Raw genomic sequence first — 115,343 nt, forward strand, 5'->3', positions numbered from 1 at the left:
GCCGGCGCCGGGGCCGTAGAACATCAGCTGTCCGGCGGCCTCCGCCTCGACGAAGACCGCGTTGTACGCCTCACGGACGGAGGCGAGCGGGTGGCTGAGCGGGATCATCGCCGGGTGCACGCGGGCGGTCACCGACTGCCCGTCCGCCGCACGCTCGCAGATGGCGAGCAGCTTGACGGTGCAGCCCATGCGCTTGGCGGAGGCCATGTCGGCGGAGGTGACCTCGGTGAGGCCCTCGCGGTAGACGTCGTCGAGCCGTACGCGGGTGTGGAAGGCGATCCCGGCGAGGATGGCGGCCTTGGCGGCGGCGTCGAAGCCCTCGACATCGGCGGTCGGGTCGGCCTCCGCGTATCCGAGGGCCGTGGCCTCGTCCAAGGCCTCCGAGTAGCCGGCGCCGGACCGCTCCATCTTGTCGAGGATGAAGTTCGTCGTGCCGTTGACGATGCCCAGCACGCGGTTGACCTTGTCACCCGCGAGGGACTCGCGCAGCGGCCTGATCAGCGGGATCGCACCGGCGACAGCCGCCTCGAAGTACAGGTCGCGACCGTGCTGCTGCGCCGCGGCGTAGAGGGTCGCCCCGTCCTCCGCGAGCAGCGCCTTGTTGGCGGAGACGACGGACGCGCCGTGCTCGAACGCGGTGGTGATGAGGGTCCTGGCCGGCTCGATTCCGCCGATGACCTCGACGACGACGTCGATGTCCCCGCGTTTCACGAGCGCGGTCGCGTCCGTGGTGATGAGCGCCGGGTCGATGCCCTCGCGCACCTTGGAGGGGCGGCGGACGGCCACCCCGGCGAGCTCCACCGGGGCGCCGATACGCGCGGCGAGGTCGTCGGCGTGCGTCGTCATGATGCGCGCCACCTCTGAGCCGACCACTCCACAGCCCAGCAGCGCCACCTTCAGCGGACGCGTACGCATCATCCGACCTCGCTTCTCATTACTTCTACGATGGGGACCAGTCTCACTTACCGGACGAGAGTTTCTGTACCTCGTCCGGCATACGAGACATCTATCTCAGCTATCCGACGTCGAGACGCAGGAGATCTTCCTCCGTCTCACGCCGGACGATCACCCGCGCCGCACCGTCCGCGACGGCGACGACAGGCGGGCGAAGTGCGTGGTTGTAGTTGCTGGCCATGGAACGGCAGTACGCGCCGGTGGCCGGCACGGCGATCAGATCGCCGGGCGCGAGGTCGGCCGGCAGGAACGCGTCCTTGACCACGATGTCGCCACTCTCACAGTGCTTGCCGACGACACGGCTCAGCATGGGAGCGGCCTCGGAGGTGCGGGAGACGAGGACGACGCTGTACTCGGCGTCGTACAGCGCGGTGCGGATGTTGTCCGACATGCCGCCGTCGACGCTCACGTACGTCCGCAGTCCCTCGAGCGGCTTGACCGTGCCGACCTCGTAGAGGGTGAAGGCGGTGGGCCCCACGATGGCGCGACCGGGCTCGACGGAGATACGGGGAGTGCGCAGCTTCGCCGCCTCGCACTCACGGGTGACGATCTCGGTGAGCGCCTTGGCGATCTCGTGCGGCTCGCGCGGGTCGTCGTCCGACGTGTACGCGATGCCGAGGCCGCCGCCCAGGTCGATCTCCGGCAGCTCGATGCCGTGCTCGTCCCTGACCTCGGCCAGCAGTTGCACGACACGGCGGGCGGAGACCTCGAAGCCGGCCATGTCGAAGATCTGCGAGCCGATGTGGGAGTGGATTCCGATGAGCTCCAGGCTGTCGAGCTGCAGCGCCCGGCGCACGGCCTCCGCGGCCTGGCCGCCGGCGAGGGCGATGCCGAACTTCTGGTCCTCGTGGGCGGTCGCGATGAACTCGTGGGTGTGCGCTTCGACGCCGACGGTGACGCGGATCTGGACCTTCTGCCGCTTGCCCAGCTCCCGCGCGATGTGCGCGACGCGGACGATCTCCTGGAACGAGTCGAGCACGATCCGCCCGACGCCCGTCTCGACCGCGCGGCGGATCTCCCGCTCGGACTTGTTGTTGCCGTGGAAGGCGATGCGCTCCGCGGGCATCCCGGCGTCGAGCGCGGTGGCCAGCTCGCCGCCAGAGCAGACGTCGAGGTTGAGCCCCTCCTCCGCCAGCCAGCGGACGATCGCGCGGGAGAGGAACGCCTTGCCCGCGTAGAAGACGTCCGCGTCCTTCCCGAAGGCCTCGGCCCAGGCGCGGCAGCGGGCGCGGAAGTCGGTCTCGTCGAGGAAGTAGGCGGGGGTGCCGAACTCCTCGGCCAGCCTGGTCACTTCGATCCCGCCGACGGTGACGACACCGTCCGTGCCGCGACTGACGGTCGCGGCCCACACCTTGGAGTCCAGGGCGTTGAGGTCGGTGGGCGGGGCGCTGTAGTGACCCTCGGGAAGCACGTCGGCGTGACGGGGACCGGCAGGGTGTGCGGATCGGCTCATCGGTCTGCTCTCTCACATCTCACAGGTGTTCGGGTGCGCTGATGCCGAGCAGGGACAGGCCACCGGCGAGCACCGTCCCGGCGGCTTCGGCAAGAGCGAGCCGGGAACGGTGGGCGGCCGTGGGTTTCTCGTCCCCGACGGGCAGCACGGTGTGCTGGAAGGAGAGGAGAGCGTCGGCGGTGACTTCCAGATGGCGGGCCAGCCGGTCGGGCGCGCGCAGCCGCGCGGCGTCGGCGAGGACGGCGGGACGGTCGCCGACGGCGGCGGCGAGGGCGGGGGCGTCGACGTACTCTTCCGGGCTTGCGGTGAACCCGAGCGCGGCGGCATTGCGGGTGAGGGCGCGGGCGCGGGAGTGCGCGTACCGCACGCGGAACAGCGGATTGCGCTCGTGCTGCACCAGCAGCGTCCGCTCGTCGGTCTTCGGCCTGTCGTGCGCGGCTGCGGCAAGCAGCGCCCAGCGGGCGGCGTCGACGCCGAGGCGGCGGAGCAGGGTCGCGGCGTCCTCTTCCGCCGGGACGGGCATGACGTCGGCCCGCTCCGGCCGGCCGCGCGCCTCTTCCGCATCGAGCCGCACTCCGAGGTCCGCCCAGAGCGGGTCGGCTACGCCTTCGCAGACAGCGGCTGCGGCGATGCCCTGCGACAACAGGATCCGGCGAAGCGTGTCGGCCGTGACGGCCGCGCGCACGTCGGCGCGGCAGGTCAGCCGCGCGCTCTGCCCGGCCGGCTCGATCCACCCATGGTTCGTGCCCTGGTCCAGAACCGCTCGCACGAGCTGCTGCTGGTTCTCCGGTGCCAGGGTGATGTTGAGGAAGCCGGGGCCGGTGACGTCGACGGCTGCGATCCCGGGGGCCGCGGCGATGCGCCGCCCCAGCTCCGCGGCCACGTCGGCGGCGGGCCGCCCGGCCTGCCGGGCCAGCCGCAGCGCGATCCCGGTGGCGTAGTCCCCGCGCCCTCCGGGCCGCGGCCGCTCGATCTTCACGCTGCCGATGCCGTCGGGCGAGTCGACCCGCAGCGCACCGTCCTCCACGGCACGGCACACGGCGTGCCGGACGGTACGGGAGAGCTCGGCGGGGGTCACGGGACAAGCGTATGGGAGGAAGGGGGGCACTTCGCGAACCGGTTTCGCCATGCGGGCAACGATGCCGACGACGAGACGGTCAGCCCCGCGCGCTCCCTGCCCGCCCGGCTCCATGCCGGCCGTCTACTGACGGCGGGCCCTCCCCCGGCTTCAGGCGCATCAACTGCCGCACGATCCGAACCAGCTCGGTCGGCTCGAAGGGCTTGGCGAGAAACGCGTCCACCCCGGCGGCGACGCCGCTGTCCACCTCGTACTGGGTGCAGGCGCTGATGATCGCCAGCGGAATGCCACTCGTCCGCGGGTCGTCCCGCAGCAGCGCGGCGGTCCGCAGACCGTCGAGGCGCGGCATGACGACGTCGAGCGTGACGACGTCGGGCTGCACCTGGTGCACGACATCCAGACACTCGGCACCATCGGCCGCGGTCACGACCTCGAAGCCCTCCAGCTCGAGGTTGACCCTGATCAGCTGCCGAATCACCCGGTTGTCATCGACAACGAGCACTCGGCCGGACGCGCCGGACACAACTCGAGAGTAGGTCCGCCGGCCCGGCTGCGTCCGGGTTTTCCCCACTTCCGACCCGTGCGGGCGAAGCAGGGGCACGGTGAGGCACCACGGGGCGCAGCACGCATGATCGTTCACACCCGCCCCACCAGCCCCCAACCGCCTCTCGCGGCTCGCTCCAGGACCCGAAATACCTGTTCACGGACACCCTTCGGGAGCTGGTAGGGTTCTACCCGTCGCCACGCAGCAGCGCGGCGCACGCCCCCGTAGCTCAGGGGATAGAGCAACGGCCTCCGGAGCCGTGTGCGCAGGTTCGAATCCTGCCGGGGGCACCTCGAAGTAGGTGCCCAAAGACCCCGCCACCAGCGAGAACGCTGAGGACGGGGTCTTCGCGTATGTGCAGACGTGTGCGGCCCGAAGCGGCCGTATGTCGAAGCCTGTAAACGAGGCGTGGACGGGATCTTGGAACATCGTTGCAGGTGGCAACGCACCAGCAGTGGACTGCGCACTGGTCCCCTCGGTACCCGCTTCCGGCCATGCCGGGCTGCCGGCACGTGGCCGACGGCCTGCGCCCGAACTACGACGAACAGCTCCTGGTGATTGGCGAGGCAGGTGTCGCACAGGGGGTAGCCCCCAGGTCGTAGCAGACGCAGGGCTCGAACCATCTGGCGAACTTGCCGTTCGTCTGGAACGTGGACGGCCCTGGCCCCTTGAATCGCCTGGCCGGAGTGCGGGTACTGGCACTCGTCCGGTAGCGGTGCCGTGCACGGCAGTCCAAAGGTCAGGAAGGTACCGAGCGCGGTGTGCGGCTGGCACTGGGCTCTCGGGCTCAGCGGAGCTCAGAGCTACCTCAAGTTCGGTTTCACCCCTCGCTGCGAGGTGAGAACTCCGGCATGGCAGCGATGGACTGGGGCACCGTCCCCACTTGGGCGAGCGCGTTCCTGACGGGTGGATCGTTGTTGCTTGGCTTCTACATTCTGCTGCGCGACCGGCGGAAGGAGGAGAGAGCCGAGGCGCGCAAGCTAGTCTTCAACGTCCATTGGGAGGGCGATGGCTCCCGCACCATTCGCGTAACCAACGTGTCCGAGCGCGCGTTCCTGTACGTCGGCTTGTTCAACGGCGATCAGTGGGAGTACTCCTTTGGGAATGCCGAGTACGCGGGCGATGGCCCCATGCATGCCGGCGAGTTTCGGGTATACCGCCATGATGGTTCAGCTTCAGGGGCTCTAGCAGCGCGATTCCAGGACGCGGACGGCCAGAACTGGGTCAAGATTTTCGATACGCATCGACTGATCCGGGCTCCGCAAGACGCCATCAGGGCACGGCATTTTGAACGGCGTCTGGCCACCAAAGTGCGCCGGACCGACGAGGCCTGGGCGCTACCTGCGCCCCGCCGATGGGACCGCGTTCGCCATCCTCTGCCACGCATTCACCGATAGCTAAGCGTTGCCTCGTAAATGATCTTTGACGTGCTGGATGACCTAACTCGCTACTCGTTGACCCGGTGAGGGTGAGGTTGTCAGGCGAGCGATGCCGAGCACGACGTGGTGGACGTCGTCGCCTTTGAGGCGGCAATCGCGGAGGCTCTTCCAGCTCTTCATGCGGGCGAAGGCTTGCTTGACGCGTGCGCGGACCCTGCAGTGGAAGGTGGTGTGATCCTCTTTCCAGGCAGGTAGTTCGGTCTGCCGCGTTCGCGTCGATGTGGACTGACCAGGCCGGTACCGCGGTAGCCACCGTCCGCGATGACCGTGGTCCTGCCCACGGCGTCCTTAGCGCCGGAAAGCTCCCATGCCTTGCAGTCGTGAGCATCGCCGCAGGTAAGGCTCAAAACGCGGGAGGCCCCGGGAAAGATGCCCAGGGCCTCCGTGTTGGTGCAGGACGCCTCACTCGTACTCGCGAAGCAGATCCTCGATACGCCGGTCGGCGACGTCCTGCCGCCCATCCAGGCACTTCGCGTAGCGGGTCAGCAGGACCTCGACGCTGTTGCCAGCGCGTTCGGCCACCTCGGTCAGGTCGACACCCGCGTTGAGCCACGTCGACAGAGCCGAGTACCGAAGGTCATACGGCTGACTCGCGAGCGGCGAGGCCGCGACGGCCGGCGGAAGCGCGAGGAGCCGGGCCTCCTGCCACGCGCGGTAGTACGTCGAAGACGGGACAACCGAACCCTTCTCACTGAAGAACAGCCGCCCGTCATCAGCCGTGCCGAAGGTGGCCAGGTATTCACGGAGCATGGCGACGAGGTGGGGCGGGATAGGCACCCGCCTGACGTCCTCGGTCGGACGGTTCTTCAGCCCGCGGTCGTCGTGAGTCTCCCCCGAGTCGGTCCACTGCTTGCCGACCGACGGACGGGTCCGGTGGAGCAGCGCCGAGCCCCAGCCCGGCTCCGGAAGGATCAGGTCCGTCTCGACGAGGCCGACCGCTTCAGCCGGCCGGAGGCCACCGAAGTACATGGCGGCGAAAAGACCCACGAGGCGACGACCACGAGCGCGTCGGTAACCGCCCACGTAGGAGACGGCCGCCAGTAGATTGCGAGCCTGCTCCGGGTTGGCGACAACCCGTGGGTCAACCTGGTTGGACACCTTCGGTTTCTGCCAGCGGACAGCCGTGATCGGGTTCTCGCGCAGCTCCCCCCAGGTCGACGGCGTAATTCGCGGCGTTGACGAGCGTCCGGCGCTTACGCCTCACGGTCTCCGCCGCTGCTGCCGTGCCGTCGAGCTTGAGTTTCAGTGAGTCGAGGACCGCGCGAGCCATGGCGGGTTCAGCGAGATCGGCGAGCGGTCGGGACGCCTTGGACACCTAGTGGAGAACGTTCCGCACGTCGTCCGGCACCTGCCGATCGTCAGGCCCCGGTAGCACGAAGGCCCAGTTGCGCAGTGCTTTGCGGATTGCATCGTCGGACGGCCGCCCTGCACGCTCCTCGAGGAGTTCCAGCGTCACGCTTGGTGAGGGATTCGTTGATGCCGTCTCGCGTATTGGGGGCGGCATGGGGCCACTTCATGGCGAGGTACCTGAGAGCGAAGGCGTACCACGACACGGCCGACTTCTTCTCTTCCATCGAGGCCGGGAGGCCGAGGGCATCACGCGGCAACTCGAGGAGCTCGTCCAGCACCTGGCCCCCGAATCCATCGACCTCCTGGACGTCGGCGGAGACATCCTCGCCAAGGGCGACGAGCCAACGCTCCGCAGCCCGCTGGCTGATGTCCTCACCCCCTCGCCGCATGCTGCCAACTCAACGCTCCAGTCCGGCTCCTGGTCGCCGGACCTGGCCTGGACGGTGAAGTCCCGGCCGAGGATCTGCGCGACCGCCTGGGTGCATCAGTCCTGACGCTCACAGCCGAGCACGTCCATCCGGTCAGCTCCGTACTGGAGTGGCACCCGTCCGAAGCAACGGCGATGCTCGCGGCGACCGCCCGAGGCATCCGGGGCCTATGCGAAGTCAGGGACGCCGGCCTGCCAGTGCCCCTCACCGACGAAGGGCCCACCGTCCACGAAGCGGACCTGGACGACGCCCTCCAACGGAACGAGCTCGCACGAGCCCCTCTGTCGACGGAAACTCTGGACGAGGCTGAGGGGCACAGCCGCGAGATCTGCGGATACTCGGAGATCGATTACGAGCGCAACAAGGCCAGTTGGCTCGGGAGCCAGCCGGTGCAAGAGCTCGATCCCGAAGCCACGCTCCAGCGACTCAACCAGTTCGAGGCCGAAGCCCGCTCCCGCGGAGTCAGCCATACGACGTTCCGTCGGATCACGGAGGCCCTTGGGCTCAACGGCAAGCAGCGCGAGGACCTGAGAGCTCTCCTGATCAACAGCCGCCCGGACCAGTACGCATCCCCACTCTGGCGTATCTCTTCCGAGGCCTGAGTAACATCTTTCCTTACGGGTTCAAGGCGGCTCGCTCCGCTCCCCGCGCGCAGGCCCGGCCCCCGGCCGGGCTTGCGCTCCTGTCTCCGCCCCGCTCCAACCCGGCCGGCGCCCGGGCCGCGCCCACGACGATCAGCAGCCTGATGACAGAGAAGGGCACATCGCGGCTGGGGCGGTCGGCTCCACGGCTTTAGCCACCTCCCCAGTCAGGGTCCCGCGTCGAGCAAGACCAGGGGGCCACTCGTGCTCATTGCGGTCAGGCTCAAAGCCTGCCCGAGTTGCTGGCCAGCGTACGGCCCCCTGATCATGCTCGACCCCAGACCGGGCAGGCCACCGGCCAAACCCGCTCCGCCGACCTCGCTCCTGTCTGACGCCAGCGCCACCTAGCGAGCGAGTCTACGCATTACCCTTATCAATAAGACTCGGGTCGAATGCGTCACGGGAATCACGTTGCGACATCCTAGACAGCAGGGCCGACCGATAAGGCTCTCGAAGGCGCCCAACTCTTTTCACACCATAGAACACGGTTGAGGTCTCAATCGAGATGAGCGCCTGTAGCGCTGGCGAAGCCACAGTGCCAGTCAGAGCGGCGGTAATCTGGTCGGCCCCTTTACCTGCAATCCGGTGAGGCTGCATAGCCTTGTACGCCGCCACCTTCTTTACAACCCAGGAACGCAAGATATTAAAACGCTCCTGCCAATTTGGCAACACATGATCGGGCATTACCTGGTCGGAGGACAACCAGCCAGCGCCTTGATCGCTAAGAACGCACATATCAAGCGCCGTCAGGGGCACATACTGCTGCTGGCTGAGCTTGACTTCCACACCGCCGCCTGATTCTGAAAAGAAGAATGGGAGGTCGAATGACGTCGCGACACCTCCACCAGGCTGGGCAATGATGCGCCCATCGACGGGTCGCTTCAACGGCGCAAGCCTGACAAATTCGAGATCATTATTTCTCTTGCCGTTGTGTCGAATCGCCAAATCACACGGCTGCGCCAGCAGGATCATGTAATTTTCGGCGCCCGCCTGCCTCGGCTCTAGAGCCACAGAGTCACTTTCCTCCGCAGTCCGAGCCTTCCCACCCTTAGGCGGAGGCACTTCGAAAGAATGGGGTTGCTCAATGAATTTCTGGAAGCAGAAAACATCCCCCACTTCGAGCGGAAAATGCAACTGTGTCAAGTGTTGCGGCGATTCGAAATATTCCAACCGCTCAATCTCGGCGAGCTCTCTCCTGACTCGGTCAGGATCAGGAGAATTAGGCAATGCAACCCGACTCAGCTTCGTCACTATGCGGCTCGAATTGTGCACATCTTCATCGGCCCGCAGTTTGGCACGCACCGAGTCCTGGGTGAAGGCGGTAGCAATCCTGAGCAACGTTTCAGGGCCCCACGTCCCGTCTGTCAGCCTGTCCCCGTTCAGAGCGGCTTCCAGGGTGTACGGGTCGATGTTCCCAACCTTTGTTATAGCCTCACCCCATGTGCCCTTCACCGCATCAGCAAGGCTCTGTTGCATGCGTTCCAACGCTGGCGCGAGCAGAGTAAGTTTCAGCATTCGCGGAAAGCCTGCCTGGCTAACTGACAGGTGCCCTTTGGCGATGACCAGAAATCGGGAAGAATCCGCATCGAACTTCTTTGCAAGATCCTTCCATACTTCGATTTCTGCATCAGCATCGGCAACTGTGTGAGTCAGAAGACCGATACGCCAACTCTCCGGCGCATCATGCAAGAGGACCGCGATTTCTTGCTCGCCGGCGGTTTCTGACGCCCCTTCTCTGCTGAAATCGCGGTCGAAGAGGATCAACGTGCTCTTACCGTCGACCAGCAGAGCACTGCGCTGTTCGCGCCAGCGGGACAGAGAAATCGTGACGAACTCGCGCGAGTCTGCAAGCAACTCCCGCAAGTTCGCTGCGGCCGGCTCGTCCTCTTCTGGCGAAGGTTCTAGAGGGTCAGAACCGAAACCTCCGTCGACCGCGGAACGGATCTGCTCACGCTCGACCTCATTTAGGCTCCCCCATACCTTTCTGACCTCGTCGGCGACTAGTTCCGGTGGCGTAGAGGAGTCCCCATCGACTTCCAAGGAGGGAATGGTCTTAGCGATCTTCTCTAATTCCGCCATCGGGAACAGGCCATCGGCAAGGGCAGCGAAGACGTCTTCACCATCGTCTTCACGCTCGGCGTACCAGTCATCAACGCAGATAATCCGGTCGACTCGCGCGAGGTTCAGCAGCTCCTGCGAAGCCGCTTTGGCGTCGAAGGGCACAACAACCGTAGGGCCCGGCTGTGCAGGGATTGCCGGGGCGTTGACGTCAGCACTAATCGCCGCAGCTTCCATTGTGTTCCCGTCACGCTTCAACACGCATCCCCCCTAGATCCAAACGGAATTTAAACAGACGTCCGTTTGCGTTGCGCTCGGACGCTAGCTCGATTGCGCACCCCTCAGAATCGAGCAACTGCGTTACGACATAGAGCCCAAGACCTCTACCCTCGCCCCGTTTCTTGAACGAAATAAACGGTTCGAAGAGTGTCGCTTCAACGCTTCTATCGACTCCACGACCATTATCGCTAACTGTCACCACAGGCGAGTTCACCCTGATAGCGATCTCGGGTGCCTCTTGCAGGTTCATCCGATGGTCTTGAAGTAGCCAATACTCGCTATTCAATACGAGGTTATCAATTACCTGAGTGAGTTTCCCTCGGTTCACCTCGACATCGAAGTCGCGTTCGACTGAAACGACGATAGAGATTGGCCCTTTACTCAATCGCTCACGATGATAGCCAACCATTTCCTCACAGAAGCTGGACACTGAGAGGCGCTCGCGACGCTCACGCATGTAGCGTAGAGAGGGATTCAGGTGGCCCAGTTGGCGCTTCAAGGCGCTTGCAGCCGACTGAATATACTGCACGTAGTTGAGGATTCGCCTATCCGCGATTTCAGCGTTGGCGAGATGCTTACGAAGTTGCGTACTTCTGACGGAGATACCCTCTGCTACATGAGCAACCTCGTGGGAAACTGCCTCAGCAGTGAGACCTAGAGATACTGTTTCCCAGGTTTGCGCCAGTTGAGACCGGATTTGCTCCGACTGGCTTTTTAGTACATCCAGTACCGCTTGCTCTGAGTCCAGTGAGTCGACGATTGCCTCGATCTCGTCGACTGACTCTTCAGTTCGCTTTTCACGAGCGCGCAGATTTGTTAGTTCTTTTTCGATCGCAGGGTCTACAGAACCAGCGAAGAGTGATCGCTGGCTTGCATCGAGCTCTCTCGCCACCCGCTCATGGCCTTTGGAAGCCTCGTCTGCGTCCTTCCGAATGCTTCTAATTTGTTGCTTCGCAGTTACAATAGTGCGCTTGTGCGTGTTCTCTACATGCTGGATAAGTACTTCAGTGCTGGCTTCCGGATCGAGCCCGGCCGCGGAGATACCCGTTTCCTGGCGATACTCATTATAGGAACGGCGAATGAAGGTCTGGAACTGCTCCGTAAAAGAGCGCCAGGCCTGCAAAAGAGCCATAAAGTTTCGATAGTGGGGTGTGTCAGCAAAACCCTCGCGGTCCGTTGTCTCGATCAATTGACCGTTATCGCGAGCGGAGATATCGATGAAGCCCAGGGTGTTCTCAGGTCGGAGGGCGTAAAAGGAAGACCCGCTTGTCTGAGATTTCCGCAGTCCAACCCAGTCTTCATCCATCCGAACGCCAAAGCCATCACGGTATACGCGGAGGCCGGCCAAACTCTTCAAATACGTTCGAAACTCGCTGCGAGAACCGAAAGCGTCAGGTTGCCCCTGCCCCAGAGTTACGTAATCAACTTCACCGTTGAATTTTCCTGGGTCGGCAGGAACACCGTCAGACCCGGTTACATCCGCCCGATGGAGCGCCACATTGTCGAGATCTGCCAATCGGATTGACCGGTGAGCTCGCAACAGGTACGGAGAGTCAGCCCGGCGACACTCAAAGGCTTCCATCTGCCTGGCCCGATTTTGGTGCAGCCAATCCATAAACGCATTGCCTGAATCACTGTGCAGCAGGGCTTCGAACGCTGCCCTATCATCTGGTTTCGCTCGATCTTGAGGTGCCCAATAACTCAGGGCCGCTTCACCAACAATGTCTAGAGTGCCATCGGCAAAGTCCAGGAGATAACGAAGCTCCGCTGCCCGACGGACCCGCTTGGGTAGCTCGTAGAGGTCGATGCGGTCCCCATCGACCTTCAAAAGAATCTTCAAACCCCTCTCATCACCATACGGCGAGATCATGACCGAGAGGTCTTTCTGGAGGGTGGATGCGCCCTCGCCAGTGCTGCTCATCGCTGCGCTGCGCCATTGTTCTGGTTCACGAAGCTCAGTAATAGTCAGAGTCGTACCATGGTGCTTGTTGGTCGGCCGTGACAAGAGAGTTAGATCGACTTCGCTGAGTGAAGACTTACTCTGGAATTCACGCCAGTCAATAGTCAACTCATACTCTACGTTCCCGCCCTTAGGACGGGTGACGATAGTGACGATATCGCCCAACCTCTGAGCACCAAGGCGGCCCAGTCCTTTGTCCCCGAGCGGTGTCCTACCGCGATCAGTAGCGATCCCGCGAGCCTTCATCTCTCGTTTGACCGAATTGCTGATCGTGAGCCAACCCCGCCTGATGTCCTCGACCGTCATGCCGGAGCCATTATCGCTCAGCTTGATCGAAGGATCGTCTTGCTTACCTGTAGCAGAGAGGCCTGTGTCAATTGTGATTTCTGCCCAGGTGCCATCTGCGTCATACGAATTCTTCACGAGCTCAATAAGGGCTTGCATTGAGTCAGTGATGAGGTCTTCACCTAGTTTGAAGACAACCGAGGGGTGGACTTCTAGGTGAAAAACCTCGGGCCCATGCGCTTCAGACATTCGTGGCTCCTTCCCTCACGAACGGGATCCACAATCGGTATCACAGGGACCACGCATGACCAGGATGCTTTCGCTATTCATCGTCTCTACGCTGGCGTTTCGCGCTGCCATTCTCTTTGATCCACCAGGGATCTTTCTTTCCAGCGTTTCAACGTGCCGAGCTCCGCGAGTTGCCAACAGATCCCGAACGATGGTAACGGTGGGCACGCGGACACCGCTAATCTTTCGCTCACCAAGCGTCCAGAACATCCAAGAATTACTACGCAGGCGCGAAACGATAGCGTCCAGCGATTCATCCAGGTCTCGAATAAAAGCAACCATCCTGGTTTGCGCATTACGCGGATGGCCATGCAATTGGTCAAGACACTGTGCAAATGCTGGCGACTTGAGTCGCAACTCGTCGGACCAATCAAGTGATCCTTTTAGTTTTCCGCCCAGGCTGATTGAATCAATGGATCGCGTGTATTCAAGCAGCTCTTGCTTCATCCCAGGAACATCGGCCGATTCGATCCACTGCAACGGCAAGTAGCTATGCTGTCCGTAGGTGACTGTCGTAACGTTATCCCCGTAAGGAGGAGACGTCATTAGAATGTCCGCAGTCGCGCGATACTTTACCCCTGGTGCACTGCGAGCATCAGCGACTGTGCAGGTGATTGAAAGGCTTGGATTCCTATCTAAGCCTTGCGAAAGAGCCACAGCCTGATCGTCGAGTTGTTCAATTTGGGATGCAGAGATTCGCAGGAACGTATCGATCGTATCAAGTTGTCGGGCCTGGATTTCTTCTGGGCTGTACGAGTGCAGCTTTACCGTGGAGGTCCGACTATTGCTCACCAGTCGGATGGTCTCAGCCAGAGCAACCCAGAAGGCCTGGCGAACTACCCTAGGGCGCTCGACCGAGATGGCCCTCTTAATCTTAGACAAATCGATGGCCACGTCATCACGAAACCACTTATCGCGGTTAGTGAAGTTGACGATAATTTCTTGGCTTTTGTCCTCTGTCACTCGCACAGCAATGCGCTGGCGTACCTTAGCAAGCAGCTCGGGATCATAGATATGAGACTTCACAGTCGCCAGCAGAACGGCCAGGGGATTGATATCCGTCCCGTGAAAAGACAGACCACGCCGAGCCGACTCGAGCATCACCGTGCCAGAGCCCATGAAGGGGTCGAGGACAGACGAGACGGTTGGATCGACTGCTTGTACATCTTCCAGCAGGGCTCCCTGTAGCTGCGGAACCATCATTGCTGGGTACGCGAAAATGCCATGACCACCCTCACGGCGTGAGCGGCCGGAAAATGACCAGAACTCAGGGCTTAACGCAGCCCGCTCCCGAAGCCGTGCACCCAGGTCCTCCTCGGCGCCATCGGGTGGCAGGCTCCTAGGCTCCGTCGAGCCGTCCCTCTGCATGGGGACCCGCTGCGCATCAACTCCGCTGGCGTTCGACCCTGACGGGCGACCCATCTCACCCTCCATCATGGCAGGGTCCGTCCTTGGGTTGATCAACACGGCCCCCCGCCTGCGCAGTTACTGTAATCAAGTTCATTGATTGAAGCAGATGACATGCCGTCACGTCACGGCTACGGGCGGCCAGGCAGGGTGACGAGGATGCACTTTTGGCGGATTGGGTGGCCTGGCGTGACCAGAGGGTGCCAAGAGTGCAGCTACACGCATGTCTGTTCGCCAGCCTCTGCGTACTGTTCGCCGGCTGCCTCGGCACGAGCCCACACTTACCGCTTCCCAAGCCGACCTAGCCCCACGTCTCCGTCTGTCGGAGGCCGAGCCACCAGCAACCAGCCACACAGGTTGGTTTCCGGCCGTCTTCGCTGGTGGTGCGGAGTGCCCGCGCGGGCCAAGTAGTCCGGTCGCGGCGCTGGCGGCCGATCTCTGGAGAGATACGGATCAGAAGGCGTACCGCAGCATCGTCTCTTACCGCCATGGACGTTCCAGAGCTGTGCTCAGCGTCTGTGGACTACACGTGGACTCGTCCAGCCCGAACGGCCGTGTACAGGGCGATGACCTGCGCGAATGTCTGAGACCAAAAGGGCCTCCGGAGCCGTGTGCGCAGGTTCGAAGCCTGCCGGGGGACTCCGAACAGGCCAGCACGATAGGGCTGCTGACCTGCACAAGTGCCACGCATGAAGGCCTGGACCCAGTCTCACTGAGTCCAGGTCTTTGTCGTCTCAATCGCTGTTCCCGAGTGAGGCGCGCCGGATCTACGCCCACAGGGAGACCACCCTCGCTGAGGGCGGTCGGTCCCGCAGCCCGCGGGCGTCGTGCGTCTCCCCCGAGTGGGTTCACTGCTTGCCGACCGGCGGGCGGGCCGAGGGAGCAACTCAGGGTCCGTCTCGACGGGGTCGACCGCTTCAGCCCGGCCGAAGACCGCCGAAGTACGGCTGCGAGCGGGCCCTTGAGGCGCCGGCCGCCAGGAGCTTCCGCGCATGCTTCGGGCCGGCGACACCGGCGGGCAGCCTGGTTGGACGCCTTCGGTTGTACCTCCTGGGCGCCCTGTGGTTCGAACGCGATGCAACGCCCTTCATCGCGGTGTCCGTGCCCGGTGTGATCCGCAGATGTGACCGCGTCCCCGATCAGTCGGAGAGTGCGCAGGCCGACCAGGTCCGCGCGCGCTGATGAAGGGGAGTACGGTTGCGGCACCGAGCGCACCTCGCACGCCGTCACCGTTTCGGCGTCGCCCTCGTAGAACGGCACAGGCCGGCGCACATCGGATCCGGCCGGAAAAGAGCCGCACTATGCCTCCAGGCTCGCACTGCCACGCCCCCTCCCGTATCCGGTCCCGCGCAGCGCGGTAGCGGATCTCCCTCCACCGGGATGCCCTTGAGGCATTCCGGTGTCCGGCGTACGCCCCTGAACCGATCAAGAGGATTGCGGACGCATGTATTCACAGGATTCGATCTCCAGCCGCCGCCGTGGCCGACCCGAGCCGACCCGGGAGATGCTCTCCGGACTGGCCTGCCTCATGTGCGGCACCGACTACCGGAGCGCTCCCGATGCGGAGGCGGTGGTGGTCTCCCACCGCGACGACAAGCAGCTGCTCGCCTGCCACGGCACATGCGCGCGCATGGCGAGCGGGTCGGTCAACGGCCTGGACGAGACGCCTCTCCCGCTGGCCGAGCGGGTGCGCAGGCACGGGGCCGGCGGTTCCTGATCCAGCAACCCGGCAGCCACCAGAAGTACGACGCGAACGAAATAGCCAGAACGAAGTGATGAGGAAGCGTATGAGCCTTTTGAGTCTCGGAGTACCCGCCTCCTCCCGCAAGGAAAACGAGTTCCGCCTGCCGTTGCACCCCGCCCACCTCGGCCGGATCGCGCCGGACGTACGAGAGGGGATCTTCCTCGAACAGGGCTACGGCGAACGGTTCGGCGTGGCCGACGACGCGCTGCGACCGCTCGTGGCGGGACTGCGCTCCCGCGAGCAACTCTTCGACGAGTGCGACGTATTGATGCTGCCCAAGCCCATGCACGAGGACGTCGCCGCACTGCGCCAGGGCCAGGTGCTGTGGGGATGGCCGCACTGCGTGCAGGACGAGGGGATGACGCGGCTCGCCATCGACCGTCAGCTGACCCTCATCGCCTGGGAGGCGATGAACCACTGGACGTCCACGGGCGCTTTCAGCGTTCATGTGTTCCACAAGAACAACGAGCTCGCGGGCTACTGCTCGGTGCTGCACGCCTTGCAGCTCGGCGGGCTGACCGGCAGCTACGGGCGGCGCCTGCGCGCCGTCGTCATCAGCTTCGGCGCCACGGCACGCGGAGCGGTCACGGGCCTGGGCGCCATGGGAGTCTCCGACGTCACGGTGCTCACCCAGCGCGCCGCGGCGGCGGTGGCCTCACCGATGCCGTCGGTCGTGATGGGTCACTTCGAGGAGCACGAGGACGATCCGTCCCGTCTGCAGGCACTCACCCCGGCGGGACCCGTGGCGCTCGCGGAGTACCTGGCCGGGTTCGACATCATCGTCAACTGCGTCCGGCAGGACACCGACGTGCCCTTGACGTTCGTCACCGACGAGGAGCTCGCCCTGTTCCGACCGGGCTCCTTCTTCATCGATGTCTCCTGCGACGAGGGCATGGGCTTTTCCTGGGCCCGTCCGACCACTTTCGGCGACCCGATGCCCATGGTCGGGCCGGGGTGCCACTACTACGGGGTGGACCACAGCCCGTCCCACCTGTGGAACTCGGCTACGTGGGAGATCAGCGAGGCGCTCCTCCCCTATCTGCGCAAGGTCATGAGCGGCCCCGCGGCATGGGACGCGGACCCCACGGTCGGAAAGGCCATCGAGATCCGCGACGGCTTCGTCCTGAACCCGAAGATCCTTTCCTTCCAGCACCGGGCGGCCGCCTTCCCCCACGCCCTCGAGATCGCGGATCCGGCCCTCGCCACGGTGCTGAACTCCTCCGGACAGCCCGCCTGACGCACCTGCGCGCAGCCACTCCGGCACACCGCGCCAAGCCGGACGCGCCGTTTCGCCGGCTCACCAAGACGGCGATCGCGGACCGGTGGCCGGAGACCCCGCCGTTCGGTGGGCGGTTCGGCCAGCCCGTGCCGCATCCGACCATCACTCGTGTCGTCGACCGATCCCCTGTTCCACGACGGCGCACTCGAGCGCGTCAATGATCACGAACGCCTTGGCCGTGGCGGTCTCCGTCGTCTCGGCCGGGGTTGCGCGCACGCGATCCTGGATTCACGTCGCTCAGGTCAAGGGCATGGTTCGGCTTCGGTCGAACCATGCCCTTGGGAGCCCTCTGCGCAGGTTCGAATCCTGCCGGGGCACTCCGTGTCCCAAGACCTCGGCACCAGCGGAGGCACTGGCGTCGAGGTCTTCCGTATGTGCAGCCGTACGTCGGGTCCGTGGACTGGTGGTGGGTGACGAATGTTCAGGTCGGCGGCACTACTCACGTCATGGTCGGGGCTTCCACGAGCGACCGCTGTACCTCGACCACCAGGTCGCGCAGGGGTCCAGGCAGCACGCCCGCACGGTCCATCCACTCGTCCAGGCGAGGTCGCAGGTACCGCGTCATACCCACCCCGTGGCGACGAAGCACTGAGCGGCTGATCGAGATCTCTTCCTGTACTTCTCTTCGGAGATCATCGGTCCAGCCCTGCGCCCTGTCGCCTTCCCCCAGAGGGGCCTTGAGAGCGGCCACTGCTTCATCGAGGACCACAAGCAAGCCCACGTCATCTCCCAAAGACCACAAGGCGCGGTCTTCTCGAAGTCCCGGACGAGTCCAGCGCGCGATGTCAATCGTACTCGCGCAACAGCTGCTCGATCTTGCGGTCGGCGATCTCCTGCCGGCCGTCGTTGCAGCTGGTGCAGAGCTCGGTCACCATGCCGCGGGGAATCGCGGAAGCCGTCGCGGCCGTCGGCCACGTCGGACGCGGCGGCTCCAACAGACTGACTCATCACCGTTGCTGAGGCGGTCACGGCCCCGTGGCGTTGTCATTGGGGATCGTGCCGTTCGTGTGGTGCCTGCGCCGCAGGAGGTCGAGTGGATCGGGCAGTGGTGGGAAGTGGGGTGCGCAGGCCGGGCACGCGTAGAGGTTGAAGCCCGGGCCCGAGTTCTGGTGCACCTCGGCGACGAGCACGGGTGCGTCCGTGATGTGGCTGCAACGCACGCACATCCGGACGGGCTTTCGCCCCGGCGCGCTGGTGGTCGGCTCGCTCACCAGGCCACCCCCGTCGCGTGCACGTTCCGGGTGTCCAGGTCGATGCCGAAGTCGGCCGCCATCACGAGCGTGAGGCATCGTCGCCGTTGGCGGGTGCGCCTCTCCTGGCGTTCGTGCTCGACCAGGTAGGGGCGGATGAGGGCGGTGTCCTCCCCGTGGAGTGTTTCCACGAGCCCGTACGGGGACCGGGGCCGCACGGCCGGCGGACCGCCCGCGCGGGTGGAAGGTTCGTCCAGTCCGGGAGGGGCCGTGTGCGTCCGCCGCGGTTTGGCGGAGGCGACTGGACCGGCGCAGGCCCGGCGACGCCCGGATCCGGGAGCCAGCACGCCCAGCAGCGACGCGAGCAGCGCGGCGATAGGGTTCCGCATAACCGAAGCTCCAATCTTCGGTGAGCCCCTGGAGACGGCCCTTGCCCGGCCGCCCCAGGGGCGTTTCAGTGTCCGACGACACTCTAACCGCAGTTATCCACGGTTATCCACGGATGCGCGGTTCTCTATGGCCATCCACGCTGAGTCCATGAACCTTGATCGCACCCGCCCCTTGTGGAGACAGATCGCAGCAGAGATCACCCGGCGCATCGAGGACGGAACCTATCCGCCGGGGAGCCGCGTACCCTCCGCCCTGGAGATCGCCCAGGAGTTCGGCGTGGTGAACGCGACGGCCGCGAAAGCCATGCGGTACGTGCGGGAGCAGGGATGGACACGGGGAGAAGTCGGGTTGGGTACGTTCGTCGTCGACCCTCTCCCCGTCACCGGCGGACCCGACGACGACCGCCCCGCCGGCTGACATGCGGCGCTGACCTGCGAACGGCTTCGGCGCGCCTCCGTGCGTCACGCCGTGGGGCGCAGGCTCAGGGCGCGGAGGGCCAGTTGCATCTCGAACTGCGCCGCCGGGTCGTGCAGTCGGTCGCCGAACACCTCGTCCAGTTGCCGCAGGCGGTAGCGCACCGTCTGGGGGTGCACGGCCAGTCGTTCGGCGACCTCGCTGGCGTTGTGGCCGCACTGGAGCCAGCACAGCAGGGTTTCCGCGAGGCGTTCGCGCTGCGGAGAGCGCACCTGGTCGAGTGGCCGGAGGCGGTGGTGTGCGATGGCGTCGATCAGTGCCTCGTCGCGGAAGAGCAGCAGCGTGGCCAGGTGGTCGCTGCACCGCACCACTCCGGTGCCGGGCAGGACGCCTCGCCGGGAGAGCGCCAGGGTGTCCAGGGCCCAGCGCAGGGAGCGGGCCCCCTCGTCGAGCGCGACCGTCGGTCCGACCGCCGCGCGCACCCCGTTCAGGACGGCGCTGATGGCCCTGACCCTGCCGGGCCGGTCGGGATCGGGGACCACCATCACTCCGGGCTGCGCGTCGAGGCAGGCGAGGAACTCCGGCGGCAGGATGGGGCGGGCCGTGTCCGGTACTCGGGTGTGGTCGACGACCACCACGGCGATCTCACGCGGGACGGACCACTGTGCGATCTGGGCGAGTTCGGTGATCGCTTCGACGGACACCGACGACTCGCACGTCAGCAGGTCGATGAGCCGCTTCCTGCGCAGTTGTAGTTCGCCCGCCGCGTGCAGTCGCGCCTCGGTGTAGCCGATGGTGGTCGCCGCCGCCATTTCGTCGAGGTGCAGGAAGAGCGCCTCGCCGAAGGTGGCGAGGACGTGGCGGGGCAGTACCTCCGCGTCGACGAGCGCGTTGATCCGGCGCCAGGTGACGCGGGCGCCGAGGCGCAGTGCCGCCTGGAACGAGTCGAGGCTGCGGCCTTCGTCTGCCTCGCCTCGGCCTATGCGGTGGTACGTGGCCTTGACCTCTTCCCAGTCCGTGTCGGGTTCGGCCATCCTGGCCAGGAATCCGCAGAGGGCCTGCTCCACACCTCGGTGGACGACGTGGCTGTAGGTGTCGTCACGCGGCCGGTGGTATTCGTGGATCTCCTTGCGGATCGCCCGGACGACTTCGTCCGTGACCTCTTTGACGAACGGCCTCAGATGGTCGTGCAGCCCTGCCGGGAGCGACCGGAAGGCCGCCGATGCCTCGAGCGAGGCCCTGCCCGCCGTCTCGTCGACCGGTAATCGGGAACCGTTCACCACGAGTTGGCTCCTCTGCGCGTGAGGGACACAGGCCCGGTGACGATACCGCCGCCGTGGTGCCGGGTCTCGTCGTCTCCGCACAGTCCCGGCCCTGTCCTTTGTCACTCGGGTGACAAAGGACGGCAGGGGCGCGTGTGGTTCGGGCGTCGCGGGTGCGGCCGATGTGCGCCCTGCCCCATCGGGTGGGGCGCCGGTGGCGGCCGGGGCGGCGCAGGGTGACAGCGGTGATCGCCGCGCCGAGCAGGACGCAGCAGGCGGCCAGCCGCAGCCCGGAGTCGTAGCCGTCGAGGAAGGCGCCGGCCGGGTCGGCTCCGTCGCGCAGGGCGGAGCGCTCGGTGCGGGTCAGGACGACTCCGACCAGGACCACCCCGAACACTCCGGATATCTCGCGGGCCGCACTGACCAGTCCCGAGGCCATGCCCGTCCGGTCCGGGGGCACGTCGGCGACGGACCGGACGATCAGCGGGGTGGTCAGGGCGGATCCGGCGCCGATGACGAGCAGCCCGGGCTGCAGGGACCAGTAGTCGGCGTGCGGCCCCGCACCCGACACGTACCAGAGCCCCGCCGCCACCAGGAACAGTCCCGCCGCGACGGACACATGCGCGCCCACGGCCCGCGCGGCGCGCTCGGCGAACGGGGTGACCAGGAGCAGCGCGATCGCGAGCGGCAGAAAGGCCAGGCCCGCCCCCGTCGGTGAGAAGCCGAGCACACGCTGGAGGTAGAGGGCGGTGAAGAAGAAGACCCCGTTGACGCCGATTCCCCACAGCACTTGGGCGGCCACCCCGCCGAAGAGCGTACGGACGCGCAGCATGCCCAGGTCGAGCAGCGGTGCGGGACTGCGGACCTCGACGGCGAGGAAGACGCAGGCGATGGCTCCCGCCGACCCGAGGCACAGGAGTGCGGGCAGGGTCCTGAAGCCGTGCTCGCCTCCCTGAACCAGTCCGTAGGTCAGCAGGAACAGCGCGGCACTCGACAGTACGACGCCGGGCAGGTCGAGGGGACGGAGCAGCCCCGCCCCGGTGCGCGTGCGGGCTGCCTGGACAGCCGGGACGGCCGGGACGAGCGCCAGGGTCAGCACGCCGAAGGGCACGTTGAGCAGGAACACCCAGCTCCAGCCCCACCGTTCGGTGACGAAGCCGCCGATGACCGGCCCGAGTGCGAGCGCCGTGGCCAGCGCGGCCGTCCACAGTCCGACCGCCATGGTCCGCCGTCCGGCGGGCAGATCGGCGGCCACCACCGCGAGGGAGGCGGGGATGACCAGTGCGGCGCCCACGCCCTGCACGGCGCGGGCGGTGATGAGCGTGGTCCCGTCGTCGGCCACGGCGGCCGCGGCGGACGCGAGGGTGAAGACCGCGACCCCGGCGGCGAGTACGGAGCGGCGCCCCAGCAGATCGGTGAGCCTGCCGCCGGTGAGCAGGAGCGCGCCGAAAACCAGTACATAGCTGGTGGCCACCCATTCGAGGCCGGTGACGGTCAGTCCCAGTTCCCGCTGGACGGTGGGCAGCGCCACATTGATCACGGTGTTGTCGAGCGTGGTGATGAAGCCGGCGAGTGCCGTCATCGCCAGCAGTGCGCACAGTCTTCCCCGGCCCACCGCTCCACCTCCCGACGCGGAGCCGACGCCCGGGCTCGTCGCCGGCCCCCGGGGATTCTGCGCCCCTCGTGCCCCTGTCCGCTCCTGCGCCGGGCGACGGTTCTCCGGCCCGTTGTTGTCACCGAAGTGACAGACACGGGCCGTCGTTCTGTCAGCGATCCGTCTTACTCGCGGGTCACTTCGCGGCGGACCCTGGTGCATCGTCCAGGACTCCGCTTCCGCGCCCGTCTCCGCTCCGAGTCCTCCACACCCCCTGCTCCCGACCGCGATCAGTTGGAGCCGTCATGAACGCTTCGCAGCCCCCCACGGGCCCTCTGCTGACCGACCATCTGCGGCACTGGGCCGCCCGCCGCCCGCACCAGCGTGCCTTCACGTACGTGGACTTCCCCGACGCGGCGTCCGCCGGACTCCATCGCACGCTGGGCTGGCGGGCGCTCGACGCCCGGGCCCGCACGGTGGCAGGACGGCTCACGGCGGTGGCACGGCCGGGAGACCGGGCCGTACTGCTGCTGCCTCAGGGCATCGACTACACCGCCGCGTTCCTCGGCTGCCTGTACGCGGGGGTGATCGCCGTACCGATGTTCAGTCCGGACCTCCCGGGCCACGAAGGGCGGCTGGCGGCCGTCCTGGAGGACTGCGAGCCCGTGTGCGCGCTCTCCGACATCGCGACCGCTCCCCGGATCGCGGAGTTCACCGAGGCGCAGGCACTGCCGCCGCTGCCGGTGGTGCGCGTGGACGGGACGGGCGACCGGAGCGTTCCGGTCACGGTTCCGGTGGGACGCCCCGGCCCGGACGACATCGCGTACCTGCAGTACACCTCGGGATCGACCCGGAACCCGGCCGGCGTCATGATCACCCATGCCAACGTCGTCGCCAACGCCCGCCAGGCAATAACCGCGTTCGGCGCGGAGCCGGCGTCCAGTACGACGGTGGGCTGGCTGCCCCTCTTCCACGACATGGGTCTCGTGCTCAGCATCGCGGCCCCCGTGGTCGGCGGTTTCCCGTCCGTGCTCATGGACCCGGTGGCGTTCCTCGAGGATCCGGTCCGCTGGCTGCGGCTGCTCGGTTCGTACCCGGGGACGATCAGCGCCGCGCCGAACTTCGCGTACGACTACTGCGTGGCGCGGACTTCCGAGGAGCAGGTCGCCGAACTGCGGCTGGACCGTGTCGGTGTGCTCATCAACGGGAGCGAACCGGTGCGGAGCACGACCGTGGAACGCTTCGAGCGGGCGTTCGCCCCTGCCGGGCTGCCGCCGGGCGCGCACTGTCCTGCGTACGGGCTGGCCGAGGCCACCGTGTTCGTCACGACGGACACGTACGAGCGTCCGCCGACGACCCTGGTGTGCGACCGGCAGGCCCTCGCCGACGGGCGCGTCGAACTGCGGACGTCCGACGGCGACGGGGACGGTGCGGGCGGCGACGACGGTGCGGGCGGTGTCGACGGTGACAGGGTGACACGGCTCGTCTCGTGCGGGACCCCGGCCGGCCAGGAGCTCCGTATCGCCGATCCGGTGGGAGGCGAGGTGCTAGGGCCCGGCCGGGTCGGTGAGATCCAGCTACGCGGGCCGAACATCGGGCTCGGCTACTGGAAGCGGGCCGGTCTGTCCGCCGAGACCTTCGGCGCGGGACGGGACGGCGGGGCGGGACAGGACGGCGGCGCGGGACAGGACGGCCGGGCACGGGACGGCGGGGCCGGACAGCACGGCGGCTGGTTGCGTACCGGGGATCTGGGGGCCGTGCACGACGGCCGGCTGCTGGTCACCGGCCGGCTCAAGGACCTGATCGTGGTGGACGGCCGCAACCACTATCCGCAGGACATCGAGGAATCCGTGCAGTCCGCCGTCGACGCGGTGCGCCGGGACCGGCTGGCGGCGTTCAGCGTTCCGCGCGCGGACGGCACCGGCGACGAGCTCGTCGTCGTGGCGGAGCACCGCCGGGGTGCCGCTCCGTCGGACTCACAGGCGCGTGCGGCCGAGCGGACGGCGCGTGCCGCCGTCTCGGCGCGGCACGGGCTGCGCCTGGGGCGGCTCCTGCTCGTCCCGCCGGGTTCCGTGCCCCGTACGACCAGTGGAAAGGTGGCGCGAGCGGCGAGCCGTGCCCGTTTCGCCGAAGGAGGCTTCGGCGGGGGCTTCGGCGGGAGCCTCGGCGCGGGTCTCGGCGGAGGAGGCGGCGAGGGTTCCGGGTCCGGGTCCGGCTCCGTCTCCATGACGGTCACCGCCTCGGTCCACGGCGGGAGCGGTGGGCGATGAACGGGGCAGGGCTCCGTGCCGCGATCGTGGAGCGGTTGTGCCTCTGGTACGGCTACGAGCCGCACGAGATCGACGACGACCGCCCTCTGGCCGAACTCGGTCTGACCTCACGGGACGCCGTCGCGCTCACCGCGATGCTCGGCGACCGGGTCGGCATCCGCCTGCCTCCCACACTGCTGTGGGAGACACCGACGATCGGCACCCTGCTGACACGGCTGGCGCACGGGGAGCAGCAGGACAACGCTCCCGCTCCCCCGGTCCGGCACGCACCTCTCCCGGGGAACGAGCAGGTCGCCGTGATCGGCGTCGGGTGCAGGTTTCCCGGTGGTGCCGACTCGCCGGACGGCTACTGGCGGCTGCTGGCGGAGGGCCGCGACGCGGTCGGAACGGTCCCCGAGGGGCGCTGGGATCCCTTCGTGGGCGACGGTTCCGGGCTTCCCGGGGACATCAGCAGGTACGGCGCGTTCCTTGAACGCCCGGCCGCGGAAGGCCAAGCGATCACAAGCACCGGCACCGGCACGGACGGAATCGCGGGCTTCGACGCCGAGTTCTTCGGCATCGGCTCACACGAGGCCACGGCCATGGACCCGCAGCAGCGGATGCTCCTGGAGGTCTCGCGGGAGGCCCTGGACCACGCGGCGCTCTCCGTACCCTCGCTCGCCGGTACCCGTACCGGGGTGTTCGTCGGGATCAGCGGGAACGAGTACGCCCATCTCACGACCGCGGACCTGGCGTCGGTGGATGCCTGGACCGCCCCCGGGTCGGCGCTCGGTGTCGCCGCGGGCCGGCTGTCCTATCTCCTGGATCTCCGCGGTCCGAGCCTGGCCGTCGACACGGCCTGCTCCTCCTCGCTGGTCGCCGTGCACCACGCGGTGCGGAGTCTGACGCAGGGCGAGAGCGACACGGCACTGGCGGCCGGCGTCAACCTGCTGCTCTCGCCCGCCGTCACGCTGGGCTTCCAGCGTGCGGGAGCCCTGGCGGCCGACGGCCGCTGCAAGGCGTTCGACGCCGCGGCCGACGGGATCGTACGAGGTGAGGGCTGCGGCGTCGTCGTACTCAAACGGCTGTCGGACGCGGAGCGGGACGGGGACCGGGTGCTCGCCGTGATCACGGCCACCGGGGTCGGTTCCGACGGCCGTTCCAACGGGCTCACCGCGCCCAGCGCAGGGGCTCAGCAGGAACTCCTGACGCGAACGCACCTCACGCCCGCGACGGTGGACTACGTGGAAGCGCACGGGACCGGCACCGCGCTCGGTGATCTGGTCGAGGCGGGCGCACTGGGACGTGCGCTCGGTTCCGGGGCCGGACGTCCGGCAGACCAGCCGCTGCTCATCGGATCGGCCAAGACCAATCTGGGGCATCTGGAGGCGGCGGCGGGCATCGCCGGGCTCATCAAGACCGTACTGGCCCTGCACCACGGCGAGATCCCCGGTCAGCTGCACTTCTCGGAGCCGGGGCCGCATGCCGACCTGGAGGCCCTGGGCCTGCGGGTGGTGACCGGCCCCGAACCGTGGCCCCGGTACTCGGGTACGGCCACCGCCGGTGTGTCCGCGTTCGGCTTCGGTGGCACCAACGCCCATGTCGTCCTCGCCGAACACCGCCCCCGTCCCGCGGTGCGCGTGAACGGGGAGCGGCCCGTGCTGCTCCTCCTCGACGGCTCGTCCGACGACCGGGTGCGCGCCCACGCCGGCGAACTGGCCGAGTGGCTCGCCACCCCCGTCAGCCGTTCCGTGCGCCCCGCCGACCTGGCCCGCACGCTCGCAGGCCGCACGGGGCGGGGCCGGCACCGGGCCGCGGTGGTCGCGCGGAGCCGGGAGGACATCGCGACGGCGCTGTCCCGGTACGCGGCGGGGGCCCCGGACTCGCGTCTGCACACCGGCCGGGGCCCTGCGCCGGGCGGCCCGGGCCCGGTCTGGGTGTTCTCCGGCTACGGCTCCCAGTGGCCGGGCATGGCACGCGGGCTGCTGTCCACGGAGCCGGTGTTCGCCGCGGCGGTCGACCGGATGGCCGACCTGCTCGCGGAGCACGCGGGCCTGCGGCTGCACGATCTGCTGCTCCCGGACGCGGAACTGACCACGCCCGACGTGGTGATGCCCACCCTCTTCGCCCTCCAGGTGGCGCTCGCCGAGCTGTGGCGGGCGTACGGGACGGAGCCGGCTGCCGTCATCGGACATTCGATGGGCGAGGTGGCGGCGGCCGTCGTGTCGGGCGCGCTGGACGAGGCGACCGGTGCGCACGTCATCGCCGTCAGGTCCCGGCTGCTCGCGGGTCTCACCGATGGTGCGATGGCGGTGGTGGACCGGCCGGGCGACGCCGTCGGCGCGGCGGCACGCCGGTTCCCCACCCTGCGGGTCGCGGTCCACGCCTCGCCGGTGCAGAGCGTGGTCACCGGTTCGTCCGAGGACGTGGCGGGCCTGATCGCCCAGGTCACCGCGGAAGGCGGGTTCGCCCGTTCGCTGCGCGTCACCGCGGCCGGTCACTCACCGGCCGTCGACCCGCTGCTGGACCGGTTCGCCCGGGAACTCGGGACGGTGCCGCACGCGGACGCCCACTGCCGCCGCTACACCACCGTCCTGGACGACCCGCGCTCCAACTCGCCCTGCGACACGGCGTACTGGGTGGCCAATCTGCGCCGGCCGGTCAGATTCACCCAGGCGGTACGGGCGGCGGCCGAGGACGGTCACCGGGTCTTCGTCGAGGTCTCGCCGCATCCGACTCAACTGCGTCCGCTCACCGAGGCACTGGCCGAGACAGTGACCGAGACACCGGCCGAGGGACTGGCCGGGGGACCGGCCGAGACGCCGACCGACAGACTGGTCGGCGGACCGGCCGAGACGCCGACCGACAGGCAGGCCGCATCCGGGGCCGGGGAGGTGCTCGTCGTCCCCACGTTGAGCAAGGACACGGACGACGCGCTCGCGTTCCGTTCCTCGCTCGCCCGCCTCCTCGTCCGCGGCCTCGCGGTGACGACACCGCGCGAACTGCTGAACCCGGGTGGCCGGATCGCCGATGTCCCCGTACCGCGCTGGCGCCACGTCCGGTTCTGGGCCGGGGAGGAACCCGGTCGTGCGACGGCGGTTCCCAGCCGCCCGGCCCTGGCGCCGGGAGCCGGTGTCCTCGACCGGCTGAGGCGCTGTGTCGCCGACGTCATGGGGTACGGCGAGGACGGCATCGACCCCGACGTGCCGCTGACCGAACTCGGACTGGACTCGCTGTCGGCGGTACGCGTCCGGGCCTCGGTGGAACGGGAGTTCGGCACGGTCCTGGAACCGGCGACCCTGCTGCGGCAGGGCACTCTGAGGGGCGTTGCCGCCCTGCTCACGCAGCTACCGCCGCAGCCGTTGCCGCAGCCGTTGCCTCGACTCGGCGACGGCGGCACGGGCCACTCGCGCACAGCGGCCGGGGCCCGCGCCGCCTTCGGTGTCGCAGCACGGCTCCGCACCTTCCCCACCGGGGCCGGGAACGGGGCTCCGCTCTTCCTCGCCCATGCCGCGGGCGGGTCGGCGGACGTGTACGGGCCTCTCGCGCAGCGACTGGCCGCAAGCCGTCCCGTGCTCGGTTTCGACCGGCTGCCCGACACGGACGAAGTGGCGTCACGGGCCGCCGAGTTCGCCGCGCGCATCCGCGAGGTGCGCCCGGACGGGCCCTGGCTGCTGGGCGGCTGGTCGTACGGAGGGCTGCTGGCGCAGGAGGCCGCCCGGCTGTTGTCGGCCCATGGCACGGTCGCCGCACTCGTGCTGCTGGACTCGGTTCTGCCGCTGGCCGCCCCGGCCGGTACGACACCGCTCGAGGAGGCGCGGCGCCGTTTCACCGGCTTCGCCTCGTTCGTGGAAAGGACGTACGGGAAGCCCCTTTCCCTGCCGTACGAGGAGCTGGCCGGGCTGGACGACGCCGGGCAGGTCACCCTCGTACTCAAGGTGCTGGAGCACGCGGTGGAGCTGCCGGCCGCCGTGCTGGAGCACCAGCGCACGTCCTACCTCGATCTGCGCAGCGGCGAACGGCACACACCCGGCGCCCACTCCGGGCGCACGCTGCTGTACCGGGCGGCCGAGTCCGCGCCCCACACGGTGCGGGACACGCGTTACGAGCGGACGGACGAAGCGCTGGGCTGGGACGCGTACTGCTCTGATCTGACGGTGTCTCCGCTGCCCGGACACCATCTGTCCCTGCTCGACCCCCCGGTCGTCGACACGCTCGTGGAGTTGCTCGAACGCGACCTTCCGCACGCGTGAGAGGCGGCAGGCCGCCGCACACCCCCCTATCCGAAGCGAGGTCCCGCCCATGTCACAGCCACCCGCGCACCGGCGTGCGCGCCGCCCACGCGGAACGTTCACCGCGCTGGCCGTCAGCACCGTCCTGATCGCTGCGGGCGCCACGGGCGCGGCAGGCGCCGCCGGTGCGACGACCGCCCCGCCGACCGCCCCGCCGACCGCCCCGCCGACCGCCCCGACGACTGCCCCGACGAGCACCCCGACGACCGGCTCGGGCACCGGCCTCGCGGTCGGCGAGGTCACGCCCGCGGCGTCCGGCGCCCGCATCGTGTCCGAGAGCCGCATCGACGCACGGACGTTCGATCTCACCGTCGACTCGCCCGCGGTCGGCAGGACACTGCCCGTACGCGTCGTCCTGCCCGCCGGTTTCGAGGCACAGCCGGAGCGGACCTGGCCGGTGCTCTATCTCCTTCAGGGTGCGCACGACGACTACACGTCGTGGACCAGGGAGACGGATGTCGAGCAGTTCCTGGCGGACAAGGACGTCATCGCCGTCATGCCGTCCTCGGGACCCACCGGGATCCCGACCGACTGGTGGGGCTACGGCAGCCGTTCGGCTCCGGACTACGAGACCTTCCAGGTCGAGGAGTTGATGGAGCTGCTGCGTCTGCGCTACCGGGCGAGCGGCGTCCGCGCGGTCGCGGGCGTGTCCACCGGTGGGTACGGCGCGCTGGCGTTCGCCGCCCGGCATCCGGGGACCTTCGGCGCCGCCGCCTCGTACAGCGGCATCGTCGACACGACGGCGTACGGCATGCCGATGGTGCTCAACGCGATCGTCGCCCGGGAGGAGCTGCTGCCCCTTTCCCTCTGGGGCCACCCGCTGTTCAACCGGGACCTCTGGAACCGGCACAACCCCGCCGCCCAGGCTCGGCAGTTGACCGGCACCCGGCTCTACGTCTCGCAGGGCAGCGGGATTCCGAACATCGACTTCGGCAACCTCGAGGGAGTGCTTCTCGAAGGCTCCCTGTGGCGTCAGGCGCAGGGATTCACGCAGCGGCTCGAGGCGTTGGGGATACCGGCCGAGGTGCACCTCTACTCCGGCGGATCGCACGCCTGGCCCTACTGGCAGCGGGAGTTCAAGGCCTCCTGGCCCGTACTCGCCGCCGGTCTCGGCCTGCCCTCCTGACTCCGCCACCTTCACGGGCTCAGCCCGCCCCGCCCCGCCCTTGCCGCTCAGCCGGCCCGCCGCACCCCTGCGGCGGGCCGGCGGCGGGCCGGCGGCGGGCCGGCGGGCGGATCTCACTCGCGAACCGCCCTGGCGGCGAGCCTGCGCTCGTCGGGCCAGCGCACGTCGTGCGCCCAGGACAGCAGCTCGAAGCAGCGGATGAGCCGCGCGCTGCTGTCGATCTGACCGCGCAGAACCCCGTGGCGGGCCGACGTCGGCTCCGCGTGGTGCAGGTTGTGCCAGGACTCACCGCCGGAGAGGAGCGCGAGCCACCACACGTTCCCCGAACGGTCATGGGAACGGAACGGCCTGGCGCCGCTGATGTGGCAGATCGAGTTGATCGACCAGGTCACATGGTGCAGGAGGCCGATGCGTACGAGCCCTGCCCAGAAGAAGGCCGACCAGGCGGCCCCCGGGTCCCAGAGTCCGTCGCCCCACAGCCCGCCAGCGACGGCCGGGGCGACGAACGAGAAGAGCACGATCAGCGGCTGCCACCGGGCGACCGCGGCGAGATCCCGGTCGGCGAGCAGATCGGGCACGTACCGTTCCCGGTTGGTCTTCTCGTTGTTGAACGTCCATCCGACGTGGGCCCACATCATCCCTTTGACCAGTGCCCGTACGGACGTGCCGAAGCGCCACGGGGAGTGCGGGTCGCCCGGCTTGTCCGCGAACTGGTGATGACGGCGGTGATCGGCGCACCAGGTGACGGGGTCGCCCTCCACGGCCATGGTGCCCGCGACGGCGAGGGCGACCTTCAGAGGGCGCGCGGCCTTGAACGCCCGGTGGGTGAAGAGGCGGTGGTATCCGACGGTGACGCCGTGGACGGTGACGGCGTACATCACCGCGCCGATCACCAGGTCGTGCCAGGTGACGCCCCATCCCCAGAGGACGACGACCGACGCGATCACCGCGACGAAGGGGATGCCGACGAACACACCGACGACGATCCGGTCGGACCTGTCCATGCGCTCTCCCCAGGCCGCTTCGGGCCCGGGTGCCGTGTTCGACTGCGTCATGACGGTGTTCGCCTCTCGTCGGCGGGTGGCGTGCTCGGCCGTCCCCCGACGCTACGGACGGGTGCGGCACGGTCTCCACTCACAGGGCGCGCGAACCGGGCCCCGCGGTCGTCACCTCGCTGACAGTGCGCCCCGCCCTGGACCCGTCGTTGTCCGCGAGTGACAACGACGGGGCGGGCCGGTGCGCGATCCGCGCGAATCGCGGCCGATTCCCTTGCGGCTCCACGGGGCCGCCCGCACTGTTTGACCGCCGGGTGCCCGACCGGGCCCGCGGCCGGCCGTGACGGGAGGAATTTCATGGATGCGCTCGCCGAGGCAGTCATGGCCGGGGCCCCCGCGGCCGAGCTGGAGCGGCTGCCCGTTCCGGCGCACTACACCGCCGCGCATCTGCGGGTCGAGGACGTCGGCGGTTTCGCCGGGGCGGCGGACAACGACGTGCGGCGGTCCGTTCACGTGGGTCCGGTGCCGATGCCCGAACTGGCCCCCGACGAGGTGCTGGTGGCGGTGATGGCGAGCGGGATCAACTACAACACCGTGTGGTCCGCGATGTTCGAGCCGATACCGACGTTCTCGTTCCTGAAGCAGTTCGCGCGTCAGGGTGGCTGGGCCGCCCGGCACGACCAGCCCTTCCACGTCATCGGCTCGGACGCGGCGGGCGTCGTCGTCCGGACCGGTGCGGGTGTCAGGAGGTGGCACGTCGGCGACCACGTGGTGGTGAGTCCCGTGTACGTGGACGAGGAGGAACCCGCGACGCACGCCGACGGGATGCTCGGCGACTCCATGCTGGCGTGGGGATTCGAGACCAACTTCGGAGGTCTCGCCCACTACGGGGTGGCGCGCGCCAGCCAGTTGCTGCCGAAGCCGGCCCATCTGACCTGGGAGGAGGCCGCCTGCAGTCCGCTCTGCGCGGGTACCGCCTACCGCATGCTCGTCGGCGAACGCGGCGCCCGGATGACCCAGGGCGACGTCGTGCTGATCTGGGGCGCGGCCGGAGGGCTCGGTGCGTACGCGACCCAACTCGTCCGCAACGGCGGCGGGATCGCGGTCGGAGTGGTCGGCAGCGAGGAGAAGGCCGAGCAGGCCCGCGCCCTGGGATGCCACGCGGTGATCAACCGGACGGAGATCGGCCTCACCGGCAGCGACGCCCCCGCCGATCCCGCGGCGACGGGGAAGAAGCTCGGCCGGCTGATCCGCGCCGCGGTGGGCGAGGATCCGCACATCGTCTTCGAGCACGTCGGACGGGCCACGTTCGGAGTGTCCGTGTTCGTCGCCCGGCGCGGCGGCACGGTCGTCACCTGCGGATCGAGCACCGGCTACCGGCACGAGTTCGACAACCGCTACCTGTGGATGCGGCTCAAGCGGGTGATCGGCAGTCACGGGGCCAATCTGCAGGAGCAGGCCGCCGTCGGGCGGCTGCTCGACCTGGGTCACATCCGGCCCGCGCTCTCCGTCACCTACGACCTCGAGGACACGGCCGAGGCCGCCCGGCTCGTCCAGCGCAACCGCCACTCCGGGAAGGTCGGGGTGCTGGCCCTGGCGCCCAAGGCGGGCCTCGGCGTCTCCGATCCGGAGCGGCGAGCCGCTTTCGGGGAGACGGACATCGCTCCGCTGCTCCGGTTCGGCTGAGCGGGCCTTCCAGTACCGACGGCGCCGGGGCCCGGGCCGGGCCCCCGCCCGGCCCGGCTCGTTCCGCGGGAACTCGCCGCCCTGAGTGGCGGCCGCATCGCCGTCAACAGCCGGGCTTGACCGCCCCGGCGCCCCCGACGGACGACGCAGCACGCCCCGGCGATCGCGCCGCGGCGTGCTGCGCTGTGCCCCGAGCACCCGAGCACCCGAGCACCCGAGCACCCGAGCACCCAGGCACCCAGGCACCCGGGCACCCGGGCATCCGTGCAGCACGGTCCCGGACCGGGCGCGGCCTCCTCGACGGCAGACTCCCGACACACCCCTCGCCGCACCCCCGGCGGGCCGAACGCGGCCCGCCGGGGGTGTCCCGCTGTGCCCAATTCGTCCTGGCCGGGCGGCAGTCGCCGGGCTCCCGGCCGACTCCCTCTCCGTACCGAGCCGTTGACAAAGTCCATACCTGGTAGAAACCTGTCACCTCAACGCTGCAAAAGATTGACGGAATTACTCAAGTTTTGGATTTGCAGCGCTCGACCTCACCAGGGCACCGCCGACGCCTGGTGAGCTCGTCATCGTCCACCAGGCGCACCGGTCACCCGCGCATCGCCGCCCTTCGCTGTCCGACCCGCCTCGCGCGCCGGACGGAGACGGTTGGCGGGGCCGGCGTCGCCGGGCGCTCAGGGAAGGGAACGAGAGGTCCATGAGAGGGAGAAAACACGGCCGACGGCTGCTCGCCGGGCTCGTGGCGGCCGGGTTGCTGAGCGTCGGGCTGTTGCCCGCGACGGCAAACGCGGCACCGGAGGCGGGGACGGCAGCCGCCGCGGACGGGCCGAACCTCGCGCTCGGCCGGCCGGCCACGGCCGGCGGTTCGCACTCCGGTTATCCGGCCGGCAATGTCACCGACGGCAGCCAGGGCTCCTACTGGGAAGGGCCCCTGGGGTCGTTCCCGCAGTGGGTGCAGATCGACCTCGGCGCCACCGTCGATGTCGACGAAGTGGTGCTGAAGCTCCCCACCGCGTGGGAGGCCCGTACCGAGACCCTCGGCGTGCAGGGCAGCACCGACGGCAGCGGCTTCAGCACCCTGTCCGCCGCCGCCGGGCGGACGTTCTCACCGTCGTCCGGCAACACCGTGTCGCTCGACGTGGCCGGCGAGGTGCGCTATCTGCGAGTACAGGTGACCGCCAACACGGGATGGAACGCGGCCCAGTTGTCGGAGGTGGAGGTGTACGGCGAGGCCGGCGAGGGGGATCCCGGTGATCCTCCGCCGACGGGCACGAACCTGTCGCTGCGCAAGCCGATCGAGGCGTCGTCGACCACCCAGAACTACATCGCGTCGAACGCCAACGACGACAGCACCGCCACCTACTGGGAGGCGAGCGGCCATCCGTCGACGCTGACCGTGAAGCTCGGCGCCGACGCCGACCTGTCCGGGGTCGTCGTCAAACTGAACCCGGACCCCGTGTGGTCGACGCGGTCACAGAGCATCCAGGTCCTGGGCCAGAAGGCGGGGGTGTCCGGCTTCACGTCGCTGAAGGACCGGGCGGACTACACGTTCAGTCCGTCGGCCAACGGCAACACGGTGACCATCCCGGTCTCCGGCCGGTACGCGGACGTGCGTCTGCAGTTCTTCGGCAACACCGGCGGAGGCGGCGGCCAGGTCGCCGAGTTCCAGGTCGTCGGCACGGCCGCGCCCGCTCCCGACCTGACGGTCACCGAGCTCGCCTGGTCGCCCACTTCGCCGTCGGAGACCGATCCCGTCACGGTCGAGGCGACGGTCCGCAACGGGGGCAGCGCCGCCGCGCCCGCGACCTCGGTGAACGTCAGCCTGGAGGGCACGGTCGCGGGCAGCGCCGCCGTCGATGCGCTCGCCGCCGGAGCGTCGGTGAAGGTTCCGGTGCGGGTGGGCAAGCGGGCGATGGGCAGCTACACCGTCTCCGCGGTCGTCGACCCCACCGACACGGTCGCCGAACTGGACAACAGCAACAACAGCCGTACCGCCGGGTCCAAGCTGGTCGTCGGCCAGGCGCCCGGCCCGGACCTCGAGGTCACGGGCATCTCCACCAACCCGGCCGCCCCGGCCGTCGGCGCCACGGTCACCTTCGCCGTGACCGTGCACAACCGCGGTACGAGCGCGGTGGCCGCGGGTTCCGTCACCCGGCTCACGGTCGGCGGCGCGACGCTGAACGGCACCACGGGCAGTGTTCCCGCCGGCGGCTCCGTCACGGTGGCCGTCAGCGGCAGTTGGACCGCCACCAGCGGTGGCGCCACCCTCACCGCGACGGCCGACGCCACCGGCACGGTCGCCGAGACCAACGAGAACAACAACACTTTCGCCCGTTCCCTGGTGGTCGGCCGCGGCGCGGCCGTGCCGTACACCGAGTACGAGGCGGAGGACGGCCGGTACAACGGCACCCTGCTGCAGTCGGACGCCGAGCGGACCTTCGGGCACACCAACTTCGCCACCGAGTCCTCCGGCCGTGAGTCGGTCCGGCTGAACTCCGCCGGGCAGTACGTGGAGTTCACCAGCACCAGCGCGTCCAACTCGATCGTCGTGCGCAACTCGATACCGGACGCCGCGGCCGGCGGCGGCCAGGAGGCGACCATCAGCCTCTACGCGGACGGCCGGTTCGTCCGCAAGCTGAGCCTGTCCTCCAAGCACAGCTGGCTCTACGGCAGCACCGACGACCCCGAGGGCCTGACCAACCGCCCCGGTGGCGACGCGCGCCGCCTGTTCGACGAGTCGCACGCCCTGCTCACCCAGACCTACCCGCAGGGCACGACCTTCCGTCTGCAGAGGGACGCGGGAGACGACGCGGCGTTCTACATCATCGACCTGATCGACCTGGAGCAGGTCGCCGCACCGGCCGCCAAGCCCGCCGAATGCGCCTCGATCACGGCGTACGGTGCCGTGCCGAACGACGGGATCGACGACGCGGACGCCATCCAGCGTGCCGTCACGGCCGACCAGAAGGGCGAGATCCCCTGCGTGTGGATCCCGGCCGGACAGTGGCGCCAGGAGAAGAAGATCCTCACCGACGACCCGCTCGACCGGGGGCAGTTCAACCAGGTCGGCATCCGGGACGTCATCCTCCGGGGCGCCGGCATGTGGCACTCGCAGCTGTACTCGCTGACCCCGCCGCACCAGGCGGGCGGCATCAACCACCCGCACGAGGGCAACTTCGGCTTCGACATCGACGACAACACCAGGATCTCCGACATCGCGATCTTCGGCTCGGGCACCATCCGGGGCGGCGACGGCAACGCGGAGGGCGGCGTCGCGCTCAACGGCCGCTTCGGCAAGGACACCAAGATCACCAACGTGTGGTTGGAGCACGCCAACGTCGGTGCCTGGGTGGGCCGCGACTACTCGAACATCCCCGAGCTGTGGGGTCCGGGCGACCGGGTCGAGTTCAGCGGCGTACGGATCCGCAACACCTACGCGGACGGCGTCAACTTCGCCAACGGCACTCGGAACTCCACCGTGTTCAACTCGTCCTTCCGCAACACCGGTGACGACGCCCTCGCGGTGTGGGCCAGCAAGTACGTGAAGGACACCTCGGTCGACATCGGCCACGACAACCACTTCCGCAACAACACGGTCCAACTGCCGTGGCGCGCCAACGGCATCGCGGTCTACGGCGGATACGGCAACACGATCGAGAACAACCTGATCTCCGACACCATGAACTACCCGGGGATCATGCTGGCCACCGACCACGACCCGCTGCCGTTCTCGGGCCAGACCCTGATCGCGAACAACGGTCTGCACCGGACCGGCGGGGCGTTCTGGGGCGAGGCACAGGAGTTCGGCGCGATCACGCTCTTCGCGCAGGGGCCGGACATCCCGGGTGTCACGATCCGCGACACGGACATCCACGACTCGACCTACGACGGCATCCAGTTCAAAACGGGCGGCGGCTCGATGCCCGGTGTCCAGATCAGGAACGTGACCATCGACAAGTCGAACAACGGGTCCGGGATCCTGGCGATGGGCGGGGCGCGCGGCAGCGCGACCCTGACGAACGTGACCGTCACCGGCTCGGCCCAGGGTGACGTCGTCGTCGAGCCCGGCTCCCAGTTCGTGATCAACGGCTCCGCGGGGGCGGCGTCGCCGCGTGCCGTGGGGCAGGAGCTGCGCGACTGACCGTACGGCGCTTCGGGGTGCCCGGCGGGGCCGGGCACCCCACCGCACGTCGGCTTCGCGGCGCCCGGCCGGACCGGGCACCGCGTCCCGCACATCCCGCACATCCCGCACATCCGACCGAGTCGTGCCCCGCCGTCCGCGGCGGGGCCGGGAATCGGGGACGTATGAGAACCCGGAAGGCCATGTCACGGGGCATGTCCGCCGCTCTGGCCACCAGCCTCCTGGCACTGGGAGGCCCCCTGCTGTCCGTCGCCTCCGCGGCAGGCGGCCCCAACATCGCGGTGGGGGACCCTGCCGCGGCGAGCAGTTCCCACAGCGAGTACGGCGCCGCGAACATCACCGACGGCAACCAGGGCACCTACTGGCAGAGCGCCGGCGGCGACCTGCCCCAATGGGTCCAGACGGACCTCGGTGCCACCACGCGGGTGGACGAGGTGGTCCTCAGACTGCCCGGCGGGTGGGAGAGGCGCGACCAGACCCTGTCGGTGCAGGGCAGTGCCGACGGCATCAGCTTCACCACGCTCGAGGCCTCGGCCACCCACTCCTTCGATCCGGGGTCCGGCAACACCGTCACGGTGGCCTTCCCGGCGACGCAGACACGGTTCGTACGGGTGGCGATCACCGCCAACACCGGCTGGCAGGCGGCCCAGCTGTCCGAGCTGGAGGTCCACGCCGCCGGGGAGTCGTCGGTCAACCTCGCCCGCGGCCGCGCCTTCACCGCCAGCAGCCACACCGAGGTCTACACGGCGGGCAACGCGGGTGACGGCAACAGGGCAACCTACTGGGAGAGCCGCAACAACGAGCTCCCGCAGTGGCTCCAGACCGACCTGGGTTCCGCCGTGCCCGTCAACCGCGTCGTCGTCGGCCTCCCCGAGGGCTGGGGCGCCCGCAGTCAGACGCTCAAGATCCAGGGCAGCCAGGACGGCTCCGCCTTCACGGATCTGACCGCCGCCAGGGCCTACACCTTCGACGCCGCCGGCGGGAACGCGGCGGCCATCACGTTCGACACGGCCACCACCCGCTACCTGCGGGTCCTGGTGTCCGCCAACAGCGTCCAGCCCGGCGGCCAGGTGTCCGAGCTGGAGGTCTACGGTCCGGCCACCGGTGACACCCAGGCGCCTACCGCACCCGCCCACCTGGCCTTCACGGAGCCCGCGACCGGGCAGATCCGGCTGACCTGGGACGCCTCCTCCGACGACACCGCGGTCACCGGATACGACATCTACGCCGACGGGATCCTGCTCACCTCCGTCACCGGTGATGTCACCACCTACACGGACACCCGGCCGGCCGGCACCCGTGTCTCCTACTACGTGCGCGCGAAGGACGCGGCGGGCAACCAGTCCCCGGAAAGCAACACGGTGACCCGGGCAGGGGACACCGGTGACACCCAGGCACCCACCGCCCCGGCGAACCTGTCCTTCACGGAGCCGGAGGCGGGGAGGATCAGGCTCGCCTGGACCGCGTCCTCGGACGACAGGGGCGTGAGCGGTTACGACGTCTACGCGAACAACACCCGGCAGGCGACCGTCGCCGGTGACGTGACCACCTGGACCGACAGCCGGCCCGCGTCGGCGACCGTCACCTACTACGTGCGGGCGAAGGACGCGGCGGGGAACCAGTCCCCCGACAGCAACGCCGTCACCCGCAACGGCAGCGGCGGCGGTTCCAACCTGGCCGTCGGCAAACCGATCTCCGCGTCCTCCGTGATCCACACCTTCACCGCGGAGAACGCCAACGACAACAGCACGGCGACGTACTGGGAGGGCGGTGCCGGGACCTACCCGAACACGCTCACCGTCAAGCTCGGCGCCAACGCGGACGTCGACCGGCTGGTGCTCGCGCTCGACCCCGCGTGGGGAAGGCGCACGCAGACCGTCGAGGTGCTCGGCCGCGAGCAGAGCGCGTCCGGCCTCACCTCGCTCGTCGCCGCCGAGGAGTACGTCTTCGACCCGGCGAACGGGCAGAACGGCGTCACGGTCCCGGTCGGCGCACGCGTCGCCGACATACAGCTGCGCTTCACCTCCAACACCGGAGCGACGGCGGGGCAACTGGCCGAGTTCCAGGTGATGGGCGTACCCGCACCCAACCCGGACCTGGAGGTGACGAACCTGACCACGTCGCCCGCCTCACCGGTCGAGTCGGACGACATCACCGTGTCCGCCACGGTCCGCAACAGCGGTCCGGCCGCCGCCCCGGCCAGCCGGGTCGCCGTGCGGCTCGGCGGCACCACCGTCGCGACCGCCGCGGTCGGCCCCCTGGCGGCCGGCGCACAGAGCACGGTCACCGCGTCGCTCGGCAGCCGGGAAGCCGGTTCGTACGAGCTGAGCGCCGTCGCCGACGAGGCGGAGGCGGTCGTCGAGCAGAACGAGACGAACAACGTCCGGACCAGCCCGACCCCCCTGGTCGTGAAGCCGGTCGCCAGTTCGGACCTGGTCGCCGCGTCGGTGACCACGTCCCCCTCCTCCCCCGCCGAGGGGGACAGCGTGGCGTTCGAGGTCGCGCTGAGGAACCAGGGCACTGTCGCGTCCGGCGGCGGTGACCACACGGTGACCCTCGCCCTGGTCGACTCCCGTGGCTCGACCGTCCGCACGTTCACGGGCAAGCACACGGGTGTCATCGAGGCGGGCGCGACAACCGCCGCCGTCGGCCTCGGCACCTGGGCGGCCGTCAACGGCTCGTACACCGTGAAGGCCACGGTGGCCCCCGACGACCGCGAACTGCCGGTCAAGCGGGAGAACAACACCTCTGACCGGCCCCTGTTCGTCGGGCGCGGCGCGGACATGCCGTACGACATGTACGAGGCAGAGGACGGCACGGCAGGCGGCGGGGCGCAGGTCGTCGGCCCGAACCGGACCGTCGGTGACATCGCGGGCGAGGCCTCCGGCCGCAGGGCCGTCTCCCTGGACGCGACGGGCGAGTACGTCGAGTTCACCACCCGGGCGAGCACCAACACCCTGGTGACCCGCTTCTCGATCCCCGACGCGCCGGGCGGCGGCGGCATCGACACCACGATCAACGTGTACGTCGACGGCGTGATGAAGAAGTCGCTCCCACTCACCTCCCGGTACGCCTGGCTGTACGGCGCCGAGGCCTCCCCCGGGAACTCGCCCGGCTCCGGGGCGCCGCGCCACATATACGACGAGGCGCACATCATGCTCGGCGAGACCGTCCCGGCCGGCTCGCGGATCAGGCTGCAGAAGGACGCGGCCAACACCTCCGTCTACGCGATCGACTTCGTCAACCTGGAACAGGTCGCACCGGTCCCCAATCCCGATCCCGCCGCGTACGCCGTGCCCACCGGGTTCACCCACCAGGACGTGCAGAACGCGCTGGACCGGGTCCGGATGGACACCACCGGCACGCTGACCGGTGTGTATCTGCCGCCCGGCGACTATCGGACGTCGAACAAGTTCCAGGTGTACGGCAAGGCGGTCAGGGTCGTGGGCGCCGGGCCCTGGTACACGAAGTTCCACGCGCCGGCCGGGCAGGCGAACACCGATGTCGGCTTCCGGGCGGACGCGTCGGCCAAGGGCTCGTCGTTCGCGAACTTCGCGTACTTCGGGAACTACACGTCGCGGATCGACGGTCCGGGCAAGGTCTTCGACTTCTCGGGTGTGTCCGACATCGTGATCGACAACATCTGGAACGAGCACATGGTGTGCCTCTACTGGGGCGCCAACACCGACCGGGTCACCGTCAGGAACTCCCGTATCCGCAACATGTTCGCCGACGGCATCAACATGACCAACGGGTCGACGGACAACCTGGTCTCCAACAACGACGCCAGGGCGACCGGGGACGACAGCTTCGCGCTGTTCTCCGCGATCGACGCCGGTGGCGCGGACATGAAGAACAACCTGTACGAGAACCTGACCTCCACGCTGACCTGGCGTGCGGCGGGTGTCGCCGTGTACGGCGGCTACAACAACACGTTCCGCAACATCCACATCGCGGACACCCTGGTCTACTCCGGGATCACGATCTCGTCCCTGGACTTCGGCTATCCGATGAACGGCTTCGGGACCGAGCCGACGACGTTCGAGAACGTCTCGATCGTCCGGGCGGGCGGGCACTTCTGGGGCTCGCAGACGTTCCCCGGCATCTGGGTCTTCTCGGCGTCGAAGGTCTTCCAGGGAATCCGGGTGAACAACGTGGACATCGTCGATCCCACCTACAGCGGGATCATGTTCCAGACGAACTATGTGGGCGGCCGACCGCAGTTCCCGATCAAGGACACGATCTTCACCGACGTGACCGTTTCCGGGGCGCGCAGGAGCGGTGACGCGTTCGACGCGAAGTCGGGCTTCGGTCTGTGGGCCAACGAGATGCCGGAGCCGGGGCAGGGTCCGGCCGTCGGCGAGGTCACGTTCAACGGACTGAAGCTCAGCGGCAACGCGGTGGACATCCGGAACACCACGTCCACCTTCAGGATCGTGAACAACCCGTAGCGATCGACGGGGCCGGGCGGGGTCCGCCGGCCGGCAAGAGCAGCGCAAGCGCCTTGCGGCGCTTGCGCTATTCTTGCGTCCATGACGCGACGACTTGCTCAAGTGGCGAAGAAGGTTGGGGTCAGTGAGGCCACGGTCAGCCGGGTACTCAACGGCAAGCCGGGAGTGTCGGAAGCGACGCGGCAGTCCGTCCTGACGGCGCTGGACGTACTGGGGTACGAGCGCCCGACGCAGTTGCGGGGCGAGCGCGCCCGGCTGGTCGGCCTTGTGCTGCCGGAGCTGCAGAACCCCATCTTCCCGGCCTTCGCCGAGGTGATCGGCGGCGCCCTGGCACAGCAGGGGCTGACGCCGGTGCTGTGCACGCAGACGAAGGGAGGCGTCTCGGAGGCCGACTACGTGGAGCTGCTGCTCCAGCAGCAGGTCTCCGGCGTGGTGTTCGCGGGCGGGCTGTTCGCGCAGGCGGACGCGCCGCACGAGCACTACCGGCTGCTCGCGGAGCGCCGGATCCCGGTCGTGCTGGTGAACGCGGCGATCGAGAACCTGGACTTCCCCTGTGTCGCGTGCGACGACGCGGTGGCCGTGGAGCAGTCGTGGCGGCACCTGACGTCACTGGGGCACGAGCGGATCGGTCTGATCCTCGGCCCGGCCGACCACATCCCCTCCCGGCGCCGCCTGCGGGCCGCCCGTGAGGCCGCCGGCGCGGCGCTGCCCGACGCCATGGTGGAGCGCTCGATGTTCTCCCTGGAGGGCGGCCAGGCGGCGGCGACACGGCTGCTGGACCGCGGGGTGACGGGGATCGTGTGCGCGAGCGACCCGCTGGCTCTGGGCGCCGTACGGGCGGTGCGCCGACGGGGGTTGTCGGTACCCGGCGACGTCTCCGTGGTCGGCTACGACGACTCGGCGTTCATGACGTGCACGGAGCCGCCGCTGACCACGGTGCGCCAGCCGATCGAGGCGATGGGGCGGGCGGCCGTGGAACTGCTGTGCGCACAGATCCAGGGCAGCGAGGTCCCGCACAGCGAGCTCCTCTTCGAGCCCGAGCTCGTCGTGCGCGGTTCGACCGCGCAGGCGGTCGGCTGAACCGCGCCGCCCGACATGGCCGACAGCGGGCGTACGGCGGGAAGTCCCTGATCCTCGATCGACTGTCGAGCAATTACGAAATCTACGCGAGATATTGCGTTCACTTGTTCATGGTGGTTGAGTGTGCGGCGCCCCACACTGCATCGGCGGTGGGGCGCCTTCCACGTTCATGCCCGAAGGGGTCCATTCATGAGAAGTGCTCGGTTCCGCCGTACTCGTCGCACCGGCGTCATGACCCTCGTCTCCGCCCTCACCCTGACCGCTCTGGCCGGCTGCGGCACGAGCAGCAGCAGTGACGACGGCGCGGAGTCCAGGAGCAACGGGTCGAGCGACCCGGCTGCTCCGCTGGACCCCGGGACGAAGGTCACGATCACCATCGACTGCATGCCCCCGGCGGCGAAGGCGGCCGAGCTGAAGGAGTGGAAGGAAGACGTCGAGGAGTTCAACAAGGCATACCCGAACGTCAGGATCGAAGGCCGTTCCACACCCGGCCAGTGCCTCGAGCCGCCGCGCTTCACCGCGATGCTCAAGGCCAAGTCCCAGCCCGACGTCTTCTACACCTACTTCACCGACCTGCCCCAGGTGCTCGACAACGACGGCGCGGAGGACATCACCGCGTACGTCAACGACAGCACCGTGCCGCTGCTGAAGGACATCGACCCGGACGTCCTCGGCTCGCTCAAGCAGGACGGCAAGCTGTACGGGCTGCCCACCAGCAACTACACGATGGGCCTGCTGATCAACCGCAAGCTCTTCGAGCAGGCGGGCCTCGACCCCGACGCCCCGCCGCGCACCTGGGCCGAGGTCCGCACCGCGGCGAAGAAGATCGCCGGCCTGGGGAACGGGGTCGCCGGCTTCGGCGAGTACAGCGCCGGGAACACCGGCGGCTGGCACTTCACCGCACAGATGTACAGCGTCGGCGGCGACGTCGTCGACGCGAGCGGGAAGAAGGCGGCCTTCAACAACGAGTTGGGCAAGCAGGTCGCCGGGAACCTGCACGCGATGCGCTGGCAGGACGACAGCATGGGCAAGACCCAGCTGCTGAAGTGGGGCGACCTGCAGAAGCAGATCGCCACCGACAAGCTCGGCATGTTCCTCGCCGCGCCCGACGACATCGCGTACATGGTCCAGCAACTCGGCGCGAAGTACGAGAACTTCGGCATGGGCCCGATCCCGGGCGAGAAGAACACCCTGGCCGGCGGCAACAACTACATGATCAAGAAGGGCATCTCCGCCGACAAGATCAAGGCCGCCGTCGCCTGGCTGAACTTCAAGAACCTCACCGTCGGCAAGGGCCAGTTCGACTGGGCGCGCAGCAAGGCCGACGGCCTGCCGGTCGGCATCCCGCAGCCCAACTTCTGGCTGAACGACTCCAAGGCCAAGGACGACGCCGCCCGCGTCGAGCACGCCACGATGCCGGTCGCGAACTTCAAGTCCTTCATGGACAACCCGGTCGCCGGCAAGGCAGAGCCGCCGAAGGCCCAGGAGGTCTACAAGGTCCTCGACAACGTCATGTCGGGCATCCTCACCAACGAGGACGCCGACATCGACAAGCTGCTCTCCGCCGCGGAAGCGCAGGTCAACCAGGTCCTCGCCACGCGGTGACCGTCAGCGCGGCGGGATCGGGCACCGGCGCCCGGCCCCGCCGCCGGCCCCGTCACACGCGCCGCACACGGCACGCGCCGTACGTGCCGCACACGCCGCACACGCCGTACGTGCCGCATGCGCCGTACGTGCCGTACGCGCCGCCGACGGCACTCGCAGCACGGCGCGGACGACCACGCCCCCCGCTCCCACTCCCTGGAGCAGGACGAAACCGGCAGACCGTACCAAGGAGCAACGATGTCGGCCCCCAGCCTGACCCCGAGCAAGGCGCGCGCCCCCCGCCACGCCCCGCCTCCCGCGGCCGGCTCCGTGCCGCCGCGCGGCCGCTTCGCCAGGAGCCTGCGCCGCAACCTCACCGCACACGGCTTCCTCATCGGCGCGGTCCTCTGCTTCGCGTTCTTCTCCTGGTACCCCATGGTCAGGGAGTTCCTCCTCGCCTTCCAGAAGACCGAGGGCGGCCGGACGACCTGGGTGGGACCGGACAACTTCGCCACGGTCTTCAACGACCCGGCCTTCTGGCAGGCCTGGCGCAACACGCTTCTGTTCACCGTCCTGGCGCTGGTCCTCGGATTCGTCGTGCCGTTCGTCGTGGCCGTCGTCATCAACGAGTTCCGGCACGGCAGGGGATATCTCCGGCTGCTGGTCTACCTGCCGGTGATGCTGCCGCCGGTCGCGTCCGTCCTGCTCTTCAAGTACCTGTACGACCCGGGGTACGGCCTGCTCAACGAACTCTTCACCGCGGTCGGGCTGCCGGAGCAGCAGTGGCTCCAGGACCCGGACACGTCGATGCTCTCGGTCGTCATCGCCTCCACCTGGATGAACATGGGAGGCGCGGCCCTCATCTACCTCGCCGCGCTGCAGGGCATACCGGGTGAGCTGTACGAGGCGGCGGAACTGGACGGAGCCGGGGTGCTCCGCAAGATCTGGCACGTGACGATCCCGCAGACGCGGCTGATCCTCTCGCTGATGCTGCTGATGCAGATCATCGCCACCATGCAGGTCTTCGTCGAGCCGTTCCTGCTGACGGGTGGCGCCGGCCCGGAGGGCTCGACAACGACCGTCGTCCACCTCATCTACCAGTACGCCTTCAACTTCAACAACTACGGTGCCGCGGCGGCCCTCGGCCTCCTCCTGCTCGTACTCCTCGCCGGATTCTCGGCGGCGTACGTGAAGCTCAGCCGCGCCGAGGACGAGTAGGAGCGGGGTAACCAGCATGTCCACACGCACTCTCATCTCACCGGCCCAGCTCGCCAGGCCCCGCGGCAAGGTCCTCTACTGGGTGACGTTCGCGGTCGTCGTCGGCGTCTTCACCCTGGTCTTCCTCGGGCCGCTGTACTGGATGATCTCCAGCGGCTTCAAGGACGCCCAGGAAGTGATCCGGACACCGCCGACGCTGGTGCCCGGGACCTTCGAACCGGACAACTACACCAGGGCCTGGGAGGTGATGGACCTCGCCAGGCTGCTGTTCAACACCCTGTACTACGCGTTCGGGGCGCTGGCCTTCCAGCTCGTCCTCGACGTGGCCGCGGCCTACTCGCTCTCCAAGCTGCGCCCGGTCCTCGGCAAGGCCGTCCTCGGCATGATGCTGGCGACGCTGATGATCCCCGCGACGGTCCTGGTCGTGCCGCAGTACCTGACGGTCCTCGACGTGCCCATCGTGGAGCGGAACCTGCTGAACAGTCCCTGGGCGATCTGGCTCCCGTCGGTGACCAACGCCTTCAACATCTTCCTGCTGAAGCGGTTCTTCGACTCGATACCCAGGGAACTGCTGGACGCCGCGTCGATGGACGGCGCCTCGCCCATGCGCGTCCTGTGGTCCATCGTGCTGCCGGTCTCCCGGCCGATCCTCGGCGTGGTGTCGATCTTCGCCGTCGTGGGGGTCTGGAAGGACTTCCTCTGGCCGATGCTCACCCTGCCCGACCCCGCGCTGCAGACCCTCAACGTCGGCATCTACTCGCTCTCCAACGGCGTCCCCGTGAACGTGCTGATCGCCGCGCTCACGATCGCCTCCGTGCCCACGCTGCTCATCTTCCTGATCTTCCAGCGCAACATCATGAGCGGCCTCACCGCGGGCGGACTCAAGGGCTGAGCCCCGGCAGGCCCTGCCCGCCCCGCCCGGCACCCCGTCATCCCAAGCCTTCGCCGCCGGCTCGTCGAACGCCCCGCTGTCCGTGCCGGCGGCGAAGATCCACCCTGCCCGAAAGGACCCTCACGTGGCAGCCCCCATCCCGCAGCGCACCGCAGACTGGTGGCGCGACGCCGTCATCTACCAGGTGTACCCACGCAGTTTCGCCGACGGTGACGGCGACGGCACCGGGGACCTCGCGGGCGTCCGGGCGAGACTGCCCTACCTCGCCGAACTGGGCGTCGACGCCGTCTGGTTCACCCCCTGGTACGTGTCGCCACTGGTCGACGGCGGCTACGACGTGGCCGACTACCGCACGATCGACCCGGCCTTCGGCACCCTCGCCGAGGCCGAGAAGCTGATCGCGGAGGCCCAGCAGCTCGGCATCCGCACCATCGTCGACATCGTGCCCAACCACGTCTCCGACCAGCACGCCTGGTTCAGGGCGGCACTGGCCGCCGGCCCCGGCAGCCCCGAGCGCGAGCTCTTCCACTTCCGGCCCGGCCGCGGCGAGAACGGCGAGATCCCGCCCAACACCTGGCCGTCGCAGTTCTCCGGCCCCACCTGGACCCGGGTCGAGGACGGCGAGTGGTACCTGCACCTGTTCACCCCCGAGCAGCCCGACCTCAACTGGGCCCATCCCGTCGTCCGCCAGGAGCACGAGGACGTGCTGCGCTTCTGGTTCGAACGCGGCGTCGCCGGCGTACGCGTCGACTCCGCCGCGCTACTGGCGAAGCACCCGGACCTGCCAGACTTCGAGGAGGGCGTCGACCCCCACCCGTACGTGGACCAGGACGAGATCCACGACATCTACCGCTCGTGGCGGGCCGTCGCCGACGAGTACGGGGCCGTGTTCGTCGGCGAGGTGTGGCTGCCCGACGCCGAACGCTTCGCCCGCTACCTGCGGCCCGACGAACTGCACACGGCGTTCAACTTCGCCTTTCTGTCCTGCCCGTGGGACGCGGGCCGGCTGCGCCGCGCCGTCGACGACACCCTCGCCGAGCACGCCCCGGTCGGCGCCCCGGCGACCTGGGTGCTGTGCAACCACGACGTGACCCGCACCGTGACCCGTTACGGCCGCGAGGACACCGGCTTCGACTTCGCGACCAAGGCCTTCGGCACCCCGTCCGACCCGGTGCTCGGCACCCGCCGCGCCCGTGCCGCCGCACTGCTCACCCTGGCACTGCCCGGCTCGGCCTACGTGTACCAGGGCGAGGAACTGGGCCTGCCGGAGGCCGACGTCCCCCTCGACCGGATCCAGGACCCGATGCACTTCCGCTCCGGGGGCACGGACCCGGGCCGCGACGGCTGCCGGGTGCCACTGCCCTGGGCCGCCGACGCCCCGTACTGCGGTTTCGGGTCGACGGCGGAGCCCTGGCTTCCCCAGCCCGACGGCTGGTCGGCGTACGCGGCCGACCGGCAGGCAGCCGACGCGGGCTCGATGCTCACCCTCTACCGCGAGGCGCTGCGGCTGCGGCACACCACCGCGGGCTTCGGCGACGGCCCCCTCACGTGGCTCCCCGCACCCGACGGCGTCCTCGCCTTCGCCCGGACCGACGGCCTGCTGTGCCTGGTCAACCTGTCCCCGGCCGCTGTGGACCTCCCCGCCCACAGCGCCCTGCTCCTCGCCAGCGGCCCGCTCGACGATGAGTCCCGCCTCCCGCCGGACACCGCGGTCTGGCTGCGCGCCTGACGACGGCCCCGGCGGCCCTGGCGGGGGCCGCGGGTCGGTCAGGCGTCGTGCCAGACGTCGCGGTGGCGGGCGATCTCGTGGAGACGGTCCGCCTGGTCGGCGGTGAGCTCCCCCGACAACGGGGCGAGGGCCGAGACCTGGCGTTCGCGGTAGACGCGTACGTCGGTCTGGGTGGCCGCCACGTCGAGGTCGCGGGCGTCCACCAGGACGAGCACCGGCTGGACACGGAAGCGGAAGTCGCAGTGGCGGCTCAGGGCCCGGTGGACGCGGTCGGCCTCGGCACGGCACTCGGCGATGTACGGGAGCGGTTCACCGTCGTCGACGGTGACCGTGTCGTCGCCGGCCTTGACCGACGCCTGGGGGTGGTACTCGGTCCGGATGCTGAAAACGCCCCCGGGGCCGATCAGCAGATGGTCGACGTCGCCCCCGTCCGGGAGCGGAACGGAGTGCAGGACGCGCCAGCCGTGACGGGTGAGGCGGCCCAGTTCGGCACCGGTTCTGCGCTCGCCGAGCAGTTCCCTGCGGCGTGCGTCGTCCATGGGGCGCCGGCGCAGGATGCGCGAACTCAGCCGTTCGAGGCGGCCCGAGTCCCGGGCTTCCGCGGAGCCGGCGGGGGACGCGGCGCGAAGGGTTGCGCCGGGGCGGTGGGAGGCGAGGTCGTTCTCGGCGGTCAGCGGGCCGAGACCGGCGGTCCGGTCCGGTTCACCGGCCGTGCTCGCGGGTGGCTCACCGGCCGGAGCAGGATCCGTCCACGGTCCATCGGCGTCCTCCGCCCCCTGCCTGTCGCCCTGGTCCGTCCGCTGTCCGTCGGCCTGTTCCGCCCACCGCTCGTCCGTCCGGTCCTCGGGGTGCGTCCGCTCCGACCACCGTCCGCCGGCCCGGTCCGTGCCCCGCTGCCCGGCAGGATCGGCGAGACTGCCGGCGAGCTCGTACACCTCGAGCCGCGTCGCGGCGGTCAGCAGCTCGGGCGCACAGCGGGCGAGGGCGTCGGTGACGTCGTCGCGGTAACGGGGATGAACCACGGTGATGCCGCCGGTCCTGCGGTCCGCCCAGCCGATGGCCGTCCCGTCGGGCAGGTTCACGTAGAGGCGGTCGTGCCCGAAGTACTGCCATGAGGTGACCGTCAGTTCCCCGAGCATGCCCTGTCTCCTTAGCGGTTCTGTCCGGTGCCGCCCTGCGGCGGCACCGGCCCCCGTACGTCCCAGACTCACCCGCGCATACGCCGCGCAGAAGGGCGCAGACCGGGCGCACTGGGCGACGGGGCGCCGTTTTGGGGCGGGACCTGCGCCTATGCCGTGGGTACGTGCCGTCGTAACGCGCGGTGGGCGCGACGGGGCGCACGGGGCGCGGCGCCGGCCAGGAAGAGGGGCGTACCGGCCCGGTCGTACACGGTGATCGGCCGACGGGGCCCCGCTCCGCGCTCTTGAGGGCCTGGCCGCCCTGCTCTACGGTCGGGACGATGGAACCGGCCGGCATCGGACTACGCATTGGGGCGAGCGTGGTCACCCCGCTCGTCAAGCGGCTCTTCGTACCGGAAGGGCCCGGCGCCGGGCTGGTGCAGCGGGGTGTGCGGCTGTCCGGGCTGGTGTCCTTCCGCGGGGAGAAACGGGCTCTGACCCATGACGACCTCCGCAGGCTGACGGATCAACTGGTGCGCCGGGCGCGGCGGGACGCCGGCCCGCACGAGCGGTTTCCCGAAGACGAGCACTCCGCGGTGGTCGACGCGGTCGTGCGCACCCTGTACGCCCTGGGCGAGCTGGACATGGACGACGTACAGGCGGTCGGCCTCGGACCCGAGGAGTTCGCCCGGCGGCTGCGCCGTCAGGCTCCGGACGCTTGCCGGGAGCTGTCGGCCGACTCGGCGTGGTTCCACGACCGGCTGGTGGACACCGCGAGCGTGCACGTCCTGCACTTCTTCACCCGGCGGTCCACGTTCGTGGCCAGGACCGCGGTGGAGCAGAGCAGGCGGATCGAGCACCTCGTACGGCTGCTGGAACGGCAGCCCTCCCCCGACGGCGTCGACGCACGCTTCGAGTCCGGCTACCTGGCGAGCCTGGTCCAGTTGTACAGCCAGGTGACCATCGTCGGCGTCGACTTCATCAACTCGCCGGGGCGCTGGCCGCTGGACGCCACATACATCGGGCTCGGCGCGGAGATCGCCGACGAGGACCAGCCGACGGGGCCGCACGACGGTTCCGGGCCGCGCCCGCCCGTGCCGGTACCGGTGGACCACGCGCTCGCAGGGCGGCCGCAGGTGCTGGTGCGCGGGACGGCGGGGTCCGGGAAGACGACGCTCATGCAGTGGCTGGCGGTCTCCACCGCGGGTGACCGGCTGCCCGACGAACTGGCGGCACTGCGCGGACTGGTGCCGTTCGTACTGCCGGTGCGCCGTTTCTCCGACCAGGACGTGCCGGCTCCGGCCGAGTTCCTGTCCGCGGCGCACCATCCCATGGCGGGCTCGGAGCCGAGCGGCTGGGCGGTGCGGGTGCTCGCCTCCGGGCGGGCACTGATGCTGATCGACGGCATCGACGAGGCGCCTGCGGAGCGGCGCGAGCTCGTGCGCGGACAGATCGACGCGCTGCAGCGCACATTTCCCGGCAACCGATGGGTGGTGACCTCACGGCCGACGGCCGTACGCGAACGGTGGCTGGCCGCCCAGGGGTTCACGGAGCTGACGCTGACGCCGATGACCCGGGACCAGGTGTCGCGGTTCATCCGCTCCTGGCACGCGGCCGCCGCCTCCGACCCGGGGACGGACCACTCGCGCCTCCCCCGCTACGAGCAGCGGCTGCTGCACTCGGTGCGGCTCATCAGGGAACTGCGGGGGCTCGCCACCAATCCGCTGATGTGCAGCCTGATCTGCGCGCTGAACCGGGACCGCAGCGGCATCCTGCCGCGGGGCAGGAAAGCCCTCTACAAGGCGGCGCTGGCGATGCTGCTGGAGCGCCGCGACCCGGAACGCGAGGTCGACGCGGACGGCATCGTCATCGACCGCGAGGCCAAGGAACGGCTGCTGCAGAAGCTCGCGCACTGGATGCTGCTGAACGACCTGACCGAGGTCGACCGGACCACCGCTGTCAGCATTCTCGACCTCTATCTGCCGGCGATCCCCAGCGCCGGACGGCAGGGCACGTCGGCGGAACTGTTCGACCATCTCCTGCACCGCACCGGGCTGCTGCGGATGCCGGCACCGGGCGTCGTGGACTTCGTCCACCGGACCTTCCAGGACTATCTGAGCGCCAAGGAGGCCGTGGAACGGCACGACATCCGCTTCCTGGTCAACAACGCGCACCGTTCCGACTGGGACGAGGTGATCCGCATGGCGGTCTCGCTCGCCCGGCCCGACGAATGCGCGCAGATGATGGAGGAGCTGGTCTCCGCCCGGCCCGGGCTTACGGCGGCGGAGGCCAAGTACTGCAAGCTGCTGGCGTCCGCGTGCCTGGAGCACGCCACGGAGATGAGCCCCGAGACGCGGGAGATGGTGCGCCAGCGGACCCGGTTCATCGCCCAGCCGGACAGTCTCGACAGTGCCCGCGGGCTGGGCTGGATCGGGCCGATCGCGCTGGAGTTGCTGCCGGACCCGGAGAAGGTCTCCGACGACCGCGCCCTGCTGCTCGCCGCGACCGCGGCCGGGGTACGGGACGACGCGGCGATCGACTACCTGGTCCGGCTGCGGGACCGGCGCTCGCTCGCCGTGCGGGCCGAACTGGCGGGCGCGTGGCGGAGGTTCGACACCGAGCGGTACGCGGATGAGGTGATCGCGCATTTGGACGCGGAGGACCTGTACTTCACGGTGACCGGACCGGAGGAGATGGCCGAGCTGCGCCGCCTCGGCGGCCGCGAGCGCATCCAGGTCGCCGAACCGCTCACGCCCGGCCAACTCGTCGAGGGCCTCGTCGCGGACCGCCTGACCCACCTGCATCTGCTGGTCCACGACGCCCGCCAGGACCTCGGCCCGCTCAGCGCCTTCCCCCGGCTGACCACGCTGCGGCTGGGGCGGCACGTGGGGCCGGTGCGGGGGATCCCGGAGAGGGTACGGGTGGAGCGCGACGGGGGGTGAGGCGGGGCGGGGGGCCCAAGAGATACGGCCGGCAGTGGACCGTGTCGGCGACAACCGCCCCGATAGGCTGGCCCCATGAGCGGAGATCACGATGCGGAACCGGTCTTCGTCCGCTCCAAGTGGGGGACGAATCGTTACGTCTACAACGCCAACAATCCGGTGGGTATGGCGCTGATCATCGGCTCCCTCCTCTTCGCGGCCGGCGGAATGTACCTGCTCCATGACGAATCGTCATGGAGCGAGGGAGAGTTGCACGACGCGGTCCACGCGGCTGTGGGCGACCTCAACGGAGAGTCCCATCGGGTGGGTGGGTACGAAGGCAGCTACGAAGAGATCATCGCCGACGCCATCGAGGAGAGCGGCGAAGGACCCGAGCACGGCTACGTGACCGTTTCGCGGGAGATCGACTACTCGGAGGCGGACGACGAGCCCGACTCCGACCGGTTCGAGGTCAGCACCGACGACGTCGGTGACGTCTACTGCGTGAACGTCTCACCGGCCGAGCCGTCCGAGACCTATACGTCTGTCTCGATACTCCTCACGGTGACGGTGGACTCGGGCAACTGCTGACCGCGGCGCGCCACGGCATGGACGCCGACGAAATCACGCCGACGCCTCTCAGGCCGCCGCCGACCCGGACGGCGGCCCGTCCCCTCGTAGGAGTGCGGCCGCGCTGTGCGCTGCCCGGGCGGCCTCCTCGGGGAGGAAGCGGCTCGGGCGGCCGTTGAAGGAGATGACGAGTTCGTCGCGGGCTCGGGTGGCCGCCACGAACACGAGCGAACGGGCTCGCTGCTCCTCCTGGCGGTGGCGGTCGGAGTTGCTCAGCCGGTACTGCTCGACGCGCTGGTGCGGGATCTGGCCCTCACTCACCGAGGTGAGGAACACCCGCTGGAACTCCAGCCCTTTGAAACGGTGCATCGTGCCGACGCGTACCGCGTCCTGGTCTCCCCGGACGCCGTCCTTGCGTAGTTCCACGGCGGGAATCCCGTACGGCTGCCGGGCCAGGGTGCGGGCGATCTGGGCCGCGGCGGTGCCGTCGGGGACGCTGATCGCCATCGCGGCGTACGGGGTGCCGTGTTGGTCGTGGCGTTCCTTGATCAGGGTGGCGACGGCCCTCATCTCGGTCTCCCAGTCCGGCGCGCTCCAGATCTGAGGGGCGAGACCGCGCAGCACGGACCGGTAGCCGTCCAGGGTGTCGGGGCCGTCATCGAGGTCGTCGAACCGCTCACCGCTGACGAGGGCTTCCGCGGCCTTCAGGATCTGCCGCGTGGTGCGGTAGTTGAGTGTGAGACGGCGGGCGGCGCGGCCGCGGGTCTCGATGCCGAGGCGGCCGAGGACGACCTGGTTGGCGTAGATGCGCTGGTGAGCGTCGCCTGCGAGGAAGATGTCGTCGGGCCCCTTGGGGACCATGGCCCGCAGCATCCGCCAGTGGGACGCGGACAGGTCCTGGGCCTCGTCGACGACGACATGCCGGTAGCGGTGGGTGAGCCACATGCCGCGGCTCGCCTCGCGGTGGACCAGATCGACACCGCCGTGTTCCGCCTTGTAGCGCGCCTGCTCCTCGGTGCGGGCCGCGTGACTCTGTTCGAGCTGTGCGGCCTTGTCGGCGACGAGGGCGTACGTCGTGCGGCGGCTGTCCGCGAGGTGCGTCCGGTAGGCATGGACAAGCCGCCAGACGTCGGCACGCTGCGGCCTGCTGATGCGGGGTCGGCCACGACGGTCGGAGACCCGCATGTACGCGGATTCCTCGCCGCAGCCGTGGGCGAGGATGACGTGTTTGAACTCGGCGTCGAGGAAGTCGGCGTCGTACTGGGTCAGTCCGGTCTCGAGCCGAACGGTGTGCCACAGGTCCATGGCCGCCGTGTCGTCCAGGGGCCGCCCGAGGTCGACGCCGGCGGCCTGTTCCACGACGTCGCGGGCCACCCGGTCGACGGACTTAATGTCGACACGGCGCAGCAGGTCGTCGCCGCCGAGTTGCCGCAGACGACCGCGGAGGTCCTGGGCCAGGTTGGTGTTGAAGGTGGTGAGGAGCACCGGGCGGTCGTGTCCGGGCGGCAGCCGGTCGACGAGGTGACGGACGCGGTGCAGGGCCACGACGGTCTTGCCGGTGCCGGGACCTCCGGTGACCTTGGCGGAGCCCTTGAAGGCGGTGGTGGCCAGGCGTCGTTGCTCGGGGTGGAGGAACAGCCGCCAGGCCTCGAAGCTCTCCCCGAGTGCGCCGACGACCGCGTCGTCGTCGGTGCTGACGTGGGAGACGGGGCGACGCGCGGCGCGGACCCAGTCGTGGGTGTCGACGACGTCCACGTCGTCGGCGCGCCACTGCCGGGTGATGTCACGGGCCACCGTGTCCGGGTCGGCCCCGCCGTGCAGGGCGAGTAGGACGTCGCGGGTGAGTTCGGGCAGGTTGCCGTCGAGAAGGGCGGCGAACTGGGTCCCGGTGGTGATGTTCCGCAGGGGCGGCAGGAGGGAGGGGGAGACGCCCAGGCCGGTGAGCACAGAGTCGGTCCAGGCCGCGAACAGAGCGGGCCGGGGTGTGGCCTCCGGTCGCCTGACCGGTTCTTCGCGCAGTGCGACCACGGTGGCGCCCGCCTCGCTCTGGTCCGTGACCTCGACGGCGCCCGAGACCTCGTTGATGCCGACGGTCAGCCGGGCGAGGGCGTCGTGCGCGTGCGTGCCCGTACGGACGGCGAGCAGGCGGAAGCGGTTCTCCTCGGTCTCCAGCAGCAGGACCATGTGCGTGGCGGCGAGTTCGGCCAGCGACAGGCGGCAGTCCGGGCCGACGGGCCGCAGCGGAGAGATGCGCAGGGCCCTGTTGGTGCGGTCGGCCCGCAGCCGGTGGACGAAGTCGCCCACTGCCTCCTTGACGCCGTGGCCGATGCGGCGGATGTCCTCGTGGGCCTGGCGTTCGACGGTGACCCGGCTCCGGTTGCTTCCTGCTCCTGCGCTCACCGGCGGTCCCCTTCCGCGAGGTTGCTGTGGTCTTCACCGCCGGCCAGCAGGGCCGCCAGTTCGTCCGGACTCCAGTCGCCGGGGGCGCGGACGTGCCATCCAGCGGCGGCGCAGCGGACCATGTACGCGTCATCGGCGGCATCCACCGCGAGGACGATGCCGATCTTCCTGTCCGGCCAGGCGAGTTCGACGGTCTGCGGCACGCCGGCGACCTCGTACCCGGCGGTGCCGGGCCGTACGTCGCCGCGGGCGGCGAGTGTGCGGGCGAGCCGGTCGACCTCCGGGTCACCGACGTACGACAGGTCTCGGAGTACGGCGTCCCAGGCAGCGCGTTCCAGATCCGTGGCGGGCTCGGAAGCGGTTGCCCCGCGGATGCCCACGTCACGGACGTTCTCGTCACGGACATCCCTGTCGTGTCCGGCCGGCTCGAGTCCCGTGCCCGGCCGGTCGTCCCGGACCGCGGTGAGCAGGCCCCTGCCGTCCGACACGGCCGCCAGGAGCCGGGCGTCGAAGGTGTCGAGCGTGGTGCGGGCGAGCAGCATCCCGTCGGCGCGCCCGGTGCCGCTCGGGTCGAGGAACTGGAGGATGTTGCCCCAGCACAGCCATGCCTTCCAGCGCCGCCGGTGCTCGGCCCGGTCGCCGTGCACGGCTTCGGGGCGATCGTCGAGCACGGCGAGCGCGCTCCACCGCACGGGCTTCGCCCGCGAGTCGGCGACCACGGTGACGGGCAGCCCCGAGGCGTCCCGGGCGGCCAGCAGATTGAGGCCCTGACCGTCGGTGGCGGGCGGGCGCTCGCCCCGTACGGCTGCCTCGATCCAGGCGACGGCGCCGGCCGGGCCGGCGGTGACCAGTTCGCTCTTGCGGTGGAGCGCGAGCAGGCCCCGGACGCACAGTCCGGCCAGGCTGCGCCAGCGGTTGAGGTCGGGAGCGCGCAGGAAGGCGAGCAGCGACGGGACGGCCCCCGCGAACAGCAGCTCGTCCACTTCGGTCGGTGACCCTCCGGCCTTCTGCCATGCGGAGCGGGCGCGGGCTCCGGGGCCGCCCTCGCTCAGGGTGTCGTACGGCGGCCAGGCGGCGTCCGCGTCGGGCCCGGCGAGGACTGGGGCCAGCTGATCCGACGGGGCGTGGTCGCGGCCGGCTTCGGACGCGAGCGCGCGGTCCCAGGCGGCGACGTCGTCCCAGGTGATCTGCCAGACAAGTATCCCGTCGGCACGCAGCCGGGCGCGCTTGGCCGTGTCGTCGGCGATCCGGTTGGTCCGGGCGGAGGCGTGCCAGCGGTAGCCGTCCAGGTAGACGGCGATCGGCGGCGGCTCGGCTCCACCCCCACCGATGTCGTCGGTACCGTCGGTGAGCGGCCGAAAGAGCAGGTCTGGCCGGGTGCGGTAGGCGTCGAGTTCCTTCTGTGCCACGAGCTCCCAGTAGATGTGCGAGCCGTCCGGCCGACGCAGCCGGATCTGTTTGCCGAAGCTCCCGGTGGGTGTGGTGGCGTGGTCGTGCGCCGCCGCGTCGCGCTGAAGGTCGAGCCAGCGGTCGAGGCAGTCGACGAAGCGTCGCTCCAGATCGCTCTCCGCCTGGTCCGCGAAGCGCATTTCGGCTCCGGCCTGCTCCCGTCGCACGTCCCAGTGGCTGTGCCCATCCACTCCGAGGAGACCGTCGAGCATCCACAATGCCTGGTCGCGGTCGATGAGCGGGTACTCGCGCTGCGGGGCGTGGCCGAGGAGGCAGCGGTGGCAGGCGCGGCGCGGCCCGCCCTTGCAAGGGCACTTCCGCAACGCCCGCTGAGCGGCGGCCAGCACGGCCCGGAACGCGGCTCCGTCGCGTTCCACGAGCCGCTGCAGATAGCCGGTGCCGCCGGGCAGCGAGTCGTACAGGACCAGGTAGTTGCGGGTGAGGCCGCTCTCTCGGTCGGGTTCGGTGGCGGGTGTGGAGCGGATGTGCGCGGGGTCGCCTCCGTAGTGCTCGGCGAGGCCGAGGTGGAGGGCGGCGGAGAAGGAGGCGAGCCGTTCGGGCACGTTGAGGGTGGCCGCGGGCAGCAGGATGCGCAGCGCCTCCGTGTGGTGCTCGGTCGCGGTGACGATCGGCCGGTCCTGGGGGCGCGCGGCCCGTGCCCGGCGGCGGGTGGTGCACCACGGCCGGTGATGGGCGAGGTCCGGCCGGCCCATCGATGACGCGCTGACTGTGTCCGGCGCGGGTGTGTGGCCCGGTTCCCGGTCGGTGGCTCCGCCGCACAGCGGGCAGAGGGTGAAACCAGTGACGGCGACCTCGGTCCCGGCGAACAGCGTGTCGTTGCGCCGCCCGTACCGGGTGCGGCCGAGGTTGAAGCGGCGGATGACGGCCCTGCGGACGTGGTCGACGCCGAAGGTGGTGTTCTTGTGGCGCCAGCTCGCCTCGATGTCGCCCGGGTCGATGTCGACGGCGGTGACGGTCGTGTAGGTGTTGGCGGTGCGGTTCTCGCTGTCGTCGATGATGCGGGCGTCGTCGCGCTTGTCCCGGGAGGTGACCTTGGTGGGCACGATCACCTGGAACGCGGCGGTGCGTCCGCCGATGCCGCGCCCGCCGCAGCGGGGGCAGGCCGAAGTGTCGGTCTCGGCGTTCTCGGTGCGTACGTGGCCGCATTCGGCGCACACACGCCAGGTACGCAGCACCGCGGGTGTGACGTCGCCGGTGCCCTCGCGGGACGTCTTCGGCCGGGGACCCAGGTCGAAGCCGTCGACGACATGCCGGTAGCCGCGTACGTAGTAGGCGTTGCCGGGCGCGAGTTCCGTGAGTGCGGACTCGGCGGGCCGGTCGTAGACGCGCGGTTCGGGGCGGCGGTACTCGGGCGCGACGCCGCCGTCCGCCGCGGCGGGGCGGCGGTCGGGCTGCCGGTGCGTGAGCATGGCCTCCAGGCGCACGCCGTCCTCGACGAGCGTGTAGTTGGGCAGCAGCCCCTGCTCGACGAGGTAGGTCTGCGCCCCGGTCCGTACGAGTTCCTGCAGTCGCCGGGAGACACCGGCGGCGTCCCGCCGCAGTGCCCGCTTCTCGCGGGCCTCGTCCTCGAGGTTGTCCTGGAGGTCGTCGGCGGCGGCGTTCATCATGGCACGGCGGTCGAGGAGCGAGGCGCGTTCGCTCTCCCATGCCCGCTCGGCGTTGCGGAGCCTTGTGGCGAGCCCGGTCTGCGCGAACTCCTCCAGTTCGGCCCGTGCCTGGTCGGTGATGCCGGAGTCGGGTACTCCCGCCACGGGTTCGAACAGGCGCAGGAACGATGCGGCGAGGTCGGTCCGGCCGGTGACGGCTTCGGCGGTGGTCCGCAGCCAGCTGCCCCTGCCGATGAGCTGGTTCGCTCGGTCCGGCAGTGGCTGCACGCCCTCCAGCAGGCCACGTGCGGCGAGGTCGAGTACATGCGCGGTGTACTGCCGGCGCAGCAGTTCGGCCGCCGACAGGAAGCAGCCCGGCGGCAGGACGGGTCCGGCGATCAGGTCGCGCGGCTCCGCCAGGTGGTACAGGGCACGCGGGCTGGTGTCGGCCAGCGACACGGTGAACGCGTTGCCGGTGTGCCGGCCCGCCCGCCCGGCGCGCTGTACGTACCCGGCGGTCGAAGGCGGCAGGGAGGCCAGAATGACGGCCTCCAACTGGCCGATGTCGATGCCGAGTTCAAGGGTCGGAGTGCAGGACAGCACATTGGGGTCGGTGCGCACCCCGCGCCGGAAGCCCTTCTCGACGGCTTCCCGTTCCTTGCGCTTCAGGGCACCGGTGTGTTCGGCGGCGATGACGCTGAAGGGGCCGGTCGTCGTGTACAGCCGCCGGTAGTAGTCATGGCGGTAGTCGCGTCCGGCCCGGCCTTCGGCGGCGGCCGACGGCACGGTGAGCGCGCCCTTGCACTGCTTGACGGGGCAGCACATGCCCTGCCACACCGGCACCCGCCGCGGCGGCACGGTCTGTGTCCACCCGCACTCGGGGCAGGTGAGCGCGGCGGTGGCGGTCTGTTCGGCGGTGAGCGGCAGGACCCGGACGTGTCCGGGCGTCAGCCCGTAGACGCCGTGCTCGTCGTTCCTGCCATGCGGGCCGTTGTTGCCGGCCGCTGCGCCGGAGAGCGGCCGGCGGGCCAGTGCGCCGACTTCGGGGTCGGCGAGACGCGGCAACAGCGCCCCGAGGTACGCCATGGCGTCACCGCGGTCGAGGCCGAGGCAGCGCATGGTGTAGTCGGTGAACCAGCTTTCGCGGGTTGCGGCCCGTTCGAAGTCGGTGCGTCCCGTCTGCCCGCCGGACAGCACGAAGGCCGGTGTCTCGGAGCGCGGGCCGAAGGCGGGCATGCCCGGGGGCCTGGCGTAGGAGAGGGTGCGCCGGTTGCGGCCTTCGTCCGCGATGTAGTCGTCGAGCCAGGTGTGGTGGATGCCGCCAGCACGCCGAATGTGTTCGAGCAGGCCGCGTACGTACCCCTCGAAGTGGCGGAGCAGAGCCGGTCCTTCCGGCGGGAGCACCACCGGCAGGGCCGCGTCCGCCGCCCCGCCGTTCCCGTCACAGTCACCGTCGGCGCCGCCCGCTGCGACAGGCTGGAGCGGCAGTTGCCGGTCCAGCATCCCGTACAGCGACTTCGCGGCCTTGGCCGCCGCCCGCGCATCCGGCAGGTGAACTTCGGCCGCGACGGTACGGGTGAGCTCCAGGGTGCGGCCGAGCCGCGAGGCGAGGCCGAACTCGAGCAGCGTGTTGAACGCGAGCCGCTCGCCGACGAGCTCCCAGGTTCCCTTGGCGACGCGTTTCCTGCCGTCCAGCAGGCCCTTGACCCGGTCGATGTCGTGCAGGTCCGGCGGGACGACGGAGACCAGCACCTCCTCCTCGTCGGTGCGGGCGACCAGGGACGAGATCAGTTCGTTGAGCGGTGTCCCGTCCTCGGCCGCCGCCGGGTCCTCCTGGACACGCCGGACGAGCTCCTCGTGGATGAGGGCGCGCAGGGCGAACTTCCAAGACCGGCTGGCGACGAAGCCGGCACGGTGGGCGGCGTCCTGCACGGAGTCGTTGAAGATCAGCGTCTTGCGCCGGTCGTCGCCCTGCTCGTCCCGCGCGGGCAGTTCCCCGCCGGTGAACAGCTGCGTGACCGCGACGGAGGCGAGCGGTGCGACACCGGCGCCCAGGAAGCGGATGCCCTGCTTCTCACCGCAGGCGGGGCAGCGGTCCTGGCGCGAGTAGTCCTCCTGCTCGGTGTTGTCGAACCACGCGAGCACGTAGACGCCGTTCTCGGGTGCATCGGCGATCTTCCCGTCGCCGAGAAGGACTTCGTCCGGCTCGAGCGGCCGCAGGTTCCGGCCGCCTTCGTCGAGGACGAGCACGGTGGCGTCGTGGTGTGCGCCGCGCCGGGCACGCCGGGTGCGCTGGTCGCGGATCGCACGGGCCTGTTCGGCGGCGCGGGCGGGCGTCGCGGCGATCAGTGCACGGACGCGCCCCTTCACCGGGCCGCCCGCGGCGCTGCGCCGCCAGATCTCCTCGGGCACGTGCTCCAGGACGGCGGGGTTGCGCTGGGGGCAGACAGCGGCCCAGCCGGAACGCCCGCAGTGCCGGCAGTACACCGCGGGCAGCCGGCCCGAGCGCCGCGCCTGAAGGCGGCGTTCGGTCTGCGCGGCGTGCACCACGGCGGCGGGCACGCCGGCCGGAGCCGCGCCCTTGCCCGCCGTCGCCGCGGCCGGATCGCCCGCCGTCACCGCGGCCTGGTCTGCGTCGGACCAGGAGAACACCGGCTGCGGGGCGACGTACCGCAGGACGCGGGACAGTGACCGCAGCCAAAGATGGGTCTCGACGAGCAGCAACGGTCGTTCCGTACCCGCCGGGGCGTCGGGATGCCGGGCCTCGGAGATCAGGGCGACGAAGCGGGCCAGCGCGGCGGCGGCCTTCTCGGGCTCCCGTACGAGGACGGTCCGCCAGGGCGAGGTGGCGTCGAACTCGGTCAGGGCCTCGGTGGTCGTCCGGGGCGTGACCCAGTCCGACTTCAGCAGCCCGTGGGTCAGGGGGTGACGGAGGAGCCGCCTGCCCAGTTCCTGCCGGTCACGGGTGTCACAGCCGACCACGGCGCGTGCGACGGCGTCGAGCCCGTCCGGCGTACGGGAGGGGTCGGGCAGGCCGGCGAGCTCGTCCGGTGTGGGGACGTCCAGGGTCACGTCGAGCGGTGCGAGGAAGTCCTCGGTGTCCTGCTGCTGTTCGCCGATGACGGCGTCGTCGGCGAACCGGACACCGAACACCCGGGACGCCACGTCCAGCATGGCCCTCGGTGACGCCGCCCCGGGGCCGCCGCCGCTCGTGTCCCCGCCGCCGCTCGCGTCCGCGGTGTCGTGCCCGGCGGAGCCGAGGGTCGCGGAGGTGGCCACCGGGCAGATCGCTCCGAGCGGCCGCCCTTCCCGTGCAGCACCCACGACGTGCGCGAGCCGCCGCAGCAGCATGGCGACATCGGTTCCCTGAGCCCCGTCGTAGGTGTGGAACTCGTCGATCACGATGTACGCGAGGTCCGCGTCCCGCCACAGCGACGCGTCCTGCTGCCTCTGGAGCAGAAGGTCGAGCATCTTGTAGTTGGTGATCAGGATGTCCGGCGGGTTCCTGCGGATCTCGGCCCGGTCGACCATGACCCGGCCGTACGGCGATGCGCCGCGGGAGGCGCTCGCCTCTCCGATGTACAGCCCGGCGGTCACACCGGCGTCGTGCAGCCGCCGGTCCTCCAGCAGTCCGCCGAGCCGGCCCGCCTGGTCGCCGGCGAGGGCGTTCATCGGGTAGAGCAGGACGGCCTTGACGCCGTGACGCCCCTGTTCCTTGGCACGGCGGCAGTGGTCGAGGACCGGCATCAGAAACGACTCGGTCTTGCCGGATCCGGTGCCGGTGGTCACCAGCGTCGGCTGCGGCTCGTGGCCGTCCTTGGTGGTGAGCCTGGCGAACGCCTCCGCCTGGTGCGCGTACGGCCACGGCCCGGACCACCAGTCCAGGTGCCGCTGCCAGCCGTCCTCCGCGGGCCGGAACGGCCGCCGGAGCCGCAGGTACGGCCCGCGGAACAGGCCGTCGACCGGGTCGGTCAGGAAGTCGGTCAGCGACTCCTGGGTGTCCGGCTCGGCCAGGGCGAACGTCGTCGTCAGATACTCAACCGTGGTCTCACGCAGCGCCTGCGCGGCGAGTGTGGGTCTCATGACGCCCGTCGGCCCCCGTCCCGTGTGGCTGTCCCGTTCACGTCCCCCGGACCCACCGGGAGCACGCCTACGGGCCCGTCACCAGGGGATCGGGCTCCACTCTACGAGGATCATGCGGGCCACGGCCGAAAACCGTTCATGTCAGGCCATCACGGGGGCAGCCCGCTGTCTGCCGGGGCCGTACGTTTCCGTCGCGTCAGCGAGGCCCTCCGCGTCTCGAACGCCCCGGTCCGGCACTGCCGGGAGTCCCGAGCCGTCATCGGGCCGGGACCGCCCGGGGTGCGACGCGAGCTGTTGCCGTGGGGCGGTGCAATTCGTCGAGGACGGTGTGTGTGCGCCGGGTGCACTGGGCCCAGACCGTCTTGCCGGGGCCGTCGGTGCGGGGGCGCCAGCCACAGTCGTCCGCGAGCTGCGAGACGAGCAGCAGCCCGCGCCCGGACTCTTCGGCTTCCGCCGCGTCGGCGGGGGCGAGGGCGGGCGGCTTCTCGCCCCGGGTGTCCGTCACCTCCACCCGTACAGTGGCCGCGCCGGCCCCGGCGCCGGCGGTCAGCCGCAGCAGCAGCCGGAAGTCCCGGCCGGGTACGCGGCCGTGCCGGGCGGCGTTGGCGCACAGCTCGGCGACGACGAGCGTGAGCGTGTCGTGAGGTTCGGAGTCGTACGGCAGCCCCCAGGCGTCCAGCAGATGCTCGGCCATGCGCCGCGCGAGCCGGGCGCCGCGCGGGGTGGAGGTGAAGCGCATGGTGAAGGTCAGGGGGTCGTCGCTCTCGGAGGCCGTCGCGGGGTGGCTGTCCGCACTGCGGACCGAACGGGATTCATCGATCACGCCTCCTACCGTGCCCCCAACGGCACCCCGCTGACCAGGCACGACGCGGCGACGCCCGGCTCTGTACGCATCCGCCGGCGCGCGGTACGCGCCGCTGAGTGGCAAAGCGGTCACGCCACAGCGGGCGACGCACCGGCACCGTACCGGGCGCGACTGCCGATAGATTGGGGACCATGTCACGCAGGGTTCGGCGCATCACCGTCAGCGGCTACAAGTCGATCAGGGACGTCACGCTGGACCTGGGCCCGGTCACGGTACTCGTCGGACCCAACGGCGCGGGCAAGAGCAACTTCATCGAGGCCGTGGAGCTCCTCGGTCGCATCGCCGATGGTGAGCTCGGCCTCGAGGTCGGCCTGCGCGGCGGAGCCGTGGCAATCCTGCACGATGTGGCCAAGGGCGCGGCGACGCTCGAGTTGCGGATGGAGGCGGGCGACGACCGTTTCACCAACGTCTACGAGGCCGGGCTGATCCCCTCGCACCGTGGCGAGCTGGTGTTCGCGCGCGAGGTGCTGGAGTTCCACGACGCCGCCCGGCACGAGCAGCCGATGAGGCGGGAACTCGGGCAGGGCCACCGCGAGTCGCGGCTTGCCGAGACCGTGGCCGAGACACCGCACGGCGGCGTGGCCCGCCACACGCTGGAAATGCTGCGGGGCTGCCGCGTCTACCACTTCCACGACACCACCCCGGGTGCCCCCGTGAAGCAGCCCGGTTACGTCTCCGACACGGAGGCCCTGCATCCCGATGCCCGCAACCTCGCGGCCTTCCTGCTGCGCCTGGAGGCTGAGCATCCGGCCGAGTACCGGAGCATCGTGCGCACGGTTCGTTCCGTCGCTCCCTTCTTCCGGGACTTCGTCCTGACCGAGGACGCCTCGAAGCGGGTGCTCCTGCGCTGGACGCAGTCGGGGGACGACACCGTCTACCCCGCCGACGCTCTTTCCGACGGCACGCTGCGCTTCATCTGTCTGGCCACGCTGCTGCTCCAGCCGTTCCCGCCGGCGCTGCTCGTCCTTGATGAACCGGAGCTGGGACTGCATCCCTTCGCGCTCACGGTCCTGGCGGAGCTGTTCCGCTCGGCCGCCCGTCGCAGCCAGGTCCTCGCGGCCACGCAGTCCGTCACCCTTCTCGACCAGTTCCGGCTCGACGAACTCGTCGTCGCCGACCGGGTGGACGGGGCGACCCGCCTGAGCCGACCGGAACCGGAGGCCCTGGCCGCCTGGCTCGACGACTACTCGCTCGGCGATCTGTGGCTCAAGAACCTGCTGGGCGGACGCCCGCAGCCGGAACGGAACCAGTGAGGTCCGGGAACAAATGCGACAGGTGCATGTTCTCGTCGAGGGTGCCACGGAAGAACGTCTGGTCGGACAGGTCCTCCAGCCGGAGCTGAGCCGGCGGGGCATCTGGCTCACCCCCGTAGCGCTCAAGACCCGCCGGGCAGCGGGGCGGCCCCACGACAGGGGCGGGGTCAGCCGATGGCCGAAGATCGCCCATGACGTCACGGCGTTGCTGCGCAACTCCTTCGTCGACACGGTGACGACCATGCTCGACCTCTACGGCCTGCCCTCCGACACGCCCGGCCTGGCGGACGCTCCGACCGGGGATCCGTATGCCCGTGTCCGCCACGTCGAGGACTCAATGGCCCGGACCGTCGACGACCACCGGTTCCTGCCCTTCCTTGCGCTGCACGAGACGGAGGCGTGGGTGCTGGCAGCAGCGAAAGAACTCTCCGAACTGGTCACCGCACCTCGGTTGGCCGCCGAACTCACAGCTCAGGTGACTTCGGCCGGTGGCCCCGAATTCGTCAACGACGGCCCCGACACAGCTCCGTCGAAGCGGATCCTGAAGGCCTACCCGGGCTACCGCAAGGTCGTGGACGGCCCGGACGCGATCGAACTGCTGGGCCTCGACGCCCTGCGGGCCGCCTGCCCACATCTTGACGGCTGGCTGAAGCAGCTGGAGGACGGGGCGCCGGCCTGAAGCCGCGTCCCGTTGTCGGCGGGACCACGGCCGTCCGACGTCAGGCGCCGGCAACGGCCGCTGCCCTCATGCCCCACTGGCGTCCATCCGGTAAACGATCTTTCCGTCGAACTCGGCGAAACCGAGAGACTTGTAAAAGGCGCGCGCGGACGGGTTGTCGCGGTCCGTCATCCACTCGACCCGGCTGCACCCCGGGCGAGCGGCAGCAAGCGCCCGCAGCTCGGTCATGAGCCGGGCTCCTACGCCCTGGCGGCGCAGCGAGTCACGGACGTACAGCTCTTTCAGGAACAGGGAGTGCGTGGACCCGGCCGCCGGCCAGAGAAACGAGTACGCGGCGAGACCGGCAAGTTCACCTGTCTCGTCCTCGACCAGGAGGGCGGATGCAAGCGGCGGTGAGCCGAAGAGCGCCTGCTCCACCTGGGAGCAGCGTTCTTCGAGCGGCTGGATGTCGGCCGCACCGTAGAACCGCTCGATCTCCCCGATCAGTTCGGCCACGGCCGCAATGTCCTGCGCATCGGCGGGACGGATCGTCACGGTCACCATGTTCTCCTGTCACTCTTCGTTGGACTCGCTCGCCCCGACGCAGGGACCGGTCATGACGGCACGTTTCCCGGCGCGGCGGAGTTCGACGGCGCCTCGAGGTCCCAGCCGTGGTTCCGCAGTGACTGCTGGACGTGCCGGATGAGGTACTCCAGGTCCGCGCAGTAGACGGACGGGTTGCGGTAGCCGGTGGCACTGCTGAAGCGGTGCGGCAGATAGCCGCCTCCGCAGACCTCGACCAGATCGCAGCGCCGACACTGTTCGGCGAGCGCGGCCTTCCCCTGCTTCCGATGCTGGAGTTTCGGGTGCCGGAGGACTTCGTCGAAGGTCCGCGTGAAGACTCCGGCCCCGAGCCACGAGGCGCCCTCCTCGACGGATCGAAGCGTGTCCACACCTTCGATGGTGCCGTCCGATTCGATCACGATGCTCGTGGGCGGGGCGAGACCGATCGTCTCCACTGACCCGCGCACGCCCGAGGTCAGAGCCACGATGTCTTCCAGCACGCGCACGCTGTGCCGGTGTTCGGGGCGGCCGATCCATGTGTCGTAGACCCGGCTGAGCCATATTCCGTATTCGGGAGTCGTGGGGTTGTGACGCGGAGGTGGGACGTCGTGTGTGCCGTGCGGCAGGCCGAAGTCGATGACCGGTGGCTCGAACGACGCGAGGTGGTCATGGACCTCGCCGGGGTCGTTGGCGAGGTCCACCACCGCCAGCAGCCCTGCGAACAGGTGCGGCCGGGAGCGGAGAAGGTGGATGCCGCGCAGGGCCGACTCCGAGCTCGAGCGACCGGAACGGGTCAGGCGGTGCCGGTCGTTGGCTGCCGGCGGCCCGTCGAGGCTGACGCCGACGGTCACCCGGTACTGCTCGAAGAGGTCCAGCCACGTTTCGTTGAGGAGCGTTCCGTTGGTCTGCAACTCGAAGCGGATCTCCGTGCCGGCCGGAATTCCTTCGCGGACAGCGTCGAGCAGGCCTGCCAGGTGCCGTGGACCGGCGAGCAGCGGCTCGCCGCCGTGCAGGACGACATGCACGGCACTCAGCTCGTGCACGGCGGTGTGTTCGCCGATGCGCCGCCCGGCCGCCCGCGCCACTGCCGTGGTCATCCGGGCAGGCAACCGGCGCCACGCCTGGTCTGCGGAGTTGAAGACGTAGCAGTAGTCGCAGTCGATGTTGCAGCGGTTCGCGACTTTGAGAATGAATGTCCGAAAAGGAGCGGCGTCATGCAGGACTGGGTCCTTGTGTGCCGTCATCGGGCGGCAGTGCTCAAAGAGGCCACGTCCGGATCAGCGAGGCCGCGTGTCCGCCTTCGCCGGTACGGGTGACCGCGGACCGCTCGGCTGCGAGACGCTGCCGGACACGCTCGGCCACGTGATCCAGAACGGCTGAGCTTCTGGCACCGCCGTCACAGCGGTCGGGGATCGCCGTGGCGTGGTGGTCGGGGGCGGACGCGCGTGTCGGCATACAGCACTCCTCAGGGGGCGGCCGGACGGCAGTCGAGAACGATGGCCCAACCGGCAAGGTAGCAGCCGCTTCGCTTGCCGACGCACCAATAATCCGGCCATACCCGCGCGTCAACTCGTCCCGGCCGCCAGCAGCCTCTCGACGGCTTTAGCCGCCCTGGTAGCGCCCAGCCGGCGGTATAGGGCGAGCGCCTCGGAGAGTGCGGGGGGGCCGAGTTCCTGGCCGGCAACCGTCCCGTCGCAACGCCCGATGCCTTCCAGCGCTCGCGCTTCTTCGAGTGGGCAACCGATGTCGCGTGCGATGCGCAGGGCATGTCCGAAGCGGCCGCGTGCGGCGGTCAGGTCTCCACCATGGAGCGACAGCATGCCCCAGTGGTTCAGAATCTCCGCCTCGCCGGAGCGGTCGCCCAGCTCCCGCACGATCTCCAGACTCTGGCGGTACGCCTCCACAGCGCGGTCCCGTTCGCCGGTCAAATCGAGCACCACACCCAGTTCACCGAGCGCGGCGGCTTCACCACCACGACTGCCGAGGTCGCGGTAGGAGCTCAGGGCATCCTCCAACAACCGGGCGGCTCCGGGCAGGTCGCTCTCCGACCGGGCCAGTACGCCGAGGTGGCGGACGCTGTTGGCCCGGCCGAACCGTTCGCCGAGCTCGGTGTAGTGCTCCAGCGCCCGCGTGTGTACGTCGCGTGCGCCTGCGGGATCACCGGTCAGCCGCTTCACCACTCCGAGCTCGTTGAGGGCGTACGCCTGATGGACCCGGTCGTCGAGCGTGCGGTATATGTCGAACGCGGCACTGTGCCTCTGCTCCGCCGAGGCGTACTCGCCCATGAGGCAGTGCACGATGCCGAGGTCGCGGAGCGAGTTCGCCTCGCCGTACCGGTCCCCCAGTTCCCGGTAGATCGTCAACGCTTCGCTCTGTGCCTCCACCGCTGCCGTGAATCGGCTGGTCTGCCTGCGGATCATTCCGAGATCGGCGAGGGCGTTCGCCTGGCCGAGACGGTCGCCGATGTCCTGGTAGAGCGCGAGAGCCTCGGTCTGGGCACGAGCCGCCGTGGCGTTGTCGGAGATCATGTAGGAGACGATGCCGGCCTGGTTCAGCGCGTCGGCCTGGCCCTTCCTGTCCCCGACCGCCTCGTACTCCGCCACGGCCTCATCGAGCGCCGCCAGCGCCTCCGGATACGCCGCCGTGAAGCGCCGTACGACTCCGAGTTCGGCAAGCGCCCCGGCCAGCGCCCGACGGTCGCTGGTCCGCCTGGCCGCCTCGACGGCCGTCCGGTGAAGCCCGACGGCTTGGTCCCACGGTCCGGCCTGGCGCAGGAACGGCCCCATTGCCGCCGCCATGCGAATGACCAGTTGGTGCAGCGCGAGGCCGTTCGCCTGCCGGATGCAGGCCAGGACGTTGGCGCGCTCGTCCTCGAGCCAGGACAGGGCCGCCGCCCGCGAGTCAAGGAGGGGAGTCTCCACGACGGCAGCGGAGTCCGGTGCGCCCGGTGACGCGGCGCCGCTGCGGACGAGGTACCGGTTCGCGCCGGCGATGACGGCCAGGTAGTAGGTACACAGCCGTTGTACGGCCTGAACGTGTGCCATGTTGTCCTCCTCGTCGCCGAGACCGCGGGCGTAGTCGCGCAAGAGGTCGTGCAGCCGGTAGCGGTTTCCGGGGTGTTCGTCGATCAGGTGCGCGTCGTAGAGCACGTCGAGCCGCTCCCGGGCCACCGCCACCGGGACAGACCCGAGCACCGCCCCGGTGTAGGCGTCGAGCTCGGTACCAGGGTAGAAGCCGAGGCGCCGGAAGAAGCGCTGACGGTCCGGCTCCAGGTCGCGATAGGACAGTTCGAACGTCGCCGCGACGGCCCGCTCGCCCGCCCGGAGCTCCCCCAGCCGGTCCCGCGCCGCGAGCAACCGCCGGCGCAGATCGTCGGCGGTCCACGACGGGTGGTGGCGCAGGCGCGCGGCGAGCAGCGACACGCCCAGGGGGAGGAACCCGCACAGCTCGGCGAGATCCTCGAGCACCGTGCGGTCCAGCGAACCGGCGCGTCGCCCGCTGAGTCGTGCGAACAGGTCGACCGCGTGCTCCGGCGGCAACGCCCCGACCGGCACGACCACTTCCTCGTACGCCGCCAGCCGGTTCCGGCTGGTCACCAGCACCAGGCATTCGCCGCCACCGGGGAGCAGCGGCTCCAGCTGGCGGTAGCTGACCGCGTTGTCGAGGATGAGCAGCGCCTTCTTGCCGGCGAGACTGCTGCGCCACATGACCGCCCGGGCCTCGACGACCGCGCTCGCGTCGTCACCGACGGGAATCCGCTGCGCCGGTACTCCCGTCGCCGCAAGCAGCGAGGCGAGCGCTTCGGTGGCCTGAACGGGGGTGCGGCCGGTGGTGTGCCCGTTGAGGTTCACGAAGAGCTGCCCGTCCGGGAAGCGGTCGGACAGCACATGCCCCACGTGGACGGCGAAGGTCGTCTTGCCGACCCCCGGCATGCCGTCGATCACATGCACGGGCAGCGCCGCACCGCTCTCCTGCGACTCCTGCACCGACCGTACGAGGGCCTCCAACTCGGCCCGCCGATCGGTGAACGCGGAGGTGTCCCGTGGTAACGAACGCAGCACGAGCGCCGCCCCCGGCGGCTCGACCCCGTCCACTCCATGGGGCTGTGGCTCGTTGGGCGGCGCGGGCTGCGGCGTACGGCTGTCCGCGAGCGCGGCCAGGACGACCGACAGTCCGACCATGGCCGCACCGAGTGCGGCGAAGGAGAACCACGCGTTCTCCTGCAACCATCCGAGCCATCCGGGCCACCGCGAGTCGGACACCGCGTTGGTGACGAGACCCACCAGCATCGTGGTCACCGCCCCACCGGCGGCCACGACGGCGATCAGAGCCCCTCGCCGCAGCCTCATCCGACGGCCGCCCGTCGGCCCGCGTACGTACCCGGCGCAGTTGTGATCACGTCATCCCCCGAACTCGTCGCACCTCGACCGTCCAAGCCGATCAGCCCCTGCGGCGGCTGGTCAAGCCGAATCCACGCCGGACGGCTCGTGTGCCGCGTCGGTGGCTGCGTGGCGCGCAGTTGGACCGTGACGAGAGGTCGGGGTGACCGCCCCCGGTGCGATCGCCGTGCGGCGGACGGGGTTCGGCTCAGGCTGCTGCCTGAGCTTCGGTGCGGCAGTCACGGCAGTGACCCGGCTGTGGGGCTCGGAAGCCGCGGTCGCACTTGTCGCAGTTGCGGAGCGGATCGGGGGCTCTCGGTGGAACGAGGACGGGCAACGGTGTCGGCAGGAGTGCGGTGAGGCGGTGGGCGAGGAGACCGGCGGGCTGCCGCAGGTGCTCGGGCAGGTCGGCGATGAGGGCGTGGCGCACGGCGTCGGGGGCGGCTTCCCGTTCGAGCCAGGCGGCTACGGCCGGGGCCAGGCGGCGGACGTCGTGCTCGGCCAGCAGCAGCCGGGGTTCGTGGCGGCGCAGGCCGGCGAGGAGGTCGGTGGCGGCGCGATGCCGCTCCAGGTCCGGAGTCTGCGGCTGGGGCAGCGGTGGGCGCGAAGCGCGCGGCGGCGTGGGGGGTGTGGGCGGCGTGGGCGACGCGGGCGACGCGGGGGGCTCCGGGGCCGGGACGGGCTTCGGCACGGGAGCGGGCTCCGGTGCAGGCTCCGGGGCCGGTACGGGTGCCGGAGCCGCCGGTGTGGCGGCCTGCGTCGGAGCCTGTGCCGGTGGCGTGGGTGTCGCGGCCGGGAGGGCGACGCGCGGCTGGTTGTACGAGACCGTCCGCGTCACCACCCGGCCGTCCGGCAGCCGCTCCAGCGTGCGCGACAGGTAGCGGTGTTCCTCCAGCTCCCGCAGGGCGGAGGCGATCCGGGCCTCGCTCTCCGGGAAGCGGTCGGTGAGCACCTTGATGCCGACCTTCGCCCCGTCGGGCAGCGACTGGATGTGCACGGCGAGCCCGATCGCGGTGAGCGACAACTGCCCGTGCTGGGCAAGGTGGTTGCCGACGATCGTGAAGCGGTTGGTGTGGATCGCGTTGACGTGGATCACGCCGAAGGCGGTGACACGGCCGGGAACGCGGGACGAGGCGCGCGAGGGCGCGGTAATCTGCTGGGTATCCATCGGGAAGCCCTAACTTCCTCGGTGGTCAGGCCCTCGTTCGAGATTCGCAGTCTCGGCCGGGGGCCGTCGCATGTCTGGGGTGGTCGCGGCGAGCATATGCCCGCCAACCCACCCGAAAACCAGGGCAATCGGTCAATGTCACCCGCGCGAGTGACTGGGGTCGTCGTGGGGTGGGGTGGGGCGGTGGGTTCTTTCTCCGTCCTTTCAAAGAAGTTCTTAAGTCTTTTGCGTCGTGCGCCGCCACGTCGCGCACAACCGCATCGCGGTAACCCACGACCCGGTGGCGGCCGTGCGGCAGGGCCCGTATCCACCACCCGAACCGAGCGGCGGACGGGGTGGCTGGGGGTGGCGTATTCGCTGTTCGGGCGCGGTGGCGGGAGCAGGCCGCATAGCGTGATCGTCAGGTGACTCACCGGCGTGGACGGGGTGTTGTACGCGTCGGGGGCGGACGTGTACGAGGCGCGCGGCGTGACGGGGTTCCACCGGGCGCGTTGGGCCAGGGATGGCCGGGCTGGGGAAGGCGGGTGGAGACCGTGGCGGACGGGACGACGACGGACATCGCGGGTGAGAGCGCGGAGGGCGACGGGGAAGAGGCGATGGCGGGCGACGCAGCCGCCGGGCGGGTGCCCGGGCCCCGCCCCGAGGACGATCCGGGACAGGGCATCGTCCACGCCTTCGGCCGCATGCTGAAACTGATGCGGACCCGGGCGGGCATCACACGGGAGGCGTTCGGCGCGCAGCTCGGATACTCGGCCTCAAGCATCGCGTCATTCGAGCAGGGGCGCCGGATTCCACCGCCGAGGTTGATCGAGCAGGCCGACAAACTCCTCGACGCGGGCGGCGTCCTCGCGGCGCTCAAGGACGAGGTGGCACGGGCCCAGTACCCCGCGTTCTTCCGCGACGCGGCGAGGCTGGAGGCCGAGGCGGTGGAGCTGCTGTCCTACGACACCCATGCCATGAAGGGGCTCCTCCAGACCGAGGAGTACATGCGCGCGATCCTGGGGATGCGGCGGCCGTTGCTCGACGAGGAGACGATCGAGCAGCGGGTCCAGGCACGGCTCGCCCGGCAGGAGATCTTCAATCGCTGGCCCGCACCGCTCTTGAGCTTCGTACTCGAGGAGTCGGTGCTGCGGCAAGGCTGGGGAGGCCAGGACGTACGCCGGGGCCAGCTGGAACAGCTTCTCCTCATCGGGGAGAAGCGAAACGTCGAGATTCAGGTGATGCCTCTCGACCGCGAGGACAACGCCGGGGTGGACGGACCGTTCACGGTGATCACCAAGCGGGACGGCAGTCAGTTCGTGTACATGGAGGTACAAGGACGCAGCAGCCTGCTCACCGAGCGGGAAGAGACCGTGCTCGCTGCTGCGCGCTATGGGATTATCCGGTCGCAGGCTCTCAGTCCGCGAGAGTCCCTGGGGTTCATCGAGAAGTTGCTGGGAGAGCTATGAACAACGCTGAAGCCTCGCCCGTCGCTCCGGAACTGGCATGGTTCAAGAGCAGCCACAGCGGTGCCGAAGGCGGCGATTGCGTGGAGGTGGCGACCGGTGCGACGACCGTTCACGTTCGGGACTCGAAGGACCTGAACGGGCCGATGTTGACGGTGTCGCCTCGGGCGTGGGCGGGGTTCGTCACCTCCGCCTGACGGCTGCCCGACGCTCACCGAGAGCCCTGCCGCGCACGCCTGGTGCACGGCAGGGCTCCCCTGCGTCTGCCTACGCGCCGTCCACGGCGGGGCCAGTGGTGTCGCCTGGTTCCCACCCGGCCGCGAGGAGCCGCCGCGTGAACTCCTTGTGCGCGGCACGCATCTCACGCCGACGGTTGGCGCGGTAAAGGGGGCCGGTGTAGCCGTCGGGGACGTTGGCCTCTTCGGGGAAGTCCTCGTGGGAACTGAGCCGCTTCCAGGCGTCCTTGGGCTGGCCGTACCCGTGCTGCTGGTGCGCCTTGGCAATCCGTCGGCCGGTGGCGTCGAACCACATGTTCTCCTCGTACTGCTGGAGTACGGGGAAGCGGGCGTTGTACATGGCGATGAGCTCGTCCGCGCTGATCCCGAGCCACACGGCGACGAGGGCGTCGATCTCGACGAGGGCCGCCCGGCGGGCGAACTCCGTGCGGAGGGGGGTGTCGGCGGTCCACGTGGGGCCGACGCCATCGCTCAGAGATAGGTGTGAGTCCGGCCAGTGTCCGCTTCCCGCCCAAGCTTCGCTCTTCCACGTCGGATCGTAGAGCTGCTCCCACAGCGCCGCGTAGATGGTGGTCTGGCAGTTCAGCCGAAGGGTTCGCATAATCAGCGACGTAGCCAATGGATGATCACGGGTAGGAGCCGGCAGGGCCTGGGCATCGGCTGTGTCGAGGTGCCCACGCCCAGAGGCACGCAACACATAGTCCAGCGCCAGGGAGGCAAAGAAGCCCGCCACAAGAACGTTCTGCTCGGCTGGCGCAATCGCGGCGCTACGCATGGCGTGGACGTGGGCAGCGCCTGGAGGAATCACGCAGGCGTAGAGGCTTCGCTCTGTGTCTGACGCGATCATCTCGCGCCATGCCACTCGATAGAGCTCCGAGTAAGGCCGCAGACTGGCCGCGTTGAGCAAGGCGAATGCCGCCTCCTCCTGCTCCTGCTCGTTCAGGTCTGGCTGTGCTTCGACCACATCTGTTTTGGCAGCAGCCACAGCCGCAGGAGTGCTGATCAACTGTTCGAAACGCTCGCTGTCAACCCATCGATCATGGGCTTCGACATAGAGGGAACGCTCAACAGAACGGCGGTAGTTGGTGTATGGAACCTGGTCCTCAGCCAGCCCCTCCGCGTTCCACATCTCCACCTGAAGTGACGTCCGGGCCCCGTCCACAGGCCGCTTGAAGAACGGCGTCGCGACCCCGATGAAGGGGCCTTGAAGGATCACGTCCTCCCAGGATTCCGCCGGGCCGGAGTCCCAGGTGAAGTAACCCGCCGTACGGTCCGTTTTCTCATTGAACCCTGAGCTGATGCGCGGCTCCAAAGCGCCCAACCTATGCGGCCACTTGGCTAGGGCCTTGATGGCGGATTCCTCGGCGACAGAGACCGGGAACAGCAGTTTGGTCTCCTCGACCGGGGGCGGATTCCCCTCTCCGGCCAGCTTGCGCCATTCCGCAAGAACCGAATGCGTGACGGTGACGACTCGGTCCTCATGTGGACGGACGTCCCAGGCCCCTTCGTGCTTGAGACCAGGATTCTCACCGATCGAGACACCGCGCACTGACCCGGTGAGCACAGAGGGGTGTACGAGCCAGCTGAGATGCTGGAAGCGGATCGGCCCTGTCCGCCCGTACACGTTGACGCTGAAGTGCGATGCATGTCCCACGGGCTTCGCGAAGAGGTAGAGCTGGTTGACGAAATCCGCGTGGAGCCGCAGATGCCCGTACGCCGCCCGGCGCAGCACTCCCTCGTTCCCACCCGTCAGGTGCGTGGACGGGTGGATGATGCCCGCCGTGCCCCTCTCCCCCGTCGCGCGCCAGGCGAGCAGCATGAACGCCCGATACATGTCCGGCCGCGTACCCACCAGTTCCGGATACGTGTCCGGAGACGAAAGGAACTCGGAGACACCTGCCACCGTCTCCAGCTCGCCCAGGTAGAACGACCGGTTCTTCGCAGCGCTCAGCAGCGAAGCGACGTTCTCGGCGCGGCCCTCTTCCGCCGCCTGCCCGCCCAGCACGAACCACGGGTCGATCTCCGCGAGGACCGTGTCCTCTTCCCACTCCTGCCGAACCCACGGCGGGTTCCCCACCATCAGGTCGAACCCGCCCGCCGCGAACACGTGCGCGTAGTCCAGCTCCCAGTGGAAGAATCCACGGTCCTCCGCGATGCGCTGGACGGTCTCGTACCAGGGGAACACGTCGCCCAGGTCGGCCGGTTCCTCCCAGGCGGACTGGTCGCGCATCACGTCGTCCAGTTCGCGTTCCTTCGCGTCCAGCCCGTCCAGGCTGCTCACGCCGCTGAACTCGACAAGCAGGCCCGTCCTGCCCTCCTCCGAGACCACGTCCACGCGGCCGACGACCGACTCGGCGAACTCGATCCAGTCGTCCAGCGACTTGAGCGCGACCTTCCGTTCGTGGCTGCTCGCCTGGCCCCGCTTGAGCGTCGTCAGGTCCAGGTCGCCGTCGAAGTAGGCGTCGCGGTCCGTGCCGTCGAGGAGGCCGATCTCCTCCAGCGGCCAGAACCACAGGGCGCACCAGGCGTCCATGACCTGCTTGAGCCGCCAGTACGGCCGGCCCGGTTCGAGGAGCGCCGCAAGGACCGCGTCGCGGTCCATGGGACGGCCGGCCCGTTCCCCCTCACGGTCGTCGGGCTCGAGGCCCCAGACGTCCAGGTCGCGGGCGATCTCCTGTTCCGAGAGCTCCAGCCGTCGCTTCACCAGGTCCCACAGGAACTCGACGCGCCGGGCGAGGGCCATCAGCCGGCCGGTCTGGGTCCGGCCGCCGATCTCCTCCTCGGCCTCACCTGCGGCAGGCACCGCCCGTGCCGTGGCCCGTGCCGGGGTCTCGGCGGCGCTCGCGCCCAGCGTCAACTGGCCGAGGAACGCCAGGTCGAGCATGCCCTGCTCCCCCGGCTGGAGTTCCTCCACGGGCGGCGCCACCACCGGCGCCGCCGCCTTGCGGGGCTTCGCACCGGACACCGGGCCGGTGGTGGTCTTCTGCGAGCCGCGCGGCTTGCGCCGCATCGCCGAGCGCCACTTCGCCAGCTGCTCGACGACCGATGGTTCGAGCCAGTCCACGACGTCACCGTCGACGACGGCCCGCACCGTCTGGTCGGCCGCGCCCTTCCTCGGCTTGCGCAGGCCGATCTTCTCGCCGATCGAGCCCCAGCCCCGGGCCGGCAGCAGGAACTGGTGCACCGCCCTGCCCGGCAGCTGCCGGCCGAGTGGGACGTGCCGGGGCAGTTCCGAGTCCTTGGCGGTGAGCCAGCGGCCCTTGCTCAGGTTCAGGCCCGGGTACACCTTGCGTGCCGCGCCGACGAGTGAGTTGCCACGGTGGAGGTGGAGGCCGTACCAGGGGGCCTTCATCCCCCGGTACATGGAGTTGAGCCACAGGGACACCTCGGCCAGTTCGACGGCCGTGTGGTTGAGGTCGACCCCGTAGGCATTGTGGAGGGCGATGTACGCCTTGACCTTCTGGAGCTCGCGGCCGTACTCCTCCGGGTCGATCTCCCGGCCGGTGTCACGCTTGGCGAGCCTGAGGTACAGCTCGGCGAGCTGGTTGACCGCCTCGTTGAGGAACGCGCCCGAGCCGAGGGCCGGTTCGCAGACCCGCCAGCGCAGCACCTCGGCGGCGGTGACGTCCGCGGCCTCCGGTGTCCTGGGGTCGATGGCCCCCTTGTCGTCGAGGCGGAATCGCAGCGTCTGCTCGACGGTCGCCTCGGTCAACGAGGCGGGCGTGTAGTAGGAGGCGCTGGTCTGCCGGTCGCGGCCCGCGAGACGGTAGACGAAGGTGCCGACCTCGTGCGGGCGCGGCATGGGCAGGCCGGTCTCGGGGTGGACGTCGGTGTCGACGAAGACGTTCTCGTCGCCCCGGTCCGGGTACCGCCCCGATTGGACCTGGTCACCGGTGATCAGCCAGGAGCCGCCCTTGGGGTCGGCGCCCTTGGCGACCTCGTACAGCGGCTCGGTGGCGATGAAGCCGGTGTAGGACATCAGGCCCTCGTACACGGCTCCGAGGTGGTTGATGCTGAGGTTGGCGTACGAGATGAAGCCGCCGCGACCGCCCCTGCCCTTTCCCTCCACGACGGTCAGGTTGCGGAGCACCTGGTGCAGGACCTTGTTGCGCAACCTCAGGTCGAGGTCGGCCGCCGGGGTGCCGCCGGGGCCGGTGAGGTGCGCGGGGGCGGGGACGAGGCGGCCGACGAGCTTGATGCCCTTCGGGTCGAAGAGGCGGGAGCGGAGCGCCTCGATGCGGACGTCGGCGTTGCCGTCGTCGGCGGTGAGCGGCGGGGGGTCGTCCGGGGTGAGCGGCAGGGTGCGGTCGCCGGTCGGCGAGGGTGCGGTCACCGGCACGGTGGCGGCGGAGCGGTCGGGGAGGTCGTCGCGGGAGGTGGCGATGTCAGCGGCCGGGTGGCCGTGGAAGACCTTGTCGAAGAGGAGTGCCAGCGACTCGTGGAAGTGATGGCCTTTGTGGGAGGTGCTGGGCAGCTTCTCCTGGACGCACAGTTCACGCAGGCGGGCGACGCTGTAACCGGCCGCGTACTCCTGGGACTTCATCGGCAGGACATCGAGATCGGGCCGGGCCTCGGCGTACAGCAGGAACACGATGCGGTACAGGTAGCGCAGTGCCTCGTCGGTGAGCCGCTTCGGCAGGTCGTCCGGCTTCCTGAGAGTGTCCGGCAGCCACTCGGGGAAGTCTTCGGGGTGCACGGCCCCCTGCTCGCGCGTCCGGGCGAGTTCCAGGACCTCGCCCGCGATGAGCTGGACCGATTCGCGCAGGCCGTGCCGCAGGTCGTCCGTGACGCCGACGGAGTGGTCGCGCGACTCGGCGACGAGGCGGGCGATCTCGTCGTCCGAGCCGTCCTCGCGAGGGCGCAGCGCCGGTGCGCCGAACAGAGCGGCGATGATGTCGAGTTCGCCGGCGGTGGCGGCCTTGGCGGACTTGCGGGGCAGTGCGGTGTCGAGGTCGACGGTGAGATGGCGGCCCCGGGAGAAGTTGTCCCGGTCGGCGAGGACCATGACCCCGCCGAAGAGCAGGATCGCGTAGCGGAGGTTCTCGTCGGCGGTGAGCAGCCAGGCCGCCAGGTCGGTGACCGTGGTCAGCTGCTTGCCGGGGGCGATGCGCACGGGGGCGGGGAGCCGGTTCGCGGGGGTGTCGCCGCGGGTCTCGCCCGGTTCCTGGGTGAAGCCGCCGGTGAGGACGACGAGCCCCGGCTCGTGGTGGGCGACGGGCACGGCGACGGGGCCGGCCGCGCCATGGGCGGTGAGGTGACCGGGGGTCGGTTCGAAGCCGAGGGCACGCAGCAGGGACGCGTGCCAGTCGGCGAGGCCGGTGCGCCAGACGCCTTCGTCGGTGTCGTCGTACGGCGGCAGGCCCGGGGCGGCGGGCAGGAAGGCCGGCGGTTCCTCCCCAGGAGGGGTGGTGCGCAGGATGTCGGCGGCGGCCTGCCGGCCGGCGACGGCCAGGGAGTCGGAGACCTCGTTGAACTTCTCGGCGAGGCCGCCGAGGTGGAGACGGGCGTCGAGATAGGGGGCGGTGAGGTCCCGCAGGCCCTGACGGGGAGTGGTGGCGCCCTGGCGTTCGCTCGCCGCCCACTGCTTGAGCAGACCCGCCTTCAGCTGCTTGGGCAGCATCTCGTCCAGGTAGTAGGGCGGGAAGTACTCGCCTTCGTTGATCAGCGCGTCGAATCTCACGCCTGCCGCTCCTGCCGCTGTCGCTCGTGGTCCGTGGTCCGCCGTGGGGCGGGGGTGTGCCCGCCGCCCGCCGGGGGTGCGGCGGCGGTGGTGGCGCGCCCGTCGTCCGCCAGAAGCCCGGCGGAGGCGGGGGTGCGGGTGGGGGTGCGGGTCATCCGGCGGGCTCCAGCACGGCGAGGACCCGGATCATCGGCTCGTCGCCCGCCGTGCGCATCCGCTCCGCCACGCGGCTCAGGGCTTCGGCGGTGGCGTCCTTGGCGGCCGAGGTGAAGCCGGGCAGTGTCTCCTGCCGCCAGTCGCCGACCTCGCGTTCATACGCCAGCAGGGGTGCGTCGACCTCGCGGGCGGCCTTGCGGCGCAGGCCGTCCATGGCGCGCCGGGTCTCAGCGACGGCCGCCGGCACGAGGGGCTGGAGCAGCGCCGGATCACCGGCGGCGAAGTGGTCGTCCATGCCGGGGCCGAGACCCAGCGCGGCCAGGTCGACCTGGGTCGGGTCACCCGCGTCGGCGGTGCGGACGAGGTGGCGGGCGCGAGGGGTGCGTCCGTCGCCGAGGCCGTCGACGGCGAGCCAGGCGACCACGGTGGGGCGGCCCTCGGCGTTGGACCAGACCCCCTGGGTGAGGAACACCGGCTCGGGGACCTGTTCGCGGTCGACCTGGAGGACGAGTGCCTGCTGGCGGCCGATCCGGACGAGGACCTTGTCGGTGATCCACTCCACGACCGGGTGGAGTTCCCCGACGTAGTGGGCGTCGGGCCACAAGGACAGCGAGTGGACGTCCTCGCGGGCGCGCTTCAGCGACTCGTCGGCGTTCTCCCGGCTGAAGGTGAGGTTCATCCGCCGGGTGATGCCGTGGTCGCGGAGGTAGCCGGCGGGCAGCACGTCGAGCCGGTCCGCGAGATCCGACGGGGTGGCGAAGCTCAGGTCGTCGCCCTCCAGCAGGGTCTCCAAACGGAACGCCTCCAGACTCTGGAGTTCTTCGAGGCCCGTGAGCACGTACTCCCGGCGGTCGGGGAAGAGCCGCAGCTCGTCGACGACCGGGATCGGCGGCAGGGCATCCGGGCCGTCGTGCACCGGGGCGGTGCCGGCAGACGCGGAGGACGCGGTGTCGTCGTCGGGCGCGAACAGGTCGTCGTCCAGACCGAGATCGAGGTCGAGGTCGAGGTCGAGGCCCGCCTCGGAGCCGGCGGCGAAGTCGACGGGGCCGGCACCGAACTCCGCGTTCAGCAACTGCGGTACGGGCAGCTCGCCGCCCTCCGCTGCGCCGGGCACCTCCAGATCCGCGACCGCGTCGCTACCGGTGGCACCGAGGAACAGGGCCTCCATGACGCGGACCTCCTCACGGTCCCCGTCGCTCTCCTTGGCCGCCGCCTCGACCGCGCCGAGCGCGAGGTGCACCTTCTCCTCGCGGGCCAGCACCTTCTGGGCGACCGCCGTGTCGTCGAGTGCGCCCTCGACGCCGCTGGTCATGAGCAGGGCGCGGAACTCGGGGGGCTCGCTCTGGCCATAACGGTCGATGCGGCCGTTGCGCTGCTCGACGCGGATCAGGCTCCAGGGCACGTCCCAGTGCACGAGGTGGTGGCACTGGCGGTGGAGGTTGACGCCCTCGGAGGCACCGTCACCGGTGAGGAGCACGCGTACGGCGCCGCCGGCGCGGGCGAACTCGTCGACGTACTCCATCTGCACCTTGTCGGAGGACGCGTCGCTGTGCATGACCTTGACGGCCGCCTGCGCGTCCTCGGGCCGCTTCCAGCCGAGCAGCGGCGGCAGGACCTCGCCGAGCCAGTTGAGCGTCTCCCTGCGTTCGGAGAACACCACGGCACGGGGCACGTTGCCCGCGCCGACGCCGATCGCACGCAACTCGGCGACCAGTGCGGAGAGTTTCGCGGTGGCCGTCGCGCCGCCGGGGGCGGTGGACTCGCGCTCGACGGCGCGCGCCAGGTTCACCAGGCGCAGCAGGGACGCGACGTCCGCCGGGGCGGCGGCCGGGTCTGCGGGTCGTGGGGCGTCGGTGACCTTGTCGTCGCCCTTGGGGAGCTTGTGGCCGAGCTGGGCGAGACGCCCGGCGGCCGTGGCGAACAGCGCCCGGTGCGAGGACAGGAACGACTTGAGGAGGACGTAAGGGAAGAGGCGTTCGTCTCCGGTCCGGGCGGCGCGGGCGGCCCGGCCGCCAAGGGTGGCGTCGGCTGGTGCGGAGTCGGCGGAGGCGGAGGCGGTGTCGGCGGGTGCGGCGAGCCAGTGTGCCGCCAGTTCGGCGAAGACCTGCTCCTCCAGATCACCCGCAGGGCAGGCAACGGGCCGGGTCTCGCCGCGCGGCGCCCAGCGTCTGTCCCCGAGCTGCTCCACGACCTCGGCGCTGCGCTTGGTGCGGCGGACCATGAGCGGCCGCAGCTCGTCGGCCTTCGGGTCGTCCGGGTCCTTGACGGCCATGGGGTCCAGCAGCCTCACCAGACCGGTGAAGTCGCGCATCACGCCGTTGTGCGGGGTGGCGCTGGCGAGGATCAGGGCGTCGCACCGGTCGGCGAGGAGTTCGGCGAGCTCACGGCGCTGGCTGCCCCGGTTGATGACGTTGTGGGATTCATCGATGACGACGGCGTCCCAGTGGATCTTCTCCAGCCAGGGGCGGTAGCGGCCCTTGTTCTTGAGCGTGTCCATGGAGATGATCACACGCTTGTAGAAGGTGAACGGGTTCCGCCCGGCAGGGATCTTCCGTTCGATACGGGCGATCCCGGCGCTGTCCAGGCGTACCAGGGGCAGCGAGAAACGGGTCCACATCTCGTGCTGGAACTGCTCCAGCACGGGGGCGGGGGTGACGACCAGGATGCGCTCGCCCCGGCCGCGGCGGATCAACTCACCGAGCAGGAAACCGATTTCAAGGGTCTTGCCGAGTCCGACCACGTCACCGACGAGCAGGCGAGGCCGCAGCGGGTTGTTCAGCGCCTTGACCGCCGGACGCAACTGGTAGTCCATGCGGTCCAGCAGGAAGCCGTCGGTGAGCGCGAGCCGGCGCTCGATCTGCGGCAGCGGGGTCTTGCGGAGGACGGCCTCCAGGAAGAGGCGGCCCCGTCGGAAGCCGGGTGAGGCGTCGGGCACGAGGGTGGTGTGCTCGGGACGCAGGATGCGGGGACGGTCGAGGGTGGGGACCAGGAAGCGGGCCTCCTGGCCGCGTACGAGCTCGGAGGCGCCGGTCGCCTCGACGACGTGCTCACCGGGGCGCGCCTCGGTGGTGCTGCGGACCACCCATTCCTCGTCGCGGACTTCGATCACCGTGCCGGCGGGGGGCGGGCCGTCGGCGGTGGCGGGTCCGGACGCCTCAGGGGACGCCTGCCCGGCGGGTGCCCCGGGAGCAGGCGCCGGGGCGGCGAGGGCGGGCTCCTGCGAGGTGCCGGGCACGGCGTCGGGCATGGCGGGCGGGTCCTTTCGGAGAGTGCGGTGCACGTGCGGAGCATGTGGGGAGGGGTCCGGAAGAAGCCTAGGTTCCCGGCCGGCCCGGTCGGCGAGGGGTCCGCGAACGTCACCCGGTCGTGACCGGGTGACCGCGGCGAGTCGCCGGGACGGCGTCAGGCGCGAGGCGCGAGGCGGACGCTGTGGGCGTACGCCTTGCGCAGTTCGGCCGCGACCCGCAGCGCCCCGGGCGCCGCCCGGCGGGGGGCCGGCGAACCGGCGCGCGGACCCGCGAGGCGGTAGCTGGTCGGGGCGGCGGGCTGTGCCCCGTGAGCGTCGGGCTCGCGTGTGCGGTCCGGATCGGGAGCCGGGTACGGATCGGGAGCCGGGTACGCGTCCGGGTCGAGAACCGTGGGCGGATGCTCGTCGCGGCCGGGGCGAGGGGAATCAGGTGCGCCGCCTGCGTGGCCCAGTCCATCGCCGCCCTCCGCCGGGCCGGGATCCAGAACAGCATCGGGGTCCGAAGCCTCGTCCGTCTCCTCGTCGAACATGTCGAAGAGGTCCTCGCCATCCCGCGCCACCCACGGCTCGTCCGGTGCGGCGCCCTCGTCCACGGCACGCTGCGCCGCCTCCCGTACCCGCAGATCCCCCGCCGCCTCGTCCAGGGCCGCCGCGGGAAGCCCGGGAACAAGCCCGGATGCCTCCACCACGTCCCGCAGCTGTGCGAACGCGTCCTCGGCGGTGAGGCCGTGACCGGCGAGCAGGTCGTGCAGAGCGTCCTCGGCCTCGTCGAGCGTAAGCCGGTTCGCCGGGACCTGGGTCACCAGCGCCTCGAGGAGCGGCCGGTACGCGTCGTCGATGCCCGCCCAGGACGGCGGCTCGTCGAGCGGGACGACAGGGTAGGGCGCGTCCCCGGTGAGGGCGTAGTAGAGCGAAGCGCCCATGGCGTACACGTCGGCGGTGTGATCGACGGTCTTCGGGTTCCTGAGCTGTTCCAGCGGCATGAAGGGAAGCGTGCCGAGCTGGGCGCTGCTCGTGGTCAGAGCCTGGCTCATGCGCCGCTCGGCGAGGACGGCGAGGCCGAAGTCGAGCACGACGGGCCCCTGCGGCCCGAGCACGATGTTCGCCGGCTTGAGGTCCCGGTGGTAGAGACCGGCGGCGTGGATGTCGCGCAGCGCCTCGACGAGCGCGAGGCCGAGCGCGCCGTACGGCCCCGTCGCCAGCGGCCCGCGGCCACTCACCAGAGTGCCGAGCGACGGGCCGTGGACGAACTCCATGGCCAGCCACGGCTTGTCCGCCCCGGCGGCCGACCCCACCAGCGCCGGCACGCGGGGCCCGGTGACGGCCCGGACGGCGTCGATCTCCCGGGAGAACCTGATCCGTACCTCGCGTTCCTTCGCGGGTTCGGGATCACGGAGCAGATAGGGCTGGATCATTTTGACGACCACGAGCCGCGGTCCGTCCGACGGCTCGTCGCCGTCCGGGACCTGGAGCGCGTAGGCGTCCTCCCACCTGGGCGCGAGGCCGTCGAGCGGCAGCCAACGAGCCAGGTAGGCGCGCCCCATGCCACCTGCTCCCAGCAGCTTGAGAAGCTCGAACGGCCCGAGGACCGGAGCATCCGGCACGTCGTCCTGTGCTTGCGTATGCGGCATCGGCGTCCCGTTCCCCCACCTGCTCGGACGTGCGCACCAGCCGCGGGCGGTGCCACGGCGGCCGGTCGAAGCGGACGGCCGGGTGCCCACCCCGGCCGGTGATCAGTCTACGGCCGGACCGGGTACGGCGAGGTGCTTCAAGGAGCCCGGTCCGCCCGGCCGGTGACCGAAAATCGCCGTTGTGCGGTGCCGGCGCGTGATCGGATGATCGCTGGTTCACATGGTTGCGGCGAGGGGATCTGGTGGCATGCGTGCTTGGGTGGTCAGAGCCGGACGGAACGGCGAACGGGAGCGGGAAGCGCTCGACGCGGGGGTCGTCCTCGCCGGCTGGCTCGAAGTCCCCGACCTGACCGGCAGCACCTCGCGGCAGGCGATCAGGGCCGCCGTCGACGCCGCCTACCCCGAAGAGGGCACATACACGCTCGGCAACTGGACGGGCCAACTACACCGCTTCCGCAACGAGATCGCGGTCGGTGACCTGATGGTGCTGCCGCAGCGCGCCGGGCTGGTGGCGATCGGCCATGTCGACGGCGACTACGAGTACCAGCCCGACCGTGCGGACGGTTTCCCGCACGTGCGACGGGTGAAGTGGCGTGTGAAGGACGCCGGACGCGACCGGTTCCGGCCGGATCTGCTCAACAGCATGGGCTCCCTGCTCACGGTCTTCGAACTCAGCCGCTTCGGCGCGGCCGAACGGATCGCCGCCATAGCCGACACCGGCGCCGATCCCGGACGCTCGGACGCTGACGAACTCGCGACCACCCTGACCGAGCCCGCCAGACTCTACGAGGAGGTCCGGCGGCGGGGAACGGACGACCCGCTCAAGCTGTCCGTACGCGACCTGCTGGGCATCTGGGGCGTGCAGCGCCGCTCCGCGGCGGCCGCGGACGAGATCGCGGCCGAGCTCACAGTCCGCGGGCTGGTCACCGTTCCGCCGTTCACCGAGGGAAGCCTCGACAGCACGGTCGCCGTGCTCCCCGCCGGGTCCGAGCCAGGCCAGGAACGCACCAGTGACCTCACCCGCTCCGGCATCACGGTCGTCGAGACCGAGGCGCAGGCCATCGCATACCACGTGAGCAACCTGGAGGCCGCTGACCGCAAGCCGGAGTTCGTCCGTGCCGGGGACAGCCTGCGCTCCGCCATGACCCTGATGGTCCTGCGCGGCTACAGCCAACTGCCCGTCCTCGACGAGGACGACCGGCTGCGCGGTGTCGTCAGCTGGGAGTCGATCGGACGGGCCCGAATGTCCGATCCCGAGGCCGGTCTCGCCGCGGCGACGGTCACTGCCCGCGAGGCGGACCGGTCCGACGATCTCCTCGACTGGATTCCGGAGGTCCAGCGCAACGGCTACATCCTGGTGCGCGACCACGACCACAAAGTGTGCGGCCTTATCACCGCCGCCGACCTCACAGTCCAGTTCGGCACGCGGGTACGGCCGTTCGTGCTGCTCGAGGAGATCGAGCAGCGCCTGCGCCGCGCTGTGGACGCGGCCCTGCCGCTGGAGAACATCCGGGCCGTTGTGCCACCACGGAGAGCGGCAAAGGTCCACTCGGCAGCGGACCTCACGCTGGGGGCGTACGACCATCTGCTGAAAGCGGACGAGAACTGGGCGCTCCTCGACTGGGAGATCGACCAGCAGTTGTTCCTCACGGCTCTGAGAGAGTGCCGTGGGTTCCGCAACAGCCTCATGCACTTCAGCCCTGATCCGATCACCGACGAGCAGCTTCGCCCGGTGCAGGGACTGCTGGATCTGATGCGCTCCCTCGACCCGCGTTCCTGACTTCACGGAAGGTGGATCCGGGTACGGGGAACTCCGGGGCTCCAGGCCCCGAGGGGGTCAGGACGTGGCGGGACCCGGGAGTCGTATCCAGCTCCCGGGTCCCTGGGGATGCCACCCAATTGCGCACGCCAGTGGCCTTTAAGAGTACGGATCAGTCATCAGGCCGTCGTGTTCTTCCTTTGAACTACCGCACCGTGTGAGAGGTGCAGGCGGGATTCGAACCAGCATCCGCCGGCGTTCGTCCGTACCCGGTCGATCTGGCGATCGGTGGCGATGCTGAAGCTGGAGCGAGAGTCTGAGTTTGATCGCGGCTGCCTCTGCCATGTTGGGCCACCCCGGCCTGTGTTGGTGCCGGGGGAAGGACTCGAACCTTCACTGTCACCGCGTCTTCAGGCTGAACCTCAGTTTCAGCTTGCGCCCATCGCACGGACCGGTCCTCAGTTCCGGTCCGCGCCTGTTGCGCACCCCCGCGCTCGCACGCGGGGGCGATTGTGGGGCCGGCGGCGGTAAGGCGCCGGCGGGGTCGCGGTCAGCCGAAGAGGTAGCCGAACACCGCGTCGCCGACCCGCTGGTCGGTGACCTCGGCGCTGTTGGCCTCCTCGCGGGCGAACTTCACCGCGTGCTGCAGCTTCTCGACGCGCTCCAGCAGCTCGTTGACCCGCTTCGCGGGAAGGGCTCCGGAGAACTTGACCGTCGTCCAGTAGCCGATCGGGACGTCCTCGTAGTACACCTCGACCTGCGCCGGGTGCTTGTCCGTCGCTTCGGCCTTGACGTGGTTGCGCGGGACCTTCTTCGTACGGATCGTGCGTACGGGGTCCGTCTTCCACCAGTCCGTCGACGGGTCGAGCGACCAGGACTCCGCGGCGTCCAACACGGGCAGCTTCTTCACGAAGGTGTGCAGGTCGGTGAGTTGCTTCTCCAGGAAGAGCAGGTAGCTCACCGGCGCGTCCGCCACGACGGTCCGCCCGTCGACTACGACGTCCGCGCGAGCTGTGCAGTTGGCCCAGTCCTTGGTGGCCACGACGTCGAACAGCCGGGTCAGCGATCCCGACATCTCCCGCAGCGCGTCCTCGGCCTTCATCTGCACCCGTGTCGACTCGGGCGGCAGTTGCTCGCCCTCCTCGTCCTTCGGCTGGTAGGTGCGCGAGATGCCGGCCAGCAGCGCGGGCTTCTGGACCTTGTGGTGGGCCGCGGTGATGTCCTGGAGCGACTTGCTCTTGACGCCTTTTTCCACGGCGATGATCTGATTGAGCTTCGCCACTTCTCCCCCTTCGAACAGTGTCGAACCTACCTCAGGGAACGGGGTCGGGTCCTCTGATTTCCCGGCGCCCGTGCGTGCGGGGGGGACCTCAGGCCGAAGGCTTGATGTGACAGATCGTTCACGGCTCTGTCGTGGTTGCGCACCGTGCGGGAGTCGGCCGAAAAGTGACGGTTAGTGTTTCGGCGTTCATTCACGCAGAGACAACGTGCAGAGACAACAGGGGGCGGGCATGGAGCGACGTAACACCCGGGCGGTATCGCGAAGGCAGGCATTGCGGCTGGCCGGGACCGGGCTGGGGCTCGCCGCGCTGGGGGCCGGTGCATGGGGGTGCACGCCCGAGGAGGAGCTGGGGGCTGCGGGCGGCGGCTCGGCCGCGCCCGGTGGGGACAAGGGCGGTGACTCGTTCACCACACCGCCGCCCGGCACCGCGCCGAAGCCCCTGTGGCAGGCGGACACCGTGAACAACAGCCTGGCCGGCATCGGCGCTCTCGCGGTCGTCGGGGACCTCGTCCTGGTTTCCGGTGACCCGCTCGTCGCCCGTGACGTCACGACCGGCGAGGAGAAATGGTCCCGCGCGGGTGTCACCGTCCCGGGAGCGAACCTCATTCTCGGCGGCGGGACGATCTACCTCGCCAGCGCCGAGTACGACGGCGACGTCGTGGGTCTCGATCCGGTCACCGGGAAGGAGTCCTGGCGGAGCCGGCTCGGCAAGGAGTACAGCCAGCCGCGCCCCGTCGCCGCCGACGACCGGCACGTGTATGTCTTCGCCGGCATCTTCGAGAAGGACTTCACGACACCGAACAACGTCGTGGCCGCGATCGACACCACCTCCGGCAAAGTGGTCTGGCGCGAGCAGCGCGACGCGGGCACCGAGGACAACGGCATCACCGCCCAGGTCATCGGCAGGCACCTCGCCTACACGGACTTCCGCAAGAACGTGACCGTACGCGACACCGCGACGGGCAAGCAGGTGTGGACGAAGAAGATCGACCGGTTCAACAACCGGCGTTTCGCCGTGCACGAGGGCCTGATGATCGTCGCCGACGGTCAGCGGCTGCGGGCCTTCGAGGTGGCCGACGGCACGGAGCGCTGGACGCTCAAGACGGACGACTTCGGCATGTTCAACGACCCGCAGGTGCTGGACGGCGTGCTGTACGTCTCCGACCGGCTGCGCGGCATGCGGGCGGTCGACCCGGTCACCGGCGAGATCGTCTGGCACAACGAGGACCTGCTGGAGAGGGCCGCGTACGCCTGGCAGTTCACGAAGACCGGCAACACCGTGTACGGGGCGAGTCAGCTGGACGACGACGGCGGCGTCCACGCCTTCGACGCGGGGACGGGCAAGCTGCGCTGGACGTACAACGACGGCACCGGTGACATCCAGCGGTGGTACGTGGTGGGAGCGGGCAAGCGGCTCGCCGTCATGCACGGCAAGCGTCTGTACGCCCTCCCGGCCGTCTGAGCCGGGTGCCCGACGGTCCTCCCGTGATCGGGGAAGACCGTCGGGCGGCCCACCGTCGTGGGGACGTCAGGTTCCTGTACGTCGCGCCACCCGTCCCGGAGGATTCCGTGACCGTCGCCGTCCGACTGCTCGCCGTCGTCGCCGCCCCCTCGCCCCGGCGACGCCCGACGCGCCGGAAGTTCCGCATGACCGGTTCACTCCCCGCCTGTTGACGTGTAATCGCCGTCCGCCGACTCCACCCGCTGTTTCCCGGACTGTCGCACCTCGTGCTCAGCCACGTCCGGCGATCCGGTCGGCGACGGACCGTGCCATCGGTACGGCCTGCCAAACGGGCAGTGCCGCCTTGCGCTTCGCCACCGTGGCGACCGCCAGGTCGACTGCCTCGACGAGACGGGCCGCCAGGTGTGCGGCCACGCCCTCGGGGCCTTCGTCGCACACCTCGTCCGGCACCGCCACCTGGACCATGATCAGACGTTCGCGCCGCGACAGGCTCCCACTGCGGACACCTTCGTAATCCGGCGCCATGAGTGGTCCGGGGATGTGGAAGACCACGTCGACGCCCGTCTCGTCCTCGGACGGCGTCCAGGGTGCTTCGTCAGCAAGTCTCGCAAGAAGGCCCACACCGTCCGACAGCGGCCTGTTGCGGGCGGTGGGTCCGCCCACCACGGCTCCCACGAACAACGGCGCCCAGGAGTCGTCCTCGACTGCCACGCTCTCTCCTTCTGTGATCCGGATGCTCCCGGTCCCGCCGGGCGGTCCCTCACGCGGGACCGCCCGGCGGTTCAGGCGTTCGACTTAGTCGAACGGACCAGGGCTGAACGCCGGCAGGCTACCGGCCCAGCTCTCCTTGTTCAGCGGTCCCGGCCACCGGGAGGTGAGGAACCGCTCGTGCGCAGTCATGTCCTTGCGGTTTCCGGTGGCGATGATGTCCATGCGCTTACCGCGCATGAACTTACTCGTGTACCGGGACATCGGGTTGGCCTCGCTGGTGATACCCCACTTCAGGTGGTCGCCGGTCTTCGCGTCAACCAGTTGGTAGAGCGTCGTGGGGTTGGGATTGTTCAGCGAGTTCCCGTGCGTGCCGCTCGCCGGTGGCTTCGGCGGGGTGGCGGGGTTCGGTGCGAACTGACCGCCCGGACCGCGGAGGGCTCCGTTGCATCCGGGGGCGGGGACAGGGTTGGTGTTGTGTACGAGGAGGGACGCACCACCCGCGACCACGTAGAAGTCGTGGACGGCTTCGACGGTCAGGTTGTGGACGGGCTGGTGCTTCGTCGAGTGCTTGACCGCGGTGGCCTGCACCCAGGTGCCCGCCGAGGTCTGCAGCCACATGCCGGGCTCCAGCTCACCGGCGGTCACCCACCTGCCGGCGTCGGGCAGCCAGTACGGATGCTCCGATGTCGAGGTGATCTTCGCGGTGGCCCTTCCGGCGGAGCCGTCCGTGTCCACGGTCAGCGTGACAAGGGACTTGAGGCCGTCGTGACTGCGGGTGCCGATGACCGCCCGGGCACGGGTGTCACCGCTCTCGACGTCCGTGGCCAGCACCTGGTCGCCGCTCTCGAGCTCCTCGATGTTTCGTGTCGTTCCGTCCGCCATGAGCACGCGCGTACCGGGCACGAAGCTGTTCGGCAGCGGGCAGGTGGCGGCCGGCTCGTCCTTCGGCTTCGCCACCGGTTCGGGTTCGGCCTTCGGCTTGGCAGGCGCCTCCGGCGTGTCCGTCTTCGGCTTCGGCGGCGTGGCCGCGTCGCCCACGTTGTCGACCGCCTTGCGGGTGTCGTTCGCGCTGTCGGCCGCGTCGAGGCCCTTCTTGGCGTACCTGCCGGCCTTGACCGCGGTCGCCGCGTACCCGGCGAACGGAATCGCGGACGACAGGGACAGTGCGGCGTCGACGTAGTTGCCCTCGGCGGCGTACCAGATGCCGTTGGCGACGTCGGCGACCTCACCGACCACCGGGATCAGACCGACGACGTCCAGCGCCGCGTGGCCGATGTCGGACAGCGAGAGCCCGAAGAGGTGCCCGTCGAGTTCGACGAAACTGATCGGGTTGCCGCCGGCGAAGGCGTAGCGGTTGCCGGTGAACGGGTCGGTGGCCAGTGACATGTCGGCGAGCGCGCCACCGTACGCGTCACGGGTGAGGAAGCGGTTCAGGCCCGGGTCGTAGTTCCGGAAGCCCATGTCGTACGTGCCCGACGCCTTGTCCCAGCGGGACGAGTTGTAGCGGAAGGCGTTGTACGACTCCTTGTCGGGGTTCGCCTCGTCCGGCTTGTCGGCGCCGGTCATCTGCGACTTGTCGTCGCTGCCGTACGCGGTGTAGCCGTAGGTGGCGCGGGTGTTGCCGTCCTCCTTGGTGATGGCCTCGACGTCGCCGCGCGGTGAGGTGACGTACTGCGAGTACTCCTTGGTGCCGTCGTCCTTGTGCTTGATCTGCGTGGCCCGCTGGCCGCCGGCGAGGTACTGGTAGTCCTTGTCGGCCTTGCCGTCGATCTCCTCGCGCAGGACGGTGCTGTCCATGCCGAGGTAGGTGAACGCCGTGGTCTTCGGCTCGGTGCCGGAGGTGCTCTGGGAGACCGTCCGGTCGAACGGGTCGAAGACGTACGTCGTGGTCACGGCCGACGCGCCGCTTCCGGCACGGGTCTTCACAGTGCGGTCGAAGCCGTCGTAGTAGTGCTTCTGCGACGTCTGGCCGCCGGTGCTGACCGTGTCGAGGCGGCCCAGCGGGTCGTAGTTGTAGGTGGAGGTGACACCGCCCGCGGACGAGGACAGCAGCCTGTTGCGGTCGTAGCGGTGGGTGGTGGTGGAGCCCTCGACCGTCTGCTCGATGACGTTGCTGTTGCGGTCGTAGGTGTACTTCTCGGTCGCCGGGCTGTCACCGGCCTTGGTGACCTGGGCGATCCGGTCCTGCGGGTCGTAGTCGAAGGTGTAGGTGTTGTTGATGTAGGCCGAGTTGTCGTCGGCGTTCATCAGTTTCAGCACGTCCTTGGAGCGGTGCCCGTTGGGCGAGTACTCCAGGTCGTGCTGCGAGACGACCGTGCCGCCGGACTTCTTCTCGAGGGACTGCTTGACGGACCCGTCGAGGTAGTACGTCATGTCGAGCGTGTTGCCGTTGGCCTTCGTCTGCTTCAGCAGTTGACCGCGGGCGGTGTAGGTCATCGTGGAGATCTGCTGGTTGCCGGCCGTCGGCGAATCGGCGTTGGTGACCTTCGCGACCATGTCCCTGGCGTCGTAGTCGATCTTCGACCAGGTCAGGTCGTGCGTGGAGGTGACGGGGTTGCCGTTCTCGTCGTAGGTCAGCGCGGTGGTGTTCTTCACCGTGCCGGCCGCGACCTCCTCGACCTTGGCGATGCGGCTGAGACCGTCGTACGCGATCCTGTACGTGTCGGCCTTCGCCCCGGGCGAGTTGTCCTTGACCTGCACCATGTTGCCGTTGGCGTCGTAGGTGTAGGTGAAGTCCTTCTTCTCGTTGTCGGTCTCACCGGTGTTGGAGCGGACCAGCTTCACCGCGTCGGCGAGGACCGTGCCGTTGGCCTGGTCGGTGACGGAGACCTTCTGCGGGCCGTCCTCGACGAAGGAGTAGCTGCCGAGCGAGATCCACGTGCCGGGGTTCTGGCTCTGGTCGACCACCTTGGTGGCGCTGCCGCCGTCGTGGTCGACTTTGAACGTGGCGTTGCTCGCGGCGCCCGTGGCCTTCGGGTGGCGTACGAAGACCTCGTAGGTGCCGTTCTGCGGGATGTTGAGCTGCCACACGAACTGCGAGGTCCCGGTGCCCGCCGGGTGCGAGTAGGTGTCGTATCCGTACTGCTGCTCGGCCTGTGTGCGGGACCAGTTGCCCTGGATCGCCGTGTTGTTGAAGTCCGAGCTGTCGACCATGACGACCTGCTTGCCGACGGGGATGCCGTCGTCCGAGCGGGCCCGCTGGTTGCCGGACTGGAAGTAGTCCCAGGTCATGGTGCGCTGCTGGGAGCCACCGGCCGCGGTCAGCGTGTTCTTGGTCTGCTGGCCGAGCTCGTTGTAGTCGTAGGACGTGGTGATGTCCCACGGGTCCTTCGAGGTCCGGGTCAAGCCGTTGTCGTAGTACGTGTACTGGGTGACGTTGCGTGTGCTCTGGCCGTCGGAGGGCGGCGCGGACACGGAGCTGAGATTGCCGACGGAGTCGTAGAAGTAGTGAGTGGAGTCGGGGGTCGAGTAGCGGGCGTCGTCCTTGTCGAAGGGCGAACGCTCCTCCTTGACCCGGTTCAGTTCGTCGTAGACGGTCTCCGCGGTGTAGTCCGTGGTGTCGTCGGTGGTCGCGACACCGCGCGGGGTGATCGTCCTGGTCCGGTTGCCGACCTGGTCGTACTCGTACCTGGTCGTGCGGTGGGTGATGGCGCCGGAGCCGTCCTTGCTGAACGGCACCTTCGACTCCACGAGGGCGCCCCGCTCGTCGTAGGTGGCGAGCGCCTCGTTGCCCTCCGCGTCGGTCTGGCCGACGGTCAGGCCGTCCTTGTCGAAGCGGGCCGAGGTGGTGGCGCCGGTGGCGTCGGTGGTGCGCACCACCCGGTGGTTCAGGTCGTACTGGTAGAGGGTGGTGTAGTCGTCGGTCGCCGCGGTGGCGTTCTTCCGCGGGTCGACGATCCTGGTGACGTTGCCGACGTTGTCGTACGTCGAGGTGACCTTGCCGCCGAGCGCGTTGGTGACCTGGACCGGCTGGTAGATCGCGTCGTAGACGGTGGTGGTCGTGAAGTCGCCGGCCTCCGCGGTCGCGTTGCCCTTCGGCTCCGTGACGGTGACGATGTTGCCGACCTTGTCGTACGTCGTCGTGGTGCGGCGGACCGGGTCGGTCGCGAGGTCGCCGGGCGCGCCGGACTCGATGAGCTGGTCAGCCGTGTCGAACACGGCCGTGGTCACCGCGCCGTTCGGCCCGGTCGCCTTGGTGATGTTGTCGTTGGCGTCGTAGACCGGCGCAGGGGTCGTGATGAACACGCCCGCGGCCTGGTCCTTGGGCTCCTTCTTCGTCAGCGGCCGGCCGAAGGTGTCGTAGGTCTGGGTGACCTCGGCGCCCTTGGCGTTGGTGACCTTGAGGACGTTGCCGCGCACGTCGTAGTCGAAGTGCGAGACGCCGCCCGCGGCGTCGGTGATGGTGCTCGGGTAACCGACGGGTTGGAAACCGCTGTTGGCGGTCGCATGGCCGTTGGCGTCGATGGACCGGGTGACCTGGCCGTACGTGTCGTACTCGGTGCGTGCGGTGTAGTCGCCCTCGGTCGCCGAGGCGACGCCCTTGGGGTCGGTCACCGAGGTGACGTTGCCGCGGGTGTCGTAGCCGAACTGCCAGGTGCGGCCCTCGGGGGACTTCTTCTGGAACAGGTCGGCGATGTGGCCGTTCAGGCCCGTGGAGTAGGTGAAGGTCTGGGCCGCGGTGCCGTTCTTGTTGGCCTCGGCGTCCTTCTGCTCCAGCGGGTAGCCGGTCTTCTGGTCGTAGACCCAGGTGCTGAACGCCCCGTTGGCCTCCTCGACGCGCGTGACGTTGTTGTCCGCGTCCCAGGCCAGCTTCGTCGTCTCCGACTTGGCGTTGGTGATGGTGTTCGGGCGACCGTAGCCGTCGAGCGACTGGGTGGTGGTGTGGTTCTCGGCGTCGGTCACCTTGGTCTCGATGAACGAGCCCGCGGTGCCGTCCGGATCGGTGTAGACGTATCCGGTGGTGCCTGCCAGACGGTCGGTGATCGTCTGGGTGTTCCAGTGGAACTTCGGGTCGTCACCCTCGCTCGGGTAGTAGTAGTCCAGCGAGGTGGCGTTGCCGCGCGGGTCGGTGACCTTGACCAGCTTGGCGTTCTTGTTGCCCTGCTCGGCGTCGTAGACGAACCCGAACACCTTCGGCTGGGACGAGCCCGCGCCGTCGGTGAGCTTCGTCATCAGCCCCTTGTCCGAGTACTCGAGTGTCACCTTGCGGCCCGAGATGTCGGTCATCGACTTGACGTGGTCGATGATCTTCGGGCTGCTGGTGTCCGCCTTGGTGTAGTACTCGACGGTCAGGCTCTGCCGGCCGGCCGGGTCGGTGATGTACCGCAGGAACTTGACCGGCTTGTTGTTCGACTTGCGCTCTTCGTACGTGTAGGTCTGCGTGTTGCCGTTCTTGTCGGTGATCGACGTGAGGTAGCCGTCGCAGTCGAAGAAGAACTGCGAACGGTCGGGACGGGTCAGCGACCATGCCTTCGGGTCGCCGTCCTTGTTCGGGGTGCAGTCCACGCCCTCGCCCTGCCGCAGCAGGTAGTGGACGCCCGACGGGGCCTTCCACGTCCCGTCCTCCTGCTTGCGGAAGATGTGCGCGGTGCCGTCGCCGTCGGGCAGCGTCACCTCGGTCGGGTTCGGGTTCGGGTGGAAGTCGAGGGCCGCGCCGAGCCGCAGCGGCATCGCGGTCTGCGCCGACCAGCCGTGGCCGAGGACGGTGTCCGAGGTGTCCTGCGAGTTGTAGGCGAAGCGGGCGAACGTGGCGAGTCCGCGGCCCGGGTTGGTGAAGGCGTTGTACTGCCAGACCGTGTTGCCCGCGTACAGGTTCGTCATCATGGACGAGCCGGCGCCGGTGTTCTTGCCCGCGTACGAGTAGAACTTCTCCAGGCCGAGCTGGTTGGACGTCGGGTCCTCGACGCGGACGTTCTGCGCCAGCGGCGGGATGGACTCCGTCGCCGACAGCCAGGTGCCCGCCGTCCGGTTGCGCAGGTCCCACTTGAGGACGTAGTCGAGGCGCTTGTTGCCCGAGTCCGAGTTGATGGGCGCCTGGAGCGCGGCCTTGACGGTGGCCGACTGGCCGGGCAGCAGGTCCTCGGGGAGTGCCGTGAAGACCTGGTTGCCGCCGGTGGTGGCGTCGGTGCCGTCCGGCAGCGACCAGGTGTACGACAGGGCCTGGTCGGCGGCCTTCCAGACGCTGGTGGTGGTGTTGGTGACGGTGACGTCGACGGTGTACCGGTCACCCGGTGTCATCCGGGCGGGGGTGTAGGGCGAGAAGTACGTCGAGTCCGTCGACTTGGCGAGGTAGGTCACGACGAGCTGCGGGCGCAGCTGCGGCTCCTCCGCCTCCGAGGAGAGGAAGATCGTCCGCTCCTGCGGTCCGGTGGACGACTCGTCCTGGAGCCTGATCGCGAGGCCGTTGTCGGACGTCGGGTCGCTCACCCAGCCCTGGGCCAGCGAGGTGACGTTCCAGGACTGGCGGGCCGGGTCGTTGGTGACCGTGCCGACGGTGTCCGCGACGGCCGGGTCCATGTCGCCGCCGGGGGTGGTCCACGACGTGGTGGCGGTCGCCTTGTTCCAGGAGGCGGCGGCCTCGTCGAAGGCCCGGTTCAGGGCATGGACCTCGTAGACGGCGCCGGAAGTGCCGGTGGTCGTGGTGGTGCCCCACACGTCCAGCTGGGCGTCGATGACGCGGGAGGCGGACGGCACCTGACTGAGCGCCGGGAACTTCAGCAGTGCCCGGGTCGTGCCGTACGTGGACGAGTTGTTGCCGACGGACAGCCACGGGTGGCCGATGCCGGAGTCCTCGATGGCGTCGTGGCCGGTGGTCGGCTGTGTGGTGGACAGCGTGGTGTCGGCGGCGTCGCCCTGGAGGACCAGTGTGGTGCGGCCCGCCTTGGGCAGCTTCACGATCCGGGTCGGCGCCGGGATGATCTGGCCGTCCTTGGTCTTGACGGCGACCATGTAGTAGAAAACGTTCCCGAACGCGTCCACCGAGTCCGCCGGGGTCGGCGTCGCGGTGGTGTCGGTGTACGTGGTGGTGGTCTCCGGGACAGGGGCGATCAGCGTCTGCGGTGACGGCGTGAACGTCTGGAAGACGCTGCGGTGCACCTGGTACTCGACGATGTCGTCCCGGTCGCTGATCGGGTCCTGGTCCTGGTAGGCCGACCACTTGAGCTCGGCGCCGGTGGCGTGGATCACCGAGGGGGCGTCGAGCGTGGTGCCGGGACGGCCCCAGGTGAGCTGCAGCTTGGGGTAGTTGGCGACCTCGCCCTTGTAGGCGTACTCGGCCGCCTCGTAGCGCGGGCCTCCCTTGGGGCCGTTCGCGCTCTCGTCGCCCGCCTTGACGACGAAGCCGTGGTTGGTGTGGGTGCCGTCGATCCAGGACTGGACCGTCTTCGTCACCGGGAAGCTGTGCCAGGTGTTGGACTCGGCCGGCTTCTTGGTGACCACCCCGCCCTTGCTGAAGCGCACGGCGTCGGCCAGGACCGCGGTCGAGGTGGACGCGGGGCCGTCGCCGAGGACGACCTTGCCCGCGGTGCCCGCCTTGAACGGGTGGGTGCCCAGCGTCTTCCACACGCCGCCGGTGCCGGCCCGCTGGTCGACGCTGTACGTCTTGCTGCCGCCGGCGTAGGTCACGGTGTACGGGGCGTTCGTCGCGCGGTCGGAGGCGGGAACGTAGTGCGCCTCGACCAGGTAGTCGCCGTCCTCGGGGAGGTTCGGCTGCCAGGTGTAGGTGTCACCCGCGACGGAGTCCTTGTTGTACAGGTAGTCCTGGTTGACCGCGTACTGCGTGTAGGCGGTGTTCCCGGACGCCGGCCAGGAGCCCTTGGCGGCGGTGGTGCCGCTGTCGCGGTCGTCGACCAGGACGGAGGTGCCGGACAGCTCACCGGTGATGCCGGAGGCGTTGTCCCAGGTCGCGGTGGTCTCGTCCCAGGCGGCGGTGGCGCGGTGCGCCTCCAGCCGGACCTCGCTGTCGCCCGTGGTGTGGGTCTGGTCGTAGTACAGCTTGAGGTCGGCCGAGTCCAGCGTCGTGCCGGCGGGCACGGCCCCCAGCGGGAACCGCAGCAGGGCGCGGGACGATCCGCTGTTGGTGTTGCCCACCGACAGGCGCCAGTTGCCGTCGTAGTTCGACGCCGGGCCGTCGGAGCTGATCATCACGTCCTGGGACTGGGAGGACGTGGGCGCGATGGAGATGGTCGGGTCGACGATCACCGGGTAGCGGCGCTCGGGCGCCTTGAGCCACGCGGCGTCGGGCCGCAGGGTGAGCGTGTACGAGGTGCCCTTGCCGGTGAGCTTCTGCTCGACGCGGTCCGTGCCGGCGACCCCGTAGGGGGACTCGGCGTCCTTCTCGGCGTCCGTCATGAACGGGGCGGGGATGACCAGCGCGGGACGGCCGGGGCCGGAACTCTCGCTGTAGAGGGCGATCGAGCCGCCCGCACGGCGCTCGGCGCGCAGCCCGCCGGTGGTGAGGGTGAATTCGTAGGACGGCGCCGTGGTGGGCGCCGAATTGAGGACGATGCCCTCCTTCACGGTGCCGTTGCCGACGTCGTAGGTGAGGTCGGTGCCGGCACCGAGGGCGTTCTTGTACGTGACGGTGGAGCCGTCGGCCTCCGGTTTCAGGCTGCCGGTGGCGCCCTTGATGCCGATGGCGGCCCAGTGGCCCTCGTCGAGTTCGAAGCGGACGAGTTCACCGGGACGCTCACCGAAGTAGGTGCGCGCGACGTTGGTGGTGTTGGCCAGGGTGAAGCCCTTGCGGTCGGCGGGCTTCACGGTGGGATCGATGGCCTGCCAGGACTTGCCCGCGTCGTAGTGCGTGGGCACGGCGGAGACCTCGGACTGGACCCGTCCGTCGGACAGTTGCCAGTAGCGGGCGTTGGGGGTGCGCCGTTCGGTGAGTTCCTTGACCCGCTTGGGTGCCGGGGCGTTCCTGCCCTTGGGCAGTCGCTCGTTGCCGGGCACCGCGGTGTCCGGCAGCTTCGGTGGTTCGGCGGCGGCGGCCGGTTCGTCGTCGTCCAGGCCGAGGAAGTTCTTCAGCCCGCTGACGATCCCGGTACCGCCTTCGCCGGATGGCGTGGCGAACGCCGGTTGCGGCACACCTGTGGCGGCCACCGCCACGACGCAGCTGATGACCAGCGCGCGTCGCGTCCGTCTCTTGAACATCGTCTCTCCTCGCTCAACGGAGGCTTTACGACAGCGAGTTGTAGCGATGTTGAGCCAGGGCATGTCAAGCAGTACGACATTTGGGGCGGCTCTTGGGGCGGCTCTTGCGGCGACGGCGCCGGGCTCGTCCGACCGGCCGGCCCGCCCGCCTTCGGGGGCGGGCGGGCCGACGGGCCGGAGCGCGGCCTCGGACGTCACCGAGCCGGCGCGGGACGCCGCGGCCGGGGCCGCGCCCCGGCCTCCTTCTGGGCCCGGATCCACGGATACCGCACGCACCGGGATGAGGACGGCGGCGACCGCCGCCACCACCCCACGCCGCAGCCGCAGCCGCAGCCGATCAGCATCGCGGCGCGGAAGCCGTCCTCGGAGGGCAGGAGTACGGCCCGAACTCCGCGGTCGTCCGGGCCAGGACCACGCCCGTCACGGCGGTCGGCACGGAGCTGCCGACGGAGCGCATCAGGGTGTTGAAGTACCCGCTCGATGCGGCATGCACGTGCCCATGCAGCCCACCCGGGCCACGGGCGAGGGCGCCCTCACACCTCGTCCGTCGCTTCTCGCAGGAGCATCCCGGACGCCCGGTCCACGAGCTGCCGCAGCACGGGCAGGTACTCGGCGTCGCCGCCCAGTTCCGTCAGGAGGCGGTGGGCGTCGGAGCGGAACCCGGCGAGGTCCGCGGCGTAGCGGCGGAGGTTGGAAGGGGACCGCAGCAGGGCCCCGAACGCGGCGCGGGCGGCCTGTGATCCACGGGCCGCGGCGTGCAGGGACAGGACGCGTTCGGCGGGCTCCGACGCGCCGCCGTCGAGGGCGCAGGCGACCAGATACGTCACCGTGCCGTTCAGCAGGTCCTCGTGGCGCCCGGAGACCATGTCCTCCTGGTCGTTGAAGAGCTGCCACAGGATGCCGAAGACGGCGCCGAAGTCGCGCCACAGGCCGGTCCGCCGCGCGTCCGCCCCCGCCAGGGTCGCCGCCATCGCCGTGATCATGGCGAAGGGGGCGCTCGACTTGCCTCTGTAGGCGGCGAGGACGGATCCGCGGGTGGCACCCGCCGCGTCCCCGCGCACGTCCGCCAGCTGCCCTTCCGCGGCGGCTGCCGCGCAGGCGAGGGCCTCGTCCGTCAGGGCGCCGCGTACCGCCTCCGGCGCCGGGAGGGACCGCAGGACGCGAAGCGGCAGTACGTGACCGGTGACCACGGAGGCGAGAAGGGCCTCGCTCGCGCTCATCGCCCCACCGGCCACGATCGACGAGTTGCCGTCGGCCACGTCGTCGAGGTAGCAGGCCGAGGTCCACCAGAGGTCGTGCACGACGGCGAGCGGGACGGCCGGCCCGGGGGCGCCGGTCTCGGCGCCGTGCACGAGCAACGGCAGTACGGACAAGGGGTACCTGAACCGCTGATGCCGTAACAGACCGGTGACGGCGCTGCGCAGCTCCCCGTCCGCCGGGCCGAGTTCCTCGAGCGCCTTCTCCGTCTCGGCGTCGATGTCCGCGGCGAACTTCTCGTGCAGGTCCAGATACGACATGGATTCCATGTGGCGGGCTCCGTCCCGGTGATCCGTCGGGTCCGGCCCGCGCCGCGGCGCACGGGTGGCAGTGAGCACGCGGTCCACCCAACCACCTGGCGACGCAGGCGACTTGGGCGGCAGGCATCGGTGGCGGCCGCCCTCCCGGAAGCTACCTCATGGACCACGAAGTGCGAACATGTCGGCGAATTCCGTACGGGCTCCGCTCCCGGGTTCTCACGGGGAGCCGCACCGTCCCAAGGCGGAGCCGCCCCTCCCGACGGGTGCCGGCACCACCGGTCGACGGGACCTCCCGTGGGCGCGGCGCACCGGAGCCGGACCCCGTGATCGGCGGGTCCGGCTCCGGCGGGTCGGCCTGTGCGGCCGCTCGGTCAGGTGTTGGGGCGCTTGCCGTGGTTCGCGCCCTTCTTCTTGCGGGCGCGCCGCTTGTTGCCTCGCTTGGACATGATGCGCGTCTCCCTCGATTCGGGATCTTCCGGGCGTCGCCAGTCTAGGTTCGGCGACCCGGCCCCGCATCAGGTCGCCGGTATCGCCCAGGTCGCACGACACCCGGGCCGGTGCCCGGCGCCTCGGCGCTTCCCGCGGCGAGCGCTCGACTCAGCTCGCTGCCGGACCCGCCGCACGGACGGACGCCGGGGCGGCGTCGCGGGCGAGACGGCGGTACGCGCGGGCGAGCATCAGACGGGCCGCGAGCGGGTGGAAGGGGCGTACGGCCGCCCAGTACAGGCGGCCCCGCAGGTTGTGGATCCGCACCACCGTCGTGAGTGCGACCGTGTCGCCGTCGACGAGGAGCGAGGCGCGGAAGTCCAGATGGCCGGCGTCCTCGCCGAGGAGGATCTCGTTCTCGGCGGTCGCCCTGACCGGGAAGGGAAGGACGGTGCGCCAGGCGTCGGGGTCCAGGGGCATGCCGGGGTCCAGCGGAACGCGGCAGGCGTCGGTGAAGTCCGGGCGGGTGAAGGCGCGGCGGGCGAGCAGTGCGGCGTCCGGGGGCGTGACCGCCTTCGGCCGGGCGCGGACGAGGGAGTGGAGCAGACGTGCCCGCCGGGTCCAACGGGCGGGCCGCACAGGGGCGTCGGGGACGGCGGCGCGCACGGCGTTGTCGAGCAGGTCCTCGATCATGGCGTCGTGCAGGGGCCGGACGACCAGGGCCCAGACGACGGTCTCCCGTACCCCCTGGGGCTGTTCGAGCACATGGCGCACGCGGCAGCGGCCGCCGTCCAGCGGCTCGATCTCCAGTGCGTGGAAGCCGCGCTCCGGCGGCGGGAAGTCGAAGCGGATCCGGCGGCCGGGCTCGTACGCCCCCACCGAGTAGCGGATGAAGCCGTGGCCACCGTCCGCCCCGACGCCCAGCGGCCGGTCGAACCGGATCGGCGGCCAGAGCGGGCTCGGGGAGATGGGGTCGTCGGGAGAGGAGAGCCGGTCGAGGAGGGCTCCGACGGCCTCGGCCGGTGCCTCGACGACCCGCTCGTGGACGTTTCGCAGCGTGCGCATCCCACACCTCCATACGGTGGCGTATGTTTTTCCGTACGGTAGCGTACGGACATGGCGCGACCGACGGCGGAGGCCGGGAAGACGACACCGGGACGCAAGCGGCTCACCGCCCGGGACTGGGCCGACGCGGCCCTTGCCGCCATGGCGGAGCGCGGGCTCGCCGGCGTCGCGGTGGAGCCGCTCGCCGCCCGGCTCGGCACGACCAAGGGCAGCTTCTACTGGCACTTCGCCAACCGGGACGCGCTGATCGCGGCCGCACTGGAGCGCTGGGAGGAGATCTGCACCGAGCAGATCATCACGGCCATCGAGGTGGAGCCGGATCCCGGGAGACGGCTGCGCACCCTGCTGCACCACGCGACGACGTCAGCCGCCGAGGACCCGCTCGAGGTGTCGCTGCTCGCCACCGCCGACCATCCCCGGGTCGGCGCCGTGCTGGAGCGCGTCACGGAGCGCCGCATCGGATATGTGGCACGGCTCTTCGAGGAGCTGGGCTTCCCGGCGGCGGAAGCCGCGCGGCGCGGACTGCTCGCGTACAGCAGCTACCTCGGGCACACCCAGCTCGCGCACGCCGTGCCGCGGGCGCTGCCCGCCGGGCAGTCGCGCGACGCCTACCTGGAGTCGGTCGTCGACATCCTGGTCCGGCCGTAGGGGGCCGGACCCTCACGCGGAGGAGCGCTTCCTGGCCGTCGAGGCCGTCTTCTTCGCACCGGTCTTCTTGGCCGAGGACGCCGAGGACGCCGACTTCGCGGTGGATTTCGACGCGGACTTCCGGGCGGCCGTGGACGACGACTTCGCCGCCGTGGAAGTCGACTTGGCCGCGGTCTTCTTCGCCGCGGTCTTCTTGGCGGCGGACGTCGACTTCTTCGTGTCGGCGGCCTTGGGCGCCGCCGCGGAGCGCCGGCCCTTGATCGGCGTCACCTCCGCCTCGTTGCCTCCGGGCGCCTGCGCCCCCTCGCCGCGCGCCTCCTGCGCCGCCCGCACACTGCTCTCCAGCGCGGCCATCAGGTCGATGACCTTGCCGCCCTCGCGTTCCGCGGGAGCCGGCTCGAGGGCGGCGCCGCCGCCCTCCACCTTCGCGGCGATCATGGCTTCGACCGCCTCGCGGTAGTCGTCGTGCAACGACTCGAGGTCGACCTCGCCGAGGGTGTCCATCAGCGCGTCGGCCAGGTCGAGTTCGGCGTCCCTGACGCTCACGTCGGTCTGCGGCGCCACTCCCTCCGGACGTCTGATCTCGTCCGGCCACAGCAACCCGTGCATGGCGATCACGTCGTCGACGACCCGGAGCATGCCGAGCCGTTCCCGGCCGCGCAGGGCGAACTTGGCGATGGCGACGCGCTGACTGCGCTTGAGCGCCTCGCGCAGGAGCGTGTACGGCTTGGCGGCCGGCACGCCGTTCGCGGAGAGGTAGTAGGCCGCGTCCATCTGGAGCGGGTCGATCTCGGAGGCGGGGACGAAGGCGACGATCTCGATCGTCTTCGCGGTCGGCAGCGGGAGGGTGGCGAGGTCCTCGTCGGTGATCGGGATCATCGACCCGTCGGCGTCCTCGTACGCCTTGCCGATCTCGGCCTGCGTGACCTCCTTCTCCTCCAGCTCGCACACCTTGCGGTAGCGGATCCGGCCGCCGTCGGCGGCGTGGATCTGACGGAAGGAGACGGAGTGGTTCTCGGTGGCGTTGACCAGCTTGATCGGGATGCTGACCAGCCCGAAGGAGATCGCGCCGTTCCAGATGGATCGCACGTTTCGTCCCTTTCATCCGAAATTCCGGAAATCGTGGGATTCTCATCGTATGACGCCGATCACGGAGGTGGAGGGGCGGCGCCTGGCGCTCACCAACCTGGAGAAGGTCATCCACCCCGCCACCGGGACCACCAAGGGCGAGATCGTGCACTACTACGCCGTCACGGCGGAGGCGATCCTCCCCCACCTCCGGGGCCGCCCCGTCTCGTTCCTCAGATACCCGGACGGCCCCGACGGCCAGGTGTTCTTCACCAAGAACCCGCCGCCGGGGACCCCCGAGTGGGTGCGCACGGCCCCGGTCCCGCGTTCGGAGGACCCCGGGGCCCGCCAGGTCGTGATCGACGATCTCCCCTCACTCGTATGGGCGGCCAATCTGGTGGTGGAGTTCCATACTCCGCAGTGGCGGGCGGCCGAGCCGGCCGTCGCCGACCGCCTGGTGTTCGACCTCGACCCCGGCGCGCCCGCCACGGTCGCCGAGTGCTGCGAGGTCGCCCTGTGGCTGCGCGAACGGCTCGCGCGCGACGGCCTGGACGCGTACGCCAAGACCTCGGGGTCGAAAGGGCTCCATCTGGCCGTGCCGCTGGAGCCCACCCCCTCCGAGCGGGTTTCCGCCTACGCGAAGTCGCTGGCCGTGGAGGGCGAGGCCGCGCTGCCGAAGCTGGTGCTGCACCGGATGGCCCGCGCCCTGCGGCCCGGCAAGGTCTTCGTCGACCACAGCCAGAACGCGGCCGCGAAGACCACCGCCGCGCCGTACACCCTGCGGGCCCGCCGGGAGCCGACCGTCTCGGCCCCGGTGACCTGGGAGGAGGTCGAGCAGGGGCGGACGGACGGAGCGGGTCTCGTCTTCCGGCTCTCCGACATCCCGCCCAGGCTGGAGCGGTACGGGGATCTGCTCGGCCCGCTCGACGAGCGCGACGGCGCCGGGCACCTGCCGTGACGCTGCCCCGGCCGCCCCTGAAGGTCGCACTCGCCGAGACGGTGAACGCGCTGCCGCGCGGGAGCGGGCTGGCGTACGAGCCCAAGTTCGACGGCCACCGCATGGTGATCTTCCGCCTCGGTGGCGAGGTGCTGCTCCAGGCCCGTTCGGGGCGGATCGTCACGGCCGCGTTCCCCGACCTCGCCGCCGCGGCCCGGGAGTTGCCCGACGACACGGTCCTCGACGGCGAGGTCGTGGTGTGGCGGAACGGGCGCACCGACTTCGCCGCCGTGCAGAAGAGGGCGGCCGCGACACCGGGGCGGGCGCCCGCGCTGGCACGCGCGCTGCCCGCCTCGTACGCCGCGTTCGACCTGCTCGCCGAGGCCGGCGAGGATCTGCGGCCGCTCGCGTACGGGAGGCGGCGGGCGCGACTGGTGGCGCTGACGGAGCCGCTGGGGCCGCCGCTGCAGCCCGTTCCGATGACGCTCGACGCGGCGGAGGCGGAGCGCTGGTACGAGAGCCTGCCGGCGACAGGCGTCGAGGGGCTGGTGATCAAGCGGCTCGACCAGACCTACCGCGGCGGCGTGCGGCTGTGGCGCAAGCTGCGGCACACCCGTACGCACGACGCCGCCGTCGTCGGCTTCACCGGGGGCCCGGCGCGGCCCGGCGCCCTGGTGGTCGTACTGCCCGACGACGACGTCCCGGTCGTTTCCAGCCCCATGCCGCCCGCGATGCGGGCACAGGCGGCGGCGCTGCTGGCCGGGCGGGCGAGCGGGGCCGAGGGGGCGGCGGTGGCCACTGGGATCGGCGAGGTCGCGTACCGGCTGGTGGAGCCGGGGGTGACGGCCGAGGTGGAACTGGGCACGACGCGGCACACGGTGACGAGGGTCGTACGGCTGAGGCTCCCCGAAGAACTCGATTAATCAAGTTTGACTAATGACGGGTGCGGGCACTACCTTTCTCGACGCCACGCGAGTGGCCCCTTTTGACGAGCGGCAAGGAGAAAGTGTGACGTTTCTGCCCGACACCGGATACACCCCGAGCGCGGAGGAGCTGGCGAGCATCCAGGAGTGGTTCGCCGCCTACGACGCGCACAGCGCCAAGCGCGAGGTCGGGCGCATGGCGGACATGGCCGTCTTCCCGCTCAACCTGATCAGCGACGACTCGGCGGGCAACGGTGCCTCGGCCCAGTGGGACCGCGGTCGGTTCATCGAGACCATGGGGCATGTGATGGGCGACGGGAGCGAGGACATCACCTTCGAGTCGGTGCGTACGCCGGTGTTCCTCTCCCCCGCGATGGCCGTGGTCTTCACGGACTCGACCATGACGATGGACGGCCGGGCCCAGCAGCTGCGGTACGCCGACATCCTCATCCGGCGGGACGGGACGTGGGCGTTCCAGACGATGATGCAGGGCGGCTGGGGCGACAACCTGCGCTGAGAACCGTCCGACGGACCCGGCCCCAGGGCCGGGTCCGATCCGGTTGCGGGTCCGATCCGGTTCCGGGTCCGATCCGGTTCCGGGTCCGATCCGGTTCCGGGTCCGATCCGGTTCCGGGTCCGATCCGGTTCCGAGGGCGGTCCGGGCGCGGGACGGGGTCAGGCGCGGGACGGGTCAGGCGCCGAGCCAGGTGCGGCGGTCGCGCGCCGCCGCGTACAGCGCGTCGATGTCCGCGGGCCCCAGCACCCCGCCGAGCCGGGCGAGCGCGGGCACCTCGTCGTCCCGCAGCACCCTCACGTCCGACGGCGCCGACGCCGTGTCCAGGCGGGCCGCGCCGACCACCACCAGCACCGGCCGGACCACGGCGGTCAGCGCGTGCGCCGCCCGCTCCGCCCGGCGGCGCGTGAGCGTCAGATCGCAGCCCGCGCCGCGACCGGCCCGGACCCGCGGGTCGCCGACGCGCACCCGCAGCCGGTCCGCCGCCAGCGCGTGCAGGGCGAGCACCCCGCCGGGACCGACGGCCAGATGGTCGATGTGGTCGGCGCCTGGCAGCGGCAGGGAGTGCAGAACCCTCCAGCCCGCCGGCTCCAGCGCCTCGAGCGCGTCGCCCAGCCGCTGCCGCGCGGCGAGTTCCGAACGCCGCCGGTCGTGCCTGACCAGGCCGAGGGCGCTTGGAGGCCGGCGTTCGAGGTCCGCGTGGAGCGCCTCGCCGGGCCGGTTGGGCGCCAGGTCGTCGTCCGGGGGCAGGCTCAGACGCATGAGGTCGGACCGGCTGGGGACGGGCGGCGGCCCCACCGTGAGCTCCTCGCTCGTGAACGGCGCGAGCGCCTCGAGAACGGCGTCGCGGTACTCGTCGAGGACCAGGGACACCCGGCCGGTGCCGCGGTCGTACCAGGCGACGTTCCGGCCGCCGGGCAGGCCCACGTACAGCCGGTCGCTTCCCTGGACGCCCGCGGGCGTCACACGCAGTCGCTGCATCCGCATCCCTCCCCGCCCATGGGAACAGCCGTCGGCGACGGCGGCAACAGGCCTGGATTCAACAACCCCCGGACAACCCCGCGTGATACAGGCCAGGATGTCGGGACCTTGGGGCACACTTCCCCAGACACAAGGGTTGAGACCCAGGGTTTCTTGGGAGGGGGACAATCGTGTTCGCGGGAATCGACGAGGTCGAGTGGGCCTCTCTGGAGCATGCCTACGGCCCGGCCGACGATGTGCCGGAGCTGTTGCGGAAACTCGCGTCCGCGGATCCCTTCGAGCGTGAGAGCGCACTCGACGGGATGTACGGCTCCGTGCACCACCAGGGAGACGTCTACGACTCGACGCTGGCCTGCATACCGTTCCTGATGGAACTGGTGGCCGATCCCTCGGTGCAGGACCGTGGCGGCATCATCGAGCTGCTGACCAGCATCGGTGGCATCGACCTGGACGGCGACGACGAACTGGACCCGGAGGACGAGGAGTTCGAGGACGCCGCGAACTACGCGATGGCCGCGTCAGCGGTCACCGCGGGGGCGGACGTGTTCCTCGCACTGGTCGGCGACCCGGACCGCGGCGTACGGCTCGCGGCCCCGCTCGCGCTGGCCACCCTGCACACCGACCCGGTGCGGGTGCTGCGGCTGCTGCGGGCCCAGTTGGACTCCGAGCAGGACCCGGAGGTGCGGCTGACGTGCGTGGAGGCGACCGGCCGGATAGCGCTGCGGCACCAGGGGCTGCTGCCGGAGGTGGTGGAGTGGCTCACCGGCCTGTCGGGCATGGCGTACGGCGCGGGGCTGCGGCTCGCCGCCCTGGCGCAGCTGGCCCGCTGTGCGCCGGGGGCGCTGCCCTCCGACGTGGTGCCCGGGGTGACCGGGCTGCTGCGCGAGCTGCGGACCGAACCGGTGGCCTCGCACCCGGCCCCGGAGCGCCTCCCGCCGGCGACGCCGCTCGGGCAGCTGCGCCAGGTGCGGGCGGCGGACTCGGCGGGACACAGCGCGCCGTGGACGGCGGACCTGCTGCGCACGCTCCACTCGGGTCTCGGTGACCGCGTCGACGACCGGACAGCGCTGCTGGCCGACCAGTTGTGCAGTCCCGACCGGGCACAGCGGATCGACGCCGTACGGATGAGCAGCACGCTGATGCGGACATGGCGGGGAGCGTACGGGGAGCTGGCCGGTCTGATCGGCGAGCAGCTCGCGGATCCCGAGCCGCGCCTCGCCATGGGGGCGGCGTACGCACTGAAGGAACTGTTCGGCCTCGCGGCCCCCGCGGCCGACGCACTGGCGCAGCGGGTGGCCGCCGAGCCGTCCACCTGGGTGCGCAGGTGGGAGAACGGCCCGCCGACGCTCTGCCCCGCGGTCATGGCGCTGGCGAGGGCGGGCGACGCCCGCGTGGTCCCCGTACTGGCGGAGATCCTGGAGCGGGCGGAGGCACCCGGTGACCTGGGGCACTCGTTGGACGAGCTGGGCAGGACCGCCGAGCCGCTGGCCCCGGCGCTGCGCGAGCGGCTGATGGCGCTCGCGCTGGACGACCGGCTGGCGGACAGCGCGGGACCGCTGCTGCACGGGCTGTCCGTGCTGGGCCGGGGCGCCGCGGCGGCGGCGTCCGTACCGGCGGTGCTGCGGGTTCTGCTGGGCGCGACGGGCGAGCGGCGCGAGGACGTCGTCCGCTCCGCCGTGCGGACCCTCACGGCGTTCGGGCCGGCGGCTCGCGAGGCCGTGCCGTATCTGTGGGCGCTGCTGGACGAGGCGGGCTACGGGCAGGGCCCCGGCTCCGCCGGACGTGTCTCCCCCGCCGGGGCCGCCTTACCGCCGGCGCTCGCCGCGCGGGCCGCGGGGGCCCTGTGGGCGATCGAGGGCGACCGGGACCCGGTGGTACGGGTGCTGAGCACCGTCCTGGACGCGCCGGAGCACGCGGCCCGCCGGTCGGCGGCCTCCGTGCTCGGCTCCATGGGGACGGCCGGCGCGCCGGCCGCGCCGCGGCTCGCCCGGCTGCTGCGGACGACGGAACCGTGGACGAGGGTGCGGGCGGCGGTCGCGCTGTGGCGGGTGACCGAGGACCCCGAACAGGCGTGGCCGGTGCTGCACGGGGCCTGGGAGACCATGCCGCGCAGCCGGACCGCGGTCGCCGAGTGCCTGGCGGATCTGACGACGGCGGGCGCCGAGGGGGCGCAGCGGCTGCTCGACCGGGAGCTGCTCTCCGCAAGACGTCACAACGGGAACGACCACGGGGCGGACAGTCATGACATCGTGGACGACGAGAGACTGCTGGCGCTGTGCCGGCGGGCGGTTCACCGTCGGCCGTGAGCACCTCGCGGCCATCGGACACATCATCGACGGGGAGGACCCGAGAGCATGATCATCTTCGGCACCAAGGGCTACATCCACCAGCTGGCGATACTCACGCTGGTGTGCGGCCACTGCGGCAATCCGTCGGCGCACACGCTCAGGAAGCGGGTCACCAAGTTCACGCTGTTCTTCGTGCCGCTGTTCCCGTTCTCGACGAAGTACGCCACGCAGTGCACCTTCTGCGGTGCGGAGCAGCAGATCACCACGGAGCAGGCGGAGCAGCTCCAGCTCCAGTCCGCCGGTGGCGGCCAGGGCGCTCAGGGCGGGCAGGCCTACGGGCAGGCGCAGCAGCAGCCCGGGCAGCACCCCTACCAGCGCTGAGGCCGGAGCCGGCAGCCGGAGCCGGGATGCCGGGGACGAGGGCGCAGGGGACGGGGCGCCGGAGCCGGTAACGACCGCCGGGACGGACTCCACGCAATCTGACAGCCCGTCTGTTCGACGTCGGCGCACTATGACATAAAGGGACAAACAAACGCACGGCTTGCTACGTTGCGTGGCATGACCGCAACGACGGCGGGCTTCCCGCCGCCCGAGCCGCGCCCCGAGCCGCGCCCCGGGCCGCGCCCCGGGCCGCCGCCCAAGCGGCGGGGCGTCGAGCTGTCGCTCCTCGTCTGCGCCGTCCTCATCTGCGTCTACGGCTACGTCGCCGTCGGTCTCGCGACGAGCGGCGTCGTACCGCCGGACGCGGCCGGCTACGGGGCGGGCCTCGGCGTCCTCGCACTCCTCGCGCATCTGGCCGTGCGGCTGCGCGCGCCCTACGCCGACCCGCTGCTGCTGCCCATCGCGGTCCTGCTCAACGGCCTCGGCCTGGTGCTGATCTACCGCCTCGACCTGGAGACACCGGCGGACCGGGCGGCGCCCGCCCAGCTGGTCTGGTCCACCCTCGGCGTCGCCCTGTTCATCGCGGCCGTCGCCGCCCTGCGCGACCACCGGATCCTCCAGCGGTATGCCTACGTCAGCGTCACGGCCGCGCTCGCCCTGCTCAGCGCCCCGATCTTCTTCCCCGCCGTGAACGGCGCCAGGATCTGGATCCGTGTCGGGCAGCTGTCCTTCCAGCCCGGCGAGTTCGCGAAGATCCTGCTCGCCGTGTTCTTCGCCGCGTACCTCGCCGTGAACCGGGGTGCCCTCACCCACGCGAGCCGCCTCTTCCGCCGGCTCCAGCTGCCCACCGGCCGGGTGCTCGGTCCGGTCGTGGCGGTCTGGCTGGTCAGCGTCGGGGTGCTGGTGCTGGAGCGGGACCTCGGCACGTCGCTGCTCTTCTTCGGACTCTTCGTCGTCATGCTGTACGTGGCGACGGGCCGGATCGGCTGGATCGCCGTCGGGCTGGTGCTGGCGGCGGCCGGCGCGTACGCCGTCGGCTCGCTGGAGCCGCACGTCCACAGCCGGGTCGAGGACTGGCAGAACCCGTACGCGAGCATCGAGGCGGGACAGGGGCCCGGCCAGCTGGCGCAGTCGCTGTTCGCCTTCGCCGCCGGCGGGATGCTCGGCACCGGCCTGGGGCTCGGCCACTCCGTCCTGATCGGCTTCGCCACCAAGTCCGACTTCATCCTCGCCACCGCCGGCGAGGAACTCGGGCTCGTCGGCCTGAGCGCGGTCATCCTGCTGTACGGGCTGCTGGTCGCACGGGGGCTGAGCGCCGGACTCGGGCTGCGCGACGCGTTCGGGCGGCTCCTCGCGGTCGGCCTCTCCTCCATCGTCGCCCTGCAGGTGTTCGTCATCGCCGGCGGTGTGACGGGCCTGATCCCGCTCACCGGCATGGCGATGCCGTTCCTCGCACAGGGCGGCTCCTCCGTCGTCACCAACTGGATCATCGTGGCGCTGCTGATCCGGCTCAGCCACTCCGCCCGCGCACCGCTGCCCGCACCGGTGGAGACGGGCGTTCTCGCCCCGGCGCAGGCGGTGCGGCGGTGACCCGCTGCATCAGGCAGGCCGCCGCGTTCTGCCTGCTGCTCCTGCTCGCGCTGCTGGTCAACGCGGCCCGCGTACAGATCCACGAGGCGTCCGCGCTGGACGCCAATCCGGCCAACCGCCGTGGGCCCATCGCCCGTTACGCCGAGCCGCGCGGCGACATCCTCGTCGACGGCCTGCCGGTCACCGGTTCCAAGGACACGGGGGAACAACTGCGCCACGAGCGCACCTACCGCCACGGTCCCCTCTACGCACCGGTGACCGGCTACGCGTCGCAGACGTACGGCACGTCGTTCGTCGAGCACGCAGAGGACCCGGTACTGAGCGGCACCGATCCGCTGCTCACGACACTGCCGTTCCTCGGCGGACTCAGCCGCGGCCGCCCGCCCGGCGGACACGTCGCCACCACTGTCAGGGCCGCCGTGCAGGAGGCCGCGTACGAGGGTCTGCGCGGGCGGCGGGGCGCGGTCGCGGCCGTCGAACCGGCGTCGGGCCGGATCCTCGCACTGGTCAGCAGCCCTTCCTACGATCCCGGTCTGCTGTCCGGGACGGGGCCGAAGGTCACTCGGGCATGGGCGGAGCTGAACGGAGCGAAGACGCAGCCGATGCTGAACCGGGCGATCCGCCAGACCTATCCGCCCGGCTCCGCGTTCAAGATCGTGACGGCCGCGGCGGCGCTGGAGACGGGGGTCGTGGACGACGTGCACGCTCCCACGCGCACGCCCGAGCCGTTCCTGCTGCCCGGCACCCGCACGCCGCTGCCCAACGCGACGAAGGGTTGCGAGAACGCCTCGCTCGCCTACGCCGTCCAGTGGTCCTGCAACACCGTGATGGCCGGCCTGGGAGCGCGCGTCGGTCTCAAGGACATGGTCGCCACGGCACGCGGGTTCGGCTTCAACGATCCGGCACTGCGGATCCCCTCGGGCGTGACGGCCTCCAACTTCGACACCGACATGTCCCCCGACCAGCTGGCGCTGTCCTCCATCGGCCAGTTCAACACGACGGCCACGCCACTGCAGATGGCGATGGTCGCGGCGGCCGTCGCGAACGGGGGCGACATCCGCCACCCCTACCTGGTGGAACGGGTGACCAGGGGAAACGGTGACCTGGCGGCGCAGAACGGTCCGCGCGCCTACCGGGAGGCGATGACACCGCTGACCGCGCAGCGCGTCCGTGAACTGATGGTGCTGGCGGTGGAGAAGGGCACGGGCCGCAACGCGGCGATCGACGGAGCCACGGTCGGCGGCAAGACGGGCACCGCACAGCACGGTGTCGACAACTCCGGCCTGCCGTACGCCTGGTTCATCGGCTGGGCACAGGCCCATGACGCACCGCGGCCCGCCGTCGCCGTGGCCGTGGTCGTGGAGGACGCGGCCGCCCTGCGGGAGGACATCAGCGGTGGCGGCAGTGCGGCGCCGATCGCGCGGGCGGTGATGGAGAGGGCACTGTGGGACTCATGAGCATCGCCGCGACACTGGACGCCATCGGGCGCCTCGACCCCGCGCTGAGCGCCTTCACCGAGGTGTGGGGCGACCAGGCTCTCCGTCATGAGAGCCGCACCGATCCCCGGCTCCCGCTCGCCGGACTGCCGTTCGCGGTGAAGGGACCGTCCGGCAGCCGTTCGTACGCGGCCCGTCGGCTGGCCGCGGCCGGCGCGGTCCCGGTCGGCTCGACCGCGGTGCCGGGGCCCGGCACGTACTGGCAGACCTGGGGCCTCGGCGCACACGGGCCGACGCGCAACCCTTGGCGGGCGGACCGCACTCCGGGCGGATCGTCGGCGGGTTCGGCGGCGGCGGTCGCGGCCGGGATGGTGGGCCTGGCCACCGGCAGCGACGGGGCGGGGTCGGTACGGATTCCGGCGGCGTGGTGCGGGGTGTTCGGGCTCAAGACGACGAACGGGCGGCTGCCGTCCCCCGACCGCACGGGCCTGGCGTCGGCCGGGGTGCTGACGCCGACGGCGGCCGGCGCGAGGACGTTTCTGCGCTGCGTCCTTGACACCTACGAGCCGGTGGCGCCCACCCTGCCGCTGCGCGCGGTGTGGTCGGCCGACCTGGGGTTCGCCGAAACGGAACCCGAGGTGGCGGCGGTCGCGCTTGCGGCGGTGGAACGGCTGGAGTCCGCGGGCGTCGTACGGCCCGCGGACTCCAGCCCGGTGCTGCTGGACCCGTGCGACGCCTGGTCGGCGGTACGGGGCGGCCGGCCCGCGCTGGGGGCGGCAGTGCGCACGGAGAACGACCGGCGTCTCGACGCGCTGTTCGCCGGCGCGGACGTACTGCTCACCCCGGCCACGCCGAACCGCCCGCACGGGCACGACGGCCCCGGCCGTGACATCTACTCGACCGCGCTGACCTGGGCGTTCAACCTGAGCGGCCACCCGGCGGCCAGCGTCCCGGCCGGTTTCACGAGCGACGGCTGCCCGGTCGGGCTCCAACTGGTGGCGCCACGGGGGGCGGACGTCTCACTGCTCGAAATGGCGGTGGCCGTGGAGGAGGGCCTGATTACTGTGCGGCCATGACCTTCCACGAGCTTGCCCAGGTGAACACAGGCCGCCTCAAGCACCCTCTGGACTCAACGCAGTTGAAGGATTTCACGGACAATCTGGAGCCGGTCAACGCGGTGGCGGACGCGGCCGACGGTTTCGTCTGGCGCCTGCAGACCGAGGCCGGCGACGCGACCGACCTGCGGATCTTCGGCGACGAATGGATGCTGGTCAACATGTCGGTGTGGCGGGACACGAACGCGCTGACGGCCTTCATGTACCAGGGCACGCACCGGGAACTGCTGCCCCGGCGCTACGAGTTCTTCGAGCGGCTGCACGAGGTCATGACGACGATGTGGTGGGTCCCGGCGGGCCACCGGCCCACGGTGGCCGAGGCGGAGGAGCGCCTGCTGCACGTACGCGAACACGGCCCGACACAGCACGCGTTCACCCTGCGGAAGCCGTTCCCGGCGCCGGGCGTGGTGTGATCAGCGGCGACGATTGACCGCGGTGAGATCGATGTCGATGGGGAAGGGGAGGTCGAGCTTGAGGCGATTGCGATGGATGCCGCTGAGGGAGTAGACATGAGTCGCGGGGTCGATCTCGTAGACGTAGACGACCGGCAGGCCGTCGCTCTCCTCGACACGCCAGAAGTGGGGCACGCCCGCGCGCGCGTACTTGTGGGGTTTGACCTCGCGGTCGTGCTCGACGGAGTCGACGGAGACCACCTCGACAGCCAGAAGAACATCCTCGGGACGGAACCAGGTCCCGCGCGGTCCGGCGTCCGCGTCCACAGGGACTACGAGCACATCGGGCTCCGGACGGTTCTTCTGGTCCAGCCTCATGGTCATTTCACCGATGGCTTCCAGGTGGTCCGGGGCTTGGTCCGTCAGCGCGTGCACCAGAAAGTGAATGGTGCGCGAATGAAACCGGGTCTGCGGACTCGTCAAGACAAGAGTCCCGTCGAGCAGCTCCGTGTGCGGAGGAAGATTCGGAAGCTCGTCGAGGTCGTCCGCCGTCCACCCGTCGGCCGGCGGTCGAGGCCACTCGTAGTCCTCATTCAGCCTGTACTCGCGTGCGGCGGTCATGATCGCTCCCGTGCGGCGGAGTCTGCCTGACCAGTTCAGCGTACCCAGCCGCTACGCCCGATCGACCCATCGAAAGAGTGATCGACACCCTGACGGTTGACCGTGTCGATCAGGGGGTGTCGCCCGGTCACGGCCCCTCCGTGCCCTGAGCGATCGCGTCCGCCACCTCCGCCGCCCGCTCCTGCTCCTCGGCCGCGAACCGCTCGCGGTCGAGCGCTTCCGCGATCTCCTCGTCCTGCGACATCAGCAGGTCGAGGCTGGCGTCGCCCATCTCGAAGACGCCCATGTCGAGGTAGGCCTTCTGCAGCCGCTCGCCCCACAGGCCGATGTCCTTGACGCAGGGCACGATCCGGCTGAAGAGCAGCTTGCGGAAGAGATGGAGGAACTCGGACTGCTCGCTGTACTCCTCCGCCTCCTTCTTCGAGACGCCGAAGTTCTCCAGCACCTCCACACCGCGCAGCCGGTCGCGCATCAGGTAGCAGCCCTCGATCACGAACTCCTCGCGCTCGCGCAGTTCCGCGTCGGTCAGCTGCTTGTAGTAGTCGCGAAGTGCCATCCGGCCGAAGGCCACATGGCGCGCCTCGTCCTGCATGACGTAGGCGAGGATCTGCTTGGGGAGCGGCTTGGTCGTGGTGTCGCGGATCATGCCGAAGGCGGCGAGCGCCAGTCCCTCGATGAGCACCTGCATGCCGAGGTAGGGCATGTCCCAGCGGGAGTCGCGCAGGGTGTCCCCGAGGAGGGACTGCAGGTTGTCGTTGACCGGGTAGAGCATCCCCAGCTTCTCGTGCAGGAAGCGGCCGTAGATCTCGGCGTGCCGGGCCTCGTCCATGGTCTGGGTCGCCGAGTAGAACTTGGCGTCGAGGTCGGGGACGGACTCGACGATGCGCGCCGCGCAGACCATGGCGCCCTGCTCGCCGTGGAGGAACTGGCTGAACTGCCAGGACGTGTAGTGCTTGCGCAGTTCACCCTTGTCGCGTTCGGTCATCTTCGCCCAGTGGCGGGTGCCGTACAGGGTGAGTGCCTCGTCCGGTGTGCCCAGCGGGTCGCAGGGGTCGACCTCCAGGCTCCAGTCGATGCGCTTGGCGCCGTCCCACTGCTTGTCCTTGCCCTTCTGGTAGAGGGCGAGGAGGCGTTCGCGGCCGACCCCGTCCTTCTGGCCCGGAAAGACGGCCTCCCAGCTGAAGCGAGCGGAGCCGGTGGCAGGGACCTCCCAGATCGGCTCCGAGGGGGCTGTCGTGTAGCGGTCGTGGGTCGACACCGGCGGCTCCTTCGCCTCGTATCCCTAGGTACGCCAGGGCAGTTGGCAGGCTCACACGTTGGTAGACGCGGAGTCAACAAGTCGTGCACAGGGGATTGACGAGGTTACTGACAAGGAGTCTCATAACACCGGAAGCCGGTGAACCCCACTCGCGAGGTGCCCTCAGCCATGACGACAGTGACCGACCGGGACGTGCGACTGCTCCGCGACGCCCTCGGCCCGCTCCGGGACCGCGAGCAGGTCGCCGCCCGCCTGCTCGAGTCCTCCGCCAAGCACTCCTTCGACCCGGACAGGGAACTCGACTGGGAGGCACCGATCGAGGAGGGCAAGTGGTTCTGGCCCCCCGAGCTGGTCTCCCTCTACGACACCCCGCTGTGGCGGAAAATGTCGCAGGAACAGCGGATGGACCTCGCCCGGCACGAGGCCGCGTCACTCGCCTCGCTCGGGATCTGGTTCGAGATCATCCTGATGCAGCTGCTGGTACGCCACATCTACGACAAGTCGGTGACCAGCAACCACGTCCGCTACGCCCTCACCGAGATCGCGGACGAGTGCCGGCACTCGATGATGTTCGCCAGGATGATCCAGAAGGGCGAGGCCCCGGCGTACCCCGTGCCGCGGGTCTACCACAACCTGGCCCGTGTCCTGAAGACCGTCTCCACCACCCCCGGCTCGTTCGCCGCGACACTCCTCGGCGAGGAGATCCTCGACTGGATGCAGCGCCTCACCTTCCCCGACGAGCGGGTGCAGACGCTGGTTCGCGGCGTCACCCGCATCCATGTGGTCGAGGAGGCCCGGCATGTGCGCTACGCCCGCGAGGAGCTGCGCCGCCAGATGGTGACCGCGCCGCGCTGGGAGCAGGAATTGACCCGGATCAGCTGCGGCGAGGCGGCCCGCGTCTTCAGCGTCTGC

Annotated in this window: 70 protein-coding genes, 1 tRNA gene and 3 pseudogenes (2 of these 74 running past the window's edge); 36 read left to right on the forward strand and 38 right to left on the reverse strand. The window is 70.0% G+C overall.

What is annotated here, in order from left to right:
• The 4 genes from ACFYV1_RS26325 to ACFYV1_RS26340 form a co-directional block, all read right to left on the reverse strand.
• A protein-coding gene (locus tag ACFYV1_RS26325; RefSeq protein ID WP_389398235.1) for a homoserine dehydrogenase crosses the window boundary here: on the reverse strand, nucleotides 1-915 show its 5' portion. Its footprint begins 375 nt before the window's first position; only the first 915 of its 1,290 coding nucleotides appear in the window; it begins with the start codon at nucleotides 913-915; the stop codon falls past the left edge of the window.
• A gap of 100 nt (nucleotides 916-1,015) precedes the next feature.
• Nucleotides 1,016-2,407 (reverse strand): diaminopimelate decarboxylase, encoded by a 1,392-nt coding sequence (lysA, locus tag ACFYV1_RS26330; protein WP_389398063.1) that lies wholly within the window; start codon nucleotides 2,405-2,407, stop codon nucleotides 1,016-1,018.
• A 19-nt stretch (nucleotides 2,408-2,426) separates the two neighbouring features.
• Nucleotides 2,427-3,485 carry an ArgS-related anticodon-binding protein NrtL gene (nrtL, locus tag ACFYV1_RS26335; protein ID WP_389398064.1) on the reverse strand — a complete coding sequence of 353 codons (1,059 nt, stop codon included), beginning with the start codon at nucleotides 3,483-3,485 and terminating at the stop codon, nucleotides 2,427-2,429.
• Between the two features lie 79 nt (nucleotides 3,486-3,564).
• The gene (locus ACFYV1_RS26340) at nucleotides 3,565-4,056 is read right to left on the reverse strand and encodes a response regulator (protein ID WP_389398065.1); all 492 of its coding nucleotides are present in this window, start codon (nucleotides 4,054-4,056) and stop codon (nucleotides 3,565-3,567) included.
• 191 nt (nucleotides 4,057-4,247) lie between these two features.
• On the opposite strand from ACFYV1_RS26340, the gene ACFYV1_RS26345 reads away from it, so the two are divergent.
• Nucleotides 4,248-4,319: transfer RNA gene (locus ACFYV1_RS26345), tRNA-Arg, on the forward strand.
• 561 nt (nucleotides 4,320-4,880) lie between these two features.
• Nucleotides 4,881-5,426, forward strand: a complete 546-nt coding sequence (locus ACFYV1_RS26350; RefSeq protein ID WP_389398066.1) for a hypothetical protein — start codon at nucleotides 4,881-4,883, stop codon at nucleotides 5,424-5,426.
• A gap of 81 nt (nucleotides 5,427-5,507) precedes the next feature.
• Here ACFYV1_RS26350 and ACFYV1_RS26355 read toward each other — a convergent pair.
• Together ACFYV1_RS26355 and ACFYV1_RS26360 are read right to left on the reverse strand one after the other, a co-directional pair.
• Nucleotides 5,508-5,800 (reverse strand): annotated as a pseudogene (locus ACFYV1_RS26355) (transposase family protein); the annotation flags it as partial.
• Nucleotides 5,801-5,870: 70 nt separating this feature from the next.
• Nucleotides 5,871-7,060 (reverse strand): annotated as a pseudogene (locus ACFYV1_RS26360) (tyrosine-type recombinase/integrase); the annotation flags it as partial.
• Here ACFYV1_RS26360 and ACFYV1_RS26365 point away from each other — a divergent pair.
• Nucleotides 7,055-7,848 (forward strand): annotated as a pseudogene (locus ACFYV1_RS26365) (DUF1152 domain-containing protein); the annotation flags it as partial. The pseudogenes ACFYV1_RS26360 and ACFYV1_RS26365 sit on opposite strands and share 6 nt — an antisense overlap.
• 396 nt (nucleotides 7,849-8,244) lie before the next feature.
• Here the strand turns inward: ACFYV1_RS26365 and ACFYV1_RS26370 are convergent.
• The 3 genes from ACFYV1_RS26370 to ACFYV1_RS26380 are packed head-to-tail and all read right to left on the reverse strand — an operon-like array spanning nucleotide 8,245 to nucleotide 14,194.
• Nucleotides 8,245-10,206 (reverse strand): hypothetical protein, encoded by a 1,962-nt coding sequence (locus ACFYV1_RS26370; protein ID WP_389398067.1) that lies wholly within the window; start codon nucleotides 10,204-10,206, stop codon nucleotides 8,245-8,247.
• The gene (locus tag ACFYV1_RS26375) at nucleotides 10,193-12,718 is read right to left on the reverse strand and encodes an ATP-binding protein (RefSeq protein ID WP_389398068.1); all 2,526 of its coding nucleotides are present in this window, start codon (nucleotides 12,716-12,718) and stop codon (nucleotides 10,193-10,195) included. Before ACFYV1_RS26375 ends, ACFYV1_RS26370 begins: the two co-directional genes overlap by 14 nt.
• 15 nt (nucleotides 12,719-12,733) lie before the next feature.
• Nucleotides 12,734-14,194 carry a hypothetical protein gene (locus tag ACFYV1_RS26380; RefSeq protein WP_389398069.1) on the reverse strand — a complete coding sequence of 487 codons (1,461 nt, stop codon included), beginning with the start codon at nucleotides 14,192-14,194 and terminating at the stop codon, nucleotides 12,734-12,736.
• A 1,414-nt stretch (nucleotides 14,195-15,608) separates the two neighbouring features.
• Here ACFYV1_RS26380 and ACFYV1_RS26385 point away from each other — a divergent pair.
• On the forward strand, nucleotides 15,609-15,881 hold the full coding sequence (locus ACFYV1_RS26385; protein WP_389398070.1) for a hypothetical protein: 273 nt from the start codon (nucleotides 15,609-15,611) through the stop codon (nucleotides 15,879-15,881).
• A gap of 70 nt (nucleotides 15,882-15,951) precedes the next feature.
• Entirely contained in the window at nucleotides 15,952-17,145 is a 1,194-nt protein-coding gene (locus tag ACFYV1_RS26390) for a N(5)-(carboxyethyl)ornithine synthase (RefSeq protein WP_389398071.1), read from the forward strand.
• A 481-nt stretch (nucleotides 17,146-17,626) separates the two neighbouring features.
• Here ACFYV1_RS26390 and ACFYV1_RS26395 read toward each other — a convergent pair whose 3' ends face one another.
• From ACFYV1_RS26395 to ACFYV1_RS26405, 3 genes are all read right to left on the reverse strand, one after another.
• A complete protein-coding gene (locus ACFYV1_RS26395) occupies nucleotides 17,627-17,752 on the reverse strand; it encodes a hypothetical protein (RefSeq protein WP_389398072.1) in 126 nt (41 codons plus the stop codon).
• A gap of 400 nt (nucleotides 17,753-18,152) precedes the next feature.
• On the reverse strand, nucleotides 18,153-18,398 hold the full coding sequence (locus ACFYV1_RS26400; protein ID WP_389398073.1) for a hypothetical protein: 246 nt from the start codon (nucleotides 18,396-18,398) through the stop codon (nucleotides 18,153-18,155).
• Complete coding sequence (locus ACFYV1_RS26405) at nucleotides 18,395-18,766, reverse strand: hypothetical protein (RefSeq protein WP_389398074.1); 372 nt, start codon at nucleotides 18,764-18,766, stop codon at nucleotides 18,395-18,397. The genes ACFYV1_RS26400 and ACFYV1_RS26405 overlap by 4 nt, the downstream gene beginning before the upstream one ends.
• Nucleotides 18,767-18,914: 148 nt before the next feature.
• Between ACFYV1_RS26405 and ACFYV1_RS26410 the strand changes: the two genes are divergently transcribed.
• Complete coding sequence (locus tag ACFYV1_RS26410) at nucleotides 18,915-19,184, forward strand: GntR family transcriptional regulator (RefSeq protein WP_389398075.1); 270 nt, start codon at nucleotides 18,915-18,917, stop codon at nucleotides 19,182-19,184.
• Between the two features lie 44 nt (nucleotides 19,185-19,228).
• On the opposite strand, the gene ACFYV1_RS26415 is transcribed toward ACFYV1_RS26410, so the two are convergent.
• Both ACFYV1_RS26415 and ACFYV1_RS26420 read right to left on the reverse strand, forming a co-directional pair.
• Nucleotides 19,229-20,374 carry a PucR family transcriptional regulator gene (locus ACFYV1_RS26415; protein WP_389398236.1) on the reverse strand — a complete coding sequence of 382 codons (1,146 nt, stop codon included), beginning with the start codon at nucleotides 20,372-20,374 and terminating at the stop codon, nucleotides 19,229-19,231.
• Complete coding sequence (locus ACFYV1_RS26420; RefSeq protein WP_389398076.1) at nucleotides 20,280-22,058, reverse strand: MFS transporter; 1,779 nt, start codon at nucleotides 22,056-22,058, stop codon at nucleotides 20,280-20,282. The genes ACFYV1_RS26415 and ACFYV1_RS26420 overlap by 95 nt, the downstream gene beginning before the upstream one ends.
• A 284-nt stretch (nucleotides 22,059-22,342) precedes the next feature.
• Here ACFYV1_RS26420 and ACFYV1_RS26425 point away from each other — a divergent pair, with 284 nt between their 5' ends.
• Genes ACFYV1_RS26425 through ACFYV1_RS26435 form a run of 3 tightly spaced genes read left to right on the forward strand, consistent with a single transcriptional unit; the run spans nucleotide 22,343 to nucleotide 29,704 of the window.
• Nucleotides 22,343-24,307 carry a fatty acyl-AMP ligase gene (locus ACFYV1_RS26425; RefSeq protein WP_389398077.1) on the forward strand — a complete coding sequence of 655 codons (1,965 nt, stop codon included), beginning with the start codon at nucleotides 22,343-22,345 and terminating at the stop codon, nucleotides 24,305-24,307.
• On the forward strand, nucleotides 24,304-28,539 hold the full coding sequence (locus ACFYV1_RS26430) for a beta-ketoacyl synthase N-terminal-like domain-containing protein (protein ID WP_389398078.1): 4,236 nt from the start codon (nucleotides 24,304-24,306) through the stop codon (nucleotides 28,537-28,539). Before ACFYV1_RS26425 ends, ACFYV1_RS26430 begins: the two co-directional genes overlap by 4 nt.
• 49 nt (nucleotides 28,540-28,588) lie before the next feature.
• Entirely contained in the window at nucleotides 28,589-29,704 is a 1,116-nt protein-coding gene (locus tag ACFYV1_RS26435) for an alpha/beta hydrolase (protein WP_389398079.1), read from the forward strand.
• A gap of 113 nt (nucleotides 29,705-29,817) precedes the next feature.
• Here ACFYV1_RS26435 and ACFYV1_RS26440 read toward each other — a convergent pair whose 3' ends face one another.
• Nucleotides 29,818-30,708 (reverse strand): acyl-CoA desaturase, encoded by an 891-nt coding sequence (locus tag ACFYV1_RS26440; RefSeq protein ID WP_389398080.1) that lies wholly within the window; start codon nucleotides 30,706-30,708, stop codon nucleotides 29,818-29,820.
• Nucleotides 30,709-31,056: 348 nt separating this feature from the next.
• Here ACFYV1_RS26440 and ccrA point away from each other — a divergent pair, with 348 nt between their 5' ends.
• The 8 genes from ccrA to ACFYV1_RS26480 all read left to right on the forward strand — a co-directional run bounded on the left by ccrA (nucleotide 31,057) and on the right by ACFYV1_RS26480 (nucleotide 47,480).
• Nucleotides 31,057-32,385: a crotonyl-CoA carboxylase/reductase gene (gene ccrA, locus ACFYV1_RS26445; protein WP_389398081.1), complete on the forward strand. Its 1,329-nt coding sequence runs from the start codon at nucleotides 31,057-31,059 to the stop codon at nucleotides 32,383-32,385.
• 697 nt (nucleotides 32,386-33,082) lie between these two features.
• Entirely contained in the window at nucleotides 33,083-36,526 is a 3,444-nt protein-coding gene (locus ACFYV1_RS26450) for a CARDB domain-containing protein (RefSeq protein ID WP_389398082.1), read from the forward strand.
• Nucleotides 36,527-36,690: 164 nt separating this feature from the next.
• The gene (locus ACFYV1_RS26455; RefSeq protein ID WP_389398083.1) at nucleotides 36,691-40,977 is read left to right on the forward strand and encodes a discoidin domain-containing protein; all 4,287 of its coding nucleotides are present in this window, start codon (nucleotides 36,691-36,693) and stop codon (nucleotides 40,975-40,977) included.
• Nucleotides 40,978-41,058: 81 nt separating this feature from the next.
• A complete protein-coding gene (locus tag ACFYV1_RS26460; RefSeq protein WP_389398084.1) occupies nucleotides 41,059-42,057 on the forward strand; it encodes a LacI family DNA-binding transcriptional regulator in 999 nt (332 codons plus the stop codon).
• A gap of 189 nt (nucleotides 42,058-42,246) precedes the next feature.
• A complete protein-coding gene (locus ACFYV1_RS26465; RefSeq protein WP_389398085.1) occupies nucleotides 42,247-43,662 on the forward strand; it encodes an ABC transporter substrate-binding protein in 1,416 nt (471 codons plus the stop codon).
• A 237-nt stretch (nucleotides 43,663-43,899) separates the two neighbouring features.
• A complete protein-coding gene (locus tag ACFYV1_RS26470; RefSeq protein WP_389398086.1) occupies nucleotides 43,900-44,859 on the forward strand; it encodes a carbohydrate ABC transporter permease in 960 nt (319 codons plus the stop codon).
• Between the two features lie 16 nt (nucleotides 44,860-44,875).
• Nucleotides 44,876-45,751: a carbohydrate ABC transporter permease gene (locus ACFYV1_RS26475; protein ID WP_389398087.1), complete on the forward strand. Its 876-nt coding sequence runs from the start codon at nucleotides 44,876-44,878 to the stop codon at nucleotides 45,749-45,751.
• A gap of 124 nt (nucleotides 45,752-45,875) precedes the next feature.
• Complete coding sequence (locus tag ACFYV1_RS26480; RefSeq protein ID WP_389398088.1) at nucleotides 45,876-47,480, forward strand: glycoside hydrolase family 13 protein; 1,605 nt, start codon at nucleotides 45,876-45,878, stop codon at nucleotides 47,478-47,480.
• Between the two features lie 38 nt (nucleotides 47,481-47,518).
• Here the strand turns inward: ACFYV1_RS26480 and ACFYV1_RS26485 are convergent, their stop codons facing one another.
• A complete protein-coding gene (locus tag ACFYV1_RS26485; RefSeq protein ID WP_389398089.1) occupies nucleotides 47,519-48,619 on the reverse strand; it encodes a nuclease-related domain-containing protein in 1,101 nt (366 codons plus the stop codon).
• 320 nt (nucleotides 48,620-48,939) lie between these two features.
• Here ACFYV1_RS26485 and ACFYV1_RS26490 point away from each other — a divergent pair, with 320 nt between their 5' ends.
• Entirely contained in the window at nucleotides 48,940-51,540 is a 2,601-nt protein-coding gene (locus ACFYV1_RS26490) for an NACHT domain-containing protein (RefSeq protein WP_389398090.1), read from the forward strand.
• A 75-nt stretch (nucleotides 51,541-51,615) separates the two neighbouring features.
• Complete coding sequence (locus tag ACFYV1_RS26495) at nucleotides 51,616-52,110, forward strand: hypothetical protein (RefSeq protein ID WP_389398091.1); 495 nt, start codon at nucleotides 51,616-51,618, stop codon at nucleotides 52,108-52,110.
• Nucleotides 52,111-52,158: 48 nt separating this feature from the next.
• Here ACFYV1_RS26495 and ACFYV1_RS26500 read toward each other — a convergent pair whose 3' ends face one another.
• The 3 genes from ACFYV1_RS26500 to ACFYV1_RS26510 form a co-directional block, all read right to left on the reverse strand.
• Nucleotides 52,159-54,489: a 3'-5' exonuclease gene (locus ACFYV1_RS26500; RefSeq protein WP_389398092.1), complete on the reverse strand. Its 2,331-nt coding sequence runs from the start codon at nucleotides 54,487-54,489 to the stop codon at nucleotides 52,159-52,161.
• Entirely contained in the window at nucleotides 54,486-61,628 is a 7,143-nt protein-coding gene (locus ACFYV1_RS26505; RefSeq protein ID WP_389398093.1) for a DEAD/DEAH box helicase, read from the reverse strand. The genes ACFYV1_RS26500 and ACFYV1_RS26505 overlap by 4 nt, the downstream gene beginning before the upstream one ends.
• 256 nt (nucleotides 61,629-61,884) lie before the next feature.
• Nucleotides 61,885-62,451, reverse strand: coding sequence for an ATP-binding protein (locus ACFYV1_RS26510; RefSeq protein WP_389398094.1), 567 nt, complete (start codon nucleotides 62,449-62,451; stop codon nucleotides 61,885-61,887).
• 173 nt (nucleotides 62,452-62,624) lie between these two features.
• On the opposite strand from ACFYV1_RS26510, the gene ACFYV1_RS26515 reads away from it, so the two are divergent.
• Both ACFYV1_RS26515 and ACFYV1_RS26520 read left to right on the forward strand, forming a co-directional pair.
• Complete coding sequence (locus tag ACFYV1_RS26515; RefSeq protein WP_389398095.1) at nucleotides 62,625-63,746, forward strand: AAA family ATPase; 1,122 nt, start codon at nucleotides 62,625-62,627, stop codon at nucleotides 63,744-63,746.
• Nucleotides 63,747-63,759: 13 nt separating this feature from the next.
• Nucleotides 63,760-64,425 (forward strand): DUF4276 family protein, encoded by a 666-nt coding sequence (locus ACFYV1_RS26520; protein ID WP_389398096.1) that lies wholly within the window; start codon nucleotides 63,760-63,762, stop codon nucleotides 64,423-64,425.
• Nucleotides 64,426-64,491: 66 nt separating this feature from the next.
• Here ACFYV1_RS26520 and haaN read toward each other — a convergent pair whose 3' ends face one another.
• From haaN to ACFYV1_RS26545, 5 genes are all read right to left on the reverse strand, one after another.
• Nucleotides 64,492-64,965, reverse strand: a complete 474-nt coding sequence (haaN, locus tag ACFYV1_RS26525; protein WP_389398237.1) for a cyclophane-containing RiPP N-acetyltransferase HaaN — start codon at nucleotides 64,963-64,965, stop codon at nucleotides 64,492-64,494.
• Between the two features lie 53 nt (nucleotides 64,966-65,018).
• Nucleotides 65,019-66,212 carry an FxsB family cyclophane-forming radical SAM/SPASM peptide maturase gene (locus tag ACFYV1_RS26530; RefSeq protein ID WP_389398097.1) on the reverse strand — a complete coding sequence of 398 codons (1,194 nt, stop codon included), beginning with the start codon at nucleotides 66,210-66,212 and terminating at the stop codon, nucleotides 65,019-65,021.
• A 13-nt stretch (nucleotides 66,213-66,225) separates the two neighbouring features.
• Entirely contained in the window at nucleotides 66,226-66,423 is a 198-nt protein-coding gene (gene haaA / locus ACFYV1_RS26535) for a HaaA family cyclophane-containing RiPP peptide (protein WP_389398098.1), read from the reverse strand.
• Between the two features lie 110 nt (nucleotides 66,424-66,533).
• Nucleotides 66,534-69,317, reverse strand: coding sequence for a cyclophane-containing RiPP biosynthesis TPR protein HaaT (gene haaT / locus ACFYV1_RS26540; protein ID WP_389398099.1), 2,784 nt, complete (start codon nucleotides 69,315-69,317; stop codon nucleotides 66,534-66,536).
• 238 nt (nucleotides 69,318-69,555) lie between these two features.
• Complete coding sequence (locus ACFYV1_RS26545) at nucleotides 69,556-70,515, reverse strand: helix-turn-helix domain-containing protein (protein ID WP_389398100.1); 960 nt, start codon at nucleotides 70,513-70,515, stop codon at nucleotides 69,556-69,558.
• Nucleotides 70,516-71,111: 596 nt separating this feature from the next.
• Between ACFYV1_RS26545 and ACFYV1_RS26550 the strand changes: the two genes are divergently transcribed.
• The gene (locus tag ACFYV1_RS26550; RefSeq protein WP_389398238.1) at nucleotides 71,112-71,963 is read left to right on the forward strand and encodes a helix-turn-helix domain-containing protein; all 852 of its coding nucleotides are present in this window, start codon (nucleotides 71,112-71,114) and stop codon (nucleotides 71,961-71,963) included.
• Complete coding sequence (locus ACFYV1_RS26555; protein WP_389398101.1) at nucleotides 71,960-72,157, forward strand: DUF397 domain-containing protein; 198 nt, start codon at nucleotides 71,960-71,962, stop codon at nucleotides 72,155-72,157. The genes ACFYV1_RS26550 and ACFYV1_RS26555 overlap by 4 nt, the downstream gene beginning before the upstream one ends.
• Nucleotides 72,158-72,227: 70 nt before the next feature.
• Here ACFYV1_RS26555 and ACFYV1_RS26560 read toward each other — a convergent pair whose 3' ends face one another.
• The 4 genes from ACFYV1_RS26560 to ACFYV1_RS26575 form a co-directional block, all read right to left on the reverse strand.
• The gene (locus ACFYV1_RS26560) at nucleotides 72,228-77,876 is read right to left on the reverse strand and encodes an Eco57I restriction-modification methylase domain-containing protein (RefSeq protein WP_389398102.1); all 5,649 of its coding nucleotides are present in this window, start codon (nucleotides 77,874-77,876) and stop codon (nucleotides 72,228-72,230) included.
• The gene (locus tag ACFYV1_RS26565; RefSeq protein ID WP_389398103.1) at nucleotides 77,873-78,031 is read right to left on the reverse strand and encodes a hypothetical protein; all 159 of its coding nucleotides are present in this window, start codon (nucleotides 78,029-78,031) and stop codon (nucleotides 77,873-77,875) included. Before ACFYV1_RS26565 ends, ACFYV1_RS26560 begins: the two co-directional genes overlap by 4 nt.
• Nucleotides 78,028-81,279: an SNF2-related protein gene (locus ACFYV1_RS26570; protein ID WP_389398104.1), complete on the reverse strand. Its 3,252-nt coding sequence runs from the start codon at nucleotides 81,277-81,279 to the stop codon at nucleotides 78,028-78,030. The genes ACFYV1_RS26565 and ACFYV1_RS26570 overlap by 4 nt, the downstream gene beginning before the upstream one ends.
• Before the next feature lie 155 nt (nucleotides 81,280-81,434).
• The gene (locus ACFYV1_RS26575; RefSeq protein WP_389398105.1) at nucleotides 81,435-82,910 is read right to left on the reverse strand and encodes a serine/threonine-protein kinase; all 1,476 of its coding nucleotides are present in this window, start codon (nucleotides 82,908-82,910) and stop codon (nucleotides 81,435-81,437) included.
• Nucleotides 82,911-83,157: 247 nt separating this feature from the next.
• On the opposite strand from ACFYV1_RS26575, the gene ACFYV1_RS26580 reads away from it, so the two are divergent.
• Nucleotides 83,158-84,690: a CBS domain-containing protein gene (locus tag ACFYV1_RS26580; protein ID WP_389398106.1), complete on the forward strand. Its 1,533-nt coding sequence runs from the start codon at nucleotides 83,158-83,160 to the stop codon at nucleotides 84,688-84,690.
• Between the two features lie 529 nt (nucleotides 84,691-85,219).
• Here ACFYV1_RS26580 and ACFYV1_RS26585 read toward each other — a convergent pair.
• Complete coding sequence (locus tag ACFYV1_RS26585; RefSeq protein ID WP_389398107.1) at nucleotides 85,220-85,951, reverse strand: hypothetical protein; 732 nt, start codon at nucleotides 85,949-85,951, stop codon at nucleotides 85,220-85,222.
• A gap of 229 nt (nucleotides 85,952-86,180) precedes the next feature.
• On the opposite strand from ACFYV1_RS26585, the gene ACFYV1_RS26590 reads away from it, so the two are divergent.
• Nucleotides 86,181-87,413 carry a PQQ-binding-like beta-propeller repeat protein gene (locus tag ACFYV1_RS26590; protein ID WP_389398108.1) on the forward strand — a complete coding sequence of 411 codons (1,233 nt, stop codon included), beginning with the start codon at nucleotides 86,181-86,183 and terminating at the stop codon, nucleotides 87,411-87,413.
• 270 nt (nucleotides 87,414-87,683) lie between these two features.
• Here the strand turns inward: ACFYV1_RS26590 and ACFYV1_RS26595 are convergent, their stop codons facing one another.
• From ACFYV1_RS26595 to ACFYV1_RS26615, 5 genes are all read right to left on the reverse strand, one after another.
• On the reverse strand, nucleotides 87,684-88,124 hold the full coding sequence (locus ACFYV1_RS26595; RefSeq protein ID WP_389398109.1) for a hypothetical protein: 441 nt from the start codon (nucleotides 88,122-88,124) through the stop codon (nucleotides 87,684-87,686).
• Nucleotides 88,125-88,208: 84 nt separating this feature from the next.
• Nucleotides 88,209-97,271 carry a DNRLRE domain-containing protein gene (locus tag ACFYV1_RS26600; protein WP_389398110.1) on the reverse strand — a complete coding sequence of 3,021 codons (9,063 nt, stop codon included), beginning with the start codon at nucleotides 97,269-97,271 and terminating at the stop codon, nucleotides 88,209-88,211.
• Between the two features lie 533 nt (nucleotides 97,272-97,804).
• Complete coding sequence (locus tag ACFYV1_RS26605; RefSeq protein WP_389398111.1) at nucleotides 97,805-98,797, reverse strand: hypothetical protein; 993 nt, start codon at nucleotides 98,795-98,797, stop codon at nucleotides 97,805-97,807.
• A gap of 362 nt (nucleotides 98,798-99,159) precedes the next feature.
• The gene (locus tag ACFYV1_RS26610; protein WP_372460710.1) at nucleotides 99,160-99,234 is read right to left on the reverse strand and encodes a 50S ribosomal protein bL37; all 75 of its coding nucleotides are present in this window, start codon (nucleotides 99,232-99,234) and stop codon (nucleotides 99,160-99,162) included.
• A gap of 151 nt (nucleotides 99,235-99,385) precedes the next feature.
• Entirely contained in the window at nucleotides 99,386-100,279 is an 894-nt protein-coding gene (locus ACFYV1_RS26615) for a DUF2867 domain-containing protein (RefSeq protein ID WP_389398112.1), read from the reverse strand.
• Nucleotides 100,280-100,330: 51 nt separating this feature from the next.
• Between ACFYV1_RS26615 and ACFYV1_RS26620 the strand changes: the two genes are divergently transcribed.
• On the forward strand, nucleotides 100,331-100,927 hold the full coding sequence (locus ACFYV1_RS26620) for a TetR/AcrR family transcriptional regulator (protein WP_389398113.1): 597 nt from the start codon (nucleotides 100,331-100,333) through the stop codon (nucleotides 100,925-100,927).
• A gap of 12 nt (nucleotides 100,928-100,939) precedes the next feature.
• Here the strand turns inward: ACFYV1_RS26620 and ACFYV1_RS26625 are convergent, their stop codons facing one another.
• The gene (locus ACFYV1_RS26625; RefSeq protein ID WP_389398114.1) at nucleotides 100,940-102,016 is read right to left on the reverse strand and encodes a Ku protein; all 1,077 of its coding nucleotides are present in this window, start codon (nucleotides 102,014-102,016) and stop codon (nucleotides 100,940-100,942) included.
• A 49-nt stretch (nucleotides 102,017-102,065) separates the two neighbouring features.
• On the opposite strand from ACFYV1_RS26625, the gene ligD reads away from it, so the two are divergent.
• From ligD to ACFYV1_RS26640, 3 genes are all read left to right on the forward strand, one after another.
• The gene (gene ligD, locus ACFYV1_RS26630) at nucleotides 102,066-102,953 is read left to right on the forward strand and encodes a non-homologous end-joining DNA ligase (protein ID WP_389398115.1); all 888 of its coding nucleotides are present in this window, start codon (nucleotides 102,066-102,068) and stop codon (nucleotides 102,951-102,953) included.
• On the forward strand, nucleotides 102,950-103,855 hold the full coding sequence (locus ACFYV1_RS26635) for an ATP-dependent DNA ligase (protein WP_389398116.1): 906 nt from the start codon (nucleotides 102,950-102,952) through the stop codon (nucleotides 103,853-103,855). The genes ligD and ACFYV1_RS26635 overlap by 4 nt, the downstream gene beginning before the upstream one ends.
• Nucleotides 103,856-103,940: 85 nt before the next feature.
• Nucleotides 103,941-104,372 carry a nuclear transport factor 2 family protein gene (locus ACFYV1_RS26640; RefSeq protein WP_389398117.1) on the forward strand — a complete coding sequence of 144 codons (432 nt, stop codon included), beginning with the start codon at nucleotides 103,941-103,943 and terminating at the stop codon, nucleotides 104,370-104,372.
• A gap of 174 nt (nucleotides 104,373-104,546) precedes the next feature.
• Here ACFYV1_RS26640 and ACFYV1_RS26645 read toward each other — a convergent pair whose 3' ends face one another.
• The gene (locus ACFYV1_RS26645) at nucleotides 104,547-105,350 is read right to left on the reverse strand and encodes a nuclease-related domain-containing protein (RefSeq protein WP_389398118.1); all 804 of its coding nucleotides are present in this window, start codon (nucleotides 105,348-105,350) and stop codon (nucleotides 104,547-104,549) included.
• 170 nt (nucleotides 105,351-105,520) lie between these two features.
• Between ACFYV1_RS26645 and ACFYV1_RS26650 the strand changes: the two genes are divergently transcribed.
• The 6 genes from ACFYV1_RS26650 to ACFYV1_RS26675 all read left to right on the forward strand — a co-directional run bounded on the left by ACFYV1_RS26650 (nucleotide 105,521) and on the right by ACFYV1_RS26675 (nucleotide 112,573).
• On the forward strand, nucleotides 105,521-107,656 hold the full coding sequence (locus tag ACFYV1_RS26650; protein WP_389398119.1) for a PBS lyase: 2,136 nt from the start codon (nucleotides 105,521-105,523) through the stop codon (nucleotides 107,654-107,656).
• A 48-nt stretch (nucleotides 107,657-107,704) separates the two neighbouring features.
• Nucleotides 107,705-108,019, forward strand: a complete 315-nt coding sequence (locus ACFYV1_RS26655; RefSeq protein ID WP_389398120.1) for a zinc-ribbon domain-containing protein — start codon at nucleotides 107,705-107,707, stop codon at nucleotides 108,017-108,019.
• A 177-nt stretch (nucleotides 108,020-108,196) separates the two neighbouring features.
• Entirely contained in the window at nucleotides 108,197-109,609 is a 1,413-nt protein-coding gene (locus ACFYV1_RS26660) for an FtsW/RodA/SpoVE family cell cycle protein (RefSeq protein ID WP_389398121.1), read from the forward strand.
• Nucleotides 109,606-111,066, forward strand: coding sequence for a penicillin-binding transpeptidase domain-containing protein (locus ACFYV1_RS26665; RefSeq protein WP_389398122.1), 1,461 nt, complete (start codon nucleotides 109,606-109,608; stop codon nucleotides 111,064-111,066). The genes ACFYV1_RS26660 and ACFYV1_RS26665 overlap by 4 nt, the downstream gene beginning before the upstream one ends.
• A complete protein-coding gene (locus tag ACFYV1_RS26670) occupies nucleotides 111,063-112,121 on the forward strand; it encodes an amidase family protein (RefSeq protein WP_389398123.1) in 1,059 nt (352 codons plus the stop codon). The genes ACFYV1_RS26665 and ACFYV1_RS26670 overlap by 4 nt, the downstream gene beginning before the upstream one ends.
• Entirely contained in the window at nucleotides 112,118-112,573 is a 456-nt protein-coding gene (locus ACFYV1_RS26675; protein ID WP_389398124.1) for a DUF3291 domain-containing protein, read from the forward strand. Before ACFYV1_RS26670 ends, ACFYV1_RS26675 begins: the two co-directional genes overlap by 4 nt.
• Here the strand turns inward: ACFYV1_RS26675 and ACFYV1_RS26680 are convergent, their stop codons facing one another.
• Nucleotides 112,574-113,173 carry a Uma2 family endonuclease gene (locus ACFYV1_RS26680; RefSeq protein WP_389398125.1) on the reverse strand — a complete coding sequence of 200 codons (600 nt, stop codon included), beginning with the start codon at nucleotides 113,171-113,173 and terminating at the stop codon, nucleotides 112,574-112,576. It abuts the gene before it with no gap.
• 127 nt (nucleotides 113,174-113,300) lie between these two features.
• Complete coding sequence (locus ACFYV1_RS26685) at nucleotides 113,301-114,431, reverse strand: ferritin-like domain-containing protein (RefSeq protein WP_389398126.1); 1,131 nt, start codon at nucleotides 114,429-114,431, stop codon at nucleotides 113,301-113,303.
• A gap of 168 nt (nucleotides 114,432-114,599) precedes the next feature.
• On the opposite strand from ACFYV1_RS26685, the gene ACFYV1_RS26690 reads away from it, so the two are divergent.
• Nucleotides 114,600-115,343 carry the 5' portion of a diiron oxygenase gene (locus ACFYV1_RS26690; protein WP_389398127.1) on the forward strand. 192 nt of this gene lie beyond the right edge of the window, so the window shows 744 of its 936 coding nt (coding positions 1-744); the start codon lies at nucleotides 114,600-114,602; the stop codon falls past the right edge of the window.

The sequence above is a fragment of the Streptomyces sp. NPDC003023 genome, assembly GCF_042888225.1.
GTDB lineage: Bacteria > Actinomycetota > Actinomycetes > Streptomycetales > Streptomycetaceae > Streptomyces.

What these genes read in the sequence shown, in the direction of transcription:
- ACFYV1_RS26515 (WP_389398095.1), top strand. Translation starts at nt 62,625, where the DNA reads ATGTCACGCAGGGTTCGGCGCATCACCGTCAGCGGCTACAAGTCGATC.
- ACFYV1_RS26675 (WP_389398124.1), top strand. Translation starts at nt 112,118, where the DNA reads ATGACCTTCCACGAGCTTGCCCAGGTGAACACAGGCCGCCTCAAGCAC.
- ACFYV1_RS26615 (WP_389398112.1), bottom strand. Translation starts at nt 100,279, where the DNA reads ATGCGCACGCTGCGAAACGTCCACGAGCGGGTCGTCGAGGCACCGGCC.
- ACFYV1_RS26375 (WP_389398068.1), bottom strand. Translation starts at nt 12,718, where the DNA reads ATGTCTGAAGCGCATGGGCCCGAGGTTTTTCACCTAGAAGTCCACCCC.
- ACFYV1_RS26485 (WP_389398089.1), bottom strand. Translation starts at nt 48,619, where the DNA reads ATGCTCGGGGAACTGACGGTCACCTCATGGCAGTACTTCGGGCACGAC.
- ACFYV1_RS26655 (WP_389398120.1), top strand. Translation starts at nt 107,705, where the DNA reads ATGATCATCTTCGGCACCAAGGGCTACATCCACCAGCTGGCGATACTC.
- haaA (WP_389398098.1), bottom strand. Translation starts at nt 66,423, where the DNA reads ATGCCGACACGCGCGTCCGCCCCCGACCACCACGCCACGGCGATCCCC.
- ACFYV1_RS26385 (WP_389398070.1), top strand. Translation starts at nt 15,609, where the DNA reads ATGTATTCACAGGATTCGATCTCCAGCCGCCGCCGTGGCCGACCCGAG.
- ACFYV1_RS26490 (WP_389398090.1), top strand. Translation starts at nt 48,940, where the DNA reads ATGGAACCGGCCGGCATCGGACTACGCATTGGGGCGAGCGTGGTCACC.
- ACFYV1_RS26555 (WP_389398101.1), top strand. Translation starts at nt 71,960, where the DNA reads ATGAACAACGCTGAAGCCTCGCCCGTCGCTCCGGAACTGGCATGGTTC.
- lysA (WP_389398063.1), bottom strand. Translation starts at nt 2,407, where the DNA reads ATGAGCCGATCCGCACACCCTGCCGGTCCCCGTCACGCCGACGTGCTT.
- ACFYV1_RS26350 (WP_389398066.1), top strand. Translation starts at nt 4,881, where the DNA reads ATGGCAGCGATGGACTGGGGCACCGTCCCCACTTGGGCGAGCGCGTTC.
- ACFYV1_RS26575 (WP_389398105.1), bottom strand. Translation starts at nt 82,910, where the DNA reads ATGCCGCATACGCAAGCACAGGACGACGTGCCGGATGCTCCGGTCCTC.
- ACFYV1_RS26380 (WP_389398069.1), bottom strand. Translation starts at nt 14,194, where the DNA reads ATGATGGAGGGTGAGATGGGTCGCCCGTCAGGGTCGAACGCCAGCGGA.
- ACFYV1_RS26520 (WP_389398096.1), top strand. Translation starts at nt 63,760, where the DNA reads ATGCGACAGGTGCATGTTCTCGTCGAGGGTGCCACGGAAGAACGTCTG.
- ccrA (WP_389398081.1), top strand. Translation starts at nt 31,057, where the DNA reads ATGGATGCGCTCGCCGAGGCAGTCATGGCCGGGGCCCCCGCGGCCGAG.
- ACFYV1_RS26680 (WP_389398125.1), bottom strand. Translation starts at nt 113,173, where the DNA reads ATGACCGCCGCACGCGAGTACAGGCTGAATGAGGACTACGAGTGGCCT.
- ACFYV1_RS26405 (WP_389398074.1), bottom strand. Translation starts at nt 18,766, where the DNA reads ATGCGGAACCCTATCGCCGCGCTGCTCGCGTCGCTGCTGGGCGTGCTG.
- ACFYV1_RS26430 (WP_389398078.1), top strand. Translation starts at nt 24,304, where the DNA reads ATGAACGGGGCAGGGCTCCGTGCCGCGATCGTGGAGCGGTTGTGCCTC.
- ACFYV1_RS26460 (WP_389398084.1), top strand. Translation starts at nt 41,059, where the DNA reads ATGACGCGACGACTTGCTCAAGTGGCGAAGAAGGTTGGGGTCAGTGAG.
- ACFYV1_RS26620 (WP_389398113.1), top strand. Translation starts at nt 100,331, where the DNA reads ATGGCGCGACCGACGGCGGAGGCCGGGAAGACGACACCGGGACGCAAG.
- ACFYV1_RS26545 (WP_389398100.1), bottom strand. Translation starts at nt 70,515, where the DNA reads ATGGATACCCAGCAGATTACCGCGCCCTCGCGCGCCTCGTCCCGCGTT.
- haaT (WP_389398099.1), bottom strand. Translation starts at nt 69,317, where the DNA reads ATGAGGCTGCGGCGAGGGGCTCTGATCGCCGTCGTGGCCGCCGGTGGG.
- ligD (WP_389398115.1), top strand. Translation starts at nt 102,066, where the DNA reads ATGACGCCGATCACGGAGGTGGAGGGGCGGCGCCTGGCGCTCACCAAC.
- ACFYV1_RS26590 (WP_389398108.1), top strand. Translation starts at nt 86,181, where the DNA reads ATGGAGCGACGTAACACCCGGGCGGTATCGCGAAGGCAGGCATTGCGG.
- ACFYV1_RS26505 (WP_389398093.1), bottom strand. Translation starts at nt 61,628, where the DNA reads ATGAGACCCACACTCGCCGCGCAGGCGCTGCGTGAGACCACGGTTGAG.
- ACFYV1_RS26435 (WP_389398079.1), top strand. Translation starts at nt 28,589, where the DNA reads ATGTCACAGCCACCCGCGCACCGGCGTGCGCGCCGCCCACGCGGAACG.
- ACFYV1_RS26455 (WP_389398083.1), top strand. Translation starts at nt 36,691, where the DNA reads ATGAGAACCCGGAAGGCCATGTCACGGGGCATGTCCGCCGCTCTGGCC.
- ACFYV1_RS26475 (WP_389398087.1), top strand. Translation starts at nt 44,876, where the DNA reads ATGTCCACACGCACTCTCATCTCACCGGCCCAGCTCGCCAGGCCCCGC.
- ACFYV1_RS26530 (WP_389398097.1), bottom strand. Translation starts at nt 66,212, where the DNA reads ATGACGGCACACAAGGACCCAGTCCTGCATGACGCCGCTCCTTTTCGG.
- ACFYV1_RS26645 (WP_389398118.1), bottom strand. Translation starts at nt 105,350, where the DNA reads ATGCAGCGACTGCGTGTGACGCCCGCGGGCGTCCAGGGAAGCGACCGG.
- ACFYV1_RS26395 (WP_389398072.1), bottom strand. Translation starts at nt 17,752, where the DNA reads ATGACGCGGTACCTGCGACCTCGCCTGGACGAGTGGATGGACCGTGCG.
- ACFYV1_RS26465 (WP_389398085.1), top strand. Translation starts at nt 42,247, where the DNA reads ATGAGAAGTGCTCGGTTCCGCCGTACTCGTCGCACCGGCGTCATGACC.
- ACFYV1_RS26580 (WP_389398106.1), top strand. Translation starts at nt 83,158, where the DNA reads ATGCGTGCTTGGGTGGTCAGAGCCGGACGGAACGGCGAACGGGAGCGG.
- ACFYV1_RS26450 (WP_389398082.1), top strand. Translation starts at nt 33,083, where the DNA reads ATGAGAGGGAGAAAACACGGCCGACGGCTGCTCGCCGGGCTCGTGGCG.
- ACFYV1_RS26425 (WP_389398077.1), top strand. Translation starts at nt 22,343, where the DNA reads ATGAACGCTTCGCAGCCCCCCACGGGCCCTCTGCTGACCGACCATCTG.
- ACFYV1_RS26390 (WP_389398071.1), top strand. Translation starts at nt 15,952, where the DNA reads ATGAGCCTTTTGAGTCTCGGAGTACCCGCCTCCTCCCGCAAGGAAAAC.
- ACFYV1_RS26470 (WP_389398086.1), top strand. Translation starts at nt 43,900, where the DNA reads ATGTCGGCCCCCAGCCTGACCCCGAGCAAGGCGCGCGCCCCCCGCCAC.
- ACFYV1_RS26670 (WP_389398123.1), top strand. Translation starts at nt 111,063, where the DNA reads ATGAGCATCGCCGCGACACTGGACGCCATCGGGCGCCTCGACCCCGCG.
- ACFYV1_RS26440 (WP_389398080.1), bottom strand. Translation starts at nt 30,708, where the DNA reads ATGGACAGGTCCGACCGGATCGTCGTCGGTGTGTTCGTCGGCATCCCC.
- ACFYV1_RS26410 (WP_389398075.1), top strand. Translation starts at nt 18,915, where the DNA reads ATGAACCTTGATCGCACCCGCCCCTTGTGGAGACAGATCGCAGCAGAG.
- ACFYV1_RS26495 (WP_389398091.1), top strand. Translation starts at nt 51,616, where the DNA reads ATGAGCGGAGATCACGATGCGGAACCGGTCTTCGTCCGCTCCAAGTGG.
- ACFYV1_RS26565 (WP_389398103.1), bottom strand. Translation starts at nt 78,031, where the DNA reads ATGACCCGCACCCCCACCCGCACCCCCGCCTCCGCCGGGCTTCTGGCG.
- ACFYV1_RS26570 (WP_389398104.1), bottom strand. Translation starts at nt 81,279, where the DNA reads ATGCCCGACGCCGTGCCCGGCACCTCGCAGGAGCCCGCCCTCGCCGCC.
- ACFYV1_RS26605 (WP_389398111.1), bottom strand. Translation starts at nt 98,797, where the DNA reads ATGGAATCCATGTCGTATCTGGACCTGCACGAGAAGTTCGCCGCGGAC.
- ACFYV1_RS26660 (WP_389398121.1), top strand. Translation starts at nt 108,197, where the DNA reads ATGACCGCAACGACGGCGGGCTTCCCGCCGCCCGAGCCGCGCCCCGAG.
- ACFYV1_RS26600 (WP_389398110.1), bottom strand. Translation starts at nt 97,271, where the DNA reads ATGTTCAAGAGACGGACGCGACGCGCGCTGGTCATCAGCTGCGTCGTG.
- ACFYV1_RS26550 (WP_389398238.1), top strand. Translation starts at nt 71,112, where the DNA reads ATGGCGGGCGACGCAGCCGCCGGGCGGGTGCCCGGGCCCCGCCCCGAG.